The organism is Caballeronia zhejiangensis (assembly GCF_000698575.1).
Classification (GTDB): Bacteria; Pseudomonadota; Gammaproteobacteria; order Burkholderiales; family Burkholderiaceae; genus Caballeronia; species Caballeronia zhejiangensis.
On the sequence record NZ_JFHD01000014.1, the window covers coordinates 57672 to 164109 of the forward strand.

Genomic DNA, 106438 nt, shown 5'->3' on the forward strand with positions numbered 1-106438 from the left:
ACGCGAGCAGCATCACCACGAGCACGACGTAATACAGCGTGATGTCGTTGCCCAGATCGATCGCGTTGAACAGCTTGCCGCGCGGCACGCCTTGCAGACCGTCTTCGCCATGCGTGAACGGCGCCTGGAGGAAGACGAAGTACACCATCTGCGCGAGCGCGAGCGTGACCATCGCGAAGTAGATGCCCTGGCGCCGAATCGCGATCAGGCCGGCGACGAGACCGAGCAGCGTCGCCGCCGCCGTGCCCGCGAGCACGCCGAGCTCCGGCGTGAAGTTGAGCGTCTGGATCGCGTAGCCGGCCACGTAGCCCGCGGAAGAGAGGAACATCGCGTGCCCGAACGACAGCAGCCCCGTATAGCCGATCAGCAAATTGAACGCGGCTGCGAAGAGCGCGAAGCACAGCACTTTCATCATGAACAGCGGATACACGCCGACGAACGGCGCCACGATCAGGCCGATCAGCAACAGGCCGTAGAGCGCTTTTCTCTGCATCATTTTTCCTTGCCGAAGAATCCTGCCGGGCGAATCATCAACACGATCGCCATGATGACGAAGACGACCGTCGCGGACGCTTCCGGATAGAACACGCGCGTCAAGCCTTCGATCACGCCGAGCAAGAGACCCGTGAGGATCGAGCCCATGATCGAACCCATGCCGCCGATCACGACCACCGCGAACACCGTGATGATCATCGACTGGCCCATCAGCGGCGACACCTGAATCACCGGCGCCGCAAGCACGCCCGCGAACGCCGCGAGCGCGACGCCGAAGCCGTAGGTGAGCGTGATCATCATCGGCACGTTGACGCCGAACGCCTCGACGAGCTTCGGATTCTCCGTGCCCGCGCGCAAATAAGCGCCGACGCGCGTCTTCTCGATCACGAACCACGTCGCGAAACACACGACGAGCGACGCCACGACCACCCACGCGCGATAGTTCGGCAGGAACATGAAGCCGAGATTGGTCGCGCCTTGCAGCAGCGACGGCACGTCGTAAGGCTGCCCCGACGAACCGTAGATCGAGCGAAACACGCCTTCGATCACGAGCGTGAGGCCGAACGTGAGCAGCAGCCCGTAGAGATGATCGAGCTTGTAGAGCCAGCGCAGCATCGATCGCTCGACGAAAACGCCGAACAGCCCGACGATGACGGGCGCGAGCACGAGCATCGCCCAGTACGGGACGTTGAAGTAGGAAGCGCCCATCCATGCGAGCATCGCGCCCAGCATGAAGAGCGCGCCGTGCGCGAAGTTGATGACGTTGAGCAAGCCGAAGATCACCGCGAGCCCGAGGCTCAGGATCGCGTAGAACGAGCCGTTCACCAGCCCGAGCAGCAGCTGGCTCATCATCGCGGCGAGTGGAATGCCGAAAATTTCCATTGAACCTGCCGTCAGAAACGTGTTGACGCGGTTGCGGCGGCCGAGCGGCCCTCTTGGCCGCCCGCCTCGCGAACGCGCTGAATCACCGCCGAACGCTTACTTCCAGAGCTTGCAGCGCGACTCCGCCTTCGTGCCGAACGCCTGATCGCCCGGAATCGTCGCGGTGATCTTGTAGTAGTCCCACGGCTCCTTCGATTCCGACGGCTTCTTCACTTCCATCAGATACATGTCGTGAATCATCGAACCGTCTTCGCGGATGTAGCCCTTCGCGTAGAAGTCGTCGATCTTCGTCTTCTTGAGCTGCGCCATGATCTTGTCGCCGTCGGTCGTGCCCGCCGCCTTCACCGCGTTCAGGTAGGCCATCACGGCGGAGTAGTCCGCTGCCTGCAGGCTCGACGGCATCTTCTTCATCTTGCCGAAGTAGCGCTGCGCCCATTTGCGCGTGTTCTCATCCTTGTTCCAGTACCAGCTGTCCGTCAGGACGAGACCCTGCGTCGTTTCGAGCCCGAGGCTGTGGATATCGTTGATGAAGATGAGCAGCGCGGCGATCTTCATCGACTTGGTGATGCCGAATTCCTTCGCGGCCTTGATCGAGTTGATCGTGTCGCCGCCCGCGTTCGCGAGGCCGAGCACCTGCGCCTTCGATCCCTGCGCCTGCAGCAGGAACGACGAGAAGTCCGACGCCGACAGCGGATGACGCACTTCGCCGAGCACCTGGCCGCCGTTCGCCTTCACGACGTCGGCCGTATTCTTTTCGAGCGCCTTGCCGAACGCATAGTCGGCGGTGAGGAAGTACCACGTCTTGCCGCCCTGCTTCGTCACCGCGGAACCGGTGCCTTTCGCGAGCGCCATCGTGTCGTACGCGTAGTGCACCGTGTACGGCGAGCATTGCTCGTTGGTCAGGTTGTCCGCGCCCGCGCCGATGTTGATGTACGGCGTCTTCTTCTCCGCCGCGACTTGCGCGGTCGAGAGCGCCGTCGCCGAATTCGTGCCGCCGATGATCGCGTTCACGCCGTCGCGGTCGATCCATTCACGCGCGCGCGATGCCGCGATATCCGCCTTGTTCTGGTGATCCGCATAGACGAGTTCGATCGGCTTGCCGTTCACCTTGCCGCCGAAGTCCGCGATCGCCATGCGAATGGCTTCGAGGCCGCCCTGGCCGTCGATGTCCGCGTAGAGGCCCGACATGTCGGTGACGAAACCGATCTTCACGGTGTTGCCGTCGGCGGCGTTGGCGCTCGTGCTCATCACCGCCACACTCGCCGCCGCAGCCGCAAAGCACAGAGTAGAGAGGCGCGCGAGGGTCTTCTTTTTCATTCCAGTCTCCATGAGTTTTGATTTGTTGCGGTGTTACTGGTGTTGCCCTTCTTTCCGGCGTGCCGCGTTCGGGATCGATTACACCCCGAGCAATTCGTGCAGCACCGGCATCTTCGCTTCGAGTTCCCCCGCGCCGAAATGCTCGACGATGTTTCCGTGCTCCATCACGTAAAAGCGGTCCGCGAGCGGCGCCGCGAAACGAAAATTCTGTTCGACCATGACGATCGTGTAGCCGCGCGACTTCAGCATGAGGATCATGCGCGCGAGTGTCTGCACGATGACCGGCGCGAGACCTTCCGAGATTTCATCGAGCAGAAGCAGATTCGCGCCCGTGCGCAGAATGCGCGCGACGGCCAGCATCTGCTGTTCGCCGCCCGAAAGACGCGTGCCCTGGCTCGCGCGGCGCTCTTTCAGGTTCGGGAACATCGAATAGATCTCGTCGAGCGACATCGCGTCCTTCTGCTTGCCGATGAGCGGCGGCAACAGCAGGTTTTCCTCGCACGACAAGCTCGAAAAAATGCCGCGCTCCTCCGGACAATAGCCGACCCCGTAATGCGCGATCTTGTGTGTGGCGAGCCCGATGGTTTCGTGTCCCGCGACGCGAATCGAGCCCGTCCTGCGCCCGGTCAGGCCCATGATGGCGCGCAGCGTCGTCGTGCGGCCCGCGCCGTTGCGACCGAGCAGCGTGACCACTTCGCCGCGATTCACCTTGAGGTCCACGCCATGCAGAATGTGCGATTCCCCGTACCACGCCTGCAATCCCGAGATTTCCAGCGCGGGCACATTGCCCGCCGCGCCGTTCGCCTCGCGCGAGCGGCGCTCCTCCACGATCGTACTCATGCATGCGCTCCGGTGAGCGCCGCATCGGCGCTGCCCATGTAGGCTTCCATCACGAGCGGATTCTTCGACACTTCCGCGTAGCTGCCTTCGGCCAGCACTTCGCCGCGCTGAAGCACGGTGATGGTGTCGGAGATGCCCGCGATGACGTTCATGTTGTGCTCGACCATCAGGATGGTGCGGCCCGCCGATACTTTCTTGATGAGCGCCGTCACGCGGTCGACGTCTTCGTGGCCCATGCCTTGCGTCGGTTCGTCGAGGAGCATGAGTTCGGGCTCCATCGACAGCGTGGTCGCGATCTCCAGCGCGCGCTTGCGGCCGTACGAAAGCTCGACAGTTTTGGTATCGGCGAAATCGGTGAGGCCGACTTGCGTGAGCAGATCCATCGCGCGGTCGTTTAGCGCGTCGAGAGAACGCTCGCTGCGCCAGAAATGAAACGACGTACCCAGTTGCCGCTGCAAGCCGATACGCACGTTCTGCAGCACGGTCAGATGCGGAAACACGGCGGAAATCTGAAACGAGCGGATGATGCCGCGCCGCGCGATATGCGCCGGCCGCTCGCGCGTGATGTCCGTGCCGTTGAAAACGATCTGGCCCGCAGTGGGTTCGAGGAACTTGGTGAGCAGGTTGAAGCAGGTTGTCTTGCCTGCGCCGTTCGGTCCGATCAGCGCATGGATCGAACCGCGGCGAACGCGCAGGTTCACGCCATTCACGGCCGTGAAGCCTTTGAATTCCTTCGTGAGTCCTCGCGTTTCAAGAATGGTGTCGCCGAGAATCATGTCCCCTTCCATGCGAAGTGAGACGCTGGGGCAAACTCTGTTCGCCTGCGCCTTATTTTTTCTTTCCGCGCGCACCCGAACGTTGTCTCCATTCCGGTACTGCTTCGCTTCGCGCGTCGCTGTTGCGGCCGCACAAAGTGTGCACGTGGCATGCCGAGCATCACTAATTCCGGGGCCATTGTCGCGCCAATGATGCAGCGCAATCATTGGGATTTGCACTTACTAACGATTTGCTTGGAGTCCCGCCGCATGCACGTTATGGGGGCATGGGGAATGCTTATGCAGGGCGCAAATAAGCGATGACTGATCGAGCGTCATGCGCGCGTCATGCATACGTCATTCATCACGTCACGCGAGCGCCGTCGCGATCACTTCCTGCGCTTCGACGCTGCGCCGGTCTTCGCGGATCATGTCGCTCGCGCGCTCGGCGATCATCAGCGTCGGCGAATTCGTATTGCCCGATGTGATCGTCGGCATCACCGATGCATCGACGACGCGCAGGCCGCGCACGCCGATCACGCGCAGGCGGCTGTCGACGACCGCCCCCGGATCGTTGTCCGTGCCCATGCGGCATGTGCCGACCGGATGAAAGATCGTCGTGCCGACCTTGCCCGCCGCTTCGACGAGTTCTTCCTGCGTCTGAAACTGAATGCCGGGCAAGATCTCTTCCGGCGCATAACGCGCGAGCGCGGGCGCGCCGGCGATGCGCCGCGTGAGGCGCAACGCATTCGCGGCGACTTCGCGGTCGCGGTCCGTCGACAGATAATTCGGCGCGATCAGCGGCGCCGCATGGGCATCGGGCGATTCGATATGCACGCTGCCGCGCGATGTCGGCCGCAGATTGCACACGGATGCCGTGAACGCATTGAACGCGTGCAGCGGTTCGCCGAAGCGTTCGAGCGACAAGGGCTGAACGTGATACTGCACGTCGGGGCGCTTGATCGATGCATCGTCGGGATTGGACTTCGCGAACGCGCCGAGCTGCGATGGCGCCATCGACATCGGGCCGCTACGCAACAGCGCGTATTGCATGCCGATGAAAAGCTTGCCCCACCAATGCGCGGACAACGTGTTCAACGTGCGCACGCCGTTGACCTTGTACGCCATGCGCAATTGCAAGTGGTCCTGCAGATTTTCGCCGACGCCGCGCAGACTCTTCACGACATCGATGCCGAGACGCTGCAGACGCGCGCCATTGCCGATGCCCGAGAGTTCGAGAATCTGCGGCGAATTCACCGCGCCCGCGCTGAGAATCACTTCGCATCGCGCGCGCGCGATGTAATCGACATCGCCGCCGCGATACTCCACGCCGACGCAGCGCGCGCCTTCGAACACGAGGCGTTGCGTGTGCGCGCCGGTGATCGTCGTGAGGTTCGGACGCTTCATCGCTTCACGGAGAAAGGCCTTCGCCGCATTCCAGCGAATGCCGCCGCGCTGATTCACTTCGAAATAACCGACGCCCGTGTTGTCGCCGCGATTGAAGTCATCGGTCGCGGGAATGCCGCTCTGCTGCGCGGCCTTCGCGAAGGTTTCGAGAATCTTCCACTTCAGACGCTGCTTCTCGACGCGCCATTCCCCGCCCGCGCCGTGCCATTGGTTGCCGCCGCCGTGATGATCCTCGCTGCGCTTGAAGATGGGCAGCACGGAATCCCACGACCAGTTCGGATCGCCGCTGACATGCGCCCAGTCGTCGTAGTCCTCGCGCTGGCCGCGCATGTAGATCATGCCGTTGATCGACGAGCATCCACCGAGCACGCGCCCGCGCGGATACGACAGCGCGCGTCCGTTCAGGCCCGGTTCGGCCTGCGTCTTGTAAAGCCAGTCCGTGCGCGGATTGCCGATGCAATACAGATAGCCGACCGGAATATGAATCCAGTGATAGTCGTCCTTGCCGCCCGCTTCGAGCAGCAGCACGTTCACGTCGGGATCCTCGGTGAGGCGATTCGCGAGCACGCAACCGGCCGTGCCCGCGCCGACCACGATGTAGTCGAATTCACCTTCCAGCTTGCGCGCGTTCTGTTTCATCGCTTGTCTCCGTGGCGCGCCGTCTTGTGCGGCGTCTTTGGCTTGCAGATCAACCGAGCGTACTGCGGGATGCGCTTGCGAATCCAATCAGATATGTTCAACTGGGATATAAGAAGCTTTAATATCAGCCGATGGACTACATTCTTCTGCGCGCCTTCATCACCGTTGCACGCGAAGGCAACCTCACGCGCGCGGCGGCGCAACTGCATCTGACGCAGCCGGCCGTCAGCCTGCAGATCAAGAATCTGCAGGAGATGCTGGGCGTCGTCCTGTTTTCGCGAACGTCGCACGGACTTTTGCTGACGCGCGATGGCGAAGCGCTCCTGCCGCACGCCGAACGCGCGCTCGCAGCCGCCGCCGACGTGCAGCGCGCCGCTGCTGCGCTGCGTCACGAAGTGAGCGGCACGCTGCGCATCGGCACGATTCTCGATCCCGAGTTTCTGCGGCTCGGCGGATTTTTGCGTCAGCTCGTGGAGACGCATCCGCGCATCGAGACGTCATTGCGGCACGGCATGTCGGGCTGGGTGCTGGAGCGCGTGAGGGCGCGTGATCTGGACGTCGGCTATTACATCGGCGATCCGGCCGTCGACGGCACGCGCGACGGCGAGCGCTTTCACGTCGTCAGGCTGACGCCATTTCTGTATCGCGTGCTTGCGCCGGCGGGCTGGCACAACCGCGTCAACAAGGGCAAGCGCAACTGGGCCGCGCTCGCCAAGCTGCCGTGGATCTGGACGCCGCAGGAATCCGCGCATAACCGGCTGTTGTCGCGCCTCTTCCGCGAGGCGGGCGCGATGCCGCTCGTCGTCGCGGAAGTGGATCAGGAGCCGTCGATGCTCGATCTCGTGAAATCGGGCGTCGGTCTGTCGCTCGCGCGCGATTCGATCGCGCTGGCGCAGGCGCACGCACACGCGCTGACGATCGTCGAAGGCGTCACGGTGCCGACGCAGTTGTCCTTCGTCGCGCTCGCGGAACGTCGCGATGAACCGGCGATCGCGGCGGCGCTGCGGTTGATCGACGCGCAATGGTCCGTCTGAGGGCAAATCCCGACTTCGCGGGCAAGGACTTTCAAGCGCGCTTCATCGATCGTCTGCTAGGCTGGGCGCTCGCTTTTTTACATCCAACCGTGTTCGAGGAGTCTTCATGGCACGCAACATCGAAATCAAGGCGCGCGCGCATCAGTTCGACGCACTGCGCGAACGCGCGGCCGCGCTCGCCCCCGACGCGCCGCTGGTTTTCCGCCAGCAAGACTTCTTCTACGACGTGCCCACCGGACGCCTCAAGCTGCGCCAGTTCGACGACGGCACGCCATCCGAGCTGATCTTTTATCAGCGCGACGACCGCGACGGCCCGAAAGTCTCGTACTACACGCGCAGCCCGGTGACGAATCCCGAGGCGATGCACGCGCTGCTCGCGCAGGCGCTGACGACGCGCGGCATTGTCTCGAAGGAACGGCATGTGTTTCTCGTCGGGCGCACGCGCATTCATCTGGACCGCGTGGACGGTCTCGGCGATTTCATCGAGCTGGAAGTGGTGCTCGGCCAGGACGACGACGAAGCCGGCGGCGAAGAAGAAGCTCACGCGATGTTCGCGCGTCTCGGCGTGGCGCAGACCGATCTGGTGCCGCTCGCTTACGTCGATTTGCTCAGTCCCGAGGCGTCGTCGTCGGCGAGATGAGAAAGCGGCAGCGGACCGTTGCGCTTGAACGTCGTCAGCACGATGTTCGAGCGCACGCTGTCGACGCCCGGTACGCGCATCAGCTTCTTCATGACGAAGCCTGAAAGCGCGTTCAAATCGGGCGCGACGATGCGCAGCAGGTAATCCGCATCGCCGACGGTCGCGTGACATTCGAGCACTTCGGGCAGCATTTCGATCTGCTGCTGAAACTGCTCGATGATCGAATCGCCGTGATGCTTCAGCTTCAAACTCGTGAACGCCGTCACGCCCAGGCCGAGCTTTTCGGGCCGCAACACCACCCGATATCCTTCGATCACGCCCGTCGCTTCGAGGCGCTGCAGGCGCCGCCCGATCTGCGACGGCGAAAGCGGCACCTGCTCGCCCAGTTGCTGATGCGTCGCGCGCCCGAAGCGTTGAAGCACGTCGAGCAGGGCGAGGTCGAAATGATCGAGTTCGAGCATGAGGCGGATATGCGCGGTAGCCGTGATGAATGCGACTTTATCGCATGGCAGCGGGTGCCCTCACAAACCCTTTGCGCAAAGGGGCCGTTTCGCGCGCGTTTTACGAATTCCTTGCAGCGGCAAACAAGGTAACGCGCATGTTACCAACCATGACACCGCGAAAGGCCGGATTTCATACGGAAAGACGCGAATTCGGCATAAACGCAAGCCTTCGAACAGCAAATAGAAAGCTCGATCGTCAGTTACCTTTCAGTCTCGACTACCATTCCTGAAGCGCTCGTAAGCTTCCCAGGCGGCGCGAGCCTCGTCGTCCAGTTGCTCGGGCGGCAGCCCGGATTGACGCTGTACAATCAGCAGCGCATAGGGCCTGGACAGCGCGCTCGCTTCCTTGCAGAGGCTGAGTTCGTCGCCGCTCGACGGGGAGCGGCCGCGCCAGTAGTTGATCGCGGCTTCGAGTTCGTGGATCGGGATGACAGCCATGTCCGGGCAGAAATACATTCGGTGTACGGCCGCTCGCGGCTTCAGGAAAACAGGTCGCGCACGCCGCATGAGATGTGAGTTTTGAACCGGCTCGAGCCCGCGCCGCACGCCGCGCATGTGACCATGCCGCCGACCGCCCCGCCCGCTAGAGCTCAACCCATTGTACTTGAGCGACTCCATGCGAATCCTTCTGATCGAAGACGACCGCCCCATCGCGCGCGGCATTCAAAGCAGCCTCGAACAATCCGGCTTCACGGTCGACATGGTGCACGACGGCATCTTCGCCGAACAGGCGCTCGCGCAGAACCGCCACGAGCTCGTCATTCTCGATCTCGGCCTGCCCGGCATCGACGGCATGACGCTGCTTTCGCGTTTCCGCCAGGGCAATCGTCACACGCCGGTGATCATCCTCACCGCGCGCGATGAACTGCACGACCGCGTGCAAGGCCTGAACAGCGGCGCCGACGACTACATGCTGAAGCCGTTCGAGCCGCAGGAACTCGAAGCGCGTATCCGCGCGGTGATGCGACGCAGCGGCCCGCACGGCGACGTGCCACGCCCCGAAGTGTCGCTCGGCGGCTTGCGCCTGTCGGGCGTCGATCGCCGCATCTTCAACGACGAGCGTCCGCTCGAACTCTCGCCGCGCGAATTCGCCGTGCTCGAAATGCTGTTGCTGCGTCACGGCCGCGTCGTGAGCAAGGCGCAGTTGCAGGATCATCTGACGCACTTCGGCGGCGATCTCGGCGATACGGCCATCGAAGTGTATGTGCATCGCGTGCGCAAGAAACTCGAGAACACGCGCGTGGAAATCGTGACGGTGCGCGGCTTCGGCTATCTGCTTCAGGAGATCCGGCAAGCGGCGTAACGCTTCTGCCGTAAAACGCCTTGCGATTTCCCACTCGCCGCGCGGGCGACCAGCGTTTCGCCCGCGAAGACTGGCTCGATCTGGCGCGGTCGAAAGCCGCCGAGACGCCGGCGCCGCCGAGTCTGCGGCGCACGCTCCTGCGCCGCCTCGCCGCGCCGCTGTCCCTGCTCGCGCTGATGTCCGGCCTCATGGCCTACTGGCTCGCGTGGCAATACACGCAGCACGTCGTCGACCGCTCGCTCGCGGATCTCGCGACGGCCATCTCCAAGCAGATCCAGCTCGCCGGCGTCGATGCGCCCGTCACCGTGCCGCCGCTCGCGCAGGCGATGTTCTCGGACCCCGTCGAGCAACTCATCTACCGCATCAGCACGGGCGATGAGGAAATCGCCGGGGAACCCGATCTGCCGCTCACCGGCACCAACGTGCGGCGCATTCACTACGCGTACGTCTTCGAGACGCACTTCGAGGGCGTCTCCGTGCGCGCGGCGCAAGTGCGCGTGCCGCAGCCGACGGGCAATCCGATCGTCGTCGAAGTGGCGCAACGCGTGGGTTCGCGATATCGGATCGCGGTCGAATTTCTCATCGCGATCATGATGCCGCTGCTGTTGCTGCTGCTCGCCGGATGGGTGATCGTGTGGCGCGTCGTGAATCAGCAGTTGAACCCGCTCACCGATCTCGCCGACGCGCTCAATCAGCAGACGCACATCTCGCTCGAACCTGTCGACGAGACTTACGTGCCGAGCGAAATCCGCCCGCTCACGAGCGCGATGAACGGCCTGCTCGTGCGCCTGCAAAGCGCGCTCGATGCGCAACGCAAGTTCATCGCCGATGCCGCGCATCAACTGCGCACGCCGCTGACGGCGGTCAAGCTGCACGCCGAGCAGGCGCTCAGTTCGCGCGATCCCGCGAAGGCCGTCGAAGCGGTGAAGGAATTGCGCGCATCGGCGGATCGCGCGGTGCGGCTGTCGAATCAATTGCTTTCGCTCGCGCGCGCCGAGCCGGGCGAACAGGCGGCGCGCTTTTCCGATTTCGATCTGGCCGCGCTCGCGTTCGATACCGGCGCGGAATGGGTGCCGCGCGCCCTCGCCGCACACGTCGATCTCGGTTTTCAGCGCCTCGACGATCCCGAGAACGAACATCCGCTGATCGTGCGCGGCAATGTCGTGCTCGCGCGTGAGGTGCTCGCGAATCTGATCGACAACGCGCTCAAGTACATTCCGCCGTTTCGCATCGAAGGCGCGCGCATCACGATGTCGGTCACGGAATGGAGCGACGCGAACGGCCGGCGCTTCGGCGAAGTCGTCGTGGAAGACAACGGACCAGGCGTGCCGCCGGATCAGCAAGGCGATCTCTTCAAGCGCTTTTTCCGCGGCGACGGGCAAAACGTCGAAGGCGGCGCGGGCCTCGGACTCGCGATCGTTCACGACATCATGGTGCTGCACGGCGGCACGGTGCATTACGAAGATGCGCCCGAAGGCGGCGCGCGCTTCATCGTGCGCATGCCGCTGAAGGAAGACAAACCGGCGGCGGAATAAAAAAGAGCCACGGGTTTCGGTCCGTGGCTCTGTCCGGTCTTAAGCGCGGCTTACTTCTTCTTTTTCGCCTTCTCTTCTTTCAGCGCGAGCATCGTGCCGCGGCATTTCTTCGCGCCGCATCGGCATTCGTATTCTTTCTTGAGCTTCTTGGTGATGCGGCCGTCGATGACGAGACCGTAGTCGTAATTCAGCTCTTCATCCGCCTCGATGTCGCGCAGCGCGTGGATGAACACGCGCCCTTCGACTTCCTCGGCCTCGCAATTCGGCGCGCACGAATGATTGATGTACTTCGCGCTGTTGCCTTCGATCTTGCCGTCGATCACGCGGCCATCGTCGAGTGCGAAGTAGAACGTGTGATTCGGCTCGTCGGGATTGTGCGGATGGCGGCGCAGCGCTTCCTTCCACGAAATGCGCTCGCCCTTGTACTCCATCACCTTCTCGCCGGCGGCGATCGGCTTCACGGCAAACACGCCTTTACCGTGCACACCGGAGCGGCGAACGGTGACCCTGCGTGAACTCATCGAACGAATCCTTAAATAACGCTTCGCTCCCGCGCGATCGGGGATGAACATCGGGACAAAAAAAACGCGGTGGCTTCGATGCCGCCGCGTTCGCTCGTTGAACGCTCGCGTCCAACACACCGGTATCCTACACTCCCGGCGCGCGTCTGCTCAACCGTCCGGGCGATGCGCGCAACGTTTCAGCGCTGGCCGATTGTGATCTCGCCAAAGAGGTTCTTCTGGTCGCGCGGCTGCGAGCGCCAGTACTGCGGCGGCGCCGTGACGGTCGCGCCGAGCTCGGCGGCGGCGTGCCACGGCCAGCGCGGATCGTAGAGCATCGCGCGCGCCATCGCGACGTAGTCCGCCTTGCCGCTCGCCACGATTTCTTCTGCTTCCTTCGCCTCCGTAATCAGTCCGACGGCGACAGTGTTCACGCCCGTCGCTTCCTTCACGGCCTGCGCAAACGGCACCTGATAGCCCGACGACAACGGAATCTTCTGCAACGGCGAAACGCCGCCCGACGATACATCGACCCAGTCGACGCCGCGCTTCTTCAACTCCGCTGCGAACGCGATCGTGTCTTCGATGCTCCAACCGCCTTCGACCCAGTCGGTCGCCGAAACGCGCACGCCGACGGGTTTGTCGGCCGGGAACGCGGCGCGCACGGCATCGAAGATTTCGAGCGGATAGCGCATGCGGTTTTCGAGCGAGCCGCCGTATTCGTCGGTGCGCTGATTGGCAATCGGCGACAGAAACTGATGCAGCAGATAACCATGCGCGCAATGCACTTCGATGCCGTCGATGCCGAGGCGCGCAGCCCGCTTCGCCGACGCGACGAACGCTTCCTTCACGCGGAGGAGACCGGCGGCGTCGAGCGCGAGCGGCGGCGTTTCTTCGGGCTTATGCGGAACGGACGACGGCGCGTAAGTCATCCACCCGCCATCGGCGACGGAAACCAGCGCTCCCCCTTCCCACGGCTTGCGGCTCGATGCCTTGCGGCCCGCGTGAGACAACTGCATCGTCACCGCGATCTTCGAATACTGGCGGATGGCGGCGAGCACGGGACGCAGCGCGGCTTCGGTGACATCGTCCCAGAGACCGAGATCGCCCGCCGTGATGCGTCCGTCCGGCTCGACGGCCGTCGCCTCGATGAACAGCATGCCCGCGCCCGACAACGCGAGCTGGCCGAGATGGATCATGTGCCATGCCGTGGCCTCGCCGCGCTCGGCGGAGTACTGGCACATCGGCGATACGAAGATGCGGTTCGGAAGTTCGAGACCGCGTAGGGTCGTGGGTGTGAACAACGCGCTCATGGCGGTGACTCGTCGATGGAAATGAAGCGATCGAGAATAGCACCGCCCTTCACGACACGCAGAAACGCCGATGGCTCATACCATCACACGTTCAGCGCGCATCCACGGTGAAGCGATCGAGCCACTCGCCGAACATCGCGCGGGCGGCGCGTTCGAGCTTCGCGCCGTGACGCGCGGTTTCCTCGCGCAACGCGGCGACCGTCGTGCCACTTTTCGCGACATCGCCCGGATAGGCGACGAGCCAGCTCTCGAAGCGCTCGACGAGCACTTCCGGATGACACTGCAGCGCGAGCACGTGCTCGCCCCAGGTGAACGCCTGATGCGCGCACATATCTGTCGATGCGAGCAGCGTCGCGTCCTCGGGGAGATCGAAGGTATCGCCGTGCCAGTGAAAGACGGGCACGGACGCGCCTTCGGCTTCGAGATGCCGCAGCGCGGACGCGCGTCCCGCGTCGGTCAGCGTGAGCGGCGACCAGCCGAGCTCCAGCTTCCCCGACGGATACACCCGCGCGCCGAGCGCGCGCGCGATCAGTTGCGAGCCGAGACAGATGCCGATGGTCGGCAAGCCCGCCGCGATGCGCTTTTCGAGCATCGAAAGCAGCGGCGCGAGATGCGGATAGTGCGCGTCTTCAAAAGCCCCGATCGGACCGCCGAGAACGACGAGCAAGGAAGGATCGAGCGGATTGGGCGCATCGATGCGCCCGCGCCCGACGTCCAGATACCGCACCGGCAGGCCGCGATCGCCGAGCACGAGTTCGAGGCTGCCCAGATCTTCGAAATAGACGTGGCGAATCGCCAGGACTTCATGTTTCATCGGCGGCTTTCCGTAGGTCGAGCGCGTGTGGCCCGGAACGAAGTTGTGACGAGCCGCGCCTCGCGGTGAGGCGCGACGGGCACAGTCTAACCGACTCGCCGCGGCCCCACAGCGCCGGATGACGCCCAATGGCTTGTACGCCGTCCGCCCGGATCAGGCGACCTGGGCGAAGACCTTCCAGCTTTTCTTCTGCGTGGCAACGTCGGCTTCTTCGTATACCGAACAGTCGAGACGCAGATCGGTGTCCGCCATGTCGATCTGAAGAAGCGAGCAGTGATGCGGCGTCTTCTTCGGATTCTTGCTCGCTTCGAAGTGCGAGCAGGACAGACACATGCGGTGCGCCGGAATCTGCTGTTGCGATTCGAGCTGACGGATGGTCTTGAGCAGCGTGCGGTAGAACGCAACCTGCTCGTCCTCGCGCAGCGTGCCGACCGCCTTCGCGAGGAAGTCCGGCCATTGCAGCGCCTTCTTCGCGGCCGTGCGGCCACGCGCGGTCAGACGAACCGCGAGCGCGCGGCCATCGTCGAGCGCGCGGCGCTTTTCGACGAGACCCTTGCCTTCGAGCGTGCTCACCGCATCGCTCGTCGTGGCGGCGGTCAACGCCGTTTCACGCGCGATCTCGCCGAGGCGCATCGGCCCCTTGCGCTGCATCAGCAGAACGAGAATTTCACCCTGGGTCGGCGTCAGCCCCGCGCCTTCCGCCCATTCCCATGCCTGGCTGCGCATCGCGGTGCTCAGCCTCAGCAGGCCGTGGGTCACCCGCCCCGTCGCCTGCTCTCCGTAAACGCCTTCACTCATAGTCTTTCGCTTGTTGTTCCGCTTATGTGTTTGACGGCACGTTCGCGCCGACCGCCGCGAACACCTCGTCCGAAACGCCGTCCGCAGAAGAGTACTCCGAACCCCTTGCGAACTGCACTTCGTTCTCGGTCCCCGCCGTCTCAAAATTCAGGCGTGCCAAGCCAATTAGCGGTGCCTGATTGGGGACATTGCAACCCTCTTCGTTTTGCGCCTTCTTATGGTCCTGCTCGTGGCGCTGTTTTCCTGCCGACTATAACGCTACGCCAGCAAAGTCGCCATTCTAAGCGACCTAGAACAAACGTACACCTTAATTATCCACGCAGAACTGTGGATAACCCGTGGAAAAACGTCTTCTTTGTTTGTGGACGTATTCTTGATAACACTGCCGGCGCGTCGCACGCCCTTCGGTTGTCCAGAATTTCGTATCGCGACGAGCGCATGATCCACATGGTTATCATCGCGCTAGCACGTTGACTCTGAACCTCTTTTTGACGTTTTCCACAGCGACGCGCAGGCCTTGTTAACTACTATTACGGATGTATACGGATTCTTCGAAGTAAACCTTAGCGACGTCGAATCGGTTCTTTTTCAAACGTTGCCGTGAGCGCGTTATTCCCGTTGCTCGTCAAGCACATGTTTCATTCGGCTCAAAAACAAAGGCCGCTTCGGAATAGTTCGAAGCGGCCTTTCGTCATGATTCGCTGAGCATCAGCGTAAGCGTAAGCGCTGCGTTATCGACGCCATTGCAGACATTGCTGTCTGACTGCCTCGTGCAGCGACTTCTCCTTGTCGACCACGCCGCGCAGCCACGTCGCGTCGTTCACGCCGCGCGCGATGTCCGCGACTTCCGCCAGCGCGGCCTGCGAGCCGAGCGCTTCGGCGTGCGGCGCGAGCACGTCGAGCGTTGCCAGAATGTCCTCGCCGATGGTCTGCCGCTCGCCCGTCTGCGGATGGATGCAGGTGCCTTCCAGCCCGAAGCGGCACGCCTCGAAGCGGTTGAACGTGTAGACCAGATAGTCGTCCTCCCGCGGCGTCAGCGGCTTGTCCAGCAGCAGATAGCGCGAGAGCGTCTGGATGTAGCAGGCGATCGCCGCGGCACGGTCGACGGACAGCGGCGTGTCCATCACGCGCACTTCGATCGTGCCGAAGCCGGGCTTCGGCCGGATGTCCCAGTAGAAGTCCTTCATGCTATTGACGACGCCCGTGTTGACCATCTTCGAGAAATATTCCTCGAAGCCGTCCCAGGTCAGCACGAAGGGCGCGCGTCCCGACAGCGGAAAAGCGAATACCGAGTTCAGACGCGCCGAGTGAAAGCCCGTATCGACGCCCTGAATGTAAGGCGACGACGCCGAAAGCGCGATGAAATGCGGGATGTAGCGCGACATCGCATGCAGCAGGAAGAGCGCGCTGTTCGGATCGGGACAGCCGATATGTACGTGCTGCCCGAACACCGTGAACTGTTTGGCAAGGTATCCGTACAGCTCGGAAATGTACTGAAAGCGCGGCGCGTCATAGATCTGGCGATCGCTCCATTGCTGGAACGCATGCGTGCCGCCGCCCGCAAGCCCGACGTTCAGCTGGTCCGCCGCGGCGACGAGCACGTCGCGGATCTTGCGCAGATCGGTCACGGCCTGCTCGTGCGTCGTGCAGATGCCGGTCGACAGCTCGATCATGCTTTCGGTTATTTCGGGCGTGATGTTGCCCGGAATCTTTTCGTCCTTGATGAGACGCATGAGGTCCGACGCGGCGCGCGTCAGATCGTAGTCATGCGTGTTGACGACCTGGATCTCCAGCTCGACGCCGAACGTGAACGGTTCGGAGTTGATGAAAGGTTCGAGTGCCATGGCGCCTCTTGAATGAACAATGCTTGAAGAGTACGGGCGCTTACTCGCGCCGCTCGCCCACCGCCGACAGGCTACGGTACACGACGAAAGGCGAGACGATCTGCAACACGACGATCGAGCACATGACGATCGCGCGCAACGTCGGGTCGTAGTCCGGATAGAGCACGTACATGTCGTCGACGAGCAGATACGCGAGCGCGGACATCGGCGTGAGCGCGACGCCGAGCGCCGCGCCCTGCTTCCAGTTGAGGCCGCTCGGTTTCGCGAAAATCAGCACGCCGACCAGCTTGCCGACGAAACGCGCAACGATCAGCCCGACCGCCGCAACGCCGCCGAGCGCGATGTCGCGCCAGTGAAACGATGTCAGCGTCAGCGCGAACAGGATCACGGTGAGCAGCCATCCGGCGGAACCGAAATGCGACGGCCACAGTTGCGGGCGTTCATCGGCGTTCTTCACGATGATGCCCGCGGCGAGCAGCGCGAGAATCGTCGACAGCTTGAAGATGTGCGCGATCGCGATCGCCAGCAGCACGAGCCCGAAGAGCGCGACGAACGAATGCTCGTCGTTCGCGGGCAGGCGCCGCACGAGCATGTTGCACGCGCGCGCGAGCAGGAACGCGAGCACGAGCGAACCGATCAGCAGATAAAGCGGCTGCAGGATCGTCGCAAACGCATTGCCGTAGATTTCCTGATGCAGCACGCCGGCCGCGAGCTTCTCGACGACCACCGCGTACATGCTGTTCAGCGCCGTCAGCGTCAGGAGGCGCTGCGTGACCTGGCCTTCCGCGCGCAATTCGGTCTTCAACTGGATGACCATCGCGGGCGACGTGGCCATCGCGATGGATGCGATCACGACCGAAGGCATCGTCGGCACGTTGAGGAGCGTCAGCGCGATCAGCACGAGGCCGAACGTGAGCGTCGATTCGGCGATGCTCGACAGAATCAGATACGGATTGCGGCGAATCCAGCGCAAGTCGAGCCGTCCGCCCAGTTCGAAGAGCAAGAGCCCGAGCGCGACATCGAGCAGCGGCCGCGACAGTCCGCCCGCGCTCGCGTCGATGACGCCGAGGCCCGCGTTGCCGGCAATCAGCCCGATCACCGCGAAACCGGTGATGCGCGGCAAGCGCCACGCGCGCCACAGCAACTCGCCGGCGAGGCCCGCCGTGACGAGCGCGAGGCCGGCCCAGAGAATCGCGTCGGGTTCGAGCGGCCAGGCGGGCAAAAATGAAAATGCCGAATTCATCGTATGGGATTCTCCTTCGGTGCTGCAGCAGAGCGTGCACGTTCCGTTGCGTGACTCGCATCGGCGGCGCGCGCTCGCGGACGAGGCGCATCCGCCCGGCTACGCGAGCGTTGGTTCATTCAGGCGAATCGAAATGCGAACGAACACGGCGTCACGGCGGAACCGTGCACGAATTAGACGACGCGTCCGGCTGACCACGAGACGCCTTGCATGCCCTCAATGTCGCACCGGACATCTCCGATCCGTGTGACATGAGTGGCGCATGCGGCGCCCGCTCGGATGCCGGGCCGAACGCAGCAAACGACGGTTGCGGCTTCGTTGATCAGATTCTTGGCTCGCAACCATCGTTCCATTGAAGCGGACGCCATCTTGGAGAGGGCGCAACGCAGGAAGAAGCGCGATTGTGCCATACCTCGCGTCGCCCGGCAGAAAGTCCAAGCTCATGATTCTTATGAAGTAAAAGCGACTGCCAGGCTCGACGCGAATGGCAAACCTGACCGGCTACCGGCTTGCCCGGCGATCGGACTTCCACGTTTACGGCCGGCCGATGAACTCGCCGTCAGGTGTTTACAGGTTTACTGTATATAAACGTAGTAGTGGTTAACAAAGCAACGCCTTTTCTGTTGATAACATGGGTTTTGTCTTTTTATTCAATCATTTGGAGAAAGCAGAAGCGGGCCGTAAACATGTTGGCGCCGCGCGGTGAACGCGGAACAACTTTTGGCCGCGTAAACCGGACGCCTCAGTTGTCCCGTTTACGTGCACAACGCGTTCACACGACTTTCACACGCAATTCGACGGCTTATCCACAACTTGCCGGGGATATCTCGCCGTGCCTCAACGCCTTTAGCAAAAAGCGGGCTGGATCGATGGCTTCGGCCAGTTCGCGCTCGATGGGCCAGGGTTCACCTTCGACGAGCGAAGCGATCAGCTCGGCCGCGAGCGTCGCCCAGACGAGTCCGCGCGAGCCGAACGCAAACGCGCCATAGAGACCCGGGATGCGCGGCAGATCGAGCGGCCACGCGCCCGACAGTTCACGCGCATCGCGGCGCGCGGCGTGTTCGTCGGCGAGCTGGCCGATCATCGGCATGCGGTCGCTCGTCACGCAGCGAAACGCGACGCGACCCGCGCGTACTGTGCCCGGCATCAGCGCGAGGTCCGGCAACATGCCCGCCACGCGCCCGATGTTCTCCCGATGTCCGGCCTCGCGGATCGCGCGATCGGGATCGTCGATGTCATACGTCGCGCCGACGAGCGTGCCGCCCGCGCCGAGCGGCACCGCGTAGCCTTCGCCGATCACCGGCATGCGCAGAGGATCGAGCGCGCAGCTATCGAGCACGGTGAGTTGGCCGCGCACGCTGCGCGTCGGTTCGCCGTACAGGCCAGCGAGCCGCGCCGCATCGTGCGCGTTCGCAAGCACGATGACCGGCGCGCTCGCGATCTCACCGCCGCTCGCGTCGAACGCGCGCCAGATGCGGCCATCGTGTTCGATGCGCGTCACTTCGGTATTCATGCGCGCTGTGATCCGCGCCGAAGCGTCATCGATTTGCGCCGCGCACACGGCCGCGGGCGAGATCGCACCGCCGCGTGGAAAGAACCAGCCGCCGCGCGCGACATCAACGCCCGCGATGCGCGATGCATCCGCGCGCGTCATAGCCTGCACGTAGTCGGATGGATACGCGAATCGCGCGATGGCGGCGGCGAGCGCATCGGCGTCGTCGGCCGTATCGGCGATCTGAAGCAGACCCGCGCCGCTGCGATGCAACTCGTGATTCGCGTCTTCCAGCGCGCGCCATCGGCGTAACGCGTAGAGAAATGCCGCGCGCGTGAGGCGTGCGGCGACGCTGTCGTCGCGCCAGACGATCGGATGAAACACGCCCGCCGGATTGCCCGATGCATCGCGCGCGGAGACCGCATGACGATCGACCAGCGTGATGTGCCAGCCGCGCGCGGCGAGCCGCGAACTCACCGCGCAGCCCGCGAGCCCCGCGCCGATGACGATGGCTTCGCGCGCGCCCGCGTCGCAAGGCAGCGGCGGTTCATGACGACGCACACGCCAGCGCGGTGCGAAGCGCGCAACGAGCGGCGCATCCGTTGCGTCGGGCGAGCAGTCGAAACCCGACGATGCCAGCGCGCGCCGCAACGTCGGACGATGCGCCGGAGAGGCGTTCGCGCAAACCGTCGCGCCGTCGCCGGCAAAGCGCGCGAGCGTCTTGCACAGCTTGCGCGGATCGTCCGGCGCATCGAGATGAAACGCGTCGGCGCGCAGCCAGAGTTTCGCGAGCATCTCGTGGACGTCATCGCCGATGGCGAGCGTCAGCACGACGCGCCCATCATCGAACTCGAGGCGATGCACGCCCGGCACGCGCACCGGCCAGGCGCGCGCGAGTTCGGCGGCGAGCGGCGATGGATCGTCGGCCGAAGGCGGTTCGTTCAGCGCATTCGGCTGCGCGATAGCGACGACATGCAGCCGCTCGCAACGCGCTTCGTCGTCGCGCCAGCGTTGCCAGAGCGGAAGGAAGGCGCTGAACGTCGTATCGACGAAAGTGAAGATGCGTTCATGCCGCCAGCGCACGGGCAGATCGTGCGGCGCGAAAAGCAGGGATTCGGTCATGCGAAAGATTGGGAAACATCAAGCCGAAGATGACTTGGCGATGGCCGGCGCCATGCCGTTCGCGGCGTCTTCGATCATCAGCGGTTCGAGCGCGTAGCCCGCCGCGCGCCATGCTTCGAGGCCGCCGAGCAGCGGCGCGACATCGGTGAAGCCGTGCGCCGTCAGCTCTTTGGCGGCGAGCGCGGCCGATACTTCGCTCGGGCAATCGCAGTAGGTCACGAGCTTGCGATCGCGCGATATGCCGGCGAGTTGCGATGCGGCGTCGTCGTGCAAGAGCAGCGCGCCGGGAATCGCGAACGGATCCATCGCGCGACGTTCGCGTCGGCGCACGTCGATGACGAGCGGCGGCGGCTCGCCTTCTAGCAGCGTGCGGAGCATTGCTATATCGATGCGCGCCATGCGCAGCCTGCGCAACAGCGACACGCGCTGCCACCAGCGCACGGCGAGATAAAGCGCGAGCGCGATGACCGCGATCGCGATCACGCCGCGTCCGAACAGGTCGAGCCAGGCGAGCACGCTATCGACGAGATCGGCGAACATCGCGCCGAACGCGACGCCGATGCCGGACCACAAGAGCGCGCCGAGCGCGTCATAGAGAAGGAAGCTGCCGATGCCGATACCGGTCGCGCCCGCGACGGGAATAGCCAACGTCGACAAGCCGGGAATGAACTTCGAGACCGCGAGAATGCGTACGCCGAAGCGGCCGAAGAAGTCGAGGCTGCGGTTCACGCAGGTATCGCGCGAGATCGAAAGCTTGCACATGAAGGCGAGCACGCGGCTGCCGTAGCGGCGCCCGAGCCAGAACCAGAGCGCATCGCCGATGAGCGCCGCGATGCTGGCCGTGGCTACGATGGCCGCGAGCGCCTCCCACACCGCCGATGGAAAGCTCGTTGCAAGCCCCGAACCCGACGCCGAAGCGAAGCTCGCGGAGACCGCGATCGCTCCCGTCAAAACCAATGTGGGCAAGGCTGGGAGCGGCAAGCCGAGGCACTCGAGCAGAACGTTGGCAAAAACCAACGGCAGGCCGTATTCGATGATCAGCTCGCGTAGCATGGTTCGCGCCCTGGTGTTCTACGCCCAAAAAAGCGGCCGGGAGCCTCAAAAATATAAGGGTAAATCTTTGAAACCCTTATCCTGATTGGGTTTGCGCTGCGCTATCATACCAAGCGCCGCGTATAGAGGCGGCGCGAAGGCGACGAAGTGAAGCAATGCCGGTGAGATGCCGCGCAAGAACGCCGAATCGTCGGGGAGGCACGCCAGAAGGCCGTCCCTACTCGACTGCACGGTTTGCGCACGTATAATCGGCGCGTTCGCGCTGTTCGTGTCAACCTAAACTGATAAAGGAACCTTAATGAACAAACAGGAACTGATCGACGCCGTAGCCGCGCAGACCGGCGCCAGCAAGGCTCAAACCGGCGAAACGCTGGACACGTTGCTCGAAGTGATCAAGAAGGCTGTCTCGAAAGGTGACGCAGTGCAGTTGATCGGCTTCGGCAGCTTCGGCTCGGGAAAGCGCGCAGCGCGCACCGGCCGCAATCCGAAGACCGGCGAGTCCATCAAGATTCCGGCCGCGAAGACGGTCAAGTTTACGGCTGGCAAGGCATTCAAGGACGCAGTGAACAAGCGGTAAGCATCTTGCCGATTGTGCGGCTACTCGAAGTAGCCAGATGTACATGACCCGCCCTTCGGCGGGTTTTTTTTCGTCCGGCATCAATGCCGATGATCGTCGCAATCGCAGTCGGGACCGTGGTCGTGGTCATGCTCATGATCGTGGTCCTCGACTTCCCACGCGGGGAACGGATCGGCGAAGCTTCGCCAGGCGTCGGGACCGCGCGCCCATTCGTCGTCGGTGAGCAGACATGCGTCGAAGCGGTCTTGCCAGACGGCAGGATCGAGATTCAATCCGATCAGTACCAGCTCCTGCCGGCGATCGCCGATGCTGTTGTCATCCGGATCGCCATACCATTCCGCGACGATTTCGGCTTCGAGCTCGGGATCGTCAGTCGGCCATTCGCTGCGATCCTGCGCGGCCCACCATAGTCCCGCCGGTCCATGCCGGACCGTTCCGCCCGCTTGCGACAGCGAGCCGCCTACATCGCTTCGCGTCGCGAGCCAGAAGAAGCCCTTCGCGCGCAGCACGTCGGGCCATTCCTGATGCAACAGATTCCACAGACGCTCGGGATGAAACGGCCGGCGCGCGCGATACACGAAATGGCCCACGCCGAACGCATCGGGTTCGTCGGCCGACGGATGTTCGCCGTTCAGGATCGCGAGCCAGCCGGGCGCGCTCGCGGTCGCATCGAAATCGAAACGGCCGGTGTTCAGCACGTCGCCGATGGGAACGTCGCCCGATTGCGCCCGGACCTGGAGCGCGCGCGGATTGAGACCATGCAGGATGCGCGCGACCTTTTCGATTTCATCCGCGCTGGCGAGATCGATCTTGTTGATGACGATGACATCGCAGAATTCGATCTGTTCGATGAGCGTCTCGACGACCGTCCGATCGTCTTCGTCGTCATGGCCTTCCGGCGACAGACCGCGCTCGGCGAGCGAATCCGCGGACGCGTAATCGCGCAGGAAACTCGCGGCATCGATCACGGTGACGAATGTGTCGAGATGCGCGTGGCCCGCGAGCGTCGCATCGTCGTCGTCGCCGAACGCGAGATGCTCGGCGATGGTCATCGGCTCGGCGATGCCCGACGTTTCGACGACGATCGCATCGAAGCGCTGCTGCTCCGCGATCCAGTTGATCGCGCTTTCGAGCGCTTGCATCGACCGGCTGCCGAGTGTCAGAAGCAGGCAGCCGTTGGGCAGTTCGGTGGTTTCGCGATCGGCGCCGGAAGCGGCTTTGCTGCACGTCACGGCGCCGATGCGCACGCCTGCGGCGTTCGCGAGCAAGGCATCGACGAGCGTGGTCTTACCCGCGCCGGTGAATCCCGATAGCACGGTAATGGGCAATGGCATCTGATTCATCGCAATGGAGCGTGACAGGGAACGGAGCGCACGAGCGCGAACCCGCGCTGCCGGTCGGGCGGCGCGGGCGATCGAATAGGGGATTTTGCATCAAATGCACGCCGTGCGCGGCGCACATGCGGAAAAGCGCGGGCGAAGGTCAGCGCGTAGCCTGAAGCAGCTTCCAGCGACGCAGGATCTCGATGATCTGCGCCGAGTACTTGTCGCGCAGCGCAGGTGTTTCGGAATGGTAAGCACCGACCGCCTGCCACGAATTGCCATACTTGTTCATCTTCTGACGCAGATGCCACGCGGCCACATAGACGCTCTTGCACGGCTCCATCAGCGTGCCGCTCGAGATGCCGTACTGGGCGAGCGTGTTGAGATGGATCGAGTTGATCTGCATCAGCCCGTAATCGGTCGAACCATTCGCGTTCTTGTTGATGGCGTCGGGCTTGTTGTGCGATTCCTGCCACGCGATCGCGCGCAGGATGAGCGGATTGACCTTCTGATACTTCGCCGCTTCGTCGAAGCAGTCTGCGTGCGCGGCCGCGGCCGCCATGAGCGGCCCGCATATCGCCAGTGATCGCAATATTCTCTTCATCTTCCTTCTGCTCCATCCGCACACGCGGAACGTCATGCCGCCGTTGCGGCGCCTTGGCGCCAACGCCAACAAATCAACGTCCGCGGCCGGGCGTGCATGGGGAAAACCCACCCTTTCTGTAACCGCCCGGAATGCGGAACCGACCGTATCATACCGGCTGACGAATCCGCCCAAAAGTTGGCTATCAGACATACGCCCGTTTCGCCCTCCGAAACCCGCATGCGCGCGAGGCGCACCGGCCTATTGATCGGACTTGTTCTAAATGTCTGAATAATAAGACTTCTGGACGTTGTACAATTCGGCTCCCGCGTACATCGGCCGAGTCTCGGAATCGTTCAGATACGGTCTATCGGCAAGTTATTCGAAAGCTTGAGAGCGCTGGATTTTGTATCGCACGTGGCAGCCTAGGGCAACGTGATCCGGAACGAATTGGCACAATTCCGTTACACAAAGCTGCTATCGTCATATTTTTTAAAATAACCGCGAGGGGTCGGGCCCGCCCGTTCCACACCGCGGTTGGCGGCGCTCTCGGCTGACGAGCGGGGCTGCCTCAGCCGGCTCCGAAGACCCGGCTCTGACATCAAACCCATGAGAAGACAACCTATGGCACTGCGTCGTCTGGCGACGGCAATGCTGGCGGCGGGACTTATCGTCGCCCAAGCCGCGCACGCGCAGGTGACGTTGAATTTCGTCAACGCGGATATCGACCAGGTCGCGAAAGCGATCGGCGCCGCTACCGGCAAAACGATCATCGTCGATCCCCGCGTCAAGGGGCAACTCAATCTGGTTTCGGAGAATTCGGTTCCCGAGGACCAAGCGCTGAAGACGCTCCAGTCGTCGCTGCGCATGCAGGGCTTCGCGCTCGTGCAGGATCACGGCGTCCTGAAGGTCGTGCCCGAAGCCGACGCCAAGCTGCAGGGCGTGCCCACGTATGTCGGCAATGCGCCGGCGGCGCGCGGCGATCAGGTGATCACGCAGGTCTTTCAGTTGCACAACGAATCGGCGAACAACCTTCTGCCGGTGCTGCGTCCGCTGATCTCGCCGAACAACACGATCGCGGCGTATCCGGCGAACAACACGCTCGTCGTCACCGATTACGCGGACAACGTGCGCCGCATCGCGGGCATCATCGCGGGCGTCGATACGGCGGCGGGCCGCTCCGTCGACATCGTCACGCTGAAGAACGCCAATGCGATCGACGTCGCCGAGCAGATGAACAAGCTGCTCGATCCCGGCGCGATCGGCAGCACGGACGCGACGCTGAAAGTCACCGTCACGCCCGATGCCCGCACCAACTCGCTGATGTTCCGCGCATCGAGCAGCTCGCGCCTCGCCGCGGCGAAGCAACTGGCGCAGAAGCTCGACGCGCCCACGACCCAGCCCGGCAACATGCACGTCGTGGCGCTGCGCAACGCCGACGCGACGCGTCTCGCCAAGACGCTGCGAGGCATGCTCGGCAAGGGCAACAACAGCTCGGACAACACGTCGAACACCAGCTCGAACACGTTCGGTCAGAGCGGCGGCGGTCTCGGCAATTCGTCGATGTCCACCGGAACGTCCGGCACGCCGCCGCTGCCGGGCGGACTCAGCGGCAGTTCGGGCAGCGGCAGCAATCCGATGTCGGGCGGCACCGGCAACAAGGACTCGAGTTTCTCGTCGAACAAGGACAACGATTCCGGCAACGACCAGGGCGGCGGCATGATCCAGGCCGATGCCGCGACGAATTCGCTGATCATCACCGCGGCGGATCCGGTTTATCGGAACCTGCGCACCGTGATCGACCAGCTCGACGCGCGCCGCGCGCAGGTGTACATCGAAGCGCTGATTGTCGAACTTTCCGCGACGAGCGGTTCGAATCTCGGCATTCAGTGGCAGGGCGCGCTGCTTTCCAACAGCGGCAACAACGCGCTCTACGGCAGCTCGAGCTTCGGCGCCGGCAATACGAACATCGTCGATCTGACCTTGCAGGGCAACGCGATCGCGCAGAATCCGTCGTCCCTCACGTCGACGTCCGGCCTGCTCGCGCAAGGCTTGAACATCGGCCTTTTGCACCGCTTCGGCAATCTCTTCGGTCTCGGCGGACTCTTGCAGGCGCTGTCGACATCGGCGGATGCGAACATCCTCTCGACGCCTAACCTCATCACGCTCGACAACGAGGAAGCGAAGATCGTCGTCGGCCAGAACGTGCCGGTCGTGACGGGTTCGTACGCGACGCCGACCGCCAATGCCGCCACGTCGGTCACGGCGTTCAACACGTTCGACCGCCGCGACGTCGGCGTGACCCTGCACGTCAAGCCGCAGATCACCGACGGCGGCGTGCTCAAGATGCAGATCTATCAGGAAGATTCGAGCGTCGATTCCACGACGAAGAACGATCCGGGCGGCGTGACGATCAACACGCGCTCGGTGCAGTCGACGATTCTCGCGGACGACGGCGAAATCGTCGTGCTCGGCGGTTTGATGCAGGATCAGTACAACAACAACAACAGCAAGATTCCGCTGCTCGGCGACATTCCGTTCATCGGCAGCCTGTTCCGCAGCGAAGGCAAGACGCGCACGAAGACCAACCTGATGGTGTTCCTGCGTCCGGTGATCGTGCGCGACCAGGCGACGGCCACGCAGATCGCCAACACGCGTTACGACTATCTGCGTCAGCAGCAATACGGCTCGACGACGGATAACCGCATCATCAAGGATCAGAACGTGCCGGTCATGCCGCCGAAACCGCTCGGTCCTTCCGAAGGCGGTGGACCGCCGGCCCAAAATCTGCTGGACTGGAGCGATACGACGCGCGGTCCCGGCCCGAGCACGACGCTGCCACAGAATCCGGATGCCGGCCCCGCGCCGCAACCGACGCAGACCGCGCCGCAATCGACGCTGCCGCCGCAAAGCACGTATCCGGCGCCGTCGAACGGCGCGACGAACGCGATTCCGGCCAATGGCGCGACCAACGCCATGCCGGGCAATGCCGCAACGGGAGTCCATCCGTGAGCACGGTCAACGATGCAGTCGAGAGCGCGAGCACCGCGGCGTCGCCGCTGGCGGCCCGGCTCGTGCCTTACGGCTTTGCGCGCAGCGGGCAGATTCTGCTCGCGCATCAGCACGCGGACAGCATCGAAGTCTGGATAAGCGAGCGCACGACCGACGCGGCGCTCGCGGAAGTCGCGCGTAATTTCGGCGCGCTGTCGATCATCCGCAAGCCCGCCGACGAGCTCGCCGCGGCAATCAACTCGGCCTACGCGCGCAACGACGGCAGCGCCGCGCAGGTCGTCGGCGAAGTGGAAGGCGAAGTCGATCTGTCGCGCCTGATGCAGGATATTCCGGAAGTGGAAGACTTGCTGGAATCGGAAGACGACGCGCCGATCATCCGCATGATCAACGCGCTGCTCACGCAGGCGGCGCGCGAACAGGCATCGGATATTCACATCGAGCCGTTCGAGAACGCGTCGGTCGTGCGCTTTCGCGTCGACGGCACGCTGCGCGACGTCGTGCGGCCGAAGAAGGCGCTGCACGGCGCGCTGATCTCGCGTATCAAGATCATGGCGCAGCTCGATATCGCCGAAAAACGTTTGCCGCAGGACGGGCGCATCACGTTGCGTGTCGGCGGCCGTCCGGTCGATGTGCGCGTGTCCACGCTGCCGACCGGCCACGGCGAGCGCGCGGTGCTGCGTCTCCTGGAAAAGGACGCGCAACGCCTGAATCTCGAAACGCTCGGCATGGCGCGCGACACGCTCGTCCAGTTCGACAAGCTGATCGGCCGCCCGCACGGCATCGTGCTCGTGACCGGCCCGACCGGCTCCGGCAAGACGACCACGCTGTACGCGTCGATGTCGCGCCTCGAGACGACGACCACCAACATCATGACGGTGGAAGATCCGATCGAATACGACCTGTCGGGCATCGGCCAGACGCAGGTGAACGAACGCATCGGCATGACGTTCGCGCGCGCGTTGCGGTCGATTCTGCGTCAGGATCCGGACATCATCATGATCGGTGAAATCCGCGATCTCGAGACCGCGCAGATCGCGGTGCAGGCGTCGCTCACCGGCCACCTCGTGCTCGCCACTTTGCACACGAACGATGCCGCTTCCGCCGTCACGCGTCTCACCGACATGGGCGTGGAGCCGTATCTGCTCGCGTCGTCGCTGCTCGGCGTTCTGGCGCAGCGGCTCGTGCGCCAGCTCTGTCCGGTGTGCAAGGAAGAGCGCGTCGAGGAAGACGGCACGAAGCATTACCATCCGGTCGGCTGCGACCGATGCGGCCAGTCGGGTTATGTCGGCCGTCGCGGTGTCTATGAGCTGCTGCTGATCGACGACGCGATCCGCCCGCTCATCCATCGCAATGCGGCCGATGCCGAGATTCTCGAAGCGGGCCGCAAGCAAGGCATGCGCACGCTGCGCGAGGACGGCGATCGCTGGCTCGCGGCCGGCGTGACGTCGCTGGAAGAAGTGTTGCGCGTGACGGGCGGAGAATAAGCAGATGCCGGCATTCCGTTTCGAGGCGATCGATCACGCGGGCAAGACGCAAAAAGGCGTGCTCGACGCCGACAGCGCCCGCGCCGCGCGCAGCCAGTTGCGCACGCAAGGGCTGACACCGCTCGTCGTCGAGGCGGCGGGCTCGCGCACGCGCGGCGAGCGCCAGCAGCGCCTGTCGCTCGGGCGGCGGCTGTCGCAGCGCGAACAGGCGATTCTCACGCGTCAGCTCGCGAGTCTTCTGATCGCGGGCTTGCCGCTCGGCGAGACGCTCGCGGTGCTGACCGAGCAATCCGAGCGCGATTACATCCGCGAACTGATGGCCGCGATCCGCGCCGAAGTGCTCGGCGGCCATTCGTTCGCCAACGCGCTCGCGCAGCATCCGAAGGACTTTCCGGAGATTTACCGCGCGCTCGTCGCGGCGGGCGAGCATACCGGCAAGCTCGGCCTCGTGCTGTCGCGTCTCGCGGACTACATCGAACAGCGTAATGCGCTGAAGCAGAAGATCATTCTGGCGTTCACGTATCCGGGCATCGTGACGATCATTGCGTTCGGCATCGTCACGTTCCTGCTGAGTTACGTCGTGCCGCAGGTCGTGAACGTGTTCGCGAGCACGAAGCAGGCGCTGCCCTTCCTGACCGTCATGATGATGGCGCTCTCCGCCTTCGTCCGAAGTTACTGGTGGGCCGTGCTGATCGGCGTCGTGATTTTCGCGTGGCTCGTGAAGACGATTCTCGCGCGGCCCGGGCCGCGCATGTCGTTCGACCGCTGGCTGCTGGGCGCGCCGCTCATCGGCAAGCTGGTGCGCGGCTACAACACCGTGCGCTTCGCCAGCACGCTCGCGATCCTCACCGCCGCCGGCGTGCCGATCCTGCGCGCGCTGCAGGCCGCGGGCGAAACGCTCAGCAACACGGCGATGCGCGAGAACGTCGACGACGCCATCGTGCGCGTGCGCGAAGGCTCGTCGCTGTCGCGCGCGCTCGGCAACACGAAGACGTTTCCGCCGGTGCTGGTTCACCTGATCCGCTCGGGCGAAGCGACCGGCGACGTCACCACGATGCTCGACCGCGCTTCCGAAGGCGAAGCGCGCGAACTCGAACGCCGCACGATGTTCCTCACGAGCCTGCTCGAACCGCTGCTTATCCTTGCGATGGGCGGCGTCGTGCTCGTGATCGTGCTCGCGGTGATGCTGCCGATCATCGAACTGAATAATCTGGTGCAGTGATGAACGCCCTTCAAACTCGCTTACTGACGCTCGCCGCGCTCGCGCTCTTTTGCGTGACGGTGACGTATTGGGTCGTCACGCTGACTTCGCGGCAAACCGCGCCGCTGCCCGCCGCGGCGGCGACGCGCCAGCCGTCGGTCGGGCAGGCTGCGACCATTTTCGGCGGACGGCTGGAGCGTCAGGCCAATTCGGACGTGCATCTGTTCGGCATTCTCGCGCTGCAGGGCGGCGCGGCGGCCATCGTGAGCTACGGCGGCGAGGCGGCGAAAGCCGTGTCGCTGGGCGGTCCGCTCACGCAAGGCGTGAAGCTTTCGGAAGTGCGCGCGCGCTCGATCATCATCGAGCGCAACGGCGTCAAGTCGGAGATTTTCCTGCCGCAGAATCCGCCCGGCCCGACGATCTGGGTGCGCTGAACGCGACGCGATGCCTCGCTTGCGGCCGAATCACGCGACGAAAGCGGATCGATAGAATGACCGGCGGCTTCGGCAAGGCGGAAAGCCGCGCGATTTTTGTAATCACCGGGCAAGACCCGGAAACAATATTTTCAATTCAAGAGGTAGCAGTCATGCAATTGTGGACCCAACGCCGCATGCGAATTCAACAAGCTCAGGCGCAAGGACGCCGCCAGCGCGGCTTCACGCTGATCGAAATCATGGTCGTGATCGCGATTCTCGGCATTCTCGCCGCGCTGATCGTGCCGAAGATCATGAGCCGCCCGGACGAGGCGCGCCGCGTCGCCGCGAAGCAGGACATCGGCACCATCATGCAGGCGATGAAGCTGTATCGCCTCGATAACGGCCGTTATCCGACGCAAGAGCAAGGCCTGCGCGCGCTGATCGAAAAGCCGACGACCGAGCCGGTGCCGAACAACTGGAAAGACGGCGGCTATCTCGAGCGCCTGCCGGCCGATCCGTGGGGCGGCCAGTATCAATATCTGAATCCGGGCGTGCACGGCGAAGTCGACGTGTTCAGCTACGGCGCGGACAACAAGGCCGGCGGCGAAGGCAACGATGCCGACGTCGGCTCCTGGCAGTAAATCGGCGGCTTGAATCGTGAACGGGCATTCGGCGGCGCGGCGTCAGGCAGGCTTCACGCTGCTCGAAATGCTCGTCGTGCTGGTGATCGCGGGCCTGCTCGTGTCGCTCGCGTCGCTGCAACTCACCCGCAACCCGCGCACCGATCTGAAGGAAGAAGCGCAGCGTCTCGCGCTGCTGTTCGAATCGGCGGGCGACGAAGCGCAGGTGCGCGCGCGGCCGATCGCGTGGCAGCCCATCGACGGCGGGTATCGCTTCGACATCCGCACCGAGGACGGCTGGCGTCCGTTGCGCGACGAACTCCTGCGTCAGCGGCGCTGGGAAGGCGGCGTGACCGGCGTATCCATCCAGTTCCTCGATTCGGACAAAACGGCGGGCCGGCTCGTGTTCGGCACGGAGGCCATCGACTCGCCCATGGAAATCACCTTGTTCTCGGCGGTAGGCCGCGTGACGATCGTCGGCAGCGGCAACGGCCGCTATCAGGTGCAGTGATGCGCCAGCGTCGTCATCAACGCGGCTTCACGATGATCGAAGTGCTCGTCGCGCTGGCGATCATCGCGGTGGCGCTCGCCGCCTCGGTGCGCGCGGTCGGCTCGCTCGCGACGGGCGAAGCGGAGCTGCATCGGCGGCTGCTCGCGGGCTGGAGCGCGGACAACGAACTCGCGCAGCTCAGGCTCTCGCATCAGTTTCCGGCGATCGGCTCGCGCACGTTCGACTGCTCGCAGGGCAATCTGAAACTCTCGTGCACGCAGCGCGTGAGCCAGACGCCCAATCCGATTTTCCGGCGCGTCGAGATGCTGGTCACGACGCCGGGCCGCTCCGGCTATCTGGCGCAAATGGTCACGGTGGTGGCGAATGAAACGAACCGCTCGCTCTGACCGCCGCGCCAGTCAGCGCGGTTTCACGCTGCTGGAAATGCTGATCGCCATCGCGATTCTCGCGGTGCTCGCGGTGCTGTCGTGGCGCGGGCTCGATTCGGTGATTCGCGGCCGTGCGACCATCGAGAACGCGATGCAGGACGAGCGCATCGTCGCGCAATTGTTCGACCAGATGCGTATCGACGCGCGCCAGGCCGCAACCGACGACGAAGCCGGCCAGCCCGCCGTGCAGATCGGCAATGGCTCGCTGCAGATCGTGCGCGGCGTCTTCGCGCCCGGTACGGCGCCGCGTCTGCAAGTGGTGCGCTATAGGCTGTCGAACGGGCGGATCGTGCGCTATGCATCGCCGCCGCTGTCGAATGTCGGCGAAGTGCGGCGCGCGTTGCAGTCGGGCGATTCGGGCGACGGCTGGACATCGATTCCGCTGATGGGCGGCGTGGCGTCGCTCGCGACGCGCGTCTACATTCCGGAAAAAGGCTGGACGACGCGCATGGGCGACGTGTTCGCGCAGATCAACCAGAACGACAACAACCTGAAAGTGCCGCAACTGGGCAACGCGCCGCTGGCGCGCGCCGTGTCGGGCGTTCAGGTCGCGGTCGGCGCGCGCACGCTGGCGACGCCGATCACGCGCGTCTTTCTGGTCGGAGAATGAACATGCGCGCTCCGAACCGGAAGAAGCAGCGCGGCGTCGCGATCATCAGCGCGCTCCTCGTCGTATCGCTCACGGCGATTCTCGTCTCGGGCATGCTGTGGCGTCAGCAGGTGCAGATTCGGCGCATCGAGAATCAGCGGCTGCTCGCGCAGGCGCAATGGATTTCGCGCAGCGCGCTCGACTGGACGCGTCTCATCCTGCGCTCGGAAGCCGATACTTCGCCGACGGTCACGTATCTCGGCGGCGTGTGGGGCGTGCCGATCGCGCGGACGAAGCTGTCGGATTTTCTCGGGCAGATCGGCGAAGTGCGCGCGCAGCAAGGCGCGTCGACGTATCTGTCCGGCTCGATCGAGGACGCGCAGGCGAAATTCAACCTGCGCAATCTGGTGTCGACGCCGACGCCCGGCGTGCTGACGATCAACGTCGCGCAGATTCAGGCGTTTCAGCGGCTGCTGACGATGCTCGGCATCAACGGTTCGCTCGCGAAGACGGTCGCGCTGCAGATGCGCGCCGGCCTCGCGCGCTCCGCAACGCGCTTCCAGACGCAAACGGGCAACAGCGCGACCACGGCGAGCGGCCAGAACAACGAATCGACGACGCTCGCGGCGATCGCGCAGGGCGGCGGCGCGGCCGGCGGCGGCAATTTCACCGACGATCCCGGCCTGAAGGACCCGGACAGCAACGCGCCGGTCGCGCCCTTGCAGATGATCACCGTCGATTCGCTGCTCGACGTGCCGGGTTTTTCCGCGGAAGCGGTCGCGAAGCTGAGGCCGTTCGTCACCGTGCTGCCGACGACGACCGCCGTCAACATGAATACCGCGCCCGCCGAAGTGATCGCCGCGCTGATCCCGGGCATGAATCTGTCGCAGGGACAAGCGTTCGTCGCGCGCCGCGAGACGGTGTTCTTTCACGACATCGGCAACGTGCAACTCGCGCTGACCGGCGCGGGCGTCAAGACGGTCTCGATCGATTCGAACGAGATGGACGTCACGACGAAGTATTTCGTGATCCACGGGCGCGTCGAACACGAGCGCGCGCAACTGGAGCGCACGACGCTCGTGTATCGCGATCCGACGACGCATACGACGCGCATCGTCTACACGCGTGATTCGCTGTAGAACCGATGCGCTGTTATTGATGAGAGGAAGTGGCCTTTGAGCACACTGATCGTTTTGTTACCGCCGCGCGATCCCGCGGTGCGTTCGGAAGAGTGGCATCTGCCGGATCTGCCGTTTCTGCTGCTCGACAAGCGCGGCGAGCCGCAACGCATCGGCCGCGCGGCGATCGGGCTGTTGCCGCGCGCGAGTGCGACCGTGCTGATCGTCGCTGCGCGCGACACGCTTCTGCTCGCCGCTGCCGTGCCGCCACTCAAGGGGCCGCGCTTGCGGCAGGCGCTGCCGAACGTCGTCGAGGATCAGCTGATCCAGGATCCGCAGACGTGCCACATCGCCGTCGATCCGGTCGCCCTCGCCGATGGCAAGCGCGTCGTCGGCGTGATCGATCGCGGCTGGTTCCGCTTCGTGGTCGGCGCGTTTTCGGGCGCGGGGCATCGCAATCTGAAGGCCGTGCCCGCGATGCGCTGCCTGCCGGTTCCGGCCGCCGTGCCATTCGATGAAACCGGCGAAGCCGAAGAGATCGAAGCGCCGCCGCAGCCGTTTATCGCGGGGCTGCTCGGTCATGTCGTGTCGACCGCGCCCGCGCTGATCGGCGAAATGGCCGCGCCCTCGCCCGCCGCGCTCGGCGCGCCGCGCATCGAGGTGGCGATTGCGCGCGGCGAACGCGCGGCGCTCGGCGAAGGACTCGCGCTGCCCGCCGATTCGATCGAGGCAACGCTCGCCGCGCTCGCCGGCGATCAACCCGTGACGCTTTATTCGCTCGCCGATCTGCCCGGCGACGAACCGCGCTTGTCCGGTTCGCGCAATGCTGCGGCGGCCATCGCCGGCGCGCATCCGATCACGTTCGAGGCGCTCGCGCGCAACGCGCTCGCGTGCCGCTTCGACCTGTGCCAGTTCGAATTCGCCGCGCAACCGTGGCGGCTCGACCGCGCGACGATGCGGCGTCTGCGCGTGCCGATCGCGCTCGTGGCGGCGTCGGTGGTCGTGTCGATCATCGGCATCAACGTGCAATGGCTGCAGCTTGCGCGTCAGCGCGACGCGATCAGCGCGCAGGAAACCGAGCTCCTGCTCAACGCCTTCCCGAAGACGACGACCGTGCTCGATGCGCCCGACCAGATGACGCGCAATCTCGATCGTCTGCGCGTGGCATCGGGCGAGCTGTCGCCGTCGGATTTCCTGTCGCTCGCCGACGGCCTCGCGCGCTCGCTCGGTCCGGTGCCGGTGAACGGCGTCGCGGGGCTCGATTATCGCGAGCGTCGGCTGGAAGTGACCTTCAAGCCGGAGACGAAGGTCGATCCCGATCTTTCGAAGCGCCTCGCCGCGAACGGCCTGAACGGATCGATCGATACGAACACAGGCAAATGGACGATCAGGAGCGGCCAATGAAAGCGGAAATCGGACGTTCCCTGTCGGAATTCTGGGAAGCGCGCACGCCGCGCGAGAAGACCATTCTCATGTGGGGCGGCATCGCGGTCGGGCTCGCGCTCGTCTATCTCGTGCTGTGGGCGCCCGCCTATGAAGGCCGCGCGCGGCTGCGCGAATCGCTGCCGACGATGCAGCGCCAGCTCGCGACGATGACCGCGCAGGCCAACGACGCGCGCTCGCTCGCGCCCGCCGCCGAAGGCGTGATGCCGACCGGCGCCGCGTTGCGCGATGCGCTCGCGAAGTCGCTCGCCGACAACGGCATGCAGCCGACGCAGGTTCAGGTGATCGGCGCGGCGGTGCAGATTCAGTTGAAGAACGCGTCCTTTCCGAACTGGACGGCGTGGCTCGACGACGCCCGCAAGCAGTTCAAGGTGCAGGTCTCGGAGGCGCACGTCACGGCGCTGAAGCCGGATGGCCAGGTCGATCTGACGGCATCGCTGCAACCGGCCGGCACGAAATGAGTTACTGGACGCGACGAATCCGGCTCGCGTTGCCGGCGCTTTTCGTGATCGTGATTTCGGTCGCCGGCACGCTGCTCGCGATGATGCCCGCCGCGTGGATCGTGCCGCAGTTCTCGAAGGCAACGGGCGGCCATGTGAATCTGGTCGATCCGGCGGGCTCGCTGTGGAGCGGCTCGGCCACGCTGATGCTCGCCGCGGGCAGCGACGGCGCGGGCGCGACGCTCTTGCCGGGGCGCATCGAATGGACGACGGCGTTTCTGCCGCTCTTCACCGGCCGCGTTCACATGACCATGCGTCAGACCGAAGCGATGCCCGATGCCGTGATCGTCGACGCCACCACGCGCGGCGCGGTCATCACCGCCGGCCAGATCGCCGTGCCCGCGACGTTGCTCTCGGGCCTCGGCGCGCCGTTCAATACGCTCGATTTCGACGGCAGCGTGCGGCTCTCGTGGACGGAGTTCCGCCTACTGAACCGCAATGCGTACGGGCAAGTGGTCGTCACGCTCGATGACATGGCTTCGCGCGTCTCGCGCGTGAAGCCGCTCGGTTCGTATCGCGTCGCGTTGCAGGCGCAGGGCGCGTCCGCGACCATCGATCTTTCGACGAGCAAAGGTCCGCTGATGCTCACCGGCAACGGCGCGATCTCACCGGAATCGACGTCGTTCCAAGGCACGGCGACGGCCGCGCCGGATCAGCGGGAAAACCTCGCGGGTCTGCTCAACCTGCTCGGCCGTCACACCGATCCGGACACGGTCGCCCTGACCTTCATGCGTTGATCAGCGGCTGGCGGTTTGCGCCGGACTCGACGCGGGCGCGGGCGCTTGAACCGCGCCCGTTTCGCGATCCATCTGCCCGACATCCCAGCCGCCGCCGAGCGCCTTCACCAGTCCGACCGACGACACCATCCGCTGTCCCGCGATGTTCGCGAGCTTCTGCTGCGCGGTGAATGCGGTCGTCTGCGCGGTCAGCACGCTGATGAACGCGACCGTTCCCGCCTTGTACTGATTGTTGATGATCGCGAGCGCCTGCTGCGCCGATTCCACGGCCTGCTGCTGCACGACGATTTCCTTCTCCAGAATGCGCAGCGACGCGAGATTGTCTTCGACGTCCTGGAACGCGGTCAGCACCGTCTGCCGATACGTCGCGACGTTCTGGTCGTAAGTCGCGCGCGCGGCTTCGGTGCGCGCGGAGCGCAGGCCGCCGTCGAAAATGGTCGCGGCGATGTCCGGCCCGAGCGTCCAGAAGCGCGACGGCGCGCGCAGCAATTGCGACAGCACCGAGCTTTCGAAGCCGCCTTGCGCGGAGAGCGTGAGCGTCGGGAAGTACGCGGCCATTTCGATGCCGATCTGCTCGTTCGCCGCCGCGGCCTTGCGTTCCGCCGACGCGATGTCGGGCCGGCGCTCGAGAATCGCGGATGGCATCTGCACGGGAACGGTCGGCGGCGTGGCGTCGAGCGGAATCGGCGGAATCGAAAACGTGGAAGCGGCCTCGCCGACGAGCACCGCGATCGCATGTTCGTATTGCGCGCGCGCGACGCCGTTATCGATGGCCGATGCCTGCGCCGACTGCAACTGCGTCTGCGCCTGAATCACGTCCGAACGCGCGACGATGCCCTGCGCGTACTGATTCTGCGTGAGCTTGAGCGATTGCTCGTAGGCCGCGACGGTGTCGTCGAGGAGCCTTTGCTGCGCGTCGAGCGAGCGCAACTGGAAATAGGTTTGCGCGAGCGTGGCCTGCGCGGACAGCCGCGCGTTGGCGAGATCGGCGGCGGCGCCTTCCTGGCCGGCCTTTTGCGCGGAGACCGTGCGCGACACGCTGCCCCACAGATCCGGTTCCCACGATGCGTCGAGCGCAAGGCTGAACTGGTTGGTGACGGCACCCGTCTGCCCGAGGCTGGAGCTGCTGGTCGACCGGTTGCCCGCGCCCGTTCCCGAACGCGCCGCCGAAGCCGATGCGCCGATCGTCGGGAAATACGCCGCGCGCGCCTCGCCGACGAGCGCGCGTGCCTGACGATACGCGGCCGCGTATTGCGCGATGGTCTGGTTCGATTGATTCAGGCGCGCTTCGAGATCGTCGAGGCGCTCGTCGCGATAGATGCTCCACCATGCGCCGCGATCGGCCTGGTCGGCGGGCTGGGCGACTTTCCAGCCTTCGGGCGCTTCCTTGTAGCTGGCCGGGACCGCCGTCGTCGGGCGCTGATAATCGGGCCCGACAGCACAGCCGGCGATGAACATCGCGAGCATGGCGGCGAGCGCCGTCGTGGTCAGGCGCGCGGCGGCGGAAGCGGGAAAGGCGGGGCGATACGGCATCTGCTTGTCGGAATTCCTGTCGGCGCCGCGCCGTTCGATATGACGGACGCGGCAAGCCGAAATGGTAACGGAACGCGACGGGCGCTCGTGCGGCGCGCGCGTCAGGCAGACGTTAGCGTAACGGGTTCGCCGTAAGGCGGGTGTTACGCAGCGGGTGGAATCGGTTACGACGCGTTACGGTGACGATTATCGTCCGCTACCGGGACACGGCGAGCAGGGCGCCGAGAGCAACGGTCGCGCCGGCGCTTTCGCGGGCGCGGCCGCCGCCTTGCGACGCTGACGGTTCTCGAACCATCCCATGCCCAAGACGACGAACGATCCGCCCGGCAGCAGGAACACGATCAGATACAACGCGAGTTTCCACGAACTCAGCTTCGGCGGGACGAAGTGACGGGAGGCGTCGGCGATCTTGCTGCTGATGGGGCCGAAGCGTCGGCGGGCGGTACGGACAAAGCGGGTCATCGAAAGGTCCTTCGGGCGTCGGCGAGCGACGGCGGGCGGTCAGAACATGGTCTCGGGCGGCGCATGAAGCGCGTAACTCGTTGCATAGAATAATATTGACTGTGCAACTACTTTTCAAGATACTGCTGATTGCTTTTCGCAATTGTTGCCTTTAGGAGACGCGGCGCAGTGTCACACTTTTGCATCCGCGGTTTGACCGATATCGCATGAACGGCGAACCGCTTTACGATCCCGCGACGATCCAGCTCGAAACGAGCCTCGGCTACTACCTCGCGAAGGCGCGCAACGTGCTCGTCATGCGAACCGATCAGGCGTTGAAGCCGCTCGAACTCACGTCGCCGCAGATCGGCGTGATTCTGCTGCTCGCGTCGGGGCGGGCGCGCACGCCGCTGGAACTGTCGCGCGAGCTGTCGTACGACAGCGGCTCGATGACGCGCATGCTCGACCGGCTCGAGAAGAAGGGTTTCGTCAGCCGCGCGCGTAGCGAAGTGGACCGGCGAATCGTCGAACTCAGTCTGACGGAGCGCGGACGTGACGCGGCGGCGCGTTTGCCGGTGATCGGCGCGGCCGTGCTCAACGAGCAGTTGCACGGCTTTACCCGCGCCGAGCTGGATCTGCTGATCGCGATGCTCGCGCGCATCGTCGGCAATACGCCGATGGGCGACTGCGCGCCATGCATGCTCGACGACGACTTGCCCTGATTCATCGGAATTAACCTGCATTTCTGCACCGATTTCACTGTCTGAGCAGAGAATGCCGCGACAAGAAATAGTTTGCGTGCGATGCGCGTTTCGAGCGCCGCGCGCCGGAGAAACCGTCAATGTCTACATCCGCCGCGGGCACGCCCGCCACGCCACCCGCGCCCGTGCCGCTCACGGGCGGCATCCTCGCCCTTTTGACGATGGGCCTCGCGCTCGGCACCTTCATGGAAGTGCTCGACACGTCGATTGCGAACGTCGCCGTGCCGACCATTTCGGGCAGCCTCGGCGTCGCGACGAGCGAAGGCACGTGGGTCATTTCGTCGTACTCGGTCGCTTCGGCGATTGCGGTGCCGTTGACCGGCTGGCTCGCGCGGCGCGTCGGCGAGGTGAAGCTCTTCACGATTTCCGTGCTGCTGTTTTCGATCGCGTCGGCGCTGTGCGGGCTGGCTCACAACTTCGAATCGCTGATCGCGTTCCGGCTGCTGCAAGGCCTCGTCTCCGGCCCGATGGTCCCGCTGTCGCAAACCATCCTCATGCGCAGCTATCCGCCCGAAAAGCGCGGCCTCGCGCTCGGTCTCTGGGCGATGACCGTGATCGTCGCGCCGATCTTCGGCCCGGTGATGGGCGGCTATATCACCGACAACTACACCTGGCCGTGGATCTTCTATATCAACGTGCCGATCGGCGTGTTCTCGGCGGCGATCGCGTACTTCCTGCTGCGCGGCCACGAGACGAAGACGACGCAGCAGCGCATCGACGGTGTCGGATTGGCGCTGCTCGTGATCGGCGTCGCGAGCCTGCAGATGATGCTCGACCTCGGCAAGGATCACGACTGGTTCAACTCGAACTTCATCGTGACGCTGGCGATCGTGTCGGCGGTCTCGCTCGCGTTCATGTTCGCGTGGGAGTTGACCGAGAAGGAACCGGTGATCGACCTTTCGCTCTTTCGCGACCGCAACTTTGCGATGGGCGTGCTCATCACGTCGCTCGGCTTTCTCGCGTTCTTCGGCTCGGTCGTCGTGTTGCCGTTGTGGTTGCAGACCGTGCTCGGCTACACGCCGTGGCTCGCGGGTCTCGCCACCGCGCCGGTCGGGATTCTCGCGCTGGTGCTGTCGCCGATCATCGGGCAGAACATGCATCGGCTGAATTTGCGCGTGGTCGCGAGCTTCGCGTTCCTCACGTTCGCGTTCGTGTCGCACTGGAACTCGACCTTCACGCTCGATACGCCGTTCGACCAGATCATCTATCCGCGCTTGATTCAGGGCATCGGCGTCGCGTGCTTCTTCGTGCCGATGACGACGATCACGCTCTCCAGCGTCTCCGACGAACGGCTCGCGGGCGCCGCGGGCCTGTCGAACTTCCTGCGCACGCTGTCGGGCGCGATCGGCACGGCGGTCAGCACGACGTTCTGGGAAAACGACATGATCCGCCATCACGCGCGTCTGACCGAATCGGTCACGCCTTATTCGGCGGGCACGAACGCGTATTCGGACCTGCTGTCGGGACTCGGCTTGTCGGGACAGGCGCTGACCGCGCAACTGGATCGCGTGGTGTCGGCGCAGGCGTACATGATGTCGACCAACGACTTCTTCCGCATTTCGTTCTATGCGTTCCTCGTGCTGGCCGCGATGGTCTGGCTGACGCGGCCGAAGAAGGGCGCGTCAGCCTCGATGGGACACTGAACTACTGAGGCGTGAGCGGCGTGACCGACTGCCCCGGCTGGTTTTCCAGATTGAGCGGGACCGGCTGATCCAGCGGGCTGACCTGCACGCCGCTCGGCGCGGGTGCAGGCGGGGTCTGCGTGGCTTGCGGCGTTTCGGTCTTGCGCAGTCCGGGGCCGTTCTTGATGAACTGCTTGAAATCCGCGCCCGCCTGCCACGGATTCGGCTGGCAGCCGAGCGGATTATCGCAATGCGCGGCGAAACCGATCGTCGCGGTGCCTTCGTTGGTCGGCGTCTTGGTGATCTGATACGCGAGCGCGCGCTTGCCGCTCGACGGCCCCGCCGTCTGGATGATCGAATCGGTGACGGTCTGCAGCTTGTATTCGGAATGGTTCGTCACCCAGACCTGGGCGCGCGCCCACCACGCGTCGCATTCCGGCTTGCTCATGCAGGTGAGCGGTTGCGTGGCCTGCTCCATCGTCGTGCTGCTGACCTGGTCTTGCACGGCGCAGCCGCTAAAAAGGGCGAGCCATGCAGCCCCAAGCGCGGCGGCGGCGAAGTACTTCTTCTTCATTACTCCCCCGATCGTCGAAAAGTCGGCCATATTTTGACCCCTCAAATCGGATGATGTGATGACGCGTTTCCCTCTGTTGCATAAGCCGGAAACAATTGCCGCCGCGTGCTGACACCGCAGCGGAAAAATCGCCTCACGCGTTCGCGGGGTTCAGCTTGTAGACCTGATACGCCGCAACGAAGGCGTCGAACGTTTCGGTGTCGCTGCTTTCGACGACCGCCTGTTCCACAAGCGATTTTGCCGCAAGCTCGTTCATCACGCGCTCTTCTGCGACGGAAAGCGGACGCGCACGAAAATCTTCCGCGTGACGCGCGCTGAGATCGAGCGCGAACTCGTCGAAGGTTTGCTGCTTGTCGCGCATCGTTTGCAGCACGCGCGCGGACGGCGTGAGCGACGCATCGGCGATGCGCGGCCGCAGCGCTTCCAGCGCGCGCGTGTGATCGCCGTTGCCGTTTAGCGTGTCGAGCGTCTTCGCGACCGGTTCGATTGCATCGAAGAGTTCTTCGGCCCATTGCTGCATCGGCACGCTTGCGCCGTCGCGTTGCAGCGCGAGACCCGGCTTGCGCCCTTCCTTCGACACCGTCATGAAATTCGCGTTGGCTTCGATGCTCGCGCCGGGCGGCAACAGCGGGCTGTCTTCCAGTGCGCAATAGAGCAGATAAGCATCGAGAAAGCGCGCGGTTTCGAGCGAGATGCCCGTCGGCACGAACGGATCGATGTCGAGGCAGCGCACTTCGATGTACTGCACGCCGCGCTCGGCCAGCGCATGCAGCGGACGTTCGCCCGAATGCGTGACGCGCTTCGGGCGGATCGTCGAGTAGAACTCGTTTTCGATCTGCAGCACGTTCGTGTTGATCTGCACCCATTCGCCGTCGCGCTGCGTGCCCATGGCTTCATACGGCGCATACGGCTGGCTCACGGCTTTGGCGAGCACGTCGAGATACGCGTCGAGATTGTCGTAGCTCGGCAGCAGATCGGCCTGGGCGGGATTGTTGGTGTATCCGAGATCGCTCATGCGAAGGCTGGTCGCGTGCGGCAGATAGAACGTGTCGGCATCGAACGTTTCCAGATGATGCTTCTTGCCGGCGACGAAGCGCTTGTTCAGCGCCGGCGACGCGCCGAACAGATACATCAGGAGCCAACTCGTGCGGCGGAAATTGCGGATCAGCGCGAAGTAGCGCTCGGACTGAAAGTCTTTCGCGGACAGCGTGCTCGTCGCATCGAGCGCCTGCCAGGCGCGCCATACGTTTTCATCGAGCGAATAGTTGTAGTGGATGCCCGCGATGCATTGCATCGTGCGGCCGTAGCGCAGCGCGAGGCCGCGCCGGTACACCGTCTTCAACATGCCGATGTTCGACGTGCCGTAATAGCCGAACGGAATCTCGTCCTCGGGCGGCAGCGAGTTGGGCATCGAATTGTTCCACAGCAACTCGTCGCCCATGTGCGCGTAAGCGAAGCGATGCAGCGCGTCGAGGCGATCGAGCGTGATCGCCACATCCGATTCGGCGGGCGTGATGAGCTCGACGAGCGCCTCGGAGTAATCGGTCGTGATGAGCGGATGCGTCAGCGCGGAGCCGAACGAGCGCGGATGCGGCGTCATCGCCAGCTTGCCCTGCGGCGTCACGCGCAAGCTTTCTTTTTCGATGCCGCGCAAGCCTTGGCGCAACGCGTCGGCATGCGGACCGGACGCGAGCGCGGCAAGCCTGCGCTCGAAAGCGCCGGCCTTGGTGTGAGCGGGATTCTTGTTTGCCATTGAAGCGTTCTGCGAGGAGCGCGAGCGCGTGTGCGCGCGGTCGTATTTTTAGGGTAGCGGGCACTTTAACATCTCGGTGTAAGGCGTGCTTGGGCCCATATCAGGCAAGGGATTGCGGGTTTTTCGGGAGATTCGCGGGAGATGCGCGGGAGATCCGCGGAATACGCGGCGGTGCGCTTTGGAGCCGCTTGGAGCGGCTCGCGAGGACATTGAAGCGCTCGCGCGTCATGTCGACGGCGAGCGCGCCTGCTTCATGCAACCTTGTTGGTTTCGTTACGCGCGCGTTCGGTTTCGAGCAGCGTTTCCTTGCGCGGCGTGCCCCAGCGATAGCCGGCGATCGCGCCATCCTTGCCGATGACGCGATGACACGGAATCGCGAGCGCCACCGGATTCGACGCGCACGCATTCGCCACCGCCCGCACCGCGCGCGGCGCGCCGAGCGATTCGGCGATCTCGGTGTAACTGCGCGTCTGCCCATACGGGATGCGCCGCAACGCGTCCCACACGCGCCGTTGAAATGCGGTCGCGCCGATGTCGAGCGGCAAATCGAAGCGCTCGCGCGTGCCTTGCAGATACGCGCGAATCTGCGCGATGAACGGCTCCAGTTTCGCGGCATCCTCGACGCGTTCGGCCTGCGCGAAATCGGCGGCGAGCTGATTGACGAGCGTGGGCGCGTCGTCGCCGAATGCGATCTTGCAGACGCCCATGTCGGTCGCGGCGATGAGCACGGCACCCAGCGGCGTCGCGGCGGTCGCGTAACGCACGGTCAGCCCAGCGCCCTGACGCTTATACGCGGACGGCGTCATGCCGAGTTCCGCGGGCACGGCCTCGTACATGCGCGACGGCGAGCCGAAACCGGCGTCGTGCGTCGCGCGCGTGACGTCGCGGCCGCGCTGCAACGCATCGCGCAGCACGCCGGCACGCTGCGCCGCCTGATACTGACGCGGCGAAATGCCGACGATTCGCGAAAACAGGCGCTGCAGGTGAAACGGGCTGACGTGCACGGCGTCGCTCAATTGCGCGAGCGTCATGCGTTGCTGCGGATCGGCGTCGAGCACCTTGCATGCGCGCTCGACGATCGCGAGTTCGCGCGGCAGGCTCGTCGGCTGGCAGCGCTTGCACGCGCGGTATCCGGCTTGTTCGGCGGAGTCGGTCGTCGGAAAGAATTCGACGTTCTCGCGACGCGGCGCACGCGACGCGCACGACGGTCGGCAAAACACGCCGGTCGTGCGAACGGCGAAGAAGAAGGCACCGTCGGCGCGCTCGTCGCGATCGACGACGGCTTGCCAGCGGCTTTCATCGGAGGAAAAAACAGGGTTCGTGACGGTTTTCATGACGACCTCGATGGCTCTTGGGTACGTGACCACTGTAGAGCCGCCCAACTGAGGTTACGCGCCGATTCTTGCTCTGTCATCGGTCCGCGAAATCCGAAAAGTGACGCTCAGATACCACAAAGGGACGCCATAGGGGTTTTTACCGAAATTTCTATTGCGTCGCATCAAGTGGCTGTGTATAATTGGAACTGTCTCCTCCATGTCTCCTCCTGATATGGATTCAGCCCGCCCACTAAGGCGGGCTTTTTTTCGTCCGTGGTTTTTGCGTGTTCGAAACGTCAGCGCGAAAAAAACCGGGCGCGTGGCCCGGTTTCTCGTAGACGATTCCGCCGCCGTTACAGCACGTAGCGCGACAAATCCTCGTCTTGCGCCACATCGCCGAGCGCGCGTTCCACATACGGCGCGTCGATTCGCACAGGCTTGCCGGCATGATTGCCCGCCGCGAACGACACTTCTTCGAGCAGCTTCTCGATCACCGTATAAAGCCGCCGCGCGCCGATATTCTCGGTCTTCTCATTCACCGAAAACGCGATTTCCGCGAGACGCCGGATGCCGTCTTCCGCAAAGTCGAGCTCGACGCCTTCGGTCGCCAGCAGCGCCTTGTACTGCTTGACGAGACTCGCATCGGTCGAATTCAGGATCGATTCGAAATCGCCGACGGACAGCGAATCCAGCTCGACGCGAATCGGAAAGCGCCCCTGCAGTTCGGGAATCAGATCGCTCGGTTTGGCGAGATGAAACGCGCCGCTCGCGATGAACAGGATGTGATCGGTCTTGATCATCCCATACTTCGTGTTGATGGTCGTGCCTTCGACGAGCGGCAGCAGGTCGCGCTGCACGCCCGCGCGCGAGACTTCGGCGCCGCCCGTCTCGCTGCGCGACGCGATCTTGTCGATCTCATCGAGAAACACGATGCCGTTCTGCTCGACGTTCTGCACCGCCTTGCTCTTGACCTCTTCGTCGTTGAGCATCTTGCTGGCTTCTTCGTCGGTCAGCAGCTTGAGCGCTTCCTTGACCTTCACCTTGCGGCGCGTCTTCTTGCCGCCGCCGATGTTCGCGAACATCGAGCGAATCTGTTCGGTCATGTCTTCCATGCCCGGCGGCCCCATGATGTCCATGCCGACTTGCGGCATTTCCACATCGAGCTCGATTTCCTTGTCGTCGAGCGCGCCTTCGCGCAGGCGCTTGCGGAAAGTCTGACGCGTGGCGTTGTCGCCGCCTTCGCTGCCCGACGACTCGATCGCGTTCGTGGCGCCGAATCCGACCGGCCGCGCCGTCGGCAGAAGAATGTCGAGGATGCGGTCTTCCGCGCGATCTTCGGCCTTCGTGCGGACTTTCTTCATCTCGGATTCGCGCGTCTGCTTCACGGAAATCTCGATCAGATCGCGCACGATGCTGTCCACGTCGCGGCCCACGTAGCCCACTTCGGTGAACTTGGTCGCTTCGATCTTGATGAACGGCGCGTCCGCGAGCTTGGCGAGACGCCGCGCGATTTCGGTTTTGCCGACGCCCGTCGGCCCGATCATCAGAATGTTCTTCGGCGTGATCTCCTGACGCAGCGGCTCGGCGACCTGCTGACGGCGCCAGCGGTTGCGCAGCGCGACGGCAACCGCCTTCTTCGCGCGCCCCTGGCCGATGATGTGCTTGTCGAGTTCGGAGACGATTTCGGAGGGAGTCATGGTGGTCATCGCAAAAGTCCTTTATTCGATCGTCTCGATGACGCGATTGTGGTTGGTGTAGATGCACATGTCGCCGGCGATGGTCAGCGCCTTCTCGACGATGTCGCGCGGCGAGAGATCGGTGTTCTCAATGAGCGCCTGCGCCGCAGCCTGCGCATAGGCGCCGCCCGAGCCGATCGCCGCGATGCCGCGCTCCGGATCGAGCACGTCGCCGTTGCCGGTGATGACGAGCGTGTTGTCCTTGTCGGCGGTGATGAGCATGGCTTCGAGGCGTCGCAGCATGCGATCGGTGCGCCAGTCTTTCGCCAGTTCGACGGCGGCGCGCGTCAGATTGCCCTGATGCTTCTCGAGTTTGGCTTCGAAGCGGTCGAGCAGCGAGAACGCGTCGGCCGTGCCGCCGGCGAAGCCGACCAGCACCTTGCCGCCATAGATGCGGCGCACCTTCTTCGCGCCCCCTTTCATGACGATATTGCCGAGCGTCACCTGACCATCGCCGCCCAGCGCGACCTTGCCGTCGCGGCGCACGGAGACGATGGTCGTGCCGTGAAATTGTTCCATGTGCGTTCCTTGGATAAACAGACGATGCGTGGCGATGAAAGTCCGCCGCGCAGTCGAGAATTCGATGGAGTGCACGGCGCGGGGTTCCGTCGGGCGTGAGGCCCGAGGCGGACGGCGCCGCGCTCGCGCTTGCCGCGATGAAGCTTTTGCGGCGCGCGTCGGATTCATTTTAGGGCGACGCCGGATTTATCAAGGCGTACGGTATCGGCGCTCGCCGTTTTTACCGGGCACAAAGCAAAAAAGGCATCCCTTCGTTGGATGCCTTTTTGCCGATGCGACTGCTTCTGCACAACTTTTTTGCGGCGGCGTCTTCCCCGTTGCGGGCGGTCCCGCGACGCTCGCCTGCCGGCAGCGATTTCAGTCGCCGAACAGCTTCTGACGCAGTTCGCGGCGTTCCTGCGCTTCGAGCGACAGCGTGGCGGTCGGACGCGCGAGCAGGCGCGGAATGCCGATCGGCTCGCCGGTCTCTTCGCACCAGCCGTAATCGCCGGACTCGATGCGCGCGAGCGACTGCTGCACCTTCTTCAGAAGCTTGCGTTCGCGATCGCGCGTGCGCAGTTCCAGTGCATGTTCTTCCTCGATGGTCGCGCGGTCCGCCGGGTCCGGCACGATCACCGTTTCCCGCAGGTTCTCGGTCGTCTGGCCGGCATTCTTCAGAATGTCCGCTTGCAACTGTTCGAGCCGGTTCTTGAAGAAGGCGAGTTGATCCTCGTTCATGTAGTCCTTCTCGCTCATCTTCAGGATTTCGGCTTCGGTCAAGAGTTTCGTTGTCATCAGCTTGCTTCTTCAATGTAGGGCGATGTCTTCGCAACGCCCGCACTTGCGTTACCCGCATTCAGCGCATCCGTACGCTAGGGGCTACGCGACACGTCGATGCGGGGCCGAACTCCTCTGGAAACCGATATTGGATGATGCTCCGGAAGACCGGGCGCATTCGCATGGCCCCGGATTTCCGGCCCCGGTGCTTTGACTTGATTTGCCTTCCCCCGGCAAATCGAGGCATCGTCCCGACGGGACATCCCTTCTCCCAAGATCCGCTGGCCGAGCGCCTCGAAGACGCGCATTCAGCGGAACTGCCCTTCTCCAGTGGGGCTGTATTGTAACTGAACCGCAAATTCCAACTAAACCTACGGAAAACCCTGTCGATTTGCGCCGGAATTTCAAAAATATAACGCCTGAACGCGCAAAAAGCGATGACGCTTGGTGGGCGCGACTACATACGCGCACCGAAAGTCGGACATGAAAAACGCCGCGCGCGAGCCCTTCGCGGCGGCGTTCTGTGTCAGTGCCCGTTTTGTCGCCCCGCGTGATTCACGGCAATCCAAGCGAGATGCATGCCGGATTACTTCACCAGGCAGGCGTCGAGGCCGTCGGTGATCAGATCCTTCGGCAGTTCGATGCCGATGAACACCATCTTGCTGTTCTTCTTCTCGATCGGCATCCACTTGCCGGCGAGATCGCTGCCCATCATCTGATGCACGCCCTGGAACACGACCTTGCGATCGACGCCCTTCATATAGAGCACGCCCTTGTAGCGCAACAGGCGCTCGCCATAAATCTGCAGAATGCCGCCGAGGAAGTCTTCGAGGCGGTTCGGATCGAACGGCTTGTCGCTGCGATACACGAACGACTTGATCTTGTCGTCGTGATGCGCGTGATGATGATGGTGATGCCCGTGCTCGTGATCGTGGCTGTGGTCGTGACCGCAGGTCGAATGATCGTGATCGTGATCATGGTCATGCGCGTGCTCATGATCGTGATCGTCTTCCGCGAGGAAATCCGAATCGATCTCGAGCTTCGAGTTCAGATTGAAGCCGCGCAGATCGAAAATTTCCTTGATGTCTGCGTCGCCGAAATTCACGACCTTGATCGCCGCGCGCGGGTTCATGTGCAGCAGGCGATGCTTCAGCGCTTCGAGTTCGTCGGCGGAAACGAGATCGGATTTCGTGATGAACAGGCGATCCGCGAAGCCGACCTGACGCTGCACCACCTCGTGCTGGTCGAGCTGCGCATTCGCGTGCTTCGCGTCGACGAGCGTGATGATCGCGTCGAGCAGGAATTCGTCGGCGACGGTGTTGTCCATGAAGAACGTCTGCGCGACCGGACCCGGATTCGCGAGGCCGGTGGTTTCGATCACGACGCGGTCGAAATCGAGCGTGCCCGCCTTCTTGCGGTTCGCGAGGTCTTCGAGCGCGCGCGCGAGGTCGCCGCGGATCGTGCAGCAGATGCAGCCGTTGCTCATCTGGATGATCTGCTCGTTCGTCTCCTGCACGAGGATCTCGTTGTCGATGTTCTCTTCGCCGAACTCGTTCTCGATCACGGCGATCTTCATGCCGTGCTTCTCGTTCAGGATGCGCTTGAGCAGCGTGGTTTTGCCGCTGCCCAAAAAGCCGGTCAGGATGGTTACGGGAATCATGGTGTCGCCTTTTAAGTTCGGGGAACGCGCGGAATCGAATATTGGAACATATTTGCGGAGCCGACGCTTCGTGCGCCCTTCGCTCGCGAATCGCCCTTAACTGGGGCCGATCACGCGATTTGCAACAGCAGCCCTTTCAGATACTCGCCTTCCGGAAACGCCGTCAGCAACGGATGATCCACGCCCGCGCCGAGCCGCTTGAGGATGCGCGCATCGGCGCGTGCGTCGGCCGCCGCGCTCGCGACGATCTTCTGGAACAAGTCGGCATCGATCGCGCCGGAACATGAGTACGTGAAAAGCAGGCCGCCTGGACGCAGCAACTTGAAGCCGCTCAGATTGATGTCCTTGTACGCGCGCGCGGCGCGATCGACGGTTTCCTTCGACGGCGCGAACTTCGGCGGATCGAGCACGATCAGGTCGAAGCGCCGGCCTTCGTCGTAGAGACGGCGCAGCGTCTTGAACGCATCGGCGTCGAGCCATTCGGCTTTCTCCGCGTCGAAGCTGTTGGCCTTCACGTTCTCCCGCGCGAGCGCGAGCGCTTCGCCCGATGAATCGACGGAGACCACGCGCGTCGCCCCGCCTTTCAGCGCGGCCAGCGAGAATCCGCCCGTGTAGCAGAAGCAGTTGAGCACTTCGCGGCCTTGCGCGTTCTGCGCAACGAGCACGCGGTTGTCGCGCTGATCGACGTAAAAGCCCGTCTTGTGGCCATTGCGCACGTCGACGTGATAGCGCACGCCGCATTCGTTCGCGATGAGCGTCGCCGGAGGCGCGTCGCCGGCGAGCACGCCGGTCGTCTGTTCGAGACCTTCCTTCTGGCGGATCGACACGTCCGAGCGCTCGTAGACGTTCGCGCAACCGGTCGCATCGACGAGCGCCTGCACGATCGCGGCTTTCCATGACTCGACGCCCGTCGCCATGAACTGGCAGACGAGCTGTGCGTGATCGCCGGTATCCGCGACGTAGTAATCGACGATCAGGCCCGGCAAGCCGTCCGCTTCGCCGAATATGAGGCGCGTCGCGCCGGTGTCCTTGACCATCGTGCGCCGATGCCCGAGCGCGCGCTGCACGCGGCGCTTGAAGAACGCGTGGTCGATGGGCTCGCTTTCATCGAACGTCCAGACGCGCGCGCGAATCTGCGATTGCGGGCTGTACGACGCGCGCGCGAGAAAGCGTCCGTCGGCCGCGCGAATGACGACCGTCGCGCCCGGCGCGGGATTGCCGTCGATGCGCGCGATGGCGTTCGCATAAATCCACGGATGGCGGCGGACGAGCGACTTGTCCTTCGCCGGTTTGAGCGTGATGGTGTCCATTGCAAGCCGAGGCGGCGCGCAGGGCGCTCGCGGAGTTAATCGCGCTTCTTCGCGCGCGGGTGCGCCGCATCGTAGACGCGGGCGAGATGCTGAAAATCGAGCGATGTATAAATCTGCGTGGCCGTGATGCTTGCATGGCCGAGCAGTTCCTGCACCGCGCGCAGGTCGCCGCTCGATTGCAGGACGTGCGTGGCGAACGAATGCCGCAGCACATGCGGATGCACATTCGACGGAATGCCCGCGAGCAGCGCGAGCCGCTTCACGCGTTCGCGCACCACGCCGGGCGACATGCGGTTGCCGCGCACCGAGAGAAAGAGCGCGTGCGGTTCGAGCTTGACGAATTCGTCGCGCACGGCGATCCAGGCGCGCAGCGCTTCGACCGCCTTGCTGCCGACCGGCACTTTGCGCATCCGCTTACCTTTGCCGAGCACCGTGACTTCGGCGCCTTCCAGATCGATCCAGCCTTCGGACCGGTGTTCGGCAGTGTCGACGTGGCGAACGTCCAGCCCGACCAGTTCCGCGAGCCGCAGACCCGACGAGTAGAACAGTTCGAGTATCGCGTGATCGCGCAGCGCTTCGGTCGTATCGGCTTGCGGCGCGTCCATCAGCCTCGCGGCGTCATCGACGGAGAGCGCCTTCGGCAGCGTCTTTTCGCGCTTGGGCGCGCGCACCGTCGCGACCGGATTCGCGGGCATCTCGACGCGCTCGGCGAGCCATCGATAGAACGCGCGCCATGCCGACAGCCGATGCGCGATCGAACGCGACGATAATCCGCTCGCGTGCGCGCGCACGACCGCGCCGCGAATATCGGCGGATGTGAGCGATTCCAGTGGACGATCCTTGGCGAGCGCGCGCAGCTCGCTCAACTCGTGCGTATAGCCGCGCAGCGTGTGCTCGGAAAGATGCCGCTGATGCTCGAGCATCGCGAGATAGTCGGCGATCACGTCGGCGGCGGCGTTCATCGTCAATGCGGCAGCAGGCGGGACAGCGCGGCGCTCGCGAGCGCGCCGATCTGCATGAGGAAATCCGTCGCCATGCCGTCGTGGAAGCGGCGCGGATCGGGCGAGCCCATGACGAGCAGGCCGAAGCTCGGCGCATCCGGGCCGGCTTGCGGATCGCGCAGCGCGATGAGCGACACGGATTCGATCTTGCGGTCGATGTCGGACGGGCCGTCGCTCGGCGCGACCGTCGCCGATGCCGAGTTCGCCGCGCCCAGCCACTGCGCGGCGGCGAAGCCGGTATTCACGCCGCAGTACGGCGCGGCGAGACCGGTCGTGAAAAGGCGTACTTCCTCGCCGACCTGACGGGCGAAATCGGCTTGGCGATAAGCTTCGTCGATATCCCACACGCGCAGCGCGGCGTGCGGCACGTCGAAGATTTCGCACAGCCCCTTGCTGATGGTCGCGGGCAGCGCGTACGGATCGCGCTGCGAGATTACGCGCACGGTCCAGCGATTGAACTTGGTCGAGATGCTGTCGTTTTCGTGGCCGTAGCGCAGCAATTCGGCGAGACGCCGTTCGAGCTGCTTGTTCTTGTCGCGCAGCATTTCCATCTGGCGTTCCTGCAGCGACACGGCCGCTTTGCCGTGCGGATTCGAAAGCCGGATGGTGCCGAGCAGTTCCGCGTGCTCGACGAAGAAATCAGGGTTGTCGAGCAGATAGTCGGCGACTTCGCGTGGATTCATGGTGACGTGTATGCGTTAAACGATGCGATCGAGCTCGATCTCGCCTTCGAAGACCGTTGCGGCGGGCCCGGCCATGAAGAGCGCGGCGGTTTCGTTCTTCGCGCCGTCCCAGCTGATCGTGAGCGTGCCGCCGTGCGTCTCGACGCGAACGGGCGAATCGAGTTGGCCGCGGCGAATGCCGGCCGCCACCGCCGCACATGCGCCCGTGCCGCACGCGAGCGTTTCGCCCGCGCCGCGCTCGTAGACGCGCAGTTTCACCGAATGCCGATCGACGATCTCCATGAAGCCCGCATTGACGCGCTTTGGAAAGCGCGCGTGACGTTCGACGAGCGGACCTTCGGTCAGAACGGGATACGCCTCGACGTCATCGACGATCTGGACCGCGTGCGGATTGCCCATCGACACGACGGAAATCCAGCGCCGGTCGTTGATCGAGCCGTTCACGTCGAGCGGCCAGAGCGTGTCGTTGCCTTCCTTCCGGCCTTCGAGACCTTGCGCGTCGAACGGCACTTTCGGCGGATCGAACACCGGCGTGCTCATATCGACGACGACTTCGCCGTTCTCCTGCATCGTCAGCGTGATGACGCCGTTTTGCACCTGCACGCGCACCGTCGATGCATCCGTCAGACGCCGGTCGCGGACGAACTTCACGAAGCAGCGCGCGCCGTTGCCGCAATGCTCGACTTCACCGCCATCGCAATTGAAGATGCGGTACTTGAAGTCGACGCCTTCGATCGTCGGCTTTTCCACGAGCAGCAACTGATCCGCGCCGACGCCGAAATGACGGTTCGCGAGCGCGCGCACCTGTTCGGCGGACAGATCGAGCGCCTGCGTGTAGCCGTCGAGCACGACGAAGTCATTGCCCGCGCCCTGCATTTTTGTGAATTTCAGTTTCATGGCCGCTATTGTATGTGAGCCGCGATGCCGCGTTTCGCGCGATTCAGGCGTCAATAAAAGCTCGGGTCGCCCGGCGGGCGCGTCTTGAAGCGCTTGTGCACCCAATAATATTGCTCGGGCATGCGCGGAATCTGCTCTTCCAGAAACGCGTTCATGCGGCGGGCGTCGGCCTCGTCGTCGCCGCTCGGATAATTTTCCCAAGGTTTGAAGACTTTCAGCCGATAACCCTTGTAGTTCGGCAAAACTTCTCCGATGAAGGGCACGACCTGCGCCTTGCCCGTCTTCGCGAGCCGGCCGACGGCGGTCAGCGTGCACGTCGGGATGCCGAAGAACGGCACGAACGTGGAGTTGCGCATGCCGTAGTCCATGTCCGCGCCGAGCATCACGGGTTTGCGATCGCGCAGCCAGCGCAGCACGATGCGCGCGCTGTCGGCGCGGCTCGCCATGTCGGCGCCGAAACGGGCGCGCTGTCTCTTCGCCAGTTCCTCGATCTGCGGATTCGAAAACGGCTGATACAGCGAACCGCAGCGCCGATGCAGCGAGTAGTTGAGAAAGATCGAGCCCGCCTCGATGCCGACGAAATGCAGTCCGAGAAAGAGCGTGGGCGGAAGATCGGGATCGGTGAGATCGATGGCGCTATCGACTTCGATCAGCTTTTCTAGCTTCTTCGCGGAGCCGAACCATTGCACGCTGCGCTCGACGTAACTGCGGATCGCGTGCCGAAAGTGCTTCTGCGCGATGTCCTCGCGTTTTTCGTCGGACCACTCGGGGAAGCACAGCTTCAGATTCGTATGGACGATGCGCTTGCGACGGCTCGGAATCTGATAGAGCAGCCAGCCGAGGCCGTCGCCGAAACGCGCGGTGATGCCGTATGGAATCACCGCGAGGAATTTGAGAAAACCGATGGCGAGCGCCACGCCGATACGACCTAGCATGACTCGCTCCGGCGGGCGGACGAGTGGAGCGGGACCGAGGAAGTCAAAAGGGTCAATTCTGTGAAAACTAAGGAAACCGGTATAATAAAACCTTCGCCGAGTTAATGGACAACTTGCGGGGCGAAGCGGGTCGGAGTCTTCTTACTTTCGAGAAGCGCCGGCCTGGAAGCACATCCGCTAAAGCGTCGCCGCTTCAGACTCCAAAAGAAGACGGCTACGTGAATATCAACCGTACTTTTATTGGAGTCTGAAGCGTGTCGAACGACTATCTCTTTACTTCCGAATCCGTTTCCGAAGGCCACCCGGACAAGGTTGCCGACCAAGTCTCCGACGCCATCCTCGACGCCATTCTGTCGCAGGACAAATATTCGCGCGTCGCCGCGGAAACGCTGTGCAACACCGGTCTCGTCGTCCTCGCGGGCGAAATCACGACCACCGCCAACGTCGATTACATCCAGGTCGCGCGCGACACCATCAAGCGCATCGGTTACGACAACACCGACTTCGGCATCGACTATCGCGGCTGCGCGGTTCTCGTCGCGTATGACAAGCAATCGCCGGATATCGCGCAAGGCGTGAACAAGGCGCACGACGACAATCTCGATCAGGGCGCGGGCGACCAGGGCCTCATGTTCGGCTACGCCTGCGACGAAACGCCCGAACTGATGCCGCTGCCGATCCACCTTTCGCATCGCCTCGTCGAGCGTCAGGCAAACCTTCGTCGCGATGGCCGTTTGCCCTGGCTGCGTCCGGACGCGAAGTCGCAAGTCACCGTGCGTTATGTCGATGGCCGCGCGCATTCCATCGATACGGTCGTGCTGTCGACGCAACATTCGCCGGACATCGACCTGCCGCAACTGCGCGAAGCGGTGATCGAAGAAGTCATCAAGCCGACGCTGCCGAACGAACTCATCAAGGGCGACATCAAGTTTCTGGTGAACCCGACGGGCCGCTTCGTCATCGGCGGTCCGCAGGGCGACTGCGGTCTGACGGGCCGGAAGATCATCGTCGACACGTACGGCGGCGCGGCTCCGCACGGCGGCGGCGCGTTCTCGGGCAAGGATCCGTCGAAGGTCGACCGCTCGGCGGCGTACGCGGGACGTTATGTCGCGAAGAACATCGTCGCGGCCGGTCTCGCATCGCGCGCGCTGATCCAGGTTTCGTACGCAATCGGCGTGGCACGTCCGACTTCGGTGATGGTGAACACGTTCGGCACGGGCCGCGTGTCGGATGCCGAAATCACGAAGCTCGTTCTGGAGCATTTCGATCTGCGTCCGAAGGGCATCATCCAGATGCTCGATCTGCTGCGCCCGATCTACGAAAAGACGGCGGCATACGGTCACTTCGGCCGCGAAGAGCCTGAATTCTCGTGGGAAGCCACCGACAAGGCGCTCATGCTGGCCGAAGCGGCGGGCACGGAGCCGGTCGCAAGCGTGGCGTAACGCCATTCGCCGAACGCGCGGGACAAGAACCGGCAAGCATCGCGCTTGTCGGTTTTTTTTCGCCTGCGCGGCGCGTTTCTTGCGACCGAACCGGACGGCAAAACCGATCATCCACGGAGCCGTCATGCCGTTCGAAACGCTTCTTTCTCCCGTCACAATCGGCAATCTCGAACTGCCGAATCGCGTGGTGATGGCGCCGCTCACGCGCAATCGCGCGTCGCAGCCCGGCGATGTACCCAGCGAAATGAACGCGCACTATTACGCGCAGCGCGCGGGCGCGGGACTCATCGTGACCGAGGCGACGCAGGTTTCGCGGCAAGGTCAGGGTTATGTCGCGACGCCCGGCATCTATTCCGACGCGCAGGAAGCCGGATGGAGAGCCGTCGTGGGCGCGGTTCACGCGCGGCACGGGCGCATCGCGTCGCAGCTGTGGCATGTGGGGCGCGTGTCGCATCGATCGCTGCAGGATGGCGATGCGCCGCCCGTCGCGCCGTCCGCGATCCGCGCGCGCGACACGCAAGTGTTCGTGAGACACGATGACGGCACCTATGGCATGACCGACGCCGACGAACCGCGCGCGCTTGAGATCGGCGAGTTGCCGGGCATCGTGCTGCAGTTCGTCGATGCCGCGCATCGCGCCAAGCGCGCCGATTTCGACATGATCGAAGTCCACGCGGCCAACGGCTATCTGCTGCATCAGTTCATGGCGACGGGCACCAACCATCGCACCGACGAGTACGGCGGCGGCATCGAAAATCGCGTGCGGCTGGTCGTCGATGTGCTGGAGGCGGTCGCGGGCGTGATGGGCGCGAATCGCGTCGGCATCCGGATATCGCCGAACTTCACGGGATTTGATCTGCACGACGATGAAGGCGAAGCGTCATCGCTGTATCTGGCGCGCGAGCTGAAGCGCATCGGCATCGCGTATCTGCATCTGGCGGAAGGCGATTGGGCCGGCGGCGCGCCGCTTTCGGACGGCTATCGAGACGCGCTGCGCGAGGCTTACGACGGCGCGATCATCGTCTGCGGCGAATACACCGCGGAAGAAGCCAATACGCGCATCGAACGAGGCGAAGCCGACGCCGTGGCTTTCGGTCGCGCGTTTCTCGCGAATCCGGATTTGGTCGAGCGCTTCAGGATGAACGCGCCGCTCAACGCGCCCGACGAGGCGACGTTCTACGGCGGCGGAGAGAAAGGCTACACGGACTATCCGACGCTCGACGAGGCCGAGCGCAAGTGAGGGATTGCGCGATTGCGCGATTCAGCGCGCCGCGAACGCGTACCAGCCGGCGCTCGTCGCCGACACGCGACGCGGACGACGGCTCGTCAGCGCAGCCGCTTTCGGCTTCGGCGCGGGCGCGCGCAACTGCACCGGACGGCGCAACAGCGCGCGCAACGACACCCGGCGCGAGGCCGCGCGCACGCGCAGATTGAAGAAGAAACCGCGGAACCACGACCGGATGCCGTCGACCGGATGCACGTTCTTCAGTTGCTCGGCGAGCAATTGCGTGCGGGTGGAGTGATGGCGCAGCGCGCGGATCATGCCGCGGCGCGCAGGACGCGCGGCTCGCGATGCGACGCGAGTAAGTCCGATAGCGATTCGGTGGTTCATGTCGGCGGGAAAGGTCGGTTTGCGTGGAAGCAGACTCGACGATAGTCGTCTCAAAAATGAAGTTCAACGCTTCGATTCAACAGCATTTGCGAAGTTGCACCGAATTGATGCGGATCAATGTACAGGACCAGTATTACCCGGGTAAGTCCGCGTTTTCCCTGCCGTTTCATGAAGCGGCTGCTTATAAAAATCGGCGGAAGCGTTCTCGCATGGGCCTTCCTGCGCTGCCGGATTTACAATCCCCGTATTCGCCCCAATTCCGGATATAGCGTCGACGGCATGAATAAATTCGAAAGCCGCCGGAGCCAAGAACTGAAATGTCTGATCAAAACCTGCTGAAATCGAAGAAGGAACAGGTGCACGAGCTGCGTCGAAACGGCTACGTGATCGTGAAAGGGCTGGTTTCGCAGGAACGCCGCGACGCGATGCTCGAAGTCGCGCGCCGGCAACTCGCCGAGGCCGCCGCGCCGGTCGAGTTCGAGGCCGATCTGAAATATCCCGGCGCGCCGGATTCGAAGGACGCGCCCGGCGGACACACCGTGCGCCGCCTGCTCGACGCCTACGCGCGGCATCCGCTTTACGCGGAGTTCGCGACATCGCCGGAAGTGCGCGGATGGATGGAGTTGTATTTCGGCGAGACGCCGTATTTGTCGCGCGCGCATCACAACTGCATGATGACGAAGCACCCGGCGTACGGCAGCCTGACCGGCTGGCATCGCGACGTGCGCTACTGGGCGTTCGAGCGCGACGATCTCGTTTCCGCGTGGGTCGCGCTCGGCAACGAAACGGTGGAAAACGGCGCGCTGTGGTTCGTGCCGATGTCGCACAAGCTGCCGTTCACATCGGATCGCTTCGACGACGCGAAATTCTTCCGCTCCGACTTGCCCGAGAATGCCGCGCTGATCCGCACGGCGGTGTCGCCCGCGCTGGAACCGGGCGACGTCGTGTTCTTCCACTGCAACACGCTGCATTCGGCGGGCAAGAACCTCACCGATCAGGTGAAGTTCTCGCTCGTGTTCACGTATCGCGGCGCGAGCAACGCGGCGCTGCCCGGCACGCGCTCGGCGTCGAAGCCGGAAGTGCCGCTCGTCTGACGTCTGAGCGTTTGAGCGTTTGAGCGTTTCAGCGTTTCGACGGAATCGTGAGGCCGATCAGCCCGGCGAGCGACGCGACGATGCCGCCCGCGATCAGCCAGATGGTCTTGTTCGTGGGCGAGCCGGTGAAGAAGCGCGCGACGTCGCTGGAGAGCGAATGAAACGACTGGCCGCCGAAATACAGCAGCACGACGCCGCCGACTAGCAGCGCAACGGAAATCGCTCGGGTCATGGCGTGGTCTCTTGGCTGGAAAAGCGCGTCAGGTTAGCGGGTCGGCGCTCGCGCGTCCACTCGCGCCGCCTGCGCCTGCTCGCGCGTGTACGGCTGAATCTTGCGCAGGAGGTCGGCCATCACGTACTGATGATCGCTTCTGCTCGTCCACGCGCCGAGGTTGTATTTGACGCCGGTGTCCGTGTAATCGGTCACGGCGACCCACGGCGCCGACGGCCCGTCCTGCACGATGCGCGGATCGTCGCTCATCAGCTTGCGCAGTTCCTCGAGCACACGCTCGACCTTCAGCCCATGCTGTGCCTGGAAGTTGATGACGACGCGACGCCGATCGTTCGCGCTGTAGTTCGTGATGGCGTTCGCCCAAATGAGGCTGTTCGGCACGAACATGATGATGCCGTCGGCTTTCGTGAGGCGCGTCGTGAAAAGTCCGATCTCGTTGACCGTGCCCGCCGTCGTCCCGACGCCTTCGATGTAATCGCCGACGCGAAACGGGCGCAGCAGCAGGAGCATCAGGCCGGCCGCGATGTTTTGCAGCGTGCCCTGCAGCGCGAGGCCGATGGCGAGGCCGGCGGCGCCGAGCACGGTCAGGATGCTGGCGGCGGCAATGCCGAGCTTGCCGAGCGCGGCGACGATCGCGACGACGCGGATCGCCCACAACGCGAGGCTGGCGAGCACCGGGGTGAGCGTGGCATCGACATTGGTGCGAGCGAGCGTGCGGCGCAGGGTGTTCGCGACGGCGTTCGAAATCCACCAGCCGACCGCGAGAATCAGCAGCGCCAGCAGAATATCGATGCCGTAAGTCACGGCAATTGCACCAAACGAATCGTAAGCGGGGCGAAATCTGTCGATCGAATCCATGGGTAGCGGTCCTTCAAAACGAATCTGCTTTTGTCCGCGATCGCGTTGGATCGTTCCCCTTGCTGGCCATCCGGCCTATACCGAATAGCGGGACGGCATCGCGTGCCGTGCGCGCCCAGCCCCGATTGGCTTACCATTGACGCCCTCGACAGCGTGCGTGTCCGCGCGTGTCGCGTGAAATGCACGTTGTCCGTTCCAGTCCGTTCAATTCGCCATCCGCAGAGGAAATCCGTCATGGCCTACGAAGCAGCCTCCGAGCGTTACACGCAGATGCAATACCGCACTTGTGGCAGGAGCGGGTTGAAACTTCCTGCGTTGTCGCTCGGTTTGTGGCACAACTTCGGCGATACGACGCCGATCTCGACGCAACGTGAAATTCTGCGCACGGCGTTCGATCTCGGCGTCACGCATTTCGATCTCGCGAATAATTACGGCCCGCCGTACGGCAGCGCCGAAACGAACTTCGGGCGCATCTTCAAGGACGACTTCCGCCCTTATCGTGACGAACTGTTGATCTCCTCGAAAGCAGGCTGGGACATGTGGCCCGGTCCGTACGGCCAAGGCGGCGGCTCGCGCAAATACGTGCTGGCGAGCCTCGACCAGAGCCTGAAGCGCATGGGCCTCGATTACGTCGACATCTTCTATTCGCACCGTTTCGACGCCGATACGCCGCTCGAAGAAACCGCTGGCGCGCTGGCGACGGCCGTGCATTCGGGCAAGGCGCTTTACGTTGGCATCTCGTCGTACTCGGCGTCCAAAACACGCGAGATGGCCAAGCTGCTCGCCGAGCACAAGGTGCCGCTGCTGATCCATCAGCCGTCGTATAACATGCTGAACCGCTGGATCGAAGAAGACCTGCTCGACACGCTCGACGACATCGGCGCGGGAAGCATCGCGTTTACGCCGCTCGCGCAAGGTCTGCTGACCAGCAAGTATCTGAATGGCGTGCCGCAGGACGCGCGCGTCAACAAACCGGGCGGCGGCTCGCTCAAGCAGGAACATCTGAGCGATGCGAACCTCGCGCACGTCCGCAAGCTCAACGATCTCGCGCAGAAGCGCGGCCAGAGCCTCGCGCAGATGGCGCTCGCGTGGGCGCTGCGAGGCGGGCGCGTGACCTCGGTGCTGATCGGCGCGAGCCGCGCGGAGCAAGTCGTCGAGAACGTCGGCGCACTGAAGAATCTCGATTTCTCGAAGGAAGAACTCGCGGAAATCGATCAGCACGCGAAGGAAGGCGGCATCAACCTGTGGGAAAAACCGTCGACGGATCAGCGCATCTGACACGCGTGCGGCCCTTCGCCAGAAGGGTATTTCGAGATACGCGCGGCATCCGTTGCTATCATGCGGACTCGGCGGCTTTTGCGCAGCGATAAGAGTTGCCGCCGAGGCCGGCCACCGGCCGCGCAGTCAGCCGAAAGTGCATTTCTTCTGCACGCACGTTCGCCCACGAGGCGCGCGTGCGCGCCTCCGCCGCCGTATCGACGTTCGGACCGCGAAACGACTATCGGGTTAAAATAGCCGATTGCGCCGGGCTGTTAGTTTTTTTTGCGCGAAGTTCACGCGTGGCGCGGCGTGAATCGCTGTCCTCGCATCGCGGGTTTCGGATCAATCGGCGACCTTCACCATTCGATCGTCCCGTTCGGACAGCGCAGCGCTCCTCGTTGCGCCCTCGTAGCGCGCTTTGTTTTCGACATCGGCCCGGCGTGGCATCCGCCGCCAGCCAGGCGCGAGCGTCACCGCTTTCGCACAGTTAGAGCACAGTTCAAGAAGCCATGAGCAACCTTAATTCTCAAACCGTTCTGAGCGTCCATCACTGGACCGACACGCTTTTCAGTTTCACCTGCACCCGCGACAGCTCGTTCCGCTTCGAGAACGGCCAGTTCACGATGGTGGGTCTCGAAGTCGACGGCAAGCCGCTTCTGCGCGCGTACAGCCTCGCGAGCGCGAACTACGAAGAGCATCTCGAATTTCTGAGCATCAAGGTTCCGGACGGCCCCCTGACCTCGCGCCTGCAACATCTGAAAGTGGGCGATTCCGTGCTGATCGGCAAGAAGCCGACGGGCACGCTCGTCGCCGACAATCTGCTGCCCGGCAAGACGCTGTGGCTGCTGTCGACCGGCACGGGCCTCGCGCCGTTCATGTCGATCATCAAGGACCCGGACGTCTACGACCGCTACGAAAAGATCGTGCTGACGCACACGTGCCGTTTCGTCGACGAACTCGCGTACAAGGATTTCATCACCGAGCACTTGCCGGCGCATGAGCATATCGGCGAAATCGTGTCCGAAAAGCTCGTCTATTACCCGACGGTCACGCGGGAGGAGTTCGCGAACCGTGGTCGCATCACCGATCTGATCGAGACCAAGAAGCTGTTCGCCGATCTCTCGGTCGAGCCGTTCTCGGTCGAAAACGACCGCGTGATGCTCTGCGGCAGCCCGCACATGCTGCGCGACACGCGCGAACTGCTCGACGCGATGCGCTTCCAGGAAGGCAGCAACAACCATCCTGGCCACTACGTCGTGGAAAAGGCGTTCGTCGGATAAGCTGTCTCGACGTCGCGATTGCACAAACCGGAGCCTCGCGCTCCGGTTTTTTTTCGCCTCGACGAAATCACCATACGCGCGTCGCTGTTACAAATTGACCACGGTCCGTAGGTCTTTTTCCTGCGCATTATGCGCAGCGGACTTGGCAAACGACATGAAGTTCGACCGCCGAAGCCTTGCGCGACATGGATTTATCATTTTTTTGAGATATGATGCGTTTACTTTTTGACGGCGCAGGCCATCCCGTAGTCCGTCAACGATGTTACTGAGTGTAAATTCGGTTACGCCGCTCGTGAGTTACCCGAGGACGTAGCTCCAGTTGCGCTCGAAGCGAGGATAGTGAATGAACCCGTCGGCCACGATCACGCTCGATGAGAACCCGATTCGCCGCGCTCCGCTGCGCGCGGTTCCATCACCGTCGCCGGAATGCTCCGGCGCGTCGTTTGCCTCACCCTATTCCGCGCTGATCGACGCCAAGCTCAAGGGCGACCGTCAGATTCAGCGTCTCACCGCCCGCGTCCAGGAACTCGCCGCGCTGCTCGCCGCCGCGGAAGAGCGCGCGCGTCAGGCGCTCGCGCAAGATCTGCACGACGCGAGCGGCGCCGCGCTCACCGTCGCGAATATCGCGCTCGCTCGCGCCGAGCACTGGCTGCCCGCCGATGCGCCCGCCGCGCTCGACGACGCGCTGCATCAGGCGCGCGCGGCGCTCGCGGATGTCTGCGAGACGAGTCATCGAATCGTCGAGGGATTGCAGACGCCGACTTTCGATGCCAACTTCGCCGCCACGCTGGCCGGCTGGATCGCGGATTTCGGCGCGCGCACGGCGATCGCCGTCGATTTCTCCTGCCCCGACGATGCGCGTCTCGATCGCATGTCGCACGACATGTCGCTCGCGCTCTTTCGCGTGATGCAGGAAGCGCTCGGCAACGTCGCGCGTCACGCGCACGCCGGGCATGCGCGCGTGTCCGTCGCGCTCGACGGACAAGGCGTGATCCTGCTCGTCGAAGACGATGGCGTCGGCATCAGCGCGGCGGCGCGTCGCAAGAGCGGACGCTTCGGCCTTTCCGGGATGCGCGCGCGCTGCGAGGCGCTCGGCGGCAATCTGCGCGTCGCGGCGGCGAAGCCTGCCGGCACTTGCGTGCGCGCGCGTTTCCCGTGGGCTGCGGCGGGTCCGGGCCTGTTCACGCTCAGCGTGGTTAACGCCTGAGGCCGCCGCGATGCTCAGAATCCTGCTCGCCGACGATCACGGCATCGTGCGCCGCGGCGTCGCGCAATTGCTGCTGGAACGCGGCGTCGCATCCGAAGTGCTGGAGGCCGAGACCGGCATGCAGGCGCTCGCGCTCGCCGCGCGTCGCCCGCTCGATGTCGCGATGCTCGACATCTCGCTGCCGGACATCAACGGCATCGACGTGTTGAAGCGTCTCAAGCGCGAAAGCCCGCGTCTGCCGGTGCTGATGTTTTCGATGTATCGCGAAGATCAATATGCGGTGCGCGCGTTGAAGGCGGGCGCGGCGGGCTATCTGTCGAAGACGGCGGACCCCGCGCTGATGATCGGCGCGATTCAGCAAGTCGCCGCAGGCCGAAAATACGTGAGCCCTGAAATGGCCGAAGCCCTCGCAACCTACGTTTCGCTCGATACGGACCGGTTGCCGCACGAGAAGCTATCGGACCGCGAATATCAGACGCTGTGCATGCTTGCTTCGGGAAAACGGCTCACTGATATCGCGAACGCCTTATCGCTTTCGGTTAAGACCGTAAGTGTTTATCGCGCGCGGTTGCTGGAGAAAATGAAGCTCGCGAACAACGCAGAGCTTACGTTCTATGTGATGAGCAACCGTCTCGTCGACATGAATCCCGCCATCGCCGGGTAGGTTTTATCTCGCGCTAGATAAAACGGGTGGATCGTAACAAATTGCCGCAATTCTGCGTTGCATGCTCAATGGATAGGCAATCTCTGAGTCTCCGATAAAATATCGGGTTTTCCCGAGGTAACGGCCGCTCGCGCGCGCCAGAAGGAGACTCATCGCAATGTCGTTGTTCCGCAAGAAAAACATCGAGCACATGCTGGCCGGCGCGCACAGCACATCGCTCAAAAAGACGCTCGGCGCCCTGGATCTGACGTTCCTCGGAATCGGCGCGATCATCGGCACGGGCATTTTCGTGCTGACCGGCACCGGCGCCGTCCAGGCCGGCCCGGCGCTCATGATTTCGTTCATCATCGCGGCGATCGCGTGCTGCTTCGCCGCCCTCGCCTACGCGGAATTTTCGTCGACGATTCCGGTCGCCGGTTCCATCTACACGTATTCGTATGCGACGCTCGGCGAACTCGCCGCGTGGATCATCGGCTGGGATCTGATGCTCGAATACGGGCTCGCGACGTCCGCCGTTTCGGTCGGCTGGTCGGGCTACTTGCAGTCGCTGCTCGCCGGCTTCGGCATCTCGCTGCCGACCGCCCTCACCGCCGCGCCCGGCGCGTTGCCCGGCGAGGTCACGTTCTTCAACCTGCCCGCGTTCCTCGTGATGATGGCGATCACCTGGCTGCTTTCGGTCGGCGTGAAGGAATCGACGCGCCTGAACAACATCATGGTCGCGATCAAAGTGACCATCGTGCTGCTCGTGATCGCGGTCGGCGTGTTCCATGTGAAGCCGGCAAATTGGCAGCCGTTCATGCCGAACGGCTGGTCCGGCGTGTTCGGCGCGGCGGCCGTCATGTTCTTCGCGTTCATCGGCTTCGATTCGGTGTCGTCGGCGGCCGAGGAAGTGAAGAATCCGAAGCGCGATCTGCCGATCGGCATCATCTCGTCGCTCGCGGTGTGCGCCGTGCTGTACGTGGCGGTCGCGGCCGTCGTGACCGGCATCGTGCCCGCGCCGCAGTTCGCGAACAATCCGCATCCGGTGTCGTTCGCGCTGCAAGTCGCGGGTCAGAACTGGGTCGCGGGCTTCATCGATCTCGGCGCGGTGCTCGGCATGCTCACCGTGATTCTCGTGATGAGCTACGGCCAGACGCGCATCATCTACGCGATGTCGCGCGACGGCCTCTTGCCCGCGCGGCTTTCGAAGGTGCATCCGCGCTACGCGACGCCGTTCCTCACGACGTGGATCGTCGGCATTTTCTTCGGTCTGATCGGCGCGCTCGTGCCGCTCAACGTGCTCGCCGAGCTCATCAACATCGGCACGCTCGCCGCGTTCTCGATGGTCTCCATCGCCGTGCTGATCCTGCGCCGCACGCATCCTGACTTGCCGCGCGCGTTCCGCTGCCCCGGCGTGCCGGTCGTGCCGATTCTGGCGGTGGCGTCGTGTCTGTTCCTGATGGTCAATCTTCAGGCGATGACGTGGATCGCGTTCGTGCTGTGGCTCGTGATCGGCCTCGCGATCTATTTCCTGTACTCGCGACGCCATTCGGTGCTCGGACGTCGAACGCACGAGCAGCGAGAGACCGTGACGCACTGAGCGTCTTTGCTCGACACAAAAGCGCCGCCCTCGAGGCGGCGCTTTGCATTTGCAGCGGCAAAACCTTGAGTTTGGGACGGACGTTCGCGCCGATAGCGACGCCCGCCGATTTGTGTTTTACTCATTGTCACAAACACATAACACCAATTCCGGCTGAACGCTCACGGCGGCAGATGGCAGGTGCGTGGCGTGAAGCTGGATCGTCCTCACTTAGGAGACAGTGAAAATGGCGCTCAGCATCAGCCTGACGGTCAATGGGAAACCGGTGACCGCCACCGTCGAACCGCACGTTCTGCTCGTCCAGTTTCTCCGCGATCAACTCAGGCTCACCGGCACGCATATCGGCTGCGACACGGCGCAGTGCGGCGCGTGCACCGTCCATCTCGATGGCCGCGCGATCAAGTCGTGCAACATCCTCGCCGCGCAGGCGGACGGCATGGAAGTCACGACCATCGAAGGCATGGCGAAAGACGGCCAGCTTCATCCGATGCAGGCGGCGTTCAGGGAATGTCACGGCCTTCAGTGCGGCTTCTGCACGCCGGGCATGGTGATGAGCGCGAGCGCGCTGGCTGCGCAATCGCCGAATCTCTCCGAAGAAGAAGTGCGCGAGCAGCTCGACGGCAATCTGTGTCGCTGCACGGGCTATCACAACATCGTCAAGGCGGTCTTGCAGGGCGCGCAAAACATGAAAGCGGGCGCCTGATCCCGCGTCAATCCACATTTCACACGATGTATCGCGCCTTTGACCAAGGAGATCGCGATGAATGCCCCTGAGAAACAGAAACTGATCGGCGCTGGCGTGAAGCGCAAGGAAGACTATCGATTCCTGACGGGCGCGGGCCAGTACACCGACGACGTCGTCATGCCGCAGCAAAGCTACGGCGTGTTCCTGCGTTCGCCGCACGCGCACGCGAAGATCGCGCGCATCGATATCGAAGCGGCGCTGAAGTCGCCGGGCGTGATCGGCATCTTCACCGGCAAGGACATGGCGGGCGAAAACGTCGGCGGACTGCCGTGCGGCTGGCTCATCCACAGCACCGACGGCTCGCCGATGCACGAGCCGCCGCATCCCGTCATCGCGCACGACAAGGTGTTGCACGTCGGCGATCAGGTCGCGCTCGTCGTCGCCGAATCGGTGAAGGAGGCGAAGGACGCGCTCGAACTCATCGAGGTCGATTACGACGAACTGCCCGCGACGGTCGATACGGCGAGCGCATCGGACGCGGGCCAGCCGCTCGTGCACGACAGCGTGCCGAACAACGTCTGCTACAACTGGGGCCACGGCGACAAGGCCGCGACCGACGCCGCGTTCGCGAAAGCCGCGCACGTCACGACGCTCGATATCGTGAATCAGCGGCTCGTGCCGAACGCGATCGAGCCGCGCGCGGTCAACGCGAGCTATTCGAAGCACGACGACAGCTACACGGTCTACGTCGCGAATCAGAACCCGCACGTCGAGCGCTTGCTGATGGCGGCGTTCGTGCTGTCGCTGCCGGAATCGAAGCTGCGCGTGATCGCGCCGGATGTCGGCGGCGGCTTCGGCTCGAAGATTTTCCTGTATCCGGAAGATGTCGCGCTGACGTGGGCATCGAAGAAAGTCGGGCGTCCGATCAAGTGGGTGGCCGAGCGCTCCGAAGCCTTCCTCTCCGACGCGCACGGCCGCGATCATGTGACCAAGGCCGAACTCGCGCTCGACAAGGACAACAAGTTCATCGGCATGCGCGTGCATACGACGGCGAACATGGGCGCGTACCTGTCGACGTTCGCATCGTCGATTCCGACCGTGCTTTACGCGACGCTGCTCGCGGGCCAGTACACGACGCCCGCGATCTACGCCGAAGTGAAAGCGGTCTTCACGAACACGGTGCCCGTCGATGCCTATCGCGGCGCGGGCCGGCCGGAAGCGACGTATGTCGTCGAGCGGCTCGTCGAGACGGCGGCGCGCGAGCTGAATATCGATCCCGTCGAATTGAGGCGGCGCAATTTCATCCGCGAGTTTCCGTACGCGACGCCGGTCGGTCTCACGTACGACATCGGCGATTACGACGCGTGCCTGAATCGCGCGCTGGAACTCGCGGATGTCGCGGGTTTCGCAAAACGGCGCGACGAATCGAAGCAGAAGGGCAAGCTGCGCGGCATCGGCTATTCGTGCTACATCGAAGCGTGCGGGCTCGCGCCGTCGAACGTGGCGGGCGCGCTCGGTGCGCGTGCGGGTCTCTTCGAAGCGGGCGAAGTGCGCGTGCACCCGACCGGCTCCGTCACCGTCTTCACCGGTTCGCACAGTCACGGACAGGGCCACGAAACGACGTTCGCGCAAGTGGTCGCGGACCGGCTCGGCATCGCGATCGAGAACGTCGAGATCATTCACGGCGATACGGGGCGCATCCCGTTCGGCATGGGCACGTACGGCTCGCGTTCGATTTCGGTGGGCGGCTCCGCGATCATGAAAGCGCTCGATAAAGTCGAAGCGAAGGCGAAGAAGATCGCGGCGCATCTGCTGGAAGCGTCGGCGGAAGATATCGAGTTCACCAACGGCGTGTTCCGCGTGAAGGGCACCGATCGCACGAAATCGTTCGTCGACGTCTCGCTCGCCGCGTACGTGCCGCACAACTTCCCGCTCGAAACCATGGAGCCGGGCCTCAACGAAAACGCGTTCTACGATCCGACCAACTTCACGTATCCGTCGGGCGCGTATGTGTGCGAAGTCGAGGTCGATCAGGACACCGGCGAAACGCGCATCGAACAGTTCACGGCCGTCGATGACTTCGGCAACGTCATCAATCCGATGATCGTCGAAGGGCAAGTGCATGGCGGGCTGGGGCAGGGCATCGGCCAGGCGATGCTCGAACGCTGCGTCTACGATGACAGCACCGGCCAGTTGCTCTCCGGCTCGTTCATGGATTACGCGATGCCGCACGCTAGCGATCTGCCGAACTTCACCGTCGAGACCGCGAAGGGCACGCCGTGCACGCACAATCCGCTCGGCGTGAAGGGCTGCGGCGAAGCGGGCGCAATCGGTTCGCCGCCGGCGGTCATCAACGCGATTCTCGATGCGCTCGCGCCGCTCGGCGTGAAGGACTTGCAGATGCCCGCGACGCCGCATCGCGTGTGGACCGCGATGCATAACGCTCAACGCGCCTGAGGAGACCGGCAAATGTACTCATTCGACTATCAGAAAGCGGACGAAGCGAAGGCGGCGGTCGCGGTGCTTTCCGCCAACGGCGACGCCAAGTTCCTCGCGGGCGGCCAAAGCCTCTTGCCGACGATGCGCCTGCGGCTCGCACAGCCCTCGGCGCTCGTCGACGTGACGCGCATCGCGTCGATGAAAAACGTCACGCTCGACGGCGACAAGCTCACGATCGGCGGCGCGGTGTCTCATGCGGCGGTCGCATCGAACGCGGATGTGCAGCGCGCGCTGCCGGGGCTCGCGGATCTCGCGGGACGCATCGGTGATCGACAGGTTCGCGAGCGCGGCACGATCGGCGGCTCGCTCGCCAACGACGATCCGGCGGCGTGCTATCCGTCAGCCGTGCTCGCGCTAAACGCGACGGTCGTGACCGACAGAAGGCGCATCGCCGCGGACGATTTCTTCATCGACATGTACACGACCGCGCTCGAACCCGACGAGCTCATCACGGCCGTCGAGTTTCCGCTGGCCGAGCGCGCGGGCTACGAGAAGTTTCGCAATCCCGCGTCGCACTTCGCGCTCGTCGGCGTGTTCGTCGCGAAGTTCAAGGACGGCGTGCGCGTCGGCGTGACGGGCGCGGCGTCTTCGATGTTTCGTCCGGCGGAGCTGGAAGCGGCGTTGTCGAAGGACTTTTCGGTGGCATCGGCGCGCGGCGTGACGATCTCGCCCAACGAGCTGAACGCGGACATGCACGCGAGCGCCGAATATCGCGCGCATCTGATTCCGGTGCTCGCGGGCCGCGCGATCGAGCGCGCGATGTCGTTCTAGTCCGCGATGACGGAACAGGCGCCGCAATCCATCGACGAGACGCTCGCGCGCTTGCGCGAGCATCGCTACTTCGCGAACCGCGAGCTCGCGACGGCGCTTTTTCTCGCGCTGAAGATGCAGCGGCCGCTCTTTCTCGAAGGCGAGCCGGGCGTCGGCAAGACCGAACTCGCGAAGGCGGCGGCGGGCTTGTGCGGCACGACGCTGCTGCGCCTGCAATGCTACGAAGGGCTCGATACCGCGAGCGCGCTATACGAGTGGGACTATCCGCGGCAGATCATGGCGCTGCGGCTCGCGGAGGCGTCGGGCGAAACGCCGTCGAACGATTCGCTGTATCGCAGCGAGTTTCTGCTGAAGCGTCCGCTGCTTCAGGCCTTGCTGCCCGATGCGTCGAATCCCGACGCGCGCCGCGTTCTGCTCATCGATGAAATCGACCGCGCCGACGAGCCGTTCGAAGCGTTTCTGCTCGAATTGCTGTCGGACTTTCAGGTGTCGATTCCGGAGTACGGCACGGTGCGCGCGGCGCAACCGCCGCTCGTCGTGATGACGTCGAACCGCACGCGCGAAGTCCACGATGCGTTGAAGCGGCGATGCCTCTATCAGTGGATCGGCTATCCGCAGCGCGATGTCGAACTGGCGATCGTCGCGGCGCGCGCGCCCGAAGCGGGGCAGGCGTTGCAGCAGCGCGCCGTCGCGTTCGTGCACGAGCTGCGCACGCTCGATCTCTTCAAGGCGCCGGGCGTCGCGGAAACGATCGACTGGTGCCGCGCGCTCGCGGCGTTGTCGGTGACGGAACTGGATCCGCAATCGGTGCAGAACACGCTCGGCGTGCTGCTGAAGTATCAGGACGATCTCGCGCGCATGGACGCCGATACGCTCGCGCAATGCCTCGCGGCCACGCCATGACGACCACGATGGAACCGTTCGCGCGCAATGTCGTCCATTTCGTGAGGCTTCTGCGCGGCGCGGGGCTCGGCATGTCGCCGGCGCACGCGGTCGATGCGCTCGACGCGTTGCGCTTCGTCGATCTGAATCGCCGCGACGATGTGCGCGCGACGCTCGCGTGTTTGCTCGTCCACGCGAGCGACGAACGCGACATCTTCGATGCGGCGTTCGATCTTTTCTGGCGCGATCCCGACTGGGAAGGCAAGCTGCGCGCGCTGTTGCTGCCGAAGGTGAAGAGCGGCATGCCGCCGCCGAAGCGCAACAACCGTCTCGCCGATGCGTTGGCGACGCGCGCGGCGGCATCGTCGACAACGCCGCCGCCGGAATCGAAGCCGGAAGAGGCGCACGCGCGCATCACGTTCAGCGCGCAGGAACGCTTGAGCCATCGCGATTTCGACACGCTCAGCGCCGACGAATGGCGCACGCTGCGGCATCAGATTCGCGCGCATCGGATGCCGCTCGCGACGGAACCGACGCGCAGGCTGAAGGCGGGCTCGCGCGGCACGCATGCCGATCTCAAAGCGAGCGCGCGACACGCCGTGCGCTCGGGCGGCGACTGGACCGTGTGGAAATATCGCGCGGCGGTCGAGCGCAGACCGCCGCTCGTGTTGCTGCTCGACATTTCCGGCTCGATGAGCGCGTATTCGCGCGCCGTGCTCTACTTCTGTCACGCGCTATTGCAATCGCGCGAGCGTCTGCAAGTGTTCCTGTTCGGCACGCGGCTCACGAACGCCACGCGCGCCTTGCGCGAACGCGATCCCGATGTCGCCATTGCCGCGCTCGGACAGAACGTCGCGGACTGGTCCGGCGGCACGCGCATCGGCGCGACGCTCGCGGAGTTCAATCGGCGCTGGGCGCGGCGTGTGCTGGCCGGTCGGGCCACGGTGCTGCTCGTCACCGATGGCCTCGATCACGAAGCCATCGACGTGCTCGATGCCGAGATGCAAAGACTCAGGCGTTTCGCGCATCGGCTGGTGTGGCTCAATCCGCTGCTGCGTTTCGCCGATTTCACGCCGCGCGCGCGAGGCGTGCGCGCGATCCTGCCACACGTCGATGCAATGCTCGCGGCACATAACCTCGACAGCCTCGGCGCGGTCGGAGCCGAACTGGCCGCGCTGTCACGGCACACTGGAGACACGAGATGGAACTGACCGAAACACACACGTTGCCGGTGCCGCAGGCGCGCGCGTGGGAAGCGCTGAACGACACGTCGATCCTGAAGGTCTGCATTCCGGGCTGCGACAGCATCGACGCCGATGGCGAGAACGCCTACAACGTCGCGATGACGGCGGCGGTCGGTCCGGTGAAAGCGCGCTTCAAGGGAAGAATGGAGCTGACGAATATCGACGCCCCGCATACTTACACGATCGTCTTCGAAGGGCAGGGCGGCGCGGCCGGCTTCAGCAAGGGCAGCGCGACCGTGAACCTCGAACCCGGCGACGAAGCCGACACGACGAAGCTCAGTTACAGTGCAAACGCGCAGGTCGGCGGCAAGCTTGCGCAGATCGGCTCGCGGCTCGTCGACGGCGCGGCGCGCAAGATCGCGGGAGAATTCTTCAAGCGATTCAGCGCGCAGCTGCAAGGCGGCCAGGAATCGCAAGATGCAGCCGCCGACCAAGACGAAAGCGGCGCAGAAGAGAAGGAAAAGGGAAAGAAATCATGGACAGCGTGGATCTCGAAGTCCTGAAGAACAGCGCGCGATGGCTCGAAGAGGGACATCGCGTGCTGCTCGTGACGGTCGTGAAGACATGGGGCTCGTCGCCGAGACCCGAAGGCGCGATGCTCGCCGTGCGTGACGATGGCCACGTCGTCGGTTCGGTGTCGGGAGGATGCATCGAGGACGATCTCATCGATCGCGTGCGGCAGCGGGGCATCGAGCAGACGAAGCCGGAAGCGGTGAAGTACGGCATCAGCGCGGAAGAGGCGCATCGCTTCGGCTTGCCGTGCGGCGGCACGATCCAGCTCGTGCTGGAGCCGCTGACGATGGAAAGCGGCATCTCGGAATTGTGCGCGGCGGTGGAAAGCGGCAGGCTCGTCGCGCGCACGCTCGACATGGCCACGGGCGCGGCGCGCCTCGAACCGGCGCAGGCCACCGACGGCGTGCTCTTCGACGACGCGCATCTGCTGACGATTCACGGCCCGCGTTACCGGATGCTCGTGATCGGCGCGGGGCAGTTGTCGCGCTATCTGTGCAGTATCGCGGTCGGGCTGGATTATCAGGTGACCGTGTGCGATCCGCGCGAGGAATACACGGAAGAGTGGAATGTGCCCGGCACGACGATCGTGCGAACCATGCCCGACGACACGGTCATGGAGATGAAGCTCGACGAACGCTGCGCGGTCATCGCCCTCACGCACGATCCGAAGCTCGACGATCTCGCGCTGATGGAAGCGCTGAAGACGCCCGCGTTCTACGTCGGCGCGCTCGGTTCGCGGCGCAACAACGCGGCGCGGCGCGAGCGTCTGAAGGAGTTCGATCTCAGCGAGGCCGAACTGGCGCGGTTGCATGGGCCGGTAGGCATTTATATCGGCAGCCGGACGCCGCCGGAAATCGCGGTGTCGATTCTCGCGGAAGTCACGGCGGCGAAGAACGGCGTGTCGTTGCCCGAACTGTTGCAGGTGGAAGGCGCGAAAGCGGCGCGCGAGGTTGCCGGAAAAGGCGAAGTCTGCGGCATCTGATTATTACAAAATCCTGACGAAACGCGGCCCGGACGGGCGCGACGGCTATATAATAATCATTCTCATTTGCGTGGCAAGCTTCGGCTGACGCGCAGCCGTTTCCCTTTCAGCTCAACGATTTAGTCGAATGCCCGGCAAGTTTTTGACCGGCGATGACCAGCGCGCACCCGCCCGCGCCGATGCATCGCCCGACTCGCGCTCGTCCGCGAACAAGCGCCACATCAGCCAGCGCGCGCTGCGCGTATGGTCGATCGTGCATCGGTGGACGAGTCTCGTCTGCACGGCGTTCATGTTGCTGCTGTGTCTGACCGGCTTGCCGCTCGTGTTCGGCCACGAACTCGACATCCTCACCGGCGATGCGATCGAAGCGCCGGCGCTACCTGCATCGCAGGCGAATGCGCGCGCGAGCTACGACGCGGTGTTGCGCGCGGCGCTGAGCGAGCATCCGGGCCATGTGCCGCAATACATGATCTGGGAGCCGGACGATCCGCTTTTGCCGGTCGTCGTCACCGCGCCGAAAGCCGACACGCCGCCCGACGATACGCTCAGTACGACCGTCGATGCGCGCACCGCCCAGCCCCTCGGCATGCCGCCCGGCAAAGGCTCGCTCAAGTTCGTGCTGCTGAAGTTGCACGTCGACATGTTCGCCGGCCTCTTCGGCAAGCTCTTTCTCGGCGCGATGGGCGTGGTGTTTCTCGCGGCGATCGTGTCGGGCATCGTCGTGTATCTGCCGTTCTGGCGAAAGGTCGGGCTCGGGCGCGTGCGCCTGAAGAAGAAGCGGCGGATCGTGTGGCTCGACTGGCATAACGCCATCGGCATGTTGACGCTCGGGTGGGCGTTGCTCGTCGGCGCGACGGGTTCGATCAACACGCTCGCCGATCTCATGCTCGAAGCATGGCGCAACGATCAGCTCGCGCAGATGGTCGCGCCGTATCGTGACAAGCCGCCGGTCGTCGTGCGCGCTTCCATCGACGATGCCGTGAAGACAGCGCAACGCGTCGCGCCCGAGATGATTCCGTCGTTCGTCGCGTTTCCGGGGACGCGCTTCGCGAGCCCGCATCACTATGCCGTGTGGATGCGCGGCGACGGCATTCTGACGACGCGGATCATGCGACCTGTGCTCGTCGATGCATCGACGGGCGCGCTCACCGATTCACGCGAGTTGCCGTGGTATCTGAAGGTGCTGCTCGGCTCGCAGCCGCTGCATTTCGGCGATTTCGGCGGCATGCCGCTGAAGATTTTCTGGGCCGCCTTCGATGTGCTGACGATCGTCGTGCTCGGGAGCGGGCTTTATTTGTGGCTGACGCGGCATAACCCGCGGAAGGGGAAGGGGACGTCGGCCGCGTGGTCGACGTCCCGAATCCCTCAAATCAACCCGCAAACAATCGCCGCAATCAGCGACGCCGCCACGATCACCACGCCCGCTGTGCGCTTCTTGTTCAGCTCGGTCCACAGCAGCACGCCGGTAAGCGACAGCAGGATGATGCTGCCCGCGAACGTATCGATGAGCAGCACCCAGCCCACGCTTAGGCCAACGCCCTTGTGCAGGTTGGTCATCATCGCGAGGAAGGTGTTTTCGGTGCGCTTCACCGACACGAAATTGTTGCCGACCCAGTACTCCGCCATCACGCTGCCGCCCGGCGATGCCACCATCACCGACCATTGTTCCGGCTGCATCGTGCTCTTGTCGCCCCAGCCGACCGGATGCGCCGGTTCCTTGCGCGCGCGTCCGAGATTGCCGTCGATCTCCAGTTCCTTCTTCAGCCACGCGCCCATGTCGCGCGGCGACTTGAAGCCTTCGGCGGGCAGCGGCATCTGCATCTGCGAAACCTGCGGCTCGCCGGTCGAAATGCGCAGCGGCGGCGCGCGGTGATTCAGCAGAAAACCCGTCGCGCCGAACAGCAGGCCCAGCAGCGCGCCCCACAAGCCGACCCAACCATGCACCTTGCGCAGCCACTTCAGGAAGGTCGAGCGGCGCGAGCGATTCTTGCGGACGATCTGCTCGGCATCGTCGATGAGACGCCCATGCGGACGGTAATACGTCGAGCCGCCCGTCGCGGACGGCGGCGTATTGAGGGTTTCAGGCGCGTTCACGCGTCTCTCCAGAATTCGGGCGTTGGCAGGCAAAGCCGCGCCCCGATCGGCTAAACGCGCACGCGCGCGCGGCGATCGATGTCAGGCGGGCAAATGAGAATTGTTATCATTACATGCCGAAAAGCGCTTTTCAACGCTTTGCGATCGCCTGACAGTCCGTGAATGTCACAAAAAATTTCAAACGGGCCAAAGCGGGCCTTCCTGCATCGCGCCGACTTGCTCGCGCAATTCGAGGATTCGGTCTTCCCAGTAACGTTGCGTGTTGAACCACGGGAAGGCGGCGGGGAACGCCGGATCGTTCCAGCGGCGCGCGAGCCACGCCGAATAATGAATCAGCCGCAGCGTGCGCAGCGCTTCGATCAGATGCAGTTCGCGCGGATCGAACTCGCAAAAATCTTCGTAACCGGCGAGCAGATCGGTGAGCGCGCGCGATGCATCCGCGCGTCCGGCGGGCAAGAGCAGCCACAAGTCCTGAATGGCCGGGCCCATGCGGCTGTCGTCGAAATCGACGAAATGCGGGCCCGCGTCGGTCCACAGCACGTTGCTCGGATGACAGTCGCCGTGCAGACGCACGTGCCGCACATCGCCCGCGCGCTCGAAACATCGCGCGACGCCTTCGAGCGCCATCGACACGACGGCTTCCCACGCTTCGCGCACATCGGCGGGAACGAAGCCGTGCGTCAGCAGGAACTCGCGCGGTTCATAGCCGAAAGTGTCGATATCGAGCGTCGGCCGCTCGCGATACGGCTCGACCGCGCCCACCGCGTGAATCCGCCCGATGAAGCGCCCGAGCCATTCGAGCGTGTCGCTGCGATCGAGGTCGGGCGCGCGTCCGCCGCGCCGCTCGAAGATGGAGAAGCGAAAGCCGTCGAATTCGTGCAGCGTCGTGCCATCGAGCGCGCGCGCGGGCACGGCCGGAATCTCGCGCGCGACGAGACTCGCGACGAACGCGTGCTCTTCGAGAATCGCCGCATTCGACCATCGTTTCGGCCGATAGAACTTCGCGACGATCGGTGCGCCGTCCTCGACGCCCACCTGATAGACGCGGTTTTCGTAGCTGTTGAGCGGCAACAGGCGGCCATCGGTGCGCGCGCCTGCGGGCATCAGCACGCGGTCGACTGCATCGAGTACGCAATCGGGCGTGAGGCCGGAGAAGGGCGGCGCGTCGTCGGCGGGCGCGCCCTGGGAGTCGGGATGGATCGAGTTCATCCCGGCATTGTGCCGCAATGCGGCGCGTCGCTTCTTAGTGCACGACCGTGTTCGACGGGCGCACGACATCGCCCGTATCGATCAGGTCTTCGAGAAAGAACGGCTCGGTATTGAGCAGTTTGGTTACGCCAGGCTCGCCCGCGTACCAGGCGACCATGGCCATGTCGCCGAGAATGCGCATCACGATGCCGCGCGCGCCCTGAGGCACGGCAATATGCACGGAGCGGACAATCGAACCGATTTGCATGATGAATCCCCGTTTCAACGCCGGCTGGGATTGAAGCGCCGGTCATATGTTTTCACCAAGCACAGGCTTTTCACGGCTCGTGCACCAGACAATCGCCGCGTCGCTGTTGCGGGAAGCGCGACACGCGCGGCTTTCATGAACGATTGTGCTCTAACTTTAGCGCATGGCGGCGCGTCGGCGCGACGCCATTCGCTTCGTTATGTTGCCGATCGCAGACGAATAGCAGCAATTAATGGGCTACGTGGCCGGATCGCGGCTTGCTTATCAGGCAAAACCCTGAGGATCGGCGTATCGTCGAGAGTTTTTTCAGCAGAGACTTCATTCGTGGATGCTAACGCAAACCGGGCCGCCGATGCCGCTCCGTATCTCGAACGCGGCTCGCGCGCCTATTGGCGTGCTTCGCTCGCGTTGCTGTTCGCCGGTTACGCGACTTTTTCGCTGCTCTACTGCGTGCAGCCGTTGCTTCCCGAGTTCACGAAGGCGTTCGGCGTCAGTCCGGCGGTCAGCGCGCTCGCGGTGTCGGTGAGCACGGCGGCGTTGGCGATCGCCATCTTCATCGCGGGATTCGTCTCGGAAAGCTGGAGCCGTCATCGGCTGATGACGCTTTCGCTGCTCGCGTCGTCGGTGCTGACGGTGATCGCCGCCGTGCTACCGGACTGGCACGCGCTGCTCGTCGTGCGCGCGCTCGAAGGCTTCGCGCTCGGCGGCGTGCCCGCGGTCGCGATGGCGTATCTCGCGGAGGAAGTGCATCCCGAAGGCCTCGGTCTCGCGATGGGACTCTACGTCGGCGGGACGGCCATCGGCGGCATGGCCGGGCGCGTGATCAGCGGCATCCTCGCGGATCTTTTCGGCTGGCGCGTCGCTATCGGCGGAATCGGGCTGCTGGGTCTGCTCGCCACGCTCGCGTTCCGCTCGCTGCTGCCGCCGTCGCGACGCTTCAAGCCGCGGCGCGGCGTCGGGTTCGCGCATCATCGGCGCTCGCTCGGCGGGCATCTGCGGCATCGCGGTTTGCCGTTTCTGTTTCTCATCGGCTTCGTGCTGATGGGCAGTTTCGTCACGCTCTACAACTACGTCGGATATCGGTTGCTGGGCGCGCCGTTCGACCTGAATCAGACGCAGATCGGCGCGATCTTCACCGTGTATTTGACGGGCGTGGTCGCGTCGCCGTGGTCCGGCAAGATGGCCGATGTCTTCGGGCGCGGCCGCGTGCTGATCGCAAGCCTGGTGCTGATGATGCTCGGCATCGCGTTGACCTTGTCGAACGCGCTGCCGGTGATCATTGCGGGTATCGCGTGCCTGACGTTCGGCTTCTTCGCAGGGCACTCGGTCGCGAGCGGCTGGGTCGGACGGCTCGCGATACAAGCGAAAGGCCAGGCGGCCGCGCTCTATCTGCTCGCGTATTACATAGGGTCGAGTCTGATCGGATCGTACGGAGGGCACTTCTGGACCGCATTCGGATGGAAGGGCGTCGCCGGGCTGATCGGCGCGCTGCTGCTCGTCGGGATTGCGGGCGCGGTGCATCTGAACCGGCGCGAGCACGCTGTCGTCTGAACAATCGAAAGCCGATTGAAATAAGCCGAAGCTAAGGGTTTTTCCGCGTCCGCTTAAAAATAGGTGCCTGCAAGTCCTTGTCGCGCAAGGCTTTCGTACGTTTTCGTGGTTTGCCGTCGTACGAAGTTGGGCTAACGCCTTCGTTGGCGCGGCCTATACTCGAATCGTCGATGCAGCTTTTCACACGCGACGATAAAGCCAGAAGCAGGACGATGGGAGACGCACCATGACGACGTATTTCACGATCGGCGACTTCATTCTGATCATCCCGATGGCGCTCGCTGGCGCGCTGTTCCTCGGGGCCATTCCCTGCGCGACGCATCTGAGAAACAACGTACTGCGCGTGTTCGGCGCATTGCTCGGTGTGCTCGCCGCCTTTCTGCTCGTCGAAGGATTGCCCGCGCTGATATAGCAAGCGCGCCGTTCAGGGCGCGCTTGCGAAAGGTGCTTCTATTACAGATGAGCGCCGAGGAAGGTCAGCGTGCGTCCGTGCGCGAGCGCCGACGCCTTCCCGTTATACGACGCGCGATCGCCGCAGTTGAAGCCGTGGTCGGCTTGCGCGTAGACATACAGTTCCGAATCCTCGCGGCCCGCGAACTTCTGACGGACGGCATCGACGGCATCGGCGGGAATGTGCGCGTCGAGTTCGCCGTAATGGAACTGCATCGGCACCTTGACCTGATCGGCCTTGTCGAGCGCGTTCTGAATGCCGCCGCCGTAATAGGCCACCGCCGTATCCACCGAACCCTCGGCCGCCGCGAGATACGCGAGCCGGCCGCCGAAGCAATAGCCGATCGCCGCAATCTTGCCCGTCACTTCGGGCAGCGCGCGCAGCGCTTTCGCAGCCGCGCCGACGTCCGCGACAGCGGCATCGAGCTTGGTCTTTTGCAGCAGTTCCATCGCCTTTTCGCGATCCGCGCCTTCGTAACCCAGCTCGACGCGCGGCTGCGTGCGCCAGAAAACATCGGGTGCGAGGGCGACGTAGCCATCGGCGGCGTATTGATCCGCGACGCTGCGAATGTGGCCGTTCACGCCGAAGATCTCCTGCAGGATGATCACGGCGGGTCCGGTGCCTGTCTTCGGCAGCGCGAGATAGCCTTGGAAGCTGCCGCCATCGGCCGGAATGTCGATCCAGCGTGAAGTCGTGGAAACGGTCACGTCAAACTCCTTGTGTGTGGGAATGCAGGCGTGTGAGTTTGCCAGCTTTCCCTTTCAGTCGCCCTGAACGTCCGCGCGCCCTCTGGCACGCGCTTTGACGCGCAGCCGGTTTTTAGAGGCGCCGATCTAAACGCCAGCTAAAAACAGTCATTAAAAAACAGGCTAATGGTGCCGATGGGCAGCGATTATCGGCGCGCGTCTGCCGGACTCGAATGACGGCCAAACCTTTGCGCGCCGATGTCGCGCAAACCCGCATGCACAGGGCTTCTTCACGCGAACGCCACCACAAACGGCGGCGCATCACAACTGGCCGTTAATTGGTAGTGACACCACTATCTTAAAAAACTTCCCTAAATTAATTTGACAACCCTACACTTGCGCGCAGTGCGGATGGCGGCTGCCACGAACGGCCTGCCGGAAGGACTTGCCAAGTGCATGACGATGCATCCGGCGTGGTCGTCCACGGGACTGAGCGATCGTGATGAAAGACGGGGCACAGGGCGATTACGTTGTTTTTGGGACCGAAACTGGAGACTTACATGAACACCAAGCTTCACAAACTGTTGCCGATCAGCGCCGCAGCCGTGCTCTTCGCGACGTTGGCAACGTCCGCAGCAGCCGACCAGGTCGTCAAGATCGGTCACGTCGCTCCGCTGACCGGCGGCATTGCTCACCTGGGCAAGGATAACGAAAACGGCGCGCGGCTCGCAGTCGAAGAGATCAACGCCAAGGGCCTGACGATCAACGGCCAGAAGGTCACGCTCGAACTCGACGCGCAAGACGACGCGGCCGACCCGCGCACGGCGACGCAAGTCGCGCAGAAGCTGGTCGACGACAAGGTCGTGGGCGTCGTCGGTCACCTGAACTCCGGCACGTCGATCCCGGCGTCGAAGATTTATAGCGACGCGGGCATCGTGCAGATTTCCCCGTCGGCGACGAACCCGACCTACACGCAGCAAGGCTTCAAGACGACGTACCGCGTCGTCGCGACCGATGCGCAGCAAGGTCCGGCGCTCGCCAACTACGCCGCGAAGAACCTGAAGGTGAAGAGCGTCGCCGTGGTGGACGACTCGACGGCATACGGCCAGGGTCTCGCAAACGAGTTCGAAAAGACCGCCAAGTCGCTCGGCCTGAAGGTGATCTCGCACGACGCGACCAACGACAAGGCCGTCGACTTCCGCGCGATTCTGACGAAGATCAAGGGTGAGAACCCCGACGCCGTGATGTACGGCGGCATGGACGCAACCGGCGGCCCGTTCGCCAAGCAAGCCAAGCAGCTCGGCCTGCGCGCCAAGGTTCTCGCGGGCGACGGCGTCTGCACGGAAAAGCTGTCGGATCTCGCAGGCGATGCGACCGACAACGTCGTGTGCTCGGAAGCGGGCATGGCGCTCGAGAAGATGGACGGCGGCAAGCAGTTCGCGGAGAAGTTCCAGAAGCGCTTCGGCCAGCCGATCCAGATCTACGCGCCGTTCACGTATGACGCGGTGTACATCATCGTCGACGCGATGAAGCGCGCCAACTCGACCGATCCGGCGAAGATCGTCGCCGCGATGCCGAACACGGACTACAAGGGCGTGATCGGCGAGACGACCTTCGATTCGAAGGGCGATCTGAAGCACGGCGTGATCTCGCTGTACAACTACAAGGGCGGCAAGAAGACGCTGCTCGACGTCGTGAAGATGTAATTTCCTTCGGACTTCTCGAAGTCCAGAGAAGCGCGCGGTTCCGAAAGGACCGCGCGCTTTTTCATATCTTCCAGCGCCTGAGAATGCGCGGTCCGATGAGCGTGATGACGAAGCAGCACGCCGCGACGACGCACAGCCCGATCGGCAGATTGCTGATCTGTGCAACGCCGCCGATCAACACCGGCCCGAGCAGCAGCCCGAAATACGCGAGGCCCGCGACCTGCGCGAGCCCTTCCGCGGGCGTCACGCCCTCGACGCGCGCCGCTGCTGCGAACAGCACCGGCATCATGTTCGCGAGGCCCAAGCCCATCAGCGTGAAGCCGGTCATCGTGACGATGGTGTTCGGCAGCAAGAGCGCCATCACCATGCCGATGAACGCAAGCCCCGCGCTGCCGAAGATCAGTTGCGGCGCGCCGAAACGCGCGCGCACCGCGTCGCCGCCGAAGCGGCCTGCCGCCATGCCGCCCGAGAACGCGGCGTAAGCGGCGCTCGACACCGACGGCGTGGCTTCGACGACATCGCGCATATATACAGTGGCCCAGTCGTACATCGCGCCTTCCGCGATCAGCGCGACGAGCGCGAGGCCGCCGAGCGCCCACAGCGCGCCCGAGCGCCAGCGATTCGATGACGACGCCTTCGCGTGCTCGTCGTGATGCGGAACGTGCGGCAGCACGGCGGGCATCGATACGAGCAGTACGAGCAGGCTCACACCGGAAGCGAGCGCGAGATGCGCCGCCGGCGCGAGTCCGTGCGCGAGCAGTGCGCCGCCCGCGGCCGCGCCCGCCATCCCGCCGATGCTGAACATGCCATGCAGCGACGACATGATCGGCTGCGCCAGAGCCTGCTCGACCGCGCTGGCCTCGGCGTTCATCGCGACATCGAGCGTCGCCATGCCGAAGCCGAAAATCGCGAGCACGACGAGCAGCATCCAGTAAGAAGGCGTCACGAGGATCAGCGAGCCGCAGATCATCATCGTGATGCCGCCCGCCATGCACGCGGTGCGCGTGCCGGCGCGCGCGATCCACGATCCAGCGGTGAGCATCGCGAAGATCGAGCCGCCCGCGACCGCCAGCAACGCGAACGAGAGCATGCCGGGACTGAGTGCGAACTTGTCGCGCACGGTGGGAACGTGCACGCCCCAGGAGGCGTACATCATGCCCGCGATGAAGAAGACGGCCATCGTCGCGTAGCGCGCGCGTACGCGTGTGGCATGCGGAAGAGTGCGATGTAGCGCGAGCGTCGGATTGGATTCGCAGGCGGCGGAGGCAGTGGTCGAATCGGACACGAATGAAATCGTTCTTTGAAGTTGCGCGGGATGCGATGACAACCGGACATGTTGCCATCGAACGCGAAGGCTTTCGATTCTATCGAACGGCCAGGTGACACGCTCGGACCTGCTGCATTACCATCGTCCGACCATTCACCCACGCACGAGGCCCGGATGAACATCCCGTCGCAAGCGCCGCTGCATCTGCTGCATCGCGTCTCCGAAGGCACGCTCGCCACGCTTACCCGCGAGCCGCGCGGCTTTCCCTATCCGACGGCGCTGCCGTTCGCGCCGACCGAGCGCCATGTGCCGATGGTGCTCATCAGCCATCTCGCCGAGCATACGCGCAATCTTCAGGCCGATGCGCGCGCGGGGTTTCTGGTTTCCCACGCGGCGGATGGCGGCGTGCTGGAAGGCCAGCGCCTGACGATGCTCGGCAGTTTCGCGCCCGCCGCGCCCGAAGATCGCGGAGAGCTCGCGCGGCGCTATTTGCGCTATCACCCGGATGCGGCACGCTATCTGGAACTCGGCGATTTTTCCTTCTGGGTGATGTCGCTCGAGCGCATGCGTTATATAGGCGGATTCGGCGCGATGGGATGGCTCGGCGGAGAAGAACTGGATTCGCTGCCGCCGCTTTCGGCGGACGACGAATCGTCGTTATGCAAATATTTCGATGCTTACAGCGGCCGTCCGGAGAATCGCGGATTATTGGGGATAGACCGGTACGGCTGCGATTTGCTGCTCGCCGACATCCGCAATCGTTTTACATTCGATTACCCGAAACTGACGAACGAGGATTTGAAGGCCGCGGTTATCGATTGTTTTGAGCGTCAACGTAATATTTGAACGAGATAAATCCGAGACGTTGCGACCCGATTTCAACCGCATGGAACGCGCTGCAGAGCGGCTTTTTCGTGGCAAGTTGCCATCTCATGAAACTTTTGCGACTGACTCGTTTCTCTTTGTTTTCATCCGATGCCATCGTCGAGTCGTCGTCGCGACTGGCAGAGCTTTTAAGTCCGAAGAGCGAACAAGCGAACCTTCTGAGCTTTCGGCAATTGTTACGAAGAAAATTGCTAAACTTTTAATAAGTGGCGATTCGCACATGCCGCGTTATTGGGAACTGTGTTAATCTGCGTGCCAGTCCGAGGCTATACTGATAACTGAAAGCGAGCGCGCCGATTCGCAAGTCAGCAAACCACTTAGGGAATTGCCATGCCTTCATACAAGGAACTCCTCGCACAACGCGAGTCTCTCGAACGTCAGATTGAAGAAGCGAAGTCGCGCGAATACGCGGAAGTGCTTAATGAGATCAAGCAGAAAATGTCGGATTATGGCATCACGCTTCAGGAACTGGCTGGCGGCCGTGGCGCAAAAGGCGCGAAGGCCGCACGCAGCCGCTCGGGCGTGGCGCCGAAATATCGCGATCCCGAAAGTGGCAGCACGTGGTCGGGTCGCGGCAAGCCGCCGAAGTGGATCGCCGGGCAGGATCGGGATAATTTTCTGATCGGCAAGTAATTGCAAAGCATCAAACGATGCATTCGAAGAGCCGCGTTACGTGACGCGGCTTTTTCATTTGTGCGATCAGATGATCGGTGTTTCGTCATTTGCCGAAGTTCGAAGACCGGAGACACATTACACCGCGCTTGCGTCAACAGCGCGCAGGCCGAAAAACCGGGACGTCTCCTGAAGGAATATTGCGCCAGATAGCGGACTTGCGGCAACTCGGATCATCGTGTTCTGCCGTCGAATTTCGGCATTAATTTCCTCGGCGGATTGCTGTTCACGGTTCGCGCCGCAATGCTGGCTCGCGAGCGAACCTGGATCGCCAACCATCAGGATATTTCGCCCGTATCAGGCCGGGCGTGCTGGGTAGTTTGATTTTTATCGACTGGCTGAAAGGGAATTGGATGCGCGTTCGCCCATTGCATTACAAGGCTCTTCCAACGGACGCACCGATTCCGCGCGCTGGAACCAACGGTCCAAGCGCGCATTAGAAACGCGGCGCTAAACGCAATCCGTCAGAGCGGCAATTGCGTGTCGAACTTGATCTCTCGGAGCACAACGCTCGTTCGCACCTGAGCGACGGCAGGAATCTTGAAGATGCGATCGTGGAGAAAGGCGTCGTAAGCCTTGATATCGGGCGCGACGATCTTGAGGATGTAATCGGATTCGCCGGTCGTGCTATAGCACTCGGTGACTTCCGGGCAAGTGGCGATTTCGCGTTCGAATTGCTCGACGCCGCCTTCCGTATGCCGTGTCAAATGAATATGCGCGAGCGCGCAGACATGCAGACCGAGCTTTTCGCGATCGAGCAGCGCGGTATAGCGCTGAATGACGCCCGATTGCTCCATGTCCTTGATGCGACGCCAGCACGGCGTGCTCGACAAGCCGACCTGGTCGGAGATTTCCTGAACGGAGCGGCGTGCGTCCAGCTGCAGGAGACGCAAGATTTTTTGTGAGAATGTATCGAGAGTCAACTGCGCCTCCGTTCGGTCGCGATTTGACTCTCATAGTAGAGGCGTCGAAAAAGAAACGCAATGCAAACGCGCCCGCACTGAGGGAGTTTCCCTAACTCCCCCGCCTCAGGGCGCGGTTTTACCTTCAGTGTCGTCGCCGGATTCCTTCGCAAACCTGGCCAGCTTCTCCTGCGAGATCCGCAGGTCGGCCAGCATGTTGCAAAAGAGTGCGCCTTGCTCGATTGCGTCGTCCAGCGCGACGTGCGTATGCGGCAGCTCGTCGAACCAGTGTTTCGGCAGACGCGGCTTGATGGCCTTGCGATACGGCAGGCCGGTCATCGCAAAGGCGAGCGTCTTGATGTCGAGCGCCGACCACGAAAACGGGCAGCGCTCGGCAAAGCGCATCATGTACCAGAACATATGCGTGAAGTCGAAGCCCGCCGGATACGCGACGAACACGGGCTTGCCGGGCAGCGCTTCCACCCATTCGACATAGGCCGGCAAGGCGATTTCCGGCTTTTGCAGATCCTTGCGGCATGCGGCCCACGCGTCGGGCTGCGTCTTCCACCAAGCCGCCTGAACCGGATGCGGCGTCGCGCCTTCGAGCGTTTCGAGATTCGCGGAGAAGGTGCCGATGAGCTGCTTGTCCGCGGTGTAGGCCGCGGACGCGAAGCTCAGCATCGAATGCGGTCCGGGAATCGGGCCATCGGCCTCGACATCGGTGCTGACGTAGATTTCGGGGATTGCGTTCACGCTGTCGCACCCGTTGCCGCGCCGTCGCGCACGAAAGGATTGCTGCGCCGTTCCTCGCCGAACGTCGATGCCGGGCCGTGTCCGGGAACGAAGGTGACATCGTCGCCGAGCGGCCAGAGCTTTTCGCGGATCGAGCGGATGAGTTCCGCCTGATTGCCGCGCGGGAAATCGGTCCGGCCGATCGAACCGGCGAACAGGACGTCGCCGACGAACGCCAGATTGTGCTCCCGACTGAAAAATACGACGTGACCCGGCGTGTGGCCTGGGCAGAAATAGACTTCCATCGACTCGTTGCCGAACTGCACGGCGTCGCCGTCGTCGAGCCAGCGTTCCGGCGTAAAGGCTTCGGCGTTCGAAAAACCGAAGCGCTGAGTCTGCGCGGGCAACTGATCGATCCAGAACGCATCTTCGCGATGCGGTCCCTCTATTTGTATACCGTAATGGTCCGCGAGCGCCTTGGCGCCGCCGCAATGATCGAGATGGCCGTGCGTGAGAAGAATCTTGTCGACGGTCACGCCCTGGCGTTCGACTTCCGCGATGATGCGTTCGATGTCGCCACCCGGATCGACGATGGCGGCGCGCTGGGTCGCTTCGCAGATCACGATCGAACAGTTCTGCTGAAAGGGCGTTACGGGAACGAGAATGACTTTCATATGACTGACGTCGATGCGCGCGGGCCTGTAAAAACGTTCATTGTACCGGTGCGACCACGGGTCCGACGGCAGCGCGCGCCGCTGCGGCGTTGCTCAAAAAAGCGGCAATTCTTACGCTCATAGCGAAAATCAATGACAATTCGATGGGTCCGATGAGCCGGACCACGGTTTTTTTGTATAATGGCACTACTTGTGCATGGATCGAACCATGCCGTCATTGGGCGAATGCCAAAACGCTAGTGCGTTTTTACAATCGCTGTCAGTACGCTGTTGGGGGCCAAAAGCCTCGCAATTGCAACTCACGCACCTTCAGTAGGTGCACACGTCTTGTCCGGCCAGACGCCGCGCGTCTGTCAGATGGCCTTTGCCGCCGTCACGCCGGATGGGGCCTACGCCGCCGTTCCTGCGCTCACTTGGCTTCACCAGCGCACGAACGTGATGCCACGTTCGATGGCGGCTTGTGGGGTCTGGTCAGGCTGCCGGGGACAGGTTGCGCCAGACGTGAACAATAACCGGGCGTTTGCGGCACGAGTGCGCCGCATCCGAGCACAGTTCACCGTTCGCTTCAGCGAGCGGCGTTCTGCTTTGCACGGCAAAGCCTCGAGCAGCCTTGCGCGCGCCGACCAGCGCAGCGCGGCCGCTCCTTTATCGTTGAAAACACGTCTATGAATGCTCGATTTATTCGACATGTCGGGAGCCTGCTAGCAGTTGGCGTGCTGGCGGGTTGCGCCGCGCCGGGTTCGGGCGATGTCGCATCCAATCCTCAGAACACAAACTCCTTCAGCACGAGCAGTGCCCGCTCGACGGCGCCGCTCGCCTTCGATTCGCACCTTTCCGCGCTGCCCGCCGAGAAGCCGGCGCAACCGGCGCAGTCGCTTTCCGACGCCGAGCCGATCACGACCGGTCCCGACGCCAGCAACTTCGAGCAGAAGGGCAAGGCGTCGTGGTACGGACGCATGTTCCACGGTCGCAAGACCGCGAGCGGCGAGAAGTTCAACATGAACGCGATGACCGCAGCGCATCGCACGCTGCCGCTCGCGTCGTGGGTGCGCGTGACGAACGAAGCGAATCACAAGACCGTCGTCGTGAAGATCAACGATCGCGGCCCTTATGTGCACGGACGCGTGATCGATCTGTCGTATGCAGCGGCGGCGGTGCTCGGCATGCGCGGCGCCGGCACGCAGAAGGTGAAGATCGAAGGTCTCACGCAGCAGGAAGCGCGTGCGGCGCGCGAAGAGCAGGCTCAGGCGCTGGCCGACGACAGCGTGAACTGATCTCGCCGACAGCTTCGCAGAACCCGACGGGCCGTTATCGCAACGGCCCGTTTTTATTTCTCGTCGCGTTTGGCGAGCTTCAGCGCGCGTTCATACAGCGCATTGCGCGACGCGCCCGTCAATGTCGCCGCGATGCGCGCCGCGCTTTTCACCGACAACTCTTCCAGCAGCGTCGACAGCAGCGCGTCGTGGGCGTCGTCGGCGTCGTGCGCTTCGGGCGCGCCTTCGACGACCAGGACGAATTCCCCGCGTTGACGATTCGCATCGGCTTCGAGCCACGTTGGCCCTTCGGCCAGGGTGCAGCGATGCAGGCTCTCATGTAACTTCGTCAGCTCACGGGCGATCAGCAGTTGCCGTTCGCCGCCGAACGCGTCGCCGAGCGCGCGCACGGTTTCGACGATGCGATGCGGCGCCTCGTAGAACACCAGCGCCATCGGATGACTTGCGAGCTTCTTCAGCTCCGACGCACGTTGCTTCGCCTTCGTCGGCAGGAAGCCGATGAACGAGAAGCCGCCGACGAACGCGCCCGCCGCGCTCAATGCGGTCGTGAGCGCGCTCGCGCCCGGCAGCGGGATGACCGGCAGGCCGGCCTCGCGCACGGCATCGACGAGACGCGCGCCGGGATCGGAGATACCGGGCGTGCCCGCGTCGGATACGCACGCGATGCGCTCGCCGTTCCTGAGATGCTCGATCACGCGTTCGGCGGCGCTGCGCTCGTTGTGCTCGTGCACGGCGATCGACGGCTTCGAAATGCCATAGCGCGCGAGCAGTTGCGCGGTGTTGCGCGTGTCTTCGGCGGCGATGCGATCCGCGAGTCCGAGCACGTGGAGCGCGCGCACGGTGATGTCCGCCGCGTTGCCGATCGGCGTTGCGACGATATACAGCGCGCCTGTCGGATAGTGCTGCCCAGCGGCGAGTTCGGAGATCTGAAGCATGAGCGCGGGCGTCGAAGGAAAGGTCGTCATTTTGCCATGCGCGATTCGGTGGCCCGCCGACAACTTTTACGGAGGAGCCGTGTCCAAAACGCTCGGCGACGCTTTCGAGTCGCACGCGCTCGCGTTCCTGCAGCGGCAGCGCATGCGTCTTGTCGCGCGCAACGTGACGTGTCGCGGCGGCGAGATCGATCTCGTGATGCTCGATGAACGCGGCGCGCTCGTGTTCGTCGAAGTCCGCGCGAGAAGAAGCAGGCGTTACGCGAATGCGGTCGAAAGCGTCGATGCGAAGAAGCGCGCGCGCCTCGTACATGCCGCGCAGCATTTCCTGACGACATGGCGCGGCGCGTTGCCTGCGTGCCGTTTCGACGTCGTCGCGTTCGATGCGGGCCGCATCCATTGGCTGCCCGATGCGTTTCGCGCCGACGAGGCGTGACTGCGGTTCATCGCATGATGCATGCGGTAAACTGCGCAACAACCGACGCCTTGAGCGTTCAAGCCACACACCGCGCATGTCGCGGCCGATGATCGAGAGTCGATGTCAGTCGAACGCATTCAACAGCAATTCCGCGACAGCGCGGCACTTCAACTCGAAGCACTCGACGCGCTGGCGGTTCCGATCGCGGCCGCCGTCGATACGCTTTTTGGCGCGCTCGCGAACGGCAACAAGATTCTCGTTTGCGGCAATGGCGGCTCGGCTGCCGATGCGCAGCGCTTCGCCGCGCAACTCATCGGCCGCTTCGAACGCGAGCGTCCGGGCTTGCCGGCGATTGCGCTGACCACGGACACGTCGATACTCACGGCCATCGGCAACGACTATGCGTTCGAGCAGATCTTCTCGAACCAGGTCCGCGCGCTCGGCCAGTCGGGCGACGTGTTGCTTGCGATCAGCACGTCGGGCAACTCGGTGAACGTGCTCGCTGCGATTCAGGAAGCGCACGAGCGCGAGATGATCGTGATCGCGTTGTCGGGCAAGGGCGGCGGCGCGATGTCCGACGTGCTCGCCGAAACCGATATTCATATCTGCGTGCCGGCCGAACGAACGGCGCGCATCAAGGAAGTCCATCTGCTGACCATTCATTGTCTGTGCGACGGCATCGATGCGATGCTGCTCGGCGACGACTGAAACTGAAAGGGGGAACGGAGTTGATGAACAAGACACGCGTCAAGGCGACGCTGGCCCAGGCCACGCTGATGGTGGGCATGTTGTCGGGAGTTGCATTGACGTTGCAGGGCTGCGCGCTCGCGGTCGTCGGTGCGGCGGCCGGCGGCACGTTGATCGCCACGGATCGCCGCACGCTCGGCGCGCAGACCGAAGATCGCGAGATTCAGGTGAAGGCGCTTTCGCGGATCAACGAGAACGTGCCCGATACGTCGCATGTCAACGTGACCGTGTTCAACCGGCGCGTGCTGCTGACGGGCGAAGTGCCGGACGATGCATCGAAGGCGAAGGCCGAGGCGGTGGTGCGCGACATCAATAACGTCGGCAGCATCGTCAACGAGCTGTCGGTGCAGGGCGCGAGTTCGTACTCATCGCGCGCGAACGATTCCTACCTTGAAGGACGCGTGAAGACTGCGATGGTCGGCGAGAAGGACTTGCACGCGAACGACTACAAGGTGGTGTGCGAGCGCAGTGTCGTTTATCTGATGGGGCTCGTCACGCCGGACGAAGGCGCGCATGGCGCGGATGTCGCCGCGCGCGTGCCGGGCGTCGAGCAGGTCGTGAAGGTGTTCCAGTACATCAAGCCTGAAGAGGCGCAAGCGTTGGAAGCGGCGGCCGCGTCGGGCACGAGCGTGGCGCCGGCGGCAAGCGCGCCGGCTGAGGCGACGGTTGGGACGGTGCCTGATTCGGGCGTGACGTCGCGTCCGCTCGATACGCAATCGCCCGCGCCCGTGAAGAACTCGGATGTGCGTCCGGGGAATGCCAATCCGGCTTCGACGGTGAAATGAACATGATGCGTTCGATTGTCGGCGCGGTGATCGTTGCCGCGTCTTTTGGTGTGTCTGCTGCGGAGCAGACGGGTTCATCCGCGAATGCGATGGCGATCGCGCGCAGCAACGCGTGCATGGGTTGTCATGCGATCGATCGCAAGCTTGTGGGGCCGTCGTTTCAACAGGTCGCCGAGAAGTACAAGGGCGATCCGCAGGCGAGCACGATGCTTGAAAAGAAGGTGAAGAACGGCGGCGCGGGGGTGTGGGGCTCGATTCCGATGCCTTCGCACCCGAAGATGAACGACGCGGATATCAAGACGGTCGTGTCTTGGATTCTGGCGGGGGCGCCGCAGAAGTGAGCGTTGATTGAAGTCGTCTGAAGGCTTGCCTGACGGCGATTTTGCTGTGGTACAATTTTGATTCGTTGGGGGGGTAGCTCAGCTGGGAGAGCGTCGCGTTCGCAATGCGAAGGTCGGGAGTTCGATCCTCCTCCTCTCCACCAATAAAATCAAAGGGTTACAGGCGTTTTGCCTGTAACCCTTTTCTCTTTACTGAGTCTGTGTAACCGTGGTGTAACCGGATTTCGTCGTAGTCGTTCCATGCAAATCAACAGGTTCAATTGGCCGACTGGAATGGGGTGCTGCGCGAACGGGCGTGGCTCACGATGCATCGGAAAGCCCCCGACGTGTTGCGGCGCGCTTACAGGATCTACCTATTGCAAGGGCTGCAACGGGTTTATGGGCGATCTTTACTCACCACGCGAGCGCATTGCCGCTTCATTGCAGCTTTATGCGACATTGAAAGGATGTCTTGGCCGTAAGACTTGGACACCCGTCGAAGGCGCACTCATCATGTCGGGTGTTCTCGCGCCAGAGGGCTGCGAAGAGATGCCGGATGGCGGGGTAGGGCTTGATGGCGAGAACCTCCCTAACGGCGGCCATCGACGCTTTCACTGCGCGCGCCTAATCATGCGCGAATGGCATGAGTGGGCTAGCGAGGAGGAGAACGGGACTGTACCAACGAGGATGACGCCGCACCAGTTCATCGACTGGTTTGAGCGCGAAGAGATCGATACACCCTGGTTGGCATTGTTCATCGATGTCATTGTTGGAAAACCTGCGCCAGAGCAGATTGACTATATTCCATCACAGGTTGCCGAATACGCCGCAAAGTCGATGGCGATAGTCGACTCGATGCGCCAGGTGCTCAGTGAGGCGTCTCTGGGGGCGTTGCCCTCAAGCTCGCCAGAGGTGTCTGCCACCACTCGAAAGGCGGCACCACGTGTACCCATGCCGATTCCTGAGAATCGCGATTACCTGTCCACCGACGAGTTTGCGGCGGTGATGGCCGTTGGTCCACAATCAATTCGCAAGCGTTACTCCAGCGATGGAAGCTATCACGGAGTTCGGCCCGTCAAGCTGGCGAACCGTCGCGTGCTGTGGCCGGTTGAAGCTGTGAGGCAGTTGCGCAACGGCGGCGTTGTCGACGAGGGATAGTCCCCTGCAGGGGGATTCGTCTTTTATGCTGCATTGCGAATATCAAGCGCCTTGTACACCCCGGGCATCCGCCCTTTTCGACCCATCCCGGCCAAGTGAATCTTGGCGACGCTGAGTTCGCTATTCCGATTAAGGCAAGCCTCTTCCAACGCAAGAGGGAGGGTATAGCGTTGCGCGTCAACATGCCTAAATTGGCTGGGGCTCTACCAGCGACCTTAGGGTTGCGCAAATTGTCGCGATCTCGCCACCGAGATCAACCGTCGTAAATCGGAGACGGTGTCCCTGAACGGTGCATGATTCGTCCACGTGCTCACCCACTGATGGATGAAGGAGCGTCCCTTCAGCATGCTCGGCATGCCTGTCGCCGCCGCCCGTCTGGCTTCGCAGGTAGGTAAAGACCTGATAGATGTCACCACTACGAAACTTCTCGCTGCCAAATTGGTTGGAGCGCAGAATCGTTTTGAACTTCGTATCGATCACAATACGTCGATCGGTCAACCGGCTATCGATTACAAGATCAGCTTGCATGCCGGGAAGCAAGGGACGCAAACCTGACGTTGGTGCATGGATTGGCCAGTCCAGCTGCTTCTGCGGCCGGACCCACCACTCTCGTGCAGGGAGCTGATGAGCATAAAAACCGGCGACGGCTTTCTCAAATATGTAAGGCAGCATGCGATCGTCCCGGCGAAGGCGCGCAATGTATGAGTTTCCGGCCTCTTCGGTAGGAAGTCGGGGATCCAATACCAAACCCGAAACCGCCAGCAATGCACGGTCCTCGGCATCATTTCTCCCGATTTGCTCTCGCGCCATTTCCGACCTGGCTGGACGGCGGTACGAGACCCCGAGCCGACCAAGCTCCGATGCCAACTGGACGCAACGGTGGGATAGCTTGGTTTCCCCCACGATTGATGCTGCGTAAGTGAGCGCATAGCGGACCAGTTGGTTTCTCGGCGTGTCCGCTGTTGGCTCTTCGAAGCGACAAATAATTCGCCCCTGTCGAAGCTCATCCGAGCACAGGGTCTGGACGAGATCGATGCGCCCTCGTACTCGTGTTAGTCGTGCCTCACGGGTCTGATAGGCGCGTGTCAGATTACGTCTAATTCGACGCTCCACAAGCCAGACCAGCAGGCGCCCGAGCAGTTCGGGGATATCGTCCTCATCGGCTATCGCTACGGGGAGCTGGCTCGAGAACTCGGCCAGGTTGTGCGCGTAGGAGAGCAGAAACCAGAGATTCTTAATGGGGATCGGGTGCGACATGTCCGTGCTCCCGATTCCATTAAAGATTGGTTAGCAGCTCGTCGATGGCCTCTTTGACCTTTGGCGGATTGTCGTACCAGTACTCCCGCAGAAGCGGCTCAAGCTCACTCTTCACGATTTCACCAAACCATGCGCCAACTTCCTCAATCGGCTTGTCCCTCGGTGGTGTGACGAAGCTGTGCCCGATGCAGAACTGGTCGCCAAGCGACTGGTCGCTCGCAATACGCTGATTCAGACGTTCCATACGTTCGGCAATATCGACAACTGCAGCCTCCGAAAAACCGGCGTGGGTTCTACACCAGTCACGCCACGGCGAGCCAAGTGCCGGTCTCAGAGTCGCAAACGCAAATCGACGGCGCAGCGCCAAGTCAATCAGCGCCAGCGAGCGGTCTGCGATATTCATTGTCCCGATTACATACAGATTCGGAGGGATGTAAATCCGCTCATCCGGCGAGCGAGCGTAAGCAGGCCTGAGCGCTTCATCCGTACGTCGCTTGTCATGTTCGAGGAGGGTTAGCATCTCACCGAAAACCTGTGCAGGATTGCCGCGATTAATCTCCTCTATCACCACAACGAATGGCGAGGGATCCGCTTGTGCTTCACTGATTGCTTCGAGAAAGACGCCATCGATGAGGTCCAGCCGGCCATCTGCACCGGGGCGCCAGCCGCGAACAAAGTCTTCATAGGACAATGATGGTTGAAACTGCAAGGAAACCAATCGACTGGTGCTTCGTGCACCCAGCAGGGCATAGCCCAGTCGCTTGGCCAGCCATGTCTTGCCAGTTCCCGGAGGACCTTGAAGGATGAGATTGTGCTTGCGCTTGAGCAACTCAAGCATCGCCTTGAGTTCGTCCTCAGGAACAAAGCACCCATCGTCGACAATGGCCTGTATGCTGTAATTAGGTGCGACGATTAGCCCGTTGTCGCCCACCACCTGCGGACCACTGAAAGTTTCGGCGTCCGTCTCAGCCTTCTTGGCGTGGATTTGCCAGCGAGCCTCAAAATCCTCCGGGAGTGCAGCCGCGTAGTCCTCCCCGTCTTCGGTCAGTACGAGTCGTACGTGCCCCGTCGAGCTATCGGAGCGAACTAGACCCACCATTCTGGCCCAGGCGATGATGTATGAGCCCGGCTGAGTGGTTGTCCAAGTGGGCACCAGTTCCTGCAGTCTGCTGGCGAGCTCTTGATGTGCGATACCATCCGGCGTCTGTGACAGCCAAAGCAGCAAATGCCCCATGCCGAAGACGCGACCAATCAACGGCCCGCGCAGGGCATCAGCTGGGTCGGGCGCTGTGAGTATGTCTATACCGCGTGTGGTAGGACGATACGCACCATCCGTCAACGTGATCAGTCCGAGACCTCCCTGCGCCTGCGAAATGACGTTGACAGCGCTCGTGCTCTTTTGCAACTGCGGGGCCTCCTGCATGATGACCGAGATAAGGTCGTCACGGCTCAGCCCTTGCTCCGTCTCACGAACCACCGCCACGAGGAGGCTGACGTTGTCGCTTACGCACGTAAGACTCCTACGTTGAGCCTCCGCGGGCAAAAATGAGATTTCAGGAATGTCGACGGCTTCGCGTGTCACCTTCGGTTGTTCGACAGCACCTTCATCTGGATGATCGATGTAGGTCTGCCAGAGGTACCATGTCAGGACCGATTGATCGACAGATTCTTCTACCGTAGCGGGTTGCCCAAGGACTTGGCGCAGATGATCACGGATAACTGCATGTTGAGCGACGAAATCGCCGTGAATCGGCCGCAGTCCAAGAAGTCGCTGCACTTGCCAGATGCGACGGGCATTCATCAGACATACCATGTCGTCTGGAAATATGGCGGCGAAAAGACGGATCAGTCGTGCTTTGGGGCGGCGCTTCGCATATTGTTTTGTAGCGATCCACGCAAGAATCCGCTTATAGAGAGCATCAAGATACTCGCCACGCGCCTCGGCATCGCCCGGCAGCACAGCGTCGCGCTCGTTAAGCAGGTCGGATGCAAGTTCTATATCGGTGAGCGCGCCAGTCACCGTGACAGAATTACCAGAGCCGATGTTGGCAATCGGATTGTCATTCCAGAGCTTTGCTTGAAAGTCTGGTGTTAGCCATGTGTCGCTGGACGCGCCTTTTACGAGGCGGAGTTGCTCGGTGTAGCGATGACGCCATTCTGTGGCCCATTGCTGGGCAGCGTAACTCTTAAATCCGGTCTGCCATATTTCCCGCAGTTGGTCGTCGCTCAGAATAGTCGTCATATCGTTCTATTGGGTCGGTCCAGATTGCAATAAGCGAAGCTCAATAAGTATAAGGGACAAGGGCGCCCGGGGTGTCTCGGAACGCACGCGAACTATTTTGGCGATTGAGCGGTCGAGCAGCCCTCGTTTTACGCAGGGGCGACGACTGGATCAACGCATTGCAGGTCCCGATGTCCAGTGTCAGTGACGAAAGCGGCCTTCGAATTGCGCTGTCTTTTAAAGCGCGAACGTCCCTTCCCGGCCCGTTCTGCGCCGTCGAGGTCAACAATGGGTCCGCACAGAGATCGCTGCGTCGCATACCCACAGCGTCCGAATACGCCATCAAATTCGCTCAATCTGAACCGACCGGCGCGTTCTCGCCATCGAGACCTTTAATGACAGCATTCCGGATTAATCGTTCGATTATCTGTCGCCTCGTAAGGCCATACCGTTCGACTAACGCCTCCAATTGATCGCGAACTTCTTCATGCAATGCGAAATTACTTTGCTTCTTGCCTTTGAGATTTGCTCTTACCTGCTGTCGCTTGATCTCCTTCTTGATTTTCTCTATGTGAAGCAGCTTTGCATCGAGGCTGAAATCTAATGTGTCAAGAAAAAACAAAATATCATTGATATTTACGAATTTTGATGTCGCTTTCAAATGGCGCCCATGTTCTTTTCGATACCACGCCCACGCTGCCTCACAGCGCTTCTTCTCGTCGCGCTCTCCGAACCATGAGTAATAGTGATCGAGGTCAGTGTGCCGAATCCAATCTTCCTTCAAGTGATCCAGTAGCCGTTTTTTTTCGGAAATAGCTGCTTGCCACGAATCGAATAACGCAATCAGGGCGTCCTCCTGATTCAATTTTGCTGGATATATGATATTCCGCCAGCCATCCTTGCTCTTTAGTATGAAAAAGATCCAATTAATCTTTCTGGAATCTTTTATAAACCATCTAAGGTCATCCATCGGTAAAACGAACCTTTCCTTTTCATCGTAAAGTGCGCCCTCAAGGTCGAGTTCGTGAATAGCGCGGGTCATGTCCCTAAACATGGCTCCAGTGCCGTACAGGTCTATGTTCAATCCGTTTAATTTCAAATCCTCTACGCTGCGTCTGTCGCGCAAGGACATCCACAGCCAGGCTACCGTCCGGTCATCTAGCGTCCAATGAGTTTTCGGGAGTACAGCACGCAATGTGCTGCGGCCATCTGAGTTTCCGAAAATCTATTGCCATTTATATTTGATAGTCAATGTTAATTGATGGCCCAGCTATTTCGCGCGGGGAAAATACACATAGGAAATGCAACAGAAATACATTGCAAATACATCTGAACTATACGAGAAGTATGCTAGAAATTGCATGGAAATACATCGCAAATATGCTCGTTCGTGGTGCTGAGATGCCGTTGTGTAGGGCGGTTGGGTGCGACAGACAAAAACTTATAGCTGTCTTCCGCGCCGAGTGTCGTTGGCATCTACGCTGTGACACTCGGCATAGCCTCGATCGCTGTAGACCGTCATCGCGCTTGGGATGGCTTGGTGCAGTCGTCAGGAGCAAATCCGTGCGCCTTGCCGCCGTCGCCACACCATGCGCCGATCCGCGGCCTATAAATCGGGCGTTGAAAGAGCTTTCCCGGAGCCCGTCCCCGTACGGTGACTACGTAATAACTTTGGCGAGGCAGGAGACCAAGGAGTAAATCCCCGGGGAAAAGCGACGCAATCGACACGCCGAGATAACAGCCACTAATTCGCTGGAGATGGGGAATCCCCCATTTCCAGTCGTATCTACGGTTGTTGAAAAGAATAGGGCGCTTTTATGCATAAGTCGGTATATGCATAGAAAACCATTGTAGCCAAGGGATTTTTCGTCGTAGTCACTCGATGGGTATCATGGAAAAGTGTGCTTTTTTTTTCTTTTTTATTGAAACCTTCCGATGCTTTCTTTGTAATAAGTATGCGTTTAATAAAAGAAAATGTCGATCTATTGAATAATAAGATGTCGAAACACACAAAAGGCATAAGTGGTGACTAATCGCAAAGGTAATAAGCAAGAAGCCGATAGGCTGAGATAATAAAGTATCGTTCATGTTGATCGATTGGTGATAACCACTCAACAGGATCGATCATGAAGATTCGCTACAACGAACGACAAAAAAAGAAGGTGCTTGAGCTTGAGGAAGGGATGTTTGAGTGGCGTTCACGCCATCTCATCATCAGCGTGACTTTTAACTACAAGCCTGAATATCGGCATCGAATGACGTTTGATGATGTTTGTCATCATCGAGATAAATTCATCAGCAACATGAAGATGAATGGTCTCTTGGGAAAGATTAACGGTTATGCGTGGAAAATAGAGGAGGGGGATATCTCCGGTGGCTTACATATTCACTGGATTTTCTTTTACGACGGAAAGTACCGACAGGATGTCCTGATCGCTCGTAGCTTGATCGACTACTGGTCTGAGCGGATCACGCGAGGTATGGGCGATGGCTGGAATAGCAACCATCGAAAGGAGCGTTATGAAGAGCGTGGACATGGGATCGGTGTCGGCCAGATCGACCGTAACGACATGGTCAGACGAGATGCGCTGAGGAAAAACCTCGAGTACTTGACGAAGGCCTGTAGTTACCCGGCGACGCGTACCAATCGCTACCGGCACATGTTCGGTGCCAGTCAGCTTCCCAGGCCGAGATGAGATGGCTGCGCGTCCCTGGCCTATGGGCTTGATTCGTAGCGCGGGCCGAGTTGCCGCAGGGACTTGTGCCAGACGAGTAAAAGTCTGCCACGGCATTCGACTGCCAGACCAAAGCGATGTACGATTGACGTACAACGTCTAGGCTACGTGCCGAGATACGAAGTGGCGGCGCGGACGCAAGCGGCTTGCCAATTGCGAGGCTCATATGGCCGCTATGGCCCATCACCCAGGCGTAGTTCTCGCGAAACGGCTCGCTGCCTTAGGCGTGACTCCGACTGAATTGGCACGCCAATTGGGAGTTCCGGCCAACCGAATTAGCCAGATCGTCAAGGGCAAGCGGGGAATCACGGGCGACTCCGCACTTCGGCTTGCCCATTGGTTCGGCAACGAGCCGCACTTCTGGATGGGCTTGCAGGCTCAATATGACCTTGAGCTTGCTGAAGCAGAATCGGGATCGGCCATCAGGGCGCTTCCTAGGTGCAATTGCAGCCGCAAGGCCAACAATCACGCGCAAGATGCCTAGGGACGCACCATGACAGAATCGAAAGTAACTTTCCTGCGCATTAGCTTCGGTGTCGCGCGGGTTTAGCAGGGGGGGGCATGATTGCGTCATCGGCGGACATCACATTCCACTATCCACCAGAGCTGTTTAGCTTGCTGGTTGACGTAGTGCCGCTCCTCAACCGCTCAAAGAAGGATGTGCTGATATTCTTTCGTGGTGCTGGTGTCCCTGACGGTATGACTGTGGATATTGCCGGTCGCCTTAAAGCTGCACCGAAGGAAGTGAACAAATATGAGATGGTTCGCACGGTGCTTGAGCGCTTGAATGCAAAGGGCGAATCGACTCTGCGCGAACGTCGCGAGGTATTGCGGCGCGTGGTGGACTTTACCAACTTCGATACATGCTGGCCAGACGACCAACTCAAGGCCAAAGGGCTCGTTGCCAGTATCAGGGAGGTTGTCAATCAAAAGGATGCCTTTACGCGCATCAACAATGCCCGAGAGGAGGAGCGTCGTGCCCGTCTCGCCGACATGCAACGTGTTGTCACTGAGAAGCGAGAACGCGCTTCGAAGATCGAGACTGCCAGGCACGATCTTTACTCGCTCTTCGGTGCGGTTGCCAGTGCGCAGGAGCGCGGTAAAAAACTGGAAACAGCGCTCAATAACCTCTTCCTAGCGTACGGTGTTCTTGTTCATAAAGCCTTTCATCTGGTCGGCGAAGCCGGGGAAGGAATCGTCGAGCAAATCGATGGCGTAATCGAACTTGGCGGAGTTCTCTATTTCGTTGAGATGAAGTGGTACCGCAATCCGGTCGGTAAGCCCGAGATTTCGGAGCATCTTGTGCGTCTCATGTCGCGTGCCGAGGTTCGAGGCATCTTTATTTCCGCGAGTGAATACACGGAACCAGCGATTCACACTGTGCGTGAGTTCTTGCAGCACAAGGTTCTTGTCCTCTCGACTCTGGAAGAGATCGTGCAGCTGCTTGAGCGGCAGGATGACCTCGCGGGTTTCCTCAAGCAGAAAGTTCAGGCCGCTCAGATACACAAAAACCCGTACTTCCGGCCGCATGACGTGCAGGCGTGAGATGCGAGATGACAGAGAACTGGAAGGACATGGTTGCAGCGAGAAGGTCTTTCGGAGACGTACTGGCCTCCGGGGTGACTCACAGGTCGTCGATACCGCAACCACAATACCCGTTTCGGGTCGGAAGTGCGTTAAATTGGATAAATACCCTAGGCAAGCGCCATGAGTAAGAAAAAACCCATTGATCAGTTGACGATCAAAGGATTCAAGTCAATACGGAGCTTAGACCGTCTTCGGCTAGGAAGCCTGAACGTGCTCATTGGCGCTAACGGTGCGGGGAAGAGTAGCTTCGTCTCATACTTCCGAATGCTCAGCGAGATGGTGGAGCTGCGCCTTCAGCGTTGGGTGTCTCAGCAGGGCTCGGCCGAGCGCATATTGACCTTCGGCGTAAAGGAGACCGAGCGGCTCGAATCGTTTGTTAAGTTCGGCTTGAATGGATACAAGTTCGTGCTGGAGCCGACCGTTGATGGTGATTTCGTCTTTGCCAAGGAGTCCCTATTCTTCGATGGTCCTTATTTTGGTGAGAAATGGATTTCTTTGGGTGAAGGCCATCACGAGGCCAAGCTCAAGGAAGCGTTCACGTCGTCAGGTAAGGGCGGAGAAGCCGATTATTGCTATAGTTCGATTTCCGGTTGGAAGGTTTTCCATTTTCATGACACGAGCGATACGGCTGGTGTGAAGCGCTGGGCTTCCGTGCATGACAATGAGTACCTGCGGCCAGACGCATCAAATCTTGCTAGCTACCTCTTCCGGTTGGCGGACGAGACGCCAGATGTGTACGAGCAGATTCGCAAAACCATTCAGCTTGCCATCCCGTTCTTCGATAACTTTGTGCTTAAACCGCGCCGAATGAAGAGTGGGGAGGAACAGATTCGACTGTTGTGGCGGCAACAGCAAAGCGACTACACGCTCTCGCCCAGTCAGCTTTCCGACGGTTCAATTCGTTTTATATGCCTCGTAACGGCGCTTCTTCAGCCTGATCCCCCGTCAACCATCATTATCGACGAACCGGAGCTTGGTTTGCATCCGTATGCGATAACCTTACTCGGCTCGTTATTACGATCTGCCTCAACGCATATGCAGGTTATCGTCTCTACCCAATCGGTGCCGTTAGTTAACGAGTTTTCCATCGACGATTTGATCATCGTGGAGCGCGAGCAGGGTGGCTCTGTATTCAAACGCGTTGACGAAAGCGAATTTGAGGCATGGCTGGAAGATTATTCCGTCGGGGAGCTATGGGAGAAGAACATCCTCGGTGGGAGGCCGCGCAAGTGATCCGTGTTCATGTCATTTGCGAAGGACAGACTGAAGAGACATTCGTCGCTGAGGTCTTGGCCGAAGCCTTCGCTCAGAAGGAAATCTTTTTGATGCCAGCATTGATCGGCAAGCCCGGTCATAAGGGTGGAAATCTGCGCTTCGAGCGCCTGCTGACGGATGTACGAAATCGGCTAGCCGGAGACCGGGATGCCTGGTGCACAACATTTTTCGACTACTATGGTCTTCCGGGAGGCTTTCCAGGGAAAGTTGCCGCTGAGACTATGCGTACCACGGATGACAAGGCGGTGTGCTTGCTGCAGGCGATGACTGCGGAATTGCGGCGGCACCTCGGTGACAACCATATGCGCCGCTTTATTCCTTACGTCCAGATGTACGAATTCGAAGGTCTTCTGTTCAGTCATCCTGAACGCTTGGCAGACGCGATCGGACAGCCGGCGCTCAACCAGGAGTTTCGCCGCATACGTGATGCATTCGACAGTCCCGAATCGATCAATAACAGTCCGATGACGGCGCCTAGCAAGCGGATCCTGAATCACTTCGAGGGCTACGACAAGCCAGTGTACGGCTCCATTGCTGCACTTGAAATCGGGTTGGCCGCAATTCGCAACGAGTGTCCGCGCTTTGATGAGTGGCTAAACCGGATCGAAGCGTTGGCGCAGTAGTACGGCCACTTCCTTAGCCAAGGGACGCTCGCAATAGATGCGGTGGAACTACCCCCGAAATAGAGGCAAGAATTTTGGTCAGCAGACAAGGCGTGTCCTGATCGTCGCGCCGACGAATTGCGCATGGAAACTACAGGTGTCGATGACTGAAGCGCAAGCGTGCAGGGTTCCGACTGCGTTGTTGGCGTAATATGGCCACGTATTCGAGATCCGGACCGTGGCGGCGGGCCAAACGCCTGTGCAGCCTTGCAGCCATCGCGCAGCAGCACAAGCTTTAGGCCAGTTTGCGCGACGTTGGTTGGGACAATCCTGAATGGAACATGATTGTGCTAACCACAGAGCCGCCCCGGTCATGGATAAACCGGTTCACTACGCAGCTGCGACGACGGAGTTTGCGCGCCAGCCGGGAACAGCGCGTGAAACACGGCGCCGTTATCGAGCGGATTGAAGCGCTCTACTTTGTCTGGCTGCGTGGATCGCTTCTCTGGAACCCCATTGACTCAGCCGTGAGTGGCATCGCTCGTGCGACTGCCGTCATCAGCACTTCTCTGTCGCTTTCAGTTGCAGTGCCATCGATTTTCAGCAAACCCACACATGCCGTCACTCGGAACAGATCGGCCACGGACATGATTTTCACGGTGAGTTCGTCAGAGTGGGCCTGACCGATTGCGCTAGGGCTGGGAGACCAATTGGCAAGTTGAGTCAGGCCACCGTGCGTATAGTCATTCAGTGCATCGTAGAGCTCACTTTTCAATGTACGAGCACCTGCATTCATCCTTTCATCAATTGCTTTAACGGCAGACTCAATCTTCGGTAACGTCCCGCGAGTGGCGAACCTCGTCATCTGCTCGGTGTCCCCACAAGTGGTGGCCCAAAGACCGTAAAAATATGCATCGAGCAGTGGACGTAGTAGGGAGAAAGCTGAACTTCGGTAGTCAAATCTGACCAATGCGGGAATTGCTTCACCGTGATCGATCGCGAGAAGGAAGAACTTGATCGCGAGCGCATCGCGGTCTTGGCGATCAGGATGTATTTTTATTTGTTTTGGCCGCCGGTCGCCGATCCATGCGGTAATGTCTATAGACCGATTAATTGCAATGGCAACTGATCTGGAATGGGAGATTTCGCCTTCGTCACTCGGAATTTCGTCTGTCTCGGACATGTTAAAGGGGCGTGTAAGTTCGTTCTTGGTTGCCGCCATCGGTTGCTTGTTTCGCACCAGTGCGGACTCTCGTGCGTGTGGGTTGCGTGAAACGTAAGTATATTCGGCGCGGTTTCATGCAACATCCAATTTAAGGTTGACCGCGATGGCACGTACGTCGAGAGAAAACCGTGGCACTTTGCCTCAGACAAACGCCAGAAACCGGCGTGCCATCTTTCGATGGCCTTGATCGGCGAGTTGGCAGCTCGGGAGGGTAGTCCCCCTGCGCTGTGCATACCGCGCTGGGACGGCGCAAAAAACCAAAGAAAAATGCCGCGCATACTGGCGCGGCGCCATGCTTCGATACGATCAAGCACGCTGCGGCTGTGATTATCCGCAAGAAGAAAAAGCGCAGAAGGCAGGACTGACCCGCCTGTTGCGTTGACTGAGCCACAATGCAACCGGTCTGCGGCGCTCGGCGCGGGTTTATGCCGGATGGTTATCGGGCACGACGTCATCAAGAAGTTCGATGGCCGTATGCGAGCGATCCCACTCGGTGGTCACCAGAATGCGAGTTTGATCCGGCAACCGATAGAGCGAGATCAGGCGCAAGCCTGCAGCGATTGAAAGGTCGTTCTGCTGACGGTCGTCGTCGGACACGGTACCCCAGTCGCCCGCGATGTGCCTGAGTGCGACACTGATGACAGGAATGCCGTTCGCGCGCAGCGCTGTGAGCGCATCCGGCGTGATGAGCAGGCATCCCGGACGGAAAAGCGGTTTGAGCCGAGTGGGCTGATTCATTGGCAATTCTCCAGAAAGCGGACGAGCACGGGCCTCCGGATGAGCCGGATGTGTGTTCGTTGGAATGAGGGGAAGTTCGGGCGCAGAGCGCGCCGCGTCAGGCTATGAGCTCGACGAGTGCGCGACGGAGGGTTACAGCCTTCGCCTGGGAACAACCCAGATGGCGACGGATGTCAGCGACGGTTGGCCGCAGTAATCCATCGGTAATGTCACGCGCGAGTTGGGTGAGGTGATGGTCTATGGGATCGGACGCTGATGGCGACGATTGCTGATGGTCTTGCGGAGCGAGACTGGAGATCGAGCTTTCGCGACTAACCGCCCCGTCGGCGTGACTCGTCCTGATCGGCGCGACGACGGAATGGGACGCATGCGTAGCGTCCGCGACTGCGTTAGGCATGGACTGTTTCGCACCGGCAGAATCCGTGACTGTTGCGACTACGGGCATCGCGGCTTCCATTACGACAGGCAACAGCGACGCCCCGAGTGCTACCTGCCACAGCAGGCACGCGACACCTTCGAGGACTGCGGCGAAGAGTGACCCGAAGAGCAGGTCGATGCGGGCGACAGGTACGTCGAGTAATGCGGCGAGTCGTGAGGCGACTGGATCGGCGCGTAACGAGTCGCGTCGGGTCGGGACTCGGTCATTCGCGATTTGCTGACGCCGGATGTCGTCCGCTTCGGCGTTGAGTGCGTCCACTCTGGCCCCGAGTGTCACGCGACGGGCGTCGAGCGTTACACAATTACCGGTGCAGTACCGCGCGTTGGCGGCGGGAAGTTGCGCCGTCGCGGTCGCACGTTCCGCCATGACGGTCGTAAGACTGCGACCGGATGTCGGGCCGGAAGCAGCATGGACAGCCGACGCGCGCAGTTCGCCCGCATGCTGCTGGGCCGTCACGAAGAAAACCGCATGGCCGATACACGCGGTCGCCAGACACGCGCCCCATAACACGCTACCCGTGACGCGCACAAGGAGTGACGTTCGACGGAGCAGGGCTGGTAAGAGGTGCGCGCTTGTCACGAGTACCAGACCCGTCGCCACCCACACGAGCCGTTCCGGTACCGACCCGCCACGGTGCCAACTGGCCAGCACCGACATGCAGGCTGCCGTTCCGGTCGCGGTGATCGCTAGGACAAGAGCGAGGCGGCGGATCATGCCTCCTTCCCGCCCAGCAGCGCGGCACGCCGATCCAGCTGCTTTTGCAGGCTGAACCGGGTCGTTGAAGAAGTCTCGTCGTGACCGGTATCGTGACTGCCGCCATTGCTGGACTCCGCTGGATAGAACTCTTCGGCAACAGCGGCGCTTTCCTCGATAGTCTCTTCGAATGCGCCGTTACTGAAGCCCGCGTGCGCAGCGGTATCGAGCGCCTGCTGATCAAAGCCGGCAGCCTTGCGCCGTGTATCTAAGTCGCGCGCCTCGATGATCGCGGATTCGAGCGTGCTGCTCGTCCGTGCGCAGAGATCGACGTAGTAGATCGCGCTCCGGTAGCTTTGCGTGGTGGACTTGCCGCGCAACTTCAGTTCCAGCGGCAGGCAGGCGAGCAGGTTGCCCGACACCGCAGAGAAGTAGTGCAGGCGTGCAGCCAGCGTTCGGATCGAGTTAAAGCTCGTGGTCCTAAACACGAACGATCCGAGCTCGTCCTCGTCGCCGATCAGTACATTGAGCCGCCCGTAGGGCTTGCAGCCTCCCGTCTGACCAAAGACACAGGCGTCTGGCGATGGACACGGCAGTTCTTCGATACCGTCGCCTCCTGCGCGACGGCACGTTTCGCCATTGCCGACACAGATGGGGCGTCCGGTCTCACGGTCGAAGCACGAATACTCGGCCCGAAGGTTTGTCAGCGTCGGATAGATACTCCTCATTTGGGGATGCGGACAAAAACTTGGACTACCTGGAGGTAGTTCATGTTTTCATACGAAGATCGCATTCGAGCGGTTCGACTTTACTTGAAGCTGGGCAAGCGCATCGGAGCTACCATTCGGCAGTTGGGCTATCCGACCAAGAACTCTCTCAAAGCCTGGCATCGCGAGTACGAGCAGTGCCACGATCTGCGGGCGGGCTATGTCCGTTCGAGGCCGAGGTATTCTGATGAGCAGAAGACGATTGCCATCGATCATTATTTGAGTCATGGCCGCTGTGCTGCCGCCACTTTGAGAGCTTTGGGTTATCCGAGTCGCGAGACGCTTGCGACCTGGATCAAAGAATTGTGTCCGGAAATCGGCAAACGTATCGTTGGCCGAGCCGTTGGAAGTGTTGCAAAATCACAAAAGGTGAAGCAGGCGGCAGTTATTGAACTGTGCACCAGAGAGCAAAGCGCTCGGGTGGTGGCCGAGAAAGCCGGTGTCAGCCGGCCAACGCTTTATAACTGGAAGAATCAGCTACTCGGTCGAGAGGTTCCAGCATCTATGAAACGCAAGAGGAAGTCAGCATCGAACAATGAGCGTGCGGAACTGGAACAACAGGTCGAATCGCTTCGACGCGACATCCGACAGCTGCAGCTTGAGCACGACATTCTGAAGAAGGCGACCGAACTGATAAAAAAAGGGATGGGCATCAACCCGCAACTCCTGAGCAACCGGGAGAAGACAATGCTGATTGATGCCCTAAAGCAAAGCTATGCATTGCCAGAGTTGCTAGCCGCTTTGAGTCTTGCCCGTAGCTCTTACTTCTATCACCGTGCACGGCTGTCGGTTGCTGATAGGCATGCTGACGCGCGGCGCGTCATCGCGGACATCTTCGAACTTAATCACCGTTGCTACGGTTATCGGCGGATTCGCGCGGCATTGATCAGGCAACAGGTCTTCATTTCGGAGAAGGTAGTGCGTCGCTTGATGCGACAGGAAGGTCTGGCGGCCGCCACGACGAGGCGACGTCGCTACGGCTCTTATCGTGGAGAAATTAGTCCCGCGCCGGAAAACATCATCAATCGTGACTTCTACGCCGCTGCTCCTAATCAGAAATGGCTCACGGACCTTACCGAGTTTCAGATTCCGGCCGGCAAAGTGTATCTGTCGCCGGTTATCGACTGCTTCGACGGTCTTGTTGTGAGCTGGTCAATCGGTACGCGGCCGGACGCCGAGCTCGTCAATACCATGCTGGATTCAGCGATCGAATCAGTAGTCGGCTGCAAGGAGCGACCTGTAGTCCACTCGGATCGTGGTGCGCACTATCGCTGGCCAGGATGGCTCTCGCGTATGCAGGCTGCCAGACTGACTCGTTCCATGTCGCGCAAAGGATGTTCGCCGGACAATGCAGCCTGCGAAGGTTTCTTCGGGCGACTGAAGACGGAATTGTTCTATCCTCGTGACTGGCGAGCCACGACCATCGATCAATTCATCGAGATCGTTGACTCGTACATCCGCTGGTACAACGCAAAACGGATCAAGGTCTCGCTCGGCTCCCTCAGCCCCATCGAATACCGGCAGAGTCTTGGAATCGCGGCATAAATCAGTCCAAGAATTTAGCCGCACCCCCTTTTCGTCGAAGTAAATTTCCCCAGTTTTTTGTTTGGCGCCGCCGCGTAAGCGGTGGCGCCCCGTCGATCACCGACCATATAGGCCTTCGCATTCGTCGGGGAGCTACCGGTGGTCGAGCTGGGAGAGGTTATGACGATTCTGGAATTGCATCGGCAGGGGCTGAGCATCTCGGCTATCGCCGTTCGACTAAATATGGATCGCAAGACCGTTCGCAAATACATTAAGAATGGTGTGCAGGCGCCC

At 62.4% G+C, this 106438-nt stretch carries 103 protein-coding genes, 1 tRNA gene and 2 pseudogenes (1 of these 106 running past the window's edge); 54 read left to right on the forward strand and 52 right to left on the reverse strand.

All coding sequences use genetic code 11. From position 1 onward, the window contains the following. From BG60_RS18700 to BG60_RS18725, 6 genes are all read right to left on the reverse strand, one after another. Positions 1–493 carry the 5' portion of a branched-chain amino acid ABC transporter permease gene (locus BG60_RS18700; RefSeq protein ID WP_008352433.1) on the reverse strand. Its footprint begins 479 nt before the window's first position, so the window shows 493 of its 972 coding nt (coding positions 1–493); it begins with the start codon at positions 491–493; the stop codon falls past the left edge of the window. Further along, complete coding sequence (locus BG60_RS18705; RefSeq protein ID WP_008352432.1) at positions 493–1377, reverse strand: branched-chain amino acid ABC transporter permease; 885 nt, start codon at positions 1375–1377, stop codon at positions 493–495. The genes BG60_RS18700 and BG60_RS18705 overlap by 1 nt, the downstream gene beginning before the upstream one ends. 96 nt (positions 1378–1473) lie before the next feature. Further along, positions 1474–2694 (reverse strand): ABC transporter substrate-binding protein, encoded by a 1221-nt coding sequence (locus tag BG60_RS18710; protein WP_008352431.1) that lies wholly within the window; start codon positions 2692–2694, stop codon positions 1474–1476. Between the two features lie 78 nt (positions 2695–2772). Next, positions 2773–3534: an ABC transporter ATP-binding protein gene (locus BG60_RS18715; RefSeq protein ID WP_008352430.1), complete on the reverse strand. Its 762-nt coding sequence runs from the start codon at positions 3532–3534 to the stop codon at positions 2773–2775. Next, entirely contained in the window at positions 3531–4310 is a 780-nt protein-coding gene (locus tag BG60_RS18720; RefSeq protein WP_008352429.1) for an ABC transporter ATP-binding protein, read from the reverse strand. Before BG60_RS18720 ends, BG60_RS18715 begins: the two co-directional genes overlap by 4 nt. A 348-nt stretch (positions 4311–4658) precedes the next feature. Beyond that, positions 4659–6335: a GMC family oxidoreductase gene (locus BG60_RS18725; protein ID WP_008352427.1), complete on the reverse strand. Its 1677-nt coding sequence runs from the start codon at positions 6333–6335 to the stop codon at positions 4659–4661. Positions 6336–6466: 131 nt separating this feature from the next. Here BG60_RS18725 and BG60_RS18730 point away from each other — a divergent pair, with 131 nt between their 5' ends. Together BG60_RS18730 and BG60_RS18735 are read left to right on the forward strand one after the other, a co-directional pair. Then, complete coding sequence (locus tag BG60_RS18730) at positions 6467–7369, forward strand: LysR family transcriptional regulator (protein WP_008352425.1); 903 nt, start codon at positions 6467–6469, stop codon at positions 7367–7369. Positions 7370–7475: 106 nt separating this feature from the next. Continuing rightward, the gene (locus tag BG60_RS18735; protein ID WP_008352423.1) at positions 7476–8009 is read left to right on the forward strand and encodes a class IV adenylate cyclase; all 534 of its coding nucleotides are present in this window, start codon (positions 7476–7478) and stop codon (positions 8007–8009) included. Here BG60_RS18735 and BG60_RS18740 read toward each other — a convergent pair. Beyond that, entirely contained in the window at positions 7964–8470 is a 507-nt protein-coding gene (locus BG60_RS18740) for an Lrp/AsnC family transcriptional regulator (RefSeq protein WP_008352422.1), read from the reverse strand. The genes BG60_RS18735 and BG60_RS18740 overlap by 46 nt on opposite strands. Before the next feature lie 249 nt (positions 8471–8719). Beyond that, on the reverse strand, positions 8720–8950 hold the full coding sequence (locus BG60_RS18745; protein WP_008352420.1) for a DUF3717 domain-containing protein: 231 nt from the start codon (positions 8948–8950) through the stop codon (positions 8720–8722). A 178-nt stretch (positions 8951–9128) separates the two neighbouring features. On the opposite strand from BG60_RS18745, the gene BG60_RS18750 reads away from it, so the two are divergent. After that, positions 9129–9815: a response regulator transcription factor gene (locus BG60_RS18750; protein ID WP_008352418.1), complete on the forward strand. Its 687-nt coding sequence runs from the start codon at positions 9129–9131 to the stop codon at positions 9813–9815. A gap of 80 nt (positions 9816–9895) precedes the next feature. Then, a complete protein-coding gene (locus BG60_RS18755; protein WP_033536470.1) occupies positions 9896–11350 on the forward strand; it encodes a sensor histidine kinase in 1455 nt (484 codons plus the stop codon). Positions 11351–11400: 50 nt separating this feature from the next. Here the strand turns inward: BG60_RS18755 and BG60_RS18760 are convergent, their stop codons facing one another. The 8 genes from BG60_RS18760 to BG60_RS18795 all read right to left on the reverse strand — a co-directional run bounded on the left by BG60_RS18760 (position 11401) and on the right by BG60_RS18795 (position 21529). Further along, the gene (locus BG60_RS18760; RefSeq protein WP_075583516.1) at positions 11401–11922 is read right to left on the reverse strand and encodes an SET domain-containing protein; all 522 of its coding nucleotides are present in this window, start codon (positions 11920–11922) and stop codon (positions 11401–11403) included. Positions 11923–12050: 128 nt separating this feature from the next. Then, the gene (locus BG60_RS18765; RefSeq protein ID WP_008352415.1) at positions 12051–13163 is read right to left on the reverse strand and encodes an NADH:flavin oxidoreductase/NADH oxidase; all 1113 of its coding nucleotides are present in this window, start codon (positions 13161–13163) and stop codon (positions 12051–12053) included. Between the two features lie 91 nt (positions 13164–13254). Beyond that, positions 13255–13977, reverse strand: coding sequence for a glutamine amidotransferase (locus BG60_RS18770; RefSeq protein WP_008352414.1), 723 nt, complete (start codon positions 13975–13977; stop codon positions 13255–13257). A gap of 153 nt (positions 13978–14130) precedes the next feature. Further along, positions 14131–14775 carry a MarR family winged helix-turn-helix transcriptional regulator gene (locus BG60_RS18775; protein WP_008352413.1) on the reverse strand — a complete coding sequence of 215 codons (645 nt, stop codon included), beginning with the start codon at positions 14773–14775 and terminating at the stop codon, positions 14131–14133. 731 nt (positions 14776–15506) lie between these two features. After that, positions 15507–16619, reverse strand: coding sequence for a YbdK family carboxylate-amine ligase (locus BG60_RS18780; protein ID WP_008352412.1), 1113 nt, complete (start codon positions 16617–16619; stop codon positions 15507–15509). A 40-nt stretch (positions 16620–16659) separates the two neighbouring features. Beyond that, positions 16660–17862: a cation:proton antiporter gene (locus BG60_RS18785; RefSeq protein WP_008352411.1), complete on the reverse strand. Its 1203-nt coding sequence runs from the start codon at positions 17860–17862 to the stop codon at positions 16660–16662. A gap of 802 nt (positions 17863–18664) precedes the next feature. Then, positions 18665–20476 (reverse strand): bifunctional tRNA (5-methylaminomethyl-2-thiouridine)(34)-methyltransferase MnmC2/FAD-dependent 5-carboxymethylaminomethyl-2-thiouridine(34) oxidoreductase MnmC1, encoded by a 1812-nt coding sequence (mnmC, locus tag BG60_RS18790; protein WP_008352410.1) that lies wholly within the window; start codon positions 20474–20476, stop codon positions 18665–18667. 18 nt (positions 20477–20494) lie between these two features. After that, positions 20495–21529: a VTT domain-containing protein gene (locus BG60_RS18795; protein ID WP_008352407.1), complete on the reverse strand. Its 1035-nt coding sequence runs from the start codon at positions 21527–21529 to the stop codon at positions 20495–20497. Between the two features lie 298 nt (positions 21530–21827). On the opposite strand from BG60_RS18795, the gene BG60_RS18800 reads away from it, so the two are divergent. Then, positions 21828–22106, forward strand: coding sequence for an HU family DNA-binding protein (locus BG60_RS18800; protein WP_008352404.1), 279 nt, complete (start codon positions 21828–21830; stop codon positions 22104–22106). Between the two features lie 80 nt (positions 22107–22186). Here BG60_RS18800 and BG60_RS18805 read toward each other — a convergent pair whose 3' ends face one another. Together BG60_RS18805 and BG60_RS18810 are read right to left on the reverse strand one after the other, a co-directional pair. Next, on the reverse strand, positions 22187–23449 hold the full coding sequence (locus BG60_RS18805) for a GTP-binding protein (RefSeq protein WP_008352402.1): 1263 nt from the start codon (positions 23447–23449) through the stop codon (positions 22187–22189). 139 nt (positions 23450–23588) lie between these two features. Then, positions 23589–24032 carry a lytic transglycosylase domain-containing protein gene (locus BG60_RS18810; protein ID WP_033536472.1) on the reverse strand — a complete coding sequence of 148 codons (444 nt, stop codon included), beginning with the start codon at positions 24030–24032 and terminating at the stop codon, positions 23589–23591. 603 nt (positions 24033–24635) lie between these two features. On the opposite strand from BG60_RS18810, the gene gspD reads away from it, so the two are divergent. The 12 genes from gspD (at position 24636) to BG60_RS18870 (ending at position 36070) form a co-directional block, all read left to right on the forward strand. Next, positions 24636–27023 carry a type II secretion system secretin GspD gene (gene gspD / locus BG60_RS18815; RefSeq protein ID WP_008352397.1) on the forward strand — a complete coding sequence of 796 codons (2388 nt, stop codon included), beginning with the start codon at positions 24636–24638 and terminating at the stop codon, positions 27021–27023. Continuing rightward, complete coding sequence (gene gspE / locus BG60_RS18820) at positions 27020–28507, forward strand: type II secretion system ATPase GspE (RefSeq protein ID WP_008352395.1); 1488 nt, start codon at positions 27020–27022, stop codon at positions 28505–28507. Before gspD ends, gspE begins: the two co-directional genes overlap by 4 nt. A 4-nt stretch (positions 28508–28511) precedes the next feature. Next, the gene (gene gspF / locus BG60_RS18825) at positions 28512–29729 is read left to right on the forward strand and encodes a type II secretion system inner membrane protein GspF (RefSeq protein ID WP_008352392.1); all 1218 of its coding nucleotides are present in this window, start codon (positions 28512–28514) and stop codon (positions 29727–29729) included. Continuing rightward, a complete protein-coding gene (locus BG60_RS18830) occupies positions 29729–30142 on the forward strand; it encodes a general secretion pathway protein GspC (protein WP_008352391.1) in 414 nt (137 codons plus the stop codon). The genes gspF and BG60_RS18830 overlap by 1 nt, the downstream gene beginning before the upstream one ends. A gap of 152 nt (positions 30143–30294) precedes the next feature. Continuing rightward, on the forward strand, positions 30295–30765 hold the full coding sequence (gspG, locus tag BG60_RS18835) for a type II secretion system major pseudopilin GspG (RefSeq protein ID WP_008352390.1): 471 nt from the start codon (positions 30295–30297) through the stop codon (positions 30763–30765). Positions 30766–30781: 16 nt separating this feature from the next. Continuing rightward, a complete protein-coding gene (locus BG60_RS18840; RefSeq protein ID WP_008352389.1) occupies positions 30782–31255 on the forward strand; it encodes a GspH/FimT family pseudopilin in 474 nt (157 codons plus the stop codon). Then, positions 31255–31641, forward strand: coding sequence for a type II secretion system minor pseudopilin GspI (gspI, locus tag BG60_RS18845; protein WP_008352388.1), 387 nt, complete (start codon positions 31255–31257; stop codon positions 31639–31641). Before BG60_RS18840 ends, gspI begins: the two co-directional genes overlap by 1 nt. After that, a complete protein-coding gene (locus BG60_RS18850; protein WP_075583517.1) occupies positions 31619–32293 on the forward strand; it encodes a PulJ/GspJ family protein in 675 nt (224 codons plus the stop codon). Before gspI ends, BG60_RS18850 begins: the two co-directional genes overlap by 23 nt. Next, on the forward strand, positions 32290–33411 hold the full coding sequence (gene gspK / locus BG60_RS18855; protein WP_008352386.1) for a type II secretion system minor pseudopilin GspK: 1122 nt from the start codon (positions 32290–32292) through the stop codon (positions 33409–33411). Before BG60_RS18850 ends, gspK begins: the two co-directional genes overlap by 4 nt. 36 nt (positions 33412–33447) lie before the next feature. Continuing rightward, complete coding sequence (gene gspL / locus BG60_RS18860) at positions 33448–34794, forward strand: type II secretion system protein GspL (protein ID WP_008352385.1); 1347 nt, start codon at positions 33448–33450, stop codon at positions 34792–34794. Further along, positions 34791–35294: a type II secretion system protein GspM gene (gspM, locus tag BG60_RS18865; protein WP_008352384.1), complete on the forward strand. Its 504-nt coding sequence runs from the start codon at positions 34791–34793 to the stop codon at positions 35292–35294. Before gspL ends, gspM begins: the two co-directional genes overlap by 4 nt. Next, positions 35291–36070 (forward strand): type II secretion system protein N, encoded by a 780-nt coding sequence (locus BG60_RS18870; protein ID WP_008352383.1) that lies wholly within the window; start codon positions 35291–35293, stop codon positions 36068–36070. Before gspM ends, BG60_RS18870 begins: the two co-directional genes overlap by 4 nt. Here the strand turns inward: BG60_RS18870 and BG60_RS18875 are convergent, their stop codons facing one another. After that, a complete protein-coding gene (locus tag BG60_RS18875; RefSeq protein ID WP_034472334.1) occupies positions 36071–37603 on the reverse strand; it encodes an efflux transporter outer membrane subunit in 1533 nt (510 codons plus the stop codon). 186 nt (positions 37604–37789) lie between these two features. Continuing rightward, positions 37790–38065: a hypothetical protein gene (locus BG60_RS18880; protein ID WP_008352380.1), complete on the reverse strand. Its 276-nt coding sequence runs from the start codon at positions 38063–38065 to the stop codon at positions 37790–37792. Positions 38066–38271: 206 nt separating this feature from the next. On the opposite strand from BG60_RS18880, the gene BG60_RS18885 reads away from it, so the two are divergent. After that, positions 38272–38766: a MarR family winged helix-turn-helix transcriptional regulator gene (locus BG60_RS18885; protein ID WP_008352379.1), complete on the forward strand. Its 495-nt coding sequence runs from the start codon at positions 38272–38274 to the stop codon at positions 38764–38766. A gap of 119 nt (positions 38767–38885) precedes the next feature. After that, on the forward strand, positions 38886–40448 hold the full coding sequence (locus BG60_RS18890; protein WP_034472337.1) for a DHA2 family efflux MFS transporter permease subunit: 1563 nt from the start codon (positions 38886–38888) through the stop codon (positions 40446–40448). Position 40449: 1 nt separating this feature from the next. Here the strand turns inward: BG60_RS18890 and BG60_RS18895 are convergent, their stop codons facing one another. From BG60_RS18895 to BG60_RS18950, 12 genes are all read right to left on the reverse strand, one after another. Beyond that, positions 40450–41001 (reverse strand): hypothetical protein, encoded by a 552-nt coding sequence (locus tag BG60_RS18895; protein WP_008352375.1) that lies wholly within the window; start codon positions 40999–41001, stop codon positions 40450–40452. A gap of 133 nt (positions 41002–41134) precedes the next feature. Continuing rightward, complete coding sequence (gene gshA / locus BG60_RS18900; protein WP_034472340.1) at positions 41135–42754, reverse strand: glutamate--cysteine ligase; 1620 nt, start codon at positions 42752–42754, stop codon at positions 41135–41137. 251 nt (positions 42755–43005) lie between these two features. Beyond that, the gene (gene ada, locus BG60_RS18905; RefSeq protein ID WP_034472343.1) at positions 43006–44088 is read right to left on the reverse strand and encodes a bifunctional DNA-binding transcriptional regulator/O6-methylguanine-DNA methyltransferase Ada; all 1083 of its coding nucleotides are present in this window, start codon (positions 44086–44088) and stop codon (positions 43006–43008) included. Positions 44089–44423: 335 nt separating this feature from the next. Further along, a complete protein-coding gene (hslU, locus tag BG60_RS18910) occupies positions 44424–45776 on the reverse strand; it encodes an ATP-dependent protease ATPase subunit HslU (RefSeq protein ID WP_008352370.1) in 1353 nt (450 codons plus the stop codon). 12 nt (positions 45777–45788) lie between these two features. After that, positions 45789–46325: an ATP-dependent protease subunit HslV gene (gene hslV, locus BG60_RS18915; RefSeq protein ID WP_034472345.1), complete on the reverse strand. Its 537-nt coding sequence runs from the start codon at positions 46323–46325 to the stop codon at positions 45789–45791. A 357-nt stretch (positions 46326–46682) separates the two neighbouring features. Next, positions 46683–47099 carry an RNA polymerase-binding protein DksA gene (gene dksA / locus BG60_RS18920; protein WP_008352366.1) on the reverse strand — a complete coding sequence of 139 codons (417 nt, stop codon included), beginning with the start codon at positions 47097–47099 and terminating at the stop codon, positions 46683–46685. A 568-nt stretch (positions 47100–47667) separates the two neighbouring features. Further along, a complete protein-coding gene (locus BG60_RS18925) occupies positions 47668–48741 on the reverse strand; it encodes a CobW family GTP-binding protein (RefSeq protein WP_034472348.1) in 1074 nt (357 codons plus the stop codon). Between the two features lie 110 nt (positions 48742–48851). Next, positions 48852–50051 carry a class I SAM-dependent rRNA methyltransferase gene (locus BG60_RS18930; RefSeq protein WP_034472351.1) on the reverse strand — a complete coding sequence of 400 codons (1200 nt, stop codon included), beginning with the start codon at positions 50049–50051 and terminating at the stop codon, positions 48852–48854. A gap of 35 nt (positions 50052–50086) precedes the next feature. Beyond that, positions 50087–51013 (reverse strand): tyrosine recombinase XerC, encoded by a 927-nt coding sequence (gene xerC / locus BG60_RS18935; protein WP_008352360.1) that lies wholly within the window; start codon positions 51011–51013, stop codon positions 50087–50089. 2 nt (positions 51014–51015) lie between these two features. Next, positions 51016–51735 (reverse strand): DUF484 family protein, encoded by a 720-nt coding sequence (locus BG60_RS18940; RefSeq protein WP_034472353.1) that lies wholly within the window; start codon positions 51733–51735, stop codon positions 51016–51018. Between the two features lie 15 nt (positions 51736–51750). Further along, entirely contained in the window at positions 51751–52632 is an 882-nt protein-coding gene (gene dapF / locus BG60_RS18945; protein ID WP_034472355.1) for a diaminopimelate epimerase, read from the reverse strand. Positions 52633–52682: 50 nt separating this feature from the next. Beyond that, a complete protein-coding gene (locus BG60_RS18950) occupies positions 52683–53567 on the reverse strand; it encodes a lipid A biosynthesis lauroyl acyltransferase (protein WP_008352354.1) in 885 nt (294 codons plus the stop codon). 254 nt (positions 53568–53821) lie between these two features. Here BG60_RS18950 and metK point away from each other — a divergent pair, with 254 nt between their 5' ends. Beyond that, positions 53822–55009: a methionine adenosyltransferase gene (gene metK, locus BG60_RS18955; protein ID WP_034472356.1), complete on the forward strand. Its 1188-nt coding sequence runs from the start codon at positions 53822–53824 to the stop codon at positions 55007–55009. A gap of 124 nt (positions 55010–55133) precedes the next feature. Continuing rightward, entirely contained in the window at positions 55134–56249 is a 1116-nt protein-coding gene (locus BG60_RS18960; protein ID WP_034472357.1) for an alkene reductase, read from the forward strand. Positions 56250–56270: 21 nt separating this feature from the next. On the opposite strand, the gene BG60_RS18965 is transcribed toward BG60_RS18960, so the two are convergent. Continuing rightward, positions 56271–56621 carry a hypothetical protein gene (locus BG60_RS18965; protein ID WP_174447735.1) on the reverse strand — a complete coding sequence of 117 codons (351 nt, stop codon included), beginning with the start codon at positions 56619–56621 and terminating at the stop codon, positions 56271–56273. A 317-nt stretch (positions 56622–56938) separates the two neighbouring features. Here BG60_RS18965 and BG60_RS18970 point away from each other — a divergent pair, with 317 nt between their 5' ends. Further along, on the forward strand, positions 56939–57715 hold the full coding sequence (locus BG60_RS18970) for a phytanoyl-CoA dioxygenase family protein (protein WP_008352350.1): 777 nt from the start codon (positions 56939–56941) through the stop codon (positions 57713–57715). A gap of 28 nt (positions 57716–57743) precedes the next feature. Here the strand turns inward: BG60_RS18970 and BG60_RS18975 are convergent, their stop codons facing one another. Both BG60_RS18975 and BG60_RS18980 read right to left on the reverse strand, forming a co-directional pair. Next, positions 57744–57947, reverse strand: a complete 204-nt coding sequence (locus BG60_RS18975) for a DUF3185 family protein (RefSeq protein ID WP_008352349.1) — start codon at positions 57945–57947, stop codon at positions 57744–57746. A gap of 33 nt (positions 57948–57980) precedes the next feature. Continuing rightward, positions 57981–58805 (reverse strand): mechanosensitive ion channel family protein, encoded by an 825-nt coding sequence (locus BG60_RS18980; protein WP_034472358.1) that lies wholly within the window; start codon positions 58803–58805, stop codon positions 57981–57983. Positions 58806–59039: 234 nt separating this feature from the next. Between BG60_RS18980 and mgrA the strand changes: the two genes are divergently transcribed. The 13 genes and pseudogenes from mgrA to BG60_RS19045 all read left to right on the forward strand — a co-directional run. Next, positions 59040–60083 carry an L-glyceraldehyde 3-phosphate reductase gene (gene mgrA, locus BG60_RS18985; protein ID WP_008352347.1) on the forward strand — a complete coding sequence of 348 codons (1044 nt, stop codon included), beginning with the start codon at positions 59040–59042 and terminating at the stop codon, positions 60081–60083. A 491-nt stretch (positions 60084–60574) separates the two neighbouring features. Next, positions 60575–61345: a ferredoxin--NADP reductase gene (locus tag BG60_RS18990; RefSeq protein WP_034472359.1), complete on the forward strand. Its 771-nt coding sequence runs from the start codon at positions 60575–60577 to the stop codon at positions 61343–61345. A gap of 343 nt (positions 61346–61688) precedes the next feature. Then, positions 61689–62552, forward strand: coding sequence for a sensor histidine kinase (locus BG60_RS18995; protein WP_034472360.1), 864 nt, complete (start codon positions 61689–61691; stop codon positions 62550–62552). A gap of 10 nt (positions 62553–62562) precedes the next feature. After that, the gene (gene rqpR, locus BG60_RS19000) at positions 62563–63216 is read left to right on the forward strand and encodes a response regulator transcription factor RqpR (protein ID WP_008352341.1); all 654 of its coding nucleotides are present in this window, start codon (positions 62563–62565) and stop codon (positions 63214–63216) included. Between the two features lie 157 nt (positions 63217–63373). After that, a complete protein-coding gene (locus tag BG60_RS19005; protein WP_008352338.1) occupies positions 63374–64795 on the forward strand; it encodes a branched-chain amino acid transporter BcaP in 1422 nt (473 codons plus the stop codon). Between the two features lie 226 nt (positions 64796–65021). Next, a complete protein-coding gene (locus BG60_RS19010; protein WP_008352336.1) occupies positions 65022–65498 on the forward strand; it encodes a (2Fe-2S)-binding protein in 477 nt (158 codons plus the stop codon). 57 nt (positions 65499–65555) lie between these two features. Next, positions 65556–67937: a xanthine dehydrogenase family protein molybdopterin-binding subunit gene (locus BG60_RS19015; protein ID WP_008352335.1), complete on the forward strand. Its 2382-nt coding sequence runs from the start codon at positions 65556–65558 to the stop codon at positions 67935–67937. Positions 67938–67949: 12 nt separating this feature from the next. Beyond that, a complete protein-coding gene (locus BG60_RS19020) occupies positions 67950–68750 on the forward strand; it encodes an FAD binding domain-containing protein (protein WP_034472363.1) in 801 nt (266 codons plus the stop codon). 6 nt (positions 68751–68756) lie between these two features. Continuing rightward, complete coding sequence (locus BG60_RS19025; protein WP_008352332.1) at positions 68757–69653, forward strand: AAA family ATPase; 897 nt, start codon at positions 68757–68759, stop codon at positions 69651–69653. Next, positions 69650–70843: a vWA domain-containing protein gene (locus BG60_RS19030; RefSeq protein ID WP_033536462.1), complete on the forward strand. Its 1194-nt coding sequence runs from the start codon at positions 69650–69652 to the stop codon at positions 70841–70843. Before BG60_RS19025 ends, BG60_RS19030 begins: the two co-directional genes overlap by 4 nt. Continuing rightward, entirely contained in the window at positions 70834–71379 is a 546-nt protein-coding gene (locus tag BG60_RS19035; RefSeq protein ID WP_008352328.1) for an SRPBCC family protein, read from the forward strand. Before BG60_RS19030 ends, BG60_RS19035 begins: the two co-directional genes overlap by 10 nt. Next, positions 71352–72371, forward strand: coding sequence for an XdhC family protein (locus BG60_RS19040; RefSeq protein ID WP_008352326.1), 1020 nt, complete (start codon positions 71352–71354; stop codon positions 72369–72371). Before BG60_RS19035 ends, BG60_RS19040 begins: the two co-directional genes overlap by 28 nt. Positions 72372–72498: 127 nt before the next feature. Further along, positions 72499–73668, forward strand: a pseudogene (locus tag BG60_RS19045) (PepSY-associated TM helix domain-containing protein); the annotation flags it as partial. A 68-nt stretch (positions 73669–73736) separates the two neighbouring features. Here BG60_RS19045 and BG60_RS36945 read toward each other — a convergent pair. The 3 genes from BG60_RS36945 to BG60_RS19060 form a co-directional block, all read right to left on the reverse strand. Further along, a complete protein-coding gene (locus tag BG60_RS36945; protein ID WP_008352312.1) occupies positions 73737–74465 on the reverse strand; it encodes a PepSY-associated TM helix domain-containing protein in 729 nt (242 codons plus the stop codon). A 177-nt stretch (positions 74466–74642) separates the two neighbouring features. Continuing rightward, positions 74643–75674 carry a serine/threonine protein kinase gene (locus BG60_RS19055; RefSeq protein ID WP_008352310.1) on the reverse strand — a complete coding sequence of 344 codons (1032 nt, stop codon included), beginning with the start codon at positions 75672–75674 and terminating at the stop codon, positions 74643–74645. Between the two features lie 34 nt (positions 75675–75708). After that, positions 75709–75921 carry a hypothetical protein gene (locus BG60_RS19060; RefSeq protein ID WP_008352308.1) on the reverse strand — a complete coding sequence of 71 codons (213 nt, stop codon included), beginning with the start codon at positions 75919–75921 and terminating at the stop codon, positions 75709–75711. 324 nt (positions 75922–76245) lie between these two features. Here BG60_RS19060 and BG60_RS19065 point away from each other — a divergent pair, with 324 nt between their 5' ends. Then, positions 76246–77472 carry an MFS transporter gene (locus BG60_RS19065; RefSeq protein WP_008352306.1) on the forward strand — a complete coding sequence of 409 codons (1227 nt, stop codon included), beginning with the start codon at positions 76246–76248 and terminating at the stop codon, positions 77470–77472. 226 nt (positions 77473–77698) lie between these two features. Continuing rightward, complete coding sequence (locus BG60_RS19070) at positions 77699–77884, forward strand: hypothetical protein (protein ID WP_008352305.1); 186 nt, start codon at positions 77699–77701, stop codon at positions 77882–77884. Positions 77885–77925: 41 nt separating this feature from the next. On the opposite strand, the gene BG60_RS19075 is transcribed toward BG60_RS19070, so the two are convergent. After that, a complete protein-coding gene (locus BG60_RS19075; protein WP_008352303.1) occupies positions 77926–78630 on the reverse strand; it encodes a dienelactone hydrolase family protein in 705 nt (234 codons plus the stop codon). 539 nt (positions 78631–79169) lie between these two features. Between BG60_RS19075 and BG60_RS19080 the strand changes: the two genes are divergently transcribed. Beyond that, on the forward strand, positions 79170–80315 hold the full coding sequence (locus BG60_RS19080) for a branched-chain amino acid ABC transporter substrate-binding protein (RefSeq protein WP_008352302.1): 1146 nt from the start codon (positions 79170–79172) through the stop codon (positions 80313–80315). 61 nt (positions 80316–80376) lie between these two features. On the opposite strand, the gene BG60_RS19085 is transcribed toward BG60_RS19080, so the two are convergent. Next, positions 80377–81600 (reverse strand): MFS transporter, encoded by a 1224-nt coding sequence (locus BG60_RS19085; RefSeq protein ID WP_033536476.1) that lies wholly within the window; start codon positions 81598–81600, stop codon positions 80377–80379. 156 nt (positions 81601–81756) lie between these two features. Between BG60_RS19085 and BG60_RS19090 the strand changes: the two genes are divergently transcribed. Continuing rightward, positions 81757–82428, forward strand: a complete 672-nt coding sequence (locus tag BG60_RS19090) for a HugZ family pyridoxamine 5'-phosphate oxidase (RefSeq protein WP_008352300.1) — start codon at positions 81757–81759, stop codon at positions 82426–82428. A gap of 369 nt (positions 82429–82797) precedes the next feature. After that, on the forward strand, positions 82798–83100 hold the full coding sequence (locus BG60_RS19095) for an H-NS histone family protein (protein WP_008352299.1): 303 nt from the start codon (positions 82798–82800) through the stop codon (positions 83098–83100). A 503-nt stretch (positions 83101–83603) separates the two neighbouring features. On the opposite strand, the gene BG60_RS19100 is transcribed toward BG60_RS19095, so the two are convergent. The 4 genes from BG60_RS19100 to BG60_RS39055 all read right to left on the reverse strand — a co-directional run bounded on the left by BG60_RS19100 (position 83604) and on the right by BG60_RS39055 (position 86136). Beyond that, entirely contained in the window at positions 83604–84062 is a 459-nt protein-coding gene (locus BG60_RS19100; RefSeq protein WP_008352298.1) for an Lrp/AsnC family transcriptional regulator, read from the reverse strand. Positions 84063–84167: 105 nt separating this feature from the next. After that, entirely contained in the window at positions 84168–84794 is a 627-nt protein-coding gene (locus BG60_RS19105) for a 3'-5' exonuclease family protein (protein ID WP_008352297.1), read from the reverse strand. Continuing rightward, positions 84791–85447, reverse strand: coding sequence for an MBL fold metallo-hydrolase (locus BG60_RS19110; protein WP_008352295.1), 657 nt, complete (start codon positions 85445–85447; stop codon positions 84791–84793). Before BG60_RS19110 ends, BG60_RS19105 begins: the two co-directional genes overlap by 4 nt. Before the next feature lie 419 nt (positions 85448–85866). Next, a complete protein-coding gene (locus tag BG60_RS39055) occupies positions 85867–86136 on the reverse strand; it encodes a hypothetical protein (protein ID WP_162483414.1) in 270 nt (89 codons plus the stop codon). Here BG60_RS39055 and BG60_RS19115 point away from each other — a divergent pair. Beyond that, positions 86113–86721 (forward strand): septal ring lytic transglycosylase RlpA family protein, encoded by a 609-nt coding sequence (locus BG60_RS19115; protein WP_033536464.1) that lies wholly within the window; start codon positions 86113–86115, stop codon positions 86719–86721. The two genes, BG60_RS39055 and BG60_RS19115, sit on opposite strands and share 24 nt — an antisense overlap. A 53-nt stretch (positions 86722–86774) precedes the next feature. Here the strand turns inward: BG60_RS19115 and rsmI are convergent, their stop codons facing one another. Continuing rightward, the gene (gene rsmI / locus BG60_RS19120; protein WP_008352292.1) at positions 86775–87656 is read right to left on the reverse strand and encodes a 16S rRNA (cytidine(1402)-2'-O)-methyltransferase; all 882 of its coding nucleotides are present in this window, start codon (positions 87654–87656) and stop codon (positions 86775–86777) included. Between rsmI and BG60_RS19125 the strand changes: the two genes are divergently transcribed. The 6 genes from BG60_RS19125 to BG60_RS19150 all read left to right on the forward strand — a co-directional run bounded on the left by BG60_RS19125 (position 87655) and on the right by BG60_RS19150 (position 91081). After that, positions 87655–88089: a YraN family protein gene (locus BG60_RS19125; RefSeq protein ID WP_008352290.1), complete on the forward strand. Its 435-nt coding sequence runs from the start codon at positions 87655–87657 to the stop codon at positions 88087–88089. The genes rsmI and BG60_RS19125 overlap by 2 nt on opposite strands. Positions 88090–88191: 102 nt before the next feature. Continuing rightward, positions 88192–88779, forward strand: coding sequence for a phosphoheptose isomerase (locus BG60_RS19130; RefSeq protein ID WP_008352289.1), 588 nt, complete (start codon positions 88192–88194; stop codon positions 88777–88779). A gap of 23 nt (positions 88780–88802) precedes the next feature. Continuing rightward, on the forward strand, positions 88803–89603 hold the full coding sequence (locus tag BG60_RS19135; RefSeq protein WP_008352287.1) for a BON domain-containing protein: 801 nt from the start codon (positions 88803–88805) through the stop codon (positions 89601–89603). Further along, on the forward strand, positions 89600–89944 hold the full coding sequence (locus tag BG60_RS19140) for a c-type cytochrome (RefSeq protein WP_008352285.1): 345 nt from the start codon (positions 89600–89602) through the stop codon (positions 89942–89944). The genes BG60_RS19135 and BG60_RS19140 overlap by 4 nt, the downstream gene beginning before the upstream one ends. Before the next feature lie 67 nt (positions 89945–90011). Then, positions 90012–90087: transfer RNA gene (locus BG60_RS19145), tRNA-Ala, on the forward strand. A gap of 235 nt (positions 90088–90322) precedes the next feature. Then, positions 90323–91081 (forward strand): hypothetical protein, encoded by a 759-nt coding sequence (locus BG60_RS19150; protein WP_033536465.1) that lies wholly within the window; start codon positions 90323–90325, stop codon positions 91079–91081. Between the two features lie 186 nt (positions 91082–91267). Here BG60_RS19150 and mcrC read toward each other — a convergent pair whose 3' ends face one another. The 3 genes from mcrC to BG60_RS19165 form a co-directional block, all read right to left on the reverse strand. Next, positions 91268–92338 (reverse strand): 5-methylcytosine-specific restriction endonuclease system specificity protein McrC, encoded by a 1071-nt coding sequence (mcrC, locus tag BG60_RS19155; RefSeq protein ID WP_008352280.1) that lies wholly within the window; start codon positions 92336–92338, stop codon positions 91268–91270. 19 nt (positions 92339–92357) lie between these two features. Further along, complete coding sequence (locus BG60_RS19160; RefSeq protein ID WP_008352279.1) at positions 92358–94580, reverse strand: McrB family protein; 2223 nt, start codon at positions 94578–94580, stop codon at positions 92358–92360. 331 nt (positions 94581–94911) lie between these two features. Beyond that, positions 94912–95601: a hypothetical protein gene (locus tag BG60_RS19165; RefSeq protein WP_144403720.1), complete on the reverse strand. Its 690-nt coding sequence runs from the start codon at positions 95599–95601 to the stop codon at positions 94912–94914. A gap of 1084 nt (positions 95602–96685) precedes the next feature. Here BG60_RS19165 and BG60_RS19170 point away from each other — a divergent pair. From BG60_RS19170 to BG60_RS19190, 5 genes are all read left to right on the forward strand, one after another. Continuing rightward, on the forward strand, positions 96686–97255 hold the full coding sequence (locus BG60_RS19170; protein WP_008352275.1) for an inovirus-type Gp2 protein: 570 nt from the start codon (positions 96686–96688) through the stop codon (positions 97253–97255). Between the two features lie 214 nt (positions 97256–97469). Then, entirely contained in the window at positions 97470–97778 is a 309-nt protein-coding gene (locus BG60_RS40150; RefSeq protein ID WP_412135180.1) for a HigA family addiction module antitoxin, read from the forward strand. 77 nt (positions 97779–97855) lie between these two features. Next, a complete protein-coding gene (locus BG60_RS19180; RefSeq protein ID WP_008352271.1) occupies positions 97856–98839 on the forward strand; it encodes a restriction endonuclease in 984 nt (327 codons plus the stop codon). A gap of 162 nt (positions 98840–99001) precedes the next feature. Further along, positions 99002–100114, forward strand: coding sequence for an AAA family ATPase (locus tag BG60_RS19185; RefSeq protein WP_008352270.1), 1113 nt, complete (start codon positions 99002–99004; stop codon positions 100112–100114). After that, positions 100111–100779 carry a DUF4276 family protein gene (locus tag BG60_RS19190; RefSeq protein WP_008352269.1) on the forward strand — a complete coding sequence of 223 codons (669 nt, stop codon included), beginning with the start codon at positions 100111–100113 and terminating at the stop codon, positions 100777–100779. The genes BG60_RS19185 and BG60_RS19190 overlap by 4 nt, the downstream gene beginning before the upstream one ends. Positions 100780–101233: 454 nt before the next feature. On the opposite strand, the gene BG60_RS19195 is transcribed toward BG60_RS19190, so the two are convergent. The 4 genes and pseudogenes from BG60_RS19195 to BG60_RS19210 form a co-directional block, all read right to left on the reverse strand. After that, positions 101234–101980 (reverse strand): DUF6988 family protein, encoded by a 747-nt coding sequence (locus BG60_RS19195; protein ID WP_008352268.1) that lies wholly within the window; start codon positions 101978–101980, stop codon positions 101234–101236. Between the two features lie 426 nt (positions 101981–102406). Beyond that, complete coding sequence (locus BG60_RS19200) at positions 102407–102721, reverse strand: hypothetical protein (RefSeq protein ID WP_008352267.1); 315 nt, start codon at positions 102719–102721, stop codon at positions 102407–102409. Positions 102722–102818: 97 nt separating this feature from the next. Further along, complete coding sequence (locus BG60_RS19205; protein WP_008352266.1) at positions 102819–103874, reverse strand: hypothetical protein; 1056 nt, start codon at positions 103872–103874, stop codon at positions 102819–102821. Then, a pseudogene (locus BG60_RS19210) lies at positions 103871–104554 on the reverse strand (recombination directionality factor); the annotation flags it as partial. The pseudogene BG60_RS19210 and the gene BG60_RS19205, both read right to left, overlap by 4 nt. Positions 104555–104623: 69 nt before the next feature. Between BG60_RS19210 and BG60_RS19215 the strand changes: the two are divergent. Together BG60_RS19215 and BG60_RS36950 are read left to right on the forward strand one after the other, a co-directional pair. Further along, positions 104624–106165 carry an IS3 family transposase gene (locus tag BG60_RS19215; RefSeq protein ID WP_008352264.1) on the forward strand — a complete coding sequence of 514 codons (1542 nt, stop codon included), beginning with the start codon at positions 104624–104626 and terminating at the stop codon, positions 106163–106165. 159 nt (positions 106166–106324) lie between these two features. After that, positions 106325–106438: helix-turn-helix domain-containing protein (locus BG60_RS36950; protein WP_152563217.1), on the forward strand; the 114-nt coding region annotated here is incomplete at its 3' end.

Coding starts and splice junctions, on each gene's coding strand:
- BG60_RS18705 (WP_008352432.1), bottom strand. CDS start 1,377: ATGGAAATTTTCGGCATTCCACTCGCCGCGATGATGAGCCAGCTGCTG.
- BG60_RS18710 (WP_008352431.1), bottom strand. CDS start 2,694: ATGAAAAAGAAGACCCTCGCGCGCCTCTCTACTCTGTGCTTTGCGGCT.
- BG60_RS18715 (WP_008352430.1), bottom strand. CDS start 3,534: ATGAGTACGATCGTGGAGGAGCGCCGCTCGCGCGAGGCGAACGGCGCG.
- BG60_RS18720 (WP_008352429.1), bottom strand. CDS start 4,310: ATGATTCTCGGCGACACCATTCTTGAAACGCGAGGACTCACGAAGGAA.
- BG60_RS18725 (WP_008352427.1), bottom strand. CDS start 6,335: ATGAAACAGAACGCGCGCAAGCTGGAAGGTGAATTCGACTACATCGTG.
- BG60_RS18730 (WP_008352425.1), top strand. CDS start 6,467: ATGGACTACATTCTTCTGCGCGCCTTCATCACCGTTGCACGCGAAGGC.
- BG60_RS18735 (WP_008352423.1), top strand. CDS start 7,476: ATGGCACGCAACATCGAAATCAAGGCGCGCGCGCATCAGTTCGACGCA.
- BG60_RS18740 (WP_008352422.1), bottom strand. CDS start 8,470: ATGCTCGAACTCGATCATTTCGACCTCGCCCTGCTCGACGTGCTTCAA.
- BG60_RS18745 (WP_008352420.1), bottom strand. CDS start 8,950: ATGGCTGTCATCCCGATCCACGAACTCGAAGCCGCGATCAACTACTGG.
- BG60_RS18750 (WP_008352418.1), top strand. CDS start 9,129: ATGCGAATCCTTCTGATCGAAGACGACCGCCCCATCGCGCGCGGCATT.
- BG60_RS18760 (WP_075583516.1), bottom strand. CDS start 11,922: ATGTTCATCCCCGATCGCGCGGGAGCGAAGCGTTATTTAAGGATTCGT.
- BG60_RS18765 (WP_008352415.1), bottom strand. CDS start 13,163: ATGAGCGCGTTGTTCACACCCACGACCCTACGCGGTCTCGAACTTCCG.
- BG60_RS18770 (WP_008352414.1), bottom strand. CDS start 13,977: ATGAAACATGAAGTCCTGGCGATTCGCCACGTCTATTTCGAAGATCTG.
- BG60_RS18775 (WP_008352413.1), bottom strand. CDS start 14,775: ATGAGTGAAGGCGTTTACGGAGAGCAGGCGACGGGGCGGGTGACCCAC.
- BG60_RS18780 (WP_008352412.1), bottom strand. CDS start 16,619: ATGGCACTCGAACCTTTCATCAACTCCGAACCGTTCACGTTCGGCGTC.
- BG60_RS18785 (WP_008352411.1), bottom strand. CDS start 17,862: ATGAATTCGGCATTTTCATTTTTGCCCGCCTGGCCGCTCGAACCCGAC.
- mnmC (WP_008352410.1), bottom strand. CDS start 20,476: ATGACCGAATCCCTGCTTTTCGCGCCGCACGATCTGCCCGTGCGCTGG.
- BG60_RS18795 (WP_008352407.1), bottom strand. CDS start 21,529: ATGCTACGCGAGCTGATCATCGAATACGGCCTGCCGTTGGTTTTTGCC.
- BG60_RS18800 (WP_008352404.1), top strand. CDS start 21,828: ATGAACAAACAGGAACTGATCGACGCCGTAGCCGCGCAGACCGGCGCC.
- BG60_RS18805 (WP_008352402.1), bottom strand. CDS start 23,449: ATGAATCAGATGCCATTGCCCATTACCGTGCTATCGGGATTCACCGGC.
- BG60_RS18810 (WP_033536472.1), bottom strand. CDS start 24,032: ATGAAGAGAATATTGCGATCACTGGCGATATGCGGGCCGCTCATGGCG.
- gspD (WP_008352397.1), top strand. CDS start 24,636: ATGGCACTGCGTCGTCTGGCGACGGCAATGCTGGCGGCGGGACTTATC.
- gspF (WP_008352392.1), top strand. CDS start 28,512: ATGCCGGCATTCCGTTTCGAGGCGATCGATCACGCGGGCAAGACGCAA.
- BG60_RS18830 (WP_008352391.1), top strand. CDS start 29,729: ATGAACGCCCTTCAAACTCGCTTACTGACGCTCGCCGCGCTCGCGCTC.
- gspG (WP_008352390.1), top strand. CDS start 30,295: ATGCAATTGTGGACCCAACGCCGCATGCGAATTCAACAAGCTCAGGCG.
- gspI (WP_008352388.1), top strand. CDS start 31,255: ATGCGCCAGCGTCGTCATCAACGCGGCTTCACGATGATCGAAGTGCTC.
- BG60_RS18850 (WP_075583517.1), top strand. CDS start 31,619: ATGAAACGAACCGCTCGCTCTGACCGCCGCGCCAGTCAGCGCGGTTTC.
- gspK (WP_008352386.1), top strand. CDS start 32,290: ATGAACATGCGCGCTCCGAACCGGAAGAAGCAGCGCGGCGTCGCGATC.
- gspM (WP_008352384.1), top strand. CDS start 34,791: ATGAAAGCGGAAATCGGACGTTCCCTGTCGGAATTCTGGGAAGCGCGC.
- BG60_RS18870 (WP_008352383.1), top strand. CDS start 35,291: ATGAGTTACTGGACGCGACGAATCCGGCTCGCGTTGCCGGCGCTTTTC.
- BG60_RS18875 (WP_034472334.1), bottom strand. CDS start 37,603: ATGCCGTATCGCCCCGCCTTTCCCGCTTCCGCCGCCGCGCGCCTGACC.
- BG60_RS18880 (WP_008352380.1), bottom strand. CDS start 38,065: ATGACCCGCTTTGTCCGTACCGCCCGCCGACGCTTCGGCCCCATCAGC.
- BG60_RS18885 (WP_008352379.1), top strand. CDS start 38,272: ATGAACGGCGAACCGCTTTACGATCCCGCGACGATCCAGCTCGAAACG.
- BG60_RS18890 (WP_034472337.1), top strand. CDS start 38,886: ATGTCTACATCCGCCGCGGGCACGCCCGCCACGCCACCCGCGCCCGTG.
- BG60_RS18895 (WP_008352375.1), bottom strand. CDS start 41,001: ATGAAGAAGAAGTACTTCGCCGCCGCCGCGCTTGGGGCTGCATGGCTC.
- gshA (WP_034472340.1), bottom strand. CDS start 42,754: ATGGCAAACAAGAATCCCGCTCACACCAAGGCCGGCGCTTTCGAGCGC.
- ada (WP_034472343.1), bottom strand. CDS start 44,088: ATGAAAACCGTCACGAACCCTGTTTTTTCCTCCGATGAAAGCCGCTGG.
- hslU (WP_008352370.1), bottom strand. CDS start 45,776: ATGACCACCATGACTCCCTCCGAAATCGTCTCCGAACTCGACAAGCAC.
- hslV (WP_034472345.1), bottom strand. CDS start 46,325: ATGGAACAATTTCACGGCACGACCATCGTCTCCGTGCGCCGCGACGGC.
- dksA (WP_008352366.1), bottom strand. CDS start 47,099: ATGACAACGAAACTCTTGACCGAAGCCGAAATCCTGAAGATGAGCGAG.
- BG60_RS18925 (WP_034472348.1), bottom strand. CDS start 48,741: ATGATTCCCGTAACCATCCTGACCGGCTTTTTGGGCAGCGGCAAAACC.
- BG60_RS18930 (WP_034472351.1), bottom strand. CDS start 50,051: ATGGACACCATCACGCTCAAACCGGCGAAGGACAAGTCGCTCGTCCGC.
- xerC (WP_008352360.1), bottom strand. CDS start 51,013: ATGAACGCCGCCGCCGACGTGATCGCCGACTATCTCGCGATGCTCGAG.
- BG60_RS18940 (WP_034472353.1), bottom strand. CDS start 51,735: ATGAATCCACGCGAAGTCGCCGACTATCTGCTCGACAACCCTGATTTC.
- dapF (WP_034472355.1), bottom strand. CDS start 52,632: ATGAAACTGAAATTCACAAAAATGCAGGGCGCGGGCAATGACTTCGTC.
- BG60_RS18950 (WP_008352354.1), bottom strand. CDS start 53,567: ATGCTAGGTCGTATCGGCGTGGCGCTCGCCATCGGTTTTCTCAAATTC.
- BG60_RS18960 (WP_034472357.1), top strand. CDS start 55,134: ATGCCGTTCGAAACGCTTCTTTCTCCCGTCACAATCGGCAATCTCGAA.
- BG60_RS18965 (WP_174447735.1), bottom strand. CDS start 56,621: ATGAACCACCGAATCGCTATCGGACTTACTCGCGTCGCATCGCGAGCC.
- BG60_RS18970 (WP_008352350.1), top strand. CDS start 56,939: ATGTCTGATCAAAACCTGCTGAAATCGAAGAAGGAACAGGTGCACGAG.
- BG60_RS18975 (WP_008352349.1), bottom strand. CDS start 57,947: ATGACCCGAGCGATTTCCGTTGCGCTGCTAGTCGGCGGCGTCGTGCTG.
- BG60_RS18980 (WP_034472358.1), bottom strand. CDS start 58,805: ATGGATTCGATCGACAGATTTCGCCCCGCTTACGATTCGTTTGGTGCA.
- mgrA (WP_008352347.1), top strand. CDS start 59,040: ATGGCCTACGAAGCAGCCTCCGAGCGTTACACGCAGATGCAATACCGC.
- BG60_RS18990 (WP_034472359.1), top strand. CDS start 60,575: ATGAGCAACCTTAATTCTCAAACCGTTCTGAGCGTCCATCACTGGACC.
- BG60_RS18995 (WP_034472360.1), top strand. CDS start 61,689: ATGAACCCGTCGGCCACGATCACGCTCGATGAGAACCCGATTCGCCGC.
- rqpR (WP_008352341.1), top strand. CDS start 62,563: ATGCTCAGAATCCTGCTCGCCGACGATCACGGCATCGTGCGCCGCGGC.
- BG60_RS19005 (WP_008352338.1), top strand. CDS start 63,374: ATGTCGTTGTTCCGCAAGAAAAACATCGAGCACATGCTGGCCGGCGCG.
- BG60_RS19010 (WP_008352336.1), top strand. CDS start 65,022: ATGGCGCTCAGCATCAGCCTGACGGTCAATGGGAAACCGGTGACCGCC.
- BG60_RS19015 (WP_008352335.1), top strand. CDS start 65,556: ATGAATGCCCCTGAGAAACAGAAACTGATCGGCGCTGGCGTGAAGCGC.
- BG60_RS19020 (WP_034472363.1), top strand. CDS start 67,950: ATGTACTCATTCGACTATCAGAAAGCGGACGAAGCGAAGGCGGCGGTC.
- BG60_RS19025 (WP_008352332.1), top strand. CDS start 68,757: ATGACGGAACAGGCGCCGCAATCCATCGACGAGACGCTCGCGCGCTTG.
- BG60_RS19030 (WP_033536462.1), top strand. CDS start 69,650: ATGACGACCACGATGGAACCGTTCGCGCGCAATGTCGTCCATTTCGTG.
- BG60_RS19035 (WP_008352328.1), top strand. CDS start 70,834: ATGGAACTGACCGAAACACACACGTTGCCGGTGCCGCAGGCGCGCGCG.
- BG60_RS19040 (WP_008352326.1), top strand. CDS start 71,352: ATGGACAGCGTGGATCTCGAAGTCCTGAAGAACAGCGCGCGATGGCTC.
- BG60_RS19055 (WP_008352310.1), bottom strand. CDS start 75,674: ATGAACTCGATCCATCCCGACTCCCAGGGCGCGCCCGCCGACGACGCG.
- BG60_RS19060 (WP_008352308.1), bottom strand. CDS start 75,921: ATGCAAATCGGTTCGATTGTCCGCTCCGTGCATATTGCCGTGCCTCAG.
- BG60_RS19070 (WP_008352305.1), top strand. CDS start 77,699: ATGACGACGTATTTCACGATCGGCGACTTCATTCTGATCATCCCGATG.
- BG60_RS19080 (WP_008352302.1), top strand. CDS start 79,170: ATGAACACCAAGCTTCACAAACTGTTGCCGATCAGCGCCGCAGCCGTG.
- BG60_RS19090 (WP_008352300.1), top strand. CDS start 81,757: ATGAACATCCCGTCGCAAGCGCCGCTGCATCTGCTGCATCGCGTCTCC.
- BG60_RS19095 (WP_008352299.1), top strand. CDS start 82,798: ATGCCTTCATACAAGGAACTCCTCGCACAACGCGAGTCTCTCGAACGT.
- BG60_RS19110 (WP_008352295.1), bottom strand. CDS start 85,447: ATGAAAGTCATTCTCGTTCCCGTAACGCCCTTTCAGCAGAACTGTTCG.
- BG60_RS19115 (WP_033536464.1), top strand. CDS start 86,113: ATGAATGCTCGATTTATTCGACATGTCGGGAGCCTGCTAGCAGTTGGC.
- BG60_RS39055 (WP_162483414.1), bottom strand. CDS start 86,136: ATGTCGAATAAATCGAGCATTCATAGACGTGTTTTCAACGATAAAGGA.
- BG60_RS19125 (WP_008352290.1), top strand. CDS start 87,655: ATGAGCGCGGGCGTCGAAGGAAAGGTCGTCATTTTGCCATGCGCGATT.
- rsmI (WP_008352292.1), bottom strand. CDS start 87,656: ATGCTTCAGATCTCCGAACTCGCCGCTGGGCAGCACTATCCGACAGGC.
- BG60_RS19130 (WP_008352289.1), top strand. CDS start 88,192: ATGTCAGTCGAACGCATTCAACAGCAATTCCGCGACAGCGCGGCACTT.
- BG60_RS19135 (WP_008352287.1), top strand. CDS start 88,803: ATGAACAAGACACGCGTCAAGGCGACGCTGGCCCAGGCCACGCTGATG.
- BG60_RS19140 (WP_008352285.1), top strand. CDS start 89,600: ATGAACATGATGCGTTCGATTGTCGGCGCGGTGATCGTTGCCGCGTCT.
- BG60_RS19150 (WP_033536465.1), top strand. CDS start 90,323: ATGGGCGATCTTTACTCACCACGCGAGCGCATTGCCGCTTCATTGCAG.
- mcrC (WP_008352280.1), bottom strand. CDS start 92,338: ATGTCGCACCCGATCCCCATTAAGAATCTCTGGTTTCTGCTCTCCTAC.
- BG60_RS19160 (WP_008352279.1), bottom strand. CDS start 94,580: ATGACGACTATTCTGAGCGACGACCAACTGCGGGAAATATGGCAGACC.
- BG60_RS19165 (WP_144403720.1), bottom strand. CDS start 95,601: ATGACCCGCGCTATTCACGAACTCGACCTTGAGGGCGCACTTTACGAT.
- BG60_RS19170 (WP_008352275.1), top strand. CDS start 96,686: ATGAAGATTCGCTACAACGAACGACAAAAAAAGAAGGTGCTTGAGCTT.
- BG60_RS40150 (WP_412135180.1), top strand. CDS start 97,470: ATGGCCCATCACCCAGGCGTAGTTCTCGCGAAACGGCTCGCTGCCTTA.
- BG60_RS19180 (WP_008352271.1), top strand. CDS start 97,856: ATGATTGCGTCATCGGCGGACATCACATTCCACTATCCACCAGAGCTG.
- BG60_RS19185 (WP_008352270.1), top strand. CDS start 99,002: ATGAGTAAGAAAAAACCCATTGATCAGTTGACGATCAAAGGATTCAAG.
- BG60_RS19195 (WP_008352268.1), bottom strand. CDS start 101,980: ATGGCGGCAACCAAGAACGAACTTACACGCCCCTTTAACATGTCCGAG.
- BG60_RS19200 (WP_008352267.1), bottom strand. CDS start 102,721: ATGAATCAGCCCACTCGGCTCAAACCGCTTTTCCGTCCGGGATGCCTG.
- BG60_RS19205 (WP_008352266.1), bottom strand. CDS start 103,874: ATGATCCGCCGCCTCGCTCTTGTCCTAGCGATCACCGCGACCGGAACG.
- BG60_RS19215 (WP_008352264.1), top strand. CDS start 104,624: ATGTTTTCATACGAAGATCGCATTCGAGCGGTTCGACTTTACTTGAAG.